General features: G+C 66.5%; 81 protein-coding genes, 3 tRNA genes and 1 riboswitch. Of the genes, 34 read left to right on the top strand and 50 right to left on the bottom strand.

What is annotated here, in order from left to right; all coding sequences use genetic code 11:
- The 4 genes from ASC93_RS32095 to ASC93_RS13575 all read right to left on the bottom strand — a co-directional run.
- On the bottom strand, positions 1 to 201 hold a 201-nt coding region (locus ASC93_RS32095; RefSeq protein ID WP_229412643.1), incomplete at its 3' end, for a GTP-binding protein.
- 81 nt (positions 202 to 282) lie between these two features.
- Positions 283 to 357, bottom strand: a tRNA-Thr gene (locus ASC93_RS13585).
- An 11-nt stretch (positions 358 to 368) separates the two neighbouring features.
- Positions 369 to 442 (bottom strand) — tRNA-Gly (locus ASC93_RS13580).
- A gap of 51 nt (positions 443 to 493) precedes the next feature.
- A tRNA-Tyr gene (locus ASC93_RS13575) sits at positions 494 to 578 on the bottom strand.
- A 205-nt stretch (positions 579 to 783) separates the two neighbouring features.
- On the opposite strand from ASC93_RS13575, the gene ASC93_RS13570 reads away from it, so the two are divergent.
- Complete coding sequence (locus ASC93_RS13570; protein WP_056442643.1) at positions 784 to 4,023, top strand: EAL domain-containing protein; 3,240 nt, start codon at positions 784 to 786, stop codon at positions 4,021 to 4,023.
- On the opposite strand, the gene ASC93_RS13565 is transcribed toward ASC93_RS13570, so the two are convergent.
- From ASC93_RS13565 to ASC93_RS13550, 4 genes are all read right to left on the bottom strand, one after another.
- A complete protein-coding gene (locus ASC93_RS13565; protein ID WP_056442640.1) occupies positions 3,989 to 5,545 on the bottom strand; it encodes an HDOD domain-containing protein in 1,557 nt (518 codons plus the stop codon). The two genes, ASC93_RS13570 and ASC93_RS13565, sit on opposite strands and share 35 nt — an antisense overlap.
- 6 nt (positions 5,546 to 5,551) lie before the next feature.
- The gene (locus tag ASC93_RS13560; protein WP_056442637.1) at positions 5,552 to 7,186 is read right to left on the bottom strand and encodes a tetratricopeptide repeat protein; all 1,635 of its coding nucleotides are present in this window, start codon (positions 7,184 to 7,186) and stop codon (positions 5,552 to 5,554) included.
- A gap of 137 nt (positions 7,187 to 7,323) precedes the next feature.
- Positions 7,324 to 8,337 (bottom strand): J domain-containing protein, encoded by a 1,014-nt coding sequence (locus ASC93_RS13555; RefSeq protein ID WP_056442632.1) that lies wholly within the window; start codon positions 8,335 to 8,337, stop codon positions 7,324 to 7,326.
- Between the two features lie 176 nt (positions 8,338 to 8,513).
- Entirely contained in the window at positions 8,514 to 9,662 is a 1,149-nt protein-coding gene (locus ASC93_RS13550) for a class I SAM-dependent methyltransferase (RefSeq protein ID WP_056442629.1), read from the bottom strand.
- Positions 9,663 to 9,713: 51 nt separating this feature from the next.
- Here ASC93_RS13550 and ASC93_RS13545 point away from each other — a divergent pair, with 51 nt between their 5' ends.
- From ASC93_RS13545 to ASC93_RS13530, 5 genes are all read left to right on the top strand, one after another.
- Positions 9,714 to 10,562: an SDR family oxidoreductase gene (locus ASC93_RS13545; protein WP_082548022.1), complete on the top strand. Its 849-nt coding sequence runs from the start codon at positions 9,714 to 9,716 to the stop codon at positions 10,560 to 10,562.
- 34 nt (positions 10,563 to 10,596) lie between these two features.
- Positions 10,597 to 10,995 (top strand): dihydroneopterin aldolase, encoded by a 399-nt coding sequence (locus tag ASC93_RS13540; RefSeq protein ID WP_056442625.1) that lies wholly within the window; start codon positions 10,597 to 10,599, stop codon positions 10,993 to 10,995.
- Entirely contained in the window at positions 10,992 to 11,951 is a 960-nt protein-coding gene (gene ttcA / locus ASC93_RS13535; RefSeq protein ID WP_056442624.1) for a tRNA 2-thiocytidine(32) synthetase TtcA, read from the top strand. Before ASC93_RS13540 ends, ttcA begins: the two co-directional genes overlap by 4 nt.
- Before the next feature lie 31 nt (positions 11,952 to 11,982).
- The gene (locus tag ASC93_RS30750) at positions 11,983 to 12,144 is read left to right on the top strand and encodes a hypothetical protein (protein WP_157201906.1); all 162 of its coding nucleotides are present in this window, start codon (positions 11,983 to 11,985) and stop codon (positions 12,142 to 12,144) included.
- 62 nt (positions 12,145 to 12,206) lie between these two features.
- Positions 12,207 to 13,499 (top strand): sugar MFS transporter, encoded by a 1,293-nt coding sequence (locus ASC93_RS13530; protein ID WP_056442622.1) that lies wholly within the window; start codon positions 12,207 to 12,209, stop codon positions 13,497 to 13,499.
- A gap of 16 nt (positions 13,500 to 13,515) precedes the next feature.
- Here the strand turns inward: ASC93_RS13530 and ASC93_RS13525 are convergent, their stop codons facing one another.
- The 4 genes from ASC93_RS13525 to ASC93_RS13510 form a co-directional block, all read right to left on the bottom strand.
- Positions 13,516 to 14,433 carry a glycosyltransferase gene (locus ASC93_RS13525; protein ID WP_056442619.1) on the bottom strand — a complete coding sequence of 306 codons (918 nt, stop codon included), beginning with the start codon at positions 14,431 to 14,433 and terminating at the stop codon, positions 13,516 to 13,518.
- Positions 14,434 to 14,680: 247 nt separating this feature from the next.
- Complete coding sequence (locus ASC93_RS13520; RefSeq protein ID WP_056442616.1) at positions 14,681 to 16,447, bottom strand: M14 family metallopeptidase; 1,767 nt, start codon at positions 16,445 to 16,447, stop codon at positions 14,681 to 14,683.
- A 63-nt stretch (positions 16,448 to 16,510) separates the two neighbouring features.
- A complete protein-coding gene (locus ASC93_RS13515) occupies positions 16,511 to 18,097 on the bottom strand; it encodes a S41 family peptidase (protein WP_056442614.1) in 1,587 nt (528 codons plus the stop codon).
- 121 nt (positions 18,098 to 18,218) lie between these two features.
- Complete coding sequence (locus tag ASC93_RS13510; protein WP_056442611.1) at positions 18,219 to 21,770, bottom strand: indolepyruvate ferredoxin oxidoreductase family protein; 3,552 nt, start codon at positions 21,768 to 21,770, stop codon at positions 18,219 to 18,221.
- A 140-nt stretch (positions 21,771 to 21,910) separates the two neighbouring features.
- Between ASC93_RS13510 and ASC93_RS13505 the strand changes: the two genes are divergently transcribed.
- From ASC93_RS13505 to ASC93_RS13490, 4 genes are all read left to right on the top strand, one after another.
- Positions 21,911 to 22,411: an Lrp/AsnC family transcriptional regulator gene (locus ASC93_RS13505; RefSeq protein WP_056442608.1), complete on the top strand. Its 501-nt coding sequence runs from the start codon at positions 21,911 to 21,913 to the stop codon at positions 22,409 to 22,411.
- A 492-nt stretch (positions 22,412 to 22,903) separates the two neighbouring features.
- On the top strand, positions 22,904 to 24,505 hold the full coding sequence (locus tag ASC93_RS13500) for a hypothetical protein (protein ID WP_056442605.1): 1,602 nt from the start codon (positions 22,904 to 22,906) through the stop codon (positions 24,503 to 24,505).
- A gap of 13 nt (positions 24,506 to 24,518) precedes the next feature.
- Complete coding sequence (locus ASC93_RS13495; protein WP_056442602.1) at positions 24,519 to 25,808, top strand: hypothetical protein; 1,290 nt, start codon at positions 24,519 to 24,521, stop codon at positions 25,806 to 25,808.
- Positions 25,809 to 25,816: 8 nt separating this feature from the next.
- Positions 25,817 to 26,461 carry a hypothetical protein gene (locus tag ASC93_RS13490; RefSeq protein WP_056442599.1) on the top strand — a complete coding sequence of 215 codons (645 nt, stop codon included), beginning with the start codon at positions 25,817 to 25,819 and terminating at the stop codon, positions 26,459 to 26,461.
- A gap of 35 nt (positions 26,462 to 26,496) precedes the next feature.
- Here ASC93_RS13490 and axe2C read toward each other — a convergent pair whose 3' ends face one another.
- The 5 genes from axe2C to ASC93_RS13465 form a co-directional block, all read right to left on the bottom strand.
- Positions 26,497 to 27,549 (bottom strand): bifunctional acetylxylan esterase/glucomannan deacetylase AxeC2, encoded by a 1,053-nt coding sequence (gene axe2C, locus ASC93_RS13485; RefSeq protein WP_056442596.1) that lies wholly within the window; start codon positions 27,547 to 27,549, stop codon positions 26,497 to 26,499.
- Positions 27,549 to 28,763, bottom strand: a complete 1,215-nt coding sequence (locus ASC93_RS13480; RefSeq protein ID WP_056442593.1) for a glycoside hydrolase family 27 protein — start codon at positions 28,761 to 28,763, stop codon at positions 27,549 to 27,551. The genes axe2C and ASC93_RS13480 overlap by 1 nt, the downstream gene beginning before the upstream one ends.
- Complete coding sequence (locus ASC93_RS13475; protein ID WP_056442591.1) at positions 28,760 to 30,106, bottom strand: cellulase family glycosylhydrolase; 1,347 nt, start codon at positions 30,104 to 30,106, stop codon at positions 28,760 to 28,762. Before ASC93_RS13475 ends, ASC93_RS13480 begins: the two co-directional genes overlap by 4 nt.
- 83 nt (positions 30,107 to 30,189) lie before the next feature.
- The gene (locus tag ASC93_RS13470; RefSeq protein ID WP_056442588.1) at positions 30,190 to 32,421 is read right to left on the bottom strand and encodes a glycoside hydrolase family 3 C-terminal domain-containing protein; all 2,232 of its coding nucleotides are present in this window, start codon (positions 32,419 to 32,421) and stop codon (positions 30,190 to 30,192) included.
- Between the two features lie 84 nt (positions 32,422 to 32,505).
- The gene (locus ASC93_RS13465; protein WP_056442585.1) at positions 32,506 to 33,777 is read right to left on the bottom strand and encodes a sugar MFS transporter; all 1,272 of its coding nucleotides are present in this window, start codon (positions 33,775 to 33,777) and stop codon (positions 32,506 to 32,508) included.
- A 321-nt stretch (positions 33,778 to 34,098) separates the two neighbouring features.
- Here ASC93_RS13465 and ASC93_RS13460 point away from each other — a divergent pair, with 321 nt between their 5' ends.
- The 3 genes from ASC93_RS13460 (at position 34,099) to ASC93_RS13450 (ending at position 37,351) form a co-directional block, all read left to right on the top strand.
- Complete coding sequence (locus ASC93_RS13460; protein ID WP_056442663.1) at positions 34,099 to 35,142, top strand: LacI family DNA-binding transcriptional regulator; 1,044 nt, start codon at positions 34,099 to 34,101, stop codon at positions 35,140 to 35,142.
- Between the two features lie 75 nt (positions 35,143 to 35,217).
- Positions 35,218 to 36,429, top strand: a complete 1,212-nt coding sequence (locus ASC93_RS13455) for an AGE family epimerase/isomerase (RefSeq protein WP_056442581.1) — start codon at positions 35,218 to 35,220, stop codon at positions 36,427 to 36,429.
- A 1-nt stretch (position 36,430) separates the two neighbouring features.
- On the top strand, positions 36,431 to 37,351 hold the full coding sequence (locus ASC93_RS13450; RefSeq protein WP_056442578.1) for a carbohydrate kinase: 921 nt from the start codon (positions 36,431 to 36,433) through the stop codon (positions 37,349 to 37,351).
- A gap of 7 nt (positions 37,352 to 37,358) precedes the next feature.
- Here ASC93_RS13450 and ASC93_RS13445 read toward each other — a convergent pair whose 3' ends face one another.
- The 5 genes from ASC93_RS13445 to ASC93_RS13425 all read right to left on the bottom strand — a co-directional run bounded on the left by ASC93_RS13445 (position 37,359) and on the right by ASC93_RS13425 (position 43,168).
- Entirely contained in the window at positions 37,359 to 38,585 is a 1,227-nt protein-coding gene (locus ASC93_RS13445; protein WP_056442576.1) for a carbohydrate porin, read from the bottom strand.
- A 162-nt stretch (positions 38,586 to 38,747) separates the two neighbouring features.
- Complete coding sequence (locus ASC93_RS13440) at positions 38,748 to 39,656, bottom strand: carbohydrate kinase (RefSeq protein WP_056442573.1); 909 nt, start codon at positions 39,654 to 39,656, stop codon at positions 38,748 to 38,750.
- A 4-nt stretch (positions 39,657 to 39,660) separates the two neighbouring features.
- Positions 39,661 to 40,611 carry a ribose ABC transporter permease gene (locus ASC93_RS13435; RefSeq protein ID WP_229412717.1) on the bottom strand — a complete coding sequence of 317 codons (951 nt, stop codon included), beginning with the start codon at positions 40,609 to 40,611 and terminating at the stop codon, positions 39,661 to 39,663.
- A gap of 89 nt (positions 40,612 to 40,700) precedes the next feature.
- Complete coding sequence (locus ASC93_RS13430; RefSeq protein WP_056442567.1) at positions 40,701 to 42,209, bottom strand: sugar ABC transporter ATP-binding protein; 1,509 nt, start codon at positions 42,207 to 42,209, stop codon at positions 40,701 to 40,703.
- A gap of 17 nt (positions 42,210 to 42,226) precedes the next feature.
- The gene (locus ASC93_RS13425) at positions 42,227 to 43,168 is read right to left on the bottom strand and encodes an ABC transporter substrate-binding protein (RefSeq protein ID WP_056442565.1); all 942 of its coding nucleotides are present in this window, start codon (positions 43,166 to 43,168) and stop codon (positions 42,227 to 42,229) included.
- A gap of 254 nt (positions 43,169 to 43,422) precedes the next feature.
- Between ASC93_RS13425 and ASC93_RS13420 the strand changes: the two genes are divergently transcribed.
- Complete coding sequence (locus ASC93_RS13420; RefSeq protein WP_082548021.1) at positions 43,423 to 44,469, top strand: LacI family DNA-binding transcriptional regulator; 1,047 nt, start codon at positions 43,423 to 43,425, stop codon at positions 44,467 to 44,469.
- 6 nt (positions 44,470 to 44,475) lie between these two features.
- Here the strand turns inward: ASC93_RS13420 and ASC93_RS13415 are convergent, their stop codons facing one another.
- The gene (locus ASC93_RS13415) at positions 44,476 to 45,138 is read right to left on the bottom strand and encodes a GNAT family N-acetyltransferase (RefSeq protein ID WP_056442560.1); all 663 of its coding nucleotides are present in this window, start codon (positions 45,136 to 45,138) and stop codon (positions 44,476 to 44,478) included.
- 59 nt (positions 45,139 to 45,197) lie between these two features.
- Positions 45,198 to 45,656: a helix-turn-helix domain-containing protein gene (locus ASC93_RS13410; protein ID WP_056442558.1), complete on the bottom strand. Its 459-nt coding sequence runs from the start codon at positions 45,654 to 45,656 to the stop codon at positions 45,198 to 45,200.
- 102 nt (positions 45,657 to 45,758) lie between these two features.
- Between ASC93_RS13410 and ASC93_RS13405 the strand changes: the two genes are divergently transcribed.
- Positions 45,759 to 46,679, top strand: a complete 921-nt coding sequence (locus tag ASC93_RS13405; protein WP_056442556.1) for an alpha/beta fold hydrolase — start codon at positions 45,759 to 45,761, stop codon at positions 46,677 to 46,679.
- Positions 46,680 to 46,699: 20 nt separating this feature from the next.
- Here ASC93_RS13405 and ASC93_RS13400 read toward each other — a convergent pair whose 3' ends face one another.
- The 4 genes from ASC93_RS13400 to ASC93_RS13385 are packed head-to-tail and all read right to left on the bottom strand — an operon-like array spanning position 46,700 to position 51,751.
- Positions 46,700 to 47,938, bottom strand: coding sequence for a multifunctional CCA addition/repair protein (locus ASC93_RS13400; protein ID WP_056442553.1), 1,239 nt, complete (start codon positions 47,936 to 47,938; stop codon positions 46,700 to 46,702).
- Positions 47,939 to 47,940: 2 nt separating this feature from the next.
- On the bottom strand, positions 47,941 to 48,657 hold the full coding sequence (locus ASC93_RS13395) for a glutathione S-transferase family protein (RefSeq protein ID WP_056442551.1): 717 nt from the start codon (positions 48,655 to 48,657) through the stop codon (positions 47,941 to 47,943).
- A 21-nt stretch (positions 48,658 to 48,678) separates the two neighbouring features.
- Positions 48,679 to 49,644: a complex I NDUFA9 subunit family protein gene (locus ASC93_RS13390; protein ID WP_056442550.1), complete on the bottom strand. Its 966-nt coding sequence runs from the start codon at positions 49,642 to 49,644 to the stop codon at positions 48,679 to 48,681.
- Positions 49,645 to 49,678: 34 nt separating this feature from the next.
- Positions 49,679 to 51,751: a lytic transglycosylase domain-containing protein gene (locus tag ASC93_RS13385; protein WP_229412715.1), complete on the bottom strand. Its 2,073-nt coding sequence runs from the start codon at positions 51,749 to 51,751 to the stop codon at positions 49,679 to 49,681.
- A gap of 49 nt (positions 51,752 to 51,800) precedes the next feature.
- Between ASC93_RS13385 and ASC93_RS13380 the strand changes: the two genes are divergently transcribed.
- Positions 51,801 to 52,364, top strand: a complete 564-nt coding sequence (locus ASC93_RS13380) for a 5-formyltetrahydrofolate cyclo-ligase (RefSeq protein WP_229412714.1) — start codon at positions 51,801 to 51,803, stop codon at positions 52,362 to 52,364.
- Between the two features lie 161 nt (positions 52,365 to 52,525).
- On the opposite strand, the gene metF is transcribed toward ASC93_RS13380, so the two are convergent.
- The 4 genes from metF to metK all read right to left on the bottom strand — a co-directional run bounded on the left by metF (position 52,526) and on the right by metK (position 56,596).
- Complete coding sequence (gene metF / locus ASC93_RS13375) at positions 52,526 to 53,359, bottom strand: methylenetetrahydrofolate reductase [NAD(P)H] (protein WP_056442547.1); 834 nt, start codon at positions 53,357 to 53,359, stop codon at positions 52,526 to 52,528.
- Entirely contained in the window at positions 53,346 to 53,699 is a 354-nt protein-coding gene (locus tag ASC93_RS13370) for a phage holin family protein (RefSeq protein WP_056442544.1), read from the bottom strand. The genes metF and ASC93_RS13370 overlap by 14 nt, the downstream gene beginning before the upstream one ends.
- A 96-nt stretch (positions 53,700 to 53,795) precedes the next feature.
- Positions 53,796 to 55,211: an adenosylhomocysteinase gene (ahcY, locus tag ASC93_RS13365; RefSeq protein WP_056442541.1), complete on the bottom strand. Its 1,416-nt coding sequence runs from the start codon at positions 55,209 to 55,211 to the stop codon at positions 53,796 to 53,798.
- A 28-nt stretch (positions 55,212 to 55,239) separates the two neighbouring features.
- A riboswitch (S-adenosyl-L-homocysteine riboswitch) is annotated at positions 55,240 to 55,310 on the bottom strand.
- Positions 55,311 to 55,426: 116 nt separating this feature from the next.
- Positions 55,427 to 56,596 (bottom strand): methionine adenosyltransferase, encoded by a 1,170-nt coding sequence (gene metK / locus ASC93_RS13360; RefSeq protein ID WP_056442540.1) that lies wholly within the window; start codon positions 56,594 to 56,596, stop codon positions 55,427 to 55,429.
- 178 nt (positions 56,597 to 56,774) lie between these two features.
- Here metK and ASC93_RS13355 point away from each other — a divergent pair, with 178 nt between their 5' ends.
- From ASC93_RS13355 to dapF, 3 genes are read left to right on the top strand one after another with little or no spacing between them, the layout of a single operon-like run.
- Positions 56,775 to 57,626, top strand: coding sequence for a lysophospholipid acyltransferase family protein (locus tag ASC93_RS13355; protein WP_056442537.1), 852 nt, complete (start codon positions 56,775 to 56,777; stop codon positions 57,624 to 57,626).
- Positions 57,623 to 58,486, top strand: a complete 864-nt coding sequence (locus ASC93_RS13350) for a lysophospholipid acyltransferase family protein (RefSeq protein ID WP_056442534.1) — start codon at positions 57,623 to 57,625, stop codon at positions 58,484 to 58,486. The genes ASC93_RS13355 and ASC93_RS13350 overlap by 4 nt, the downstream gene beginning before the upstream one ends.
- 25 nt (positions 58,487 to 58,511) lie before the next feature.
- Positions 58,512 to 59,375, top strand: coding sequence for a diaminopimelate epimerase (gene dapF, locus ASC93_RS13345; protein WP_056442529.1), 864 nt, complete (start codon positions 58,512 to 58,514; stop codon positions 59,373 to 59,375).
- A 21-nt stretch (positions 59,376 to 59,396) separates the two neighbouring features.
- Here dapF and ASC93_RS13340 read toward each other — a convergent pair whose 3' ends face one another.
- Entirely contained in the window at positions 59,397 to 60,965 is a 1,569-nt protein-coding gene (locus ASC93_RS13340; RefSeq protein ID WP_056442527.1) for a tetratricopeptide repeat protein, read from the bottom strand.
- A 467-nt stretch (positions 60,966 to 61,432) separates the two neighbouring features.
- On the opposite strand from ASC93_RS13340, the gene ASC93_RS13335 reads away from it, so the two are divergent.
- The 9 genes from ASC93_RS13335 to ASC93_RS13295 all read left to right on the top strand — a co-directional run bounded on the left by ASC93_RS13335 (position 61,433) and on the right by ASC93_RS13295 (position 70,000).
- Complete coding sequence (locus ASC93_RS13335) at positions 61,433 to 62,512, top strand: porin (RefSeq protein ID WP_056442524.1); 1,080 nt, start codon at positions 61,433 to 61,435, stop codon at positions 62,510 to 62,512.
- Between the two features lie 184 nt (positions 62,513 to 62,696).
- A complete protein-coding gene (locus tag ASC93_RS13330) occupies positions 62,697 to 63,374 on the top strand; it encodes a DUF484 family protein (protein WP_056442522.1) in 678 nt (225 codons plus the stop codon).
- Position 63,375: 1 nt separating this feature from the next.
- Positions 63,376 to 64,320 carry a tyrosine recombinase XerC gene (gene xerC, locus ASC93_RS13325; RefSeq protein WP_056442519.1) on the top strand — a complete coding sequence of 315 codons (945 nt, stop codon included), beginning with the start codon at positions 63,376 to 63,378 and terminating at the stop codon, positions 64,318 to 64,320.
- 112 nt (positions 64,321 to 64,432) lie between these two features.
- Entirely contained in the window at positions 64,433 to 65,488 is a 1,056-nt protein-coding gene (locus ASC93_RS13320) for a GTP-binding protein (RefSeq protein ID WP_056442517.1), read from the top strand.
- A 230-nt stretch (positions 65,489 to 65,718) separates the two neighbouring features.
- Entirely contained in the window at positions 65,719 to 66,171 is a 453-nt protein-coding gene (gene dksA, locus ASC93_RS13315) for an RNA polymerase-binding protein DksA (RefSeq protein WP_056442508.1), read from the top strand.
- A 228-nt stretch (positions 66,172 to 66,399) separates the two neighbouring features.
- A complete protein-coding gene (locus ASC93_RS13310; protein WP_056442504.1) occupies positions 66,400 to 67,755 on the top strand; it encodes an STAS domain-containing protein in 1,356 nt (451 codons plus the stop codon).
- Positions 67,756 to 67,863: 108 nt separating this feature from the next.
- Positions 67,864 to 68,400, top strand: coding sequence for an ATP-dependent protease subunit HslV (gene hslV / locus ASC93_RS13305; protein WP_056442500.1), 537 nt, complete (start codon positions 67,864 to 67,866; stop codon positions 68,398 to 68,400).
- 38 nt (positions 68,401 to 68,438) lie between these two features.
- Complete coding sequence (gene hslU, locus ASC93_RS13300) at positions 68,439 to 69,773, top strand: ATP-dependent protease ATPase subunit HslU (RefSeq protein WP_056442497.1); 1,335 nt, start codon at positions 68,439 to 68,441, stop codon at positions 69,771 to 69,773.
- A 29-nt stretch (positions 69,774 to 69,802) separates the two neighbouring features.
- Positions 69,803 to 70,000, top strand: a complete 198-nt coding sequence (locus ASC93_RS13295; RefSeq protein WP_056442495.1) for a hypothetical protein — start codon at positions 69,803 to 69,805, stop codon at positions 69,998 to 70,000.
- Between the two features lie 60 nt (positions 70,001 to 70,060).
- Here the strand turns inward: ASC93_RS13295 and ASC93_RS13290 are convergent, their stop codons facing one another.
- Positions 70,061 to 70,441 (bottom strand): cupin domain-containing protein, encoded by a 381-nt coding sequence (locus tag ASC93_RS13290; RefSeq protein ID WP_056442653.1) that lies wholly within the window; start codon positions 70,439 to 70,441, stop codon positions 70,061 to 70,063.
- Between the two features lie 244 nt (positions 70,442 to 70,685).
- On the opposite strand from ASC93_RS13290, the gene ASC93_RS13285 reads away from it, so the two are divergent.
- Entirely contained in the window at positions 70,686 to 71,417 is a 732-nt protein-coding gene (locus tag ASC93_RS13285) for a helix-turn-helix domain-containing protein (RefSeq protein ID WP_056442490.1), read from the top strand.
- Positions 71,418 to 71,430: 13 nt separating this feature from the next.
- Here the strand turns inward: ASC93_RS13285 and ASC93_RS13280 are convergent, their stop codons facing one another.
- From ASC93_RS13280 to gpmA, 16 genes are all read right to left on the bottom strand, one after another.
- Positions 71,431 to 72,174 carry a type II secretion system protein N gene (locus ASC93_RS13280; RefSeq protein ID WP_056442486.1) on the bottom strand — a complete coding sequence of 248 codons (744 nt, stop codon included), beginning with the start codon at positions 72,172 to 72,174 and terminating at the stop codon, positions 71,431 to 71,433.
- Positions 72,175 to 72,185: 11 nt separating this feature from the next.
- Positions 72,186 to 73,406 (bottom strand): type II secretion system inner membrane protein GspF, encoded by a 1,221-nt coding sequence (gene gspF / locus ASC93_RS13275; protein WP_056442485.1) that lies wholly within the window; start codon positions 73,404 to 73,406, stop codon positions 72,186 to 72,188.
- A 3-nt stretch (positions 73,407 to 73,409) separates the two neighbouring features.
- Complete coding sequence (gene gspE, locus ASC93_RS13270; RefSeq protein ID WP_056442481.1) at positions 73,410 to 74,834, bottom strand: type II secretion system ATPase GspE; 1,425 nt, start codon at positions 74,832 to 74,834, stop codon at positions 73,410 to 73,412.
- Positions 74,835 to 74,840: 6 nt separating this feature from the next.
- Positions 74,841 to 77,198 carry a type II secretion system secretin GspD gene (gspD, locus tag ASC93_RS13265; protein WP_307188993.1) on the bottom strand — a complete coding sequence of 786 codons (2,358 nt, stop codon included), beginning with the start codon at positions 77,196 to 77,198 and terminating at the stop codon, positions 74,841 to 74,843.
- The gene (gene gspN / locus ASC93_RS13260) at positions 77,195 to 77,968 is read right to left on the bottom strand and encodes a type II secretion system protein N (protein WP_056442475.1); all 774 of its coding nucleotides are present in this window, start codon (positions 77,966 to 77,968) and stop codon (positions 77,195 to 77,197) included. Before gspN ends, gspD begins: the two co-directional genes overlap by 4 nt.
- Positions 77,965 to 78,483 carry a type II secretion system protein GspM gene (gspM, locus tag ASC93_RS13255; protein WP_056442472.1) on the bottom strand — a complete coding sequence of 173 codons (519 nt, stop codon included), beginning with the start codon at positions 78,481 to 78,483 and terminating at the stop codon, positions 77,965 to 77,967. The genes gspN and gspM overlap by 4 nt, the downstream gene beginning before the upstream one ends.
- Positions 78,480 to 79,691 carry a type II secretion system protein GspL gene (gene gspL / locus ASC93_RS13250; protein ID WP_056442469.1) on the bottom strand — a complete coding sequence of 404 codons (1,212 nt, stop codon included), beginning with the start codon at positions 79,689 to 79,691 and terminating at the stop codon, positions 78,480 to 78,482. The genes gspM and gspL overlap by 4 nt, the downstream gene beginning before the upstream one ends.
- A 78-nt stretch (positions 79,692 to 79,769) precedes the next feature.
- Positions 79,770 to 80,762, bottom strand: coding sequence for a type II secretion system minor pseudopilin GspK (gene gspK / locus ASC93_RS13245; RefSeq protein ID WP_056442466.1), 993 nt, complete (start codon positions 80,760 to 80,762; stop codon positions 79,770 to 79,772).
- A complete protein-coding gene (locus ASC93_RS13240) occupies positions 80,759 to 81,454 on the bottom strand; it encodes a type II secretion system protein J (protein WP_056442463.1) in 696 nt (231 codons plus the stop codon). The genes gspK and ASC93_RS13240 overlap by 4 nt, the downstream gene beginning before the upstream one ends.
- A complete protein-coding gene (gene gspI, locus ASC93_RS13235) occupies positions 81,451 to 81,849 on the bottom strand; it encodes a type II secretion system minor pseudopilin GspI (RefSeq protein ID WP_229412713.1) in 399 nt (132 codons plus the stop codon). The genes ASC93_RS13240 and gspI overlap by 4 nt, the downstream gene beginning before the upstream one ends.
- 8 nt (positions 81,850 to 81,857) lie before the next feature.
- Positions 81,858 to 82,358, bottom strand: coding sequence for a type II secretion system minor pseudopilin GspH (gspH, locus tag ASC93_RS13230; protein WP_056442460.1), 501 nt, complete (start codon positions 82,356 to 82,358; stop codon positions 81,858 to 81,860).
- A gap of 13 nt (positions 82,359 to 82,371) precedes the next feature.
- Positions 82,372 to 82,827, bottom strand: coding sequence for a type II secretion system major pseudopilin GspG (gspG, locus tag ASC93_RS13225; RefSeq protein ID WP_056442457.1), 456 nt, complete (start codon positions 82,825 to 82,827; stop codon positions 82,372 to 82,374).
- Between the two features lie 163 nt (positions 82,828 to 82,990).
- On the bottom strand, positions 82,991 to 83,752 hold the full coding sequence (locus ASC93_RS13220) for a molybdopterin-synthase adenylyltransferase MoeB (protein ID WP_056442454.1): 762 nt from the start codon (positions 83,750 to 83,752) through the stop codon (positions 82,991 to 82,993).
- Positions 83,753 to 83,783: 31 nt separating this feature from the next.
- Positions 83,784 to 85,301, bottom strand: a complete 1,518-nt coding sequence (locus ASC93_RS13215) for a S41 family peptidase (protein WP_056442451.1) — start codon at positions 85,299 to 85,301, stop codon at positions 83,784 to 83,786.
- A gap of 28 nt (positions 85,302 to 85,329) precedes the next feature.
- Positions 85,330 to 86,751, bottom strand: coding sequence for a murein hydrolase activator EnvC (locus ASC93_RS13210; RefSeq protein WP_056442646.1), 1,422 nt, complete (start codon positions 86,749 to 86,751; stop codon positions 85,330 to 85,332).
- A 54-nt stretch (positions 86,752 to 86,805) separates the two neighbouring features.
- Positions 86,806 to 87,552 (bottom strand): 2,3-diphosphoglycerate-dependent phosphoglycerate mutase, encoded by a 747-nt coding sequence (gene gpmA / locus ASC93_RS13205; RefSeq protein ID WP_056442448.1) that lies wholly within the window; start codon positions 87,550 to 87,552, stop codon positions 86,806 to 86,808.
- 88 nt (positions 87,553 to 87,640) lie between these two features.
- Here gpmA and ASC93_RS13200 point away from each other — a divergent pair, with 88 nt between their 5' ends.
- From ASC93_RS13200 to ASC93_RS13180, 5 genes are all read left to right on the top strand, one after another.
- Positions 87,641 to 88,045 (top strand): rhodanese-like domain-containing protein, encoded by a 405-nt coding sequence (locus ASC93_RS13200; protein WP_056442445.1) that lies wholly within the window; start codon positions 87,641 to 87,643, stop codon positions 88,043 to 88,045.
- A gap of 17 nt (positions 88,046 to 88,062) precedes the next feature.
- Complete coding sequence (gene grxC, locus ASC93_RS13195; protein WP_056442441.1) at positions 88,063 to 88,332, top strand: glutaredoxin 3; 270 nt, start codon at positions 88,063 to 88,065, stop codon at positions 88,330 to 88,332.
- A 134-nt stretch (positions 88,333 to 88,466) separates the two neighbouring features.
- Positions 88,467 to 88,940 (top strand): protein-export chaperone SecB, encoded by a 474-nt coding sequence (gene secB / locus ASC93_RS13190; RefSeq protein WP_056442439.1) that lies wholly within the window; start codon positions 88,467 to 88,469, stop codon positions 88,938 to 88,940.
- Positions 88,941 to 89,071: 131 nt separating this feature from the next.
- Positions 89,072 to 89,527: an SH3 domain-containing protein gene (locus tag ASC93_RS13185; RefSeq protein WP_229412712.1), complete on the top strand. Its 456-nt coding sequence runs from the start codon at positions 89,072 to 89,074 to the stop codon at positions 89,525 to 89,527.
- Between the two features lie 11 nt (positions 89,528 to 89,538).
- Positions 89,539 to 90,576, top strand: a complete 1,038-nt coding sequence (locus tag ASC93_RS13180; protein WP_056442435.1) for an NAD(P)H-dependent glycerol-3-phosphate dehydrogenase — start codon at positions 89,539 to 89,541, stop codon at positions 90,574 to 90,576.
- The last annotated feature ends 128 nt before the right edge of the window (positions 90,577 to 90,704 follow it).

Here is a 90,704-nt window from a genome sequence, read left to right as displayed (position 1 = left end):
GTGTGCGGTGTTGATCGTGATGCCGCGCGCTTTTTCTTCCGGCGCCGCGTCGATCTGATCGTAGGCCTTGGCTTCGCCGCCGAATTTCTTCGACAGAACGGTCGCGATTGCAGCCGTCAGGGTGGTTTTGCCGTGGTCAACGTGACCAATGGTGCCGACGTTCACGTGCGGCTTGGTCCGTTCGAATTTACCTTTTGCCATTCTAGACTCCTAAGATCCTAACGATATTGAAAATTACCAGGCACACCTGACAGTCGAGACAGCCGACAGCCGTTTAAATTCTGGTGCCCTTGACGTGGATTGAACACGTGGCCTCTCCCTTACCAAGGGAGTGCTCTACCACTGAGCTACAAGGGCTTATTTGAAACTGGAGCGGGTGAAGGGAATCGAACCCTCGTCATAAGCTTGGAAGGCTTCAGCTCTACCATTGAGCTACACCCGCGCGAGGTACTTCTTAGCTTCAACATTCGATTCACAACACGATCAACGCATTTGGTGGTGGGGGCTGGATTCGAACCAGCGTACTCAGAGAGGGCAGATTTACAGTCTGCTGCCTTTAACCACTCGGCCACCCCACCGCGAAGAACCGCAGAGTATGAAGCAACGTATAAACTTCGTCAACTGTTTTTGCCTGAACTGATCAAACTCAAACAGTGTCGCTGCTTCGGGGCGTGATTGTAACGGCCGAAGTTCAAGTCCGCAAGGGCTGTTTGCAATAAACAATCCGTGCCGGTCCCCGCGGACGTTTGCGCGTACACTGTATTGACGTCAGAGAGCCTCTCCATGGACCTGAATCGCAGCGGCAACCACGAACGCCACGGGCCCCGCCTGTGGCTGGCCAACCTGACGACCATTGCCGTCTACCTCGGCACCGGCCTGCTCAGTCACGCGCTGGCCTTGCCGGCCGGCTATGCCACGCCCGTCTACCTGCCGGCCGGCGTCGGCTTCGCGCTGACGGTCGTGCTCGGCTGGCGCGCCCTCCCCGGCGTCGCCATCGGCGCGATCCTGATGCATCTGCCCGACGGCTGGATGGCGCCCGACACCGCGCCCTGGATCGCCGCGGCGGCGACGACCGTCACCGCCCTCGGCGCGCTGGCCCAGGCCTGGCTCGGCGCCCAATGGTTCGGCCGCCTCGTCGATCCCGCGCTCGGCACGTCGCGCGACGTCGCCCGCTTCCTGGGGCTCGCGCCGGTGTTCTGCCTGATCAACGCGACCGTCAGCGTGGCCGTGCTGTATCGGCTGGGCGTGGTGACGGCTGCCGAGCGGGCGCCGACCTGGATCAACTGGTGGGCCGGCGACACCGTCGGCGTCCTGCTCGCCGCACCGCTCGTTTGGATCGCGTGCGGCCGGCCGCGCCGGCTGTGGCGCAGGCGCGCCCGCATCGTCGCCGTGCCGCTGCTGCTGGCGGCCGCGGTCGTCATTGCCGCCTACGAACAGACCGTGCACTGGGAACACCAGCAATACCTGCAGGCCTACCGCCTCAAGGCCCAGCAGGTGGCCGACGAGTTGCAGGCCGAGCTGCGCGAGCACGAGCGCTTCGTCGACACGTTCGCGCGCGCGCTCGGCACGGACGACCGGTTCATGGACCGCGCCCGCTTCCTGCGCACGACCAGCGGCTACGTCGGCGGCCGGCCGGAAATCTCCGGCATCGACTGGATGGTGCCGGTCACGCACGCCGCGCGCGCGGCCTTCGAGACCTGGGTGCGCAGCAACGTCGATCCCGATTTTCCCGGCGTGCGCGACCTGGGCCCCGACAACCGGCTGCGCCCGGCCGGCGTGCGGGCGCGCTACCTGCCCTTGCTGTACACGTGGCCGCCAAGCAACCAGGCGCTCCGCGGCCTGGATTTCCTCGCGGCGCCGGGACGCGCCGACGCGGCCGCGCGGGCCATGGCCGGCACGACCGCCGTGGCCACCGGGCCGATCACGCTGGTGACGACGGGCACGACCGGGATCGCCCTGTTCCGCGTGGTCGGGGAGCCCGGCCAGCCGCCGCGCGGCATGCTGGCGCTGTTCCTGAATGCGCCGGTGTTCATCCAGCAGGTGGTGCACCGGGCAGGCTTTGACGGCTTCGACATCAGCCTGGCCGACGTCACGCCGGGCACCGCGGCGCGCGCGCTGACGGGCGATCCCGGGCGGCGCGCGGTGAACGGCGACTACACCGTCCTGCTGGGGTTCGGCGGCCGCACGCTGCAGCTGCGCTTTTCACCGACGGCGGCCTACATGGAGGGCGAGCGCGGGCTGGCCAGCTGGATCGTGATCACGACGGGGCTGCTGCTGGCCGCGCTGCTGGGCGCGCTGATGCTGATCGTCAGCGGCGAGCGCGCCCAGATCGAGGCGCAGGTGGCGGACCGCGCGGCGCGCCTGCAGGCCATCCTCGACAATGCGGCCGACGCCATCGTCACCGTCGACGCGCACGGCCAGGTGCTGTCCGCCAACCACGCCACGGCGGCACTGTTCGGCTACCCGCCGGCCCACCTGCCCGGTCTCGCGTTCACGGCGCTAGTGCCGGGCCACGGCGACGAGAACGGCCCCGACCTGCTGGCGCGCCTGGCCGGAAACAGCCCCGACGACCGCCAGCTGGACGGCCTGAACGCGCGCGGCGAGCCGATGCCGCTGGCCGTGTCCGTGTCCCTCGTCGACCTCGCGGGGGAGCGCCTGTTCGTGTGCATCCTGCGCGACCTGACGGAGCAGCAGCGCGCCCAGGCGCGCATCCACCGCCTGGCCCACCACGATCCGCTGACGGGCCTGGAGAACCGCCATGCGCTCGGCATGCGCCTCGAACGGCAGCTGGCGCAGGCACGCCGCACCGGGCAGCCGCTGGCCGTGCTGTTCATCGACCTCGACCACTTCAAGAAGATCAACGATTCGCTCGGCCACCAGGCCGGCGACGAGCTGTTGACGGGCGCGGCGGCGCGCATGAAGGACCTGCTGCGCGACGTCGACACCCTCGCCCGGCTCGGCGGCGACGAATTCATCATCGTGCTGGGCGGCCCCCTGTCTCCGGACAGCGTGAGCGCCGTGGCGGTGCGCCTCGTGGAATCGCTGCAGCAGCCCTACCGCCTGGCCGGCACGACGGCGCACAGCGGCGCCAGCGTGGGCGTGGCGTTGTTCCCGGACGACGGCCTGGATGCCGACACGCTGCTGCGCCACGCCGACATGGCGATGTACGCCGCCAAGCGCGAGGGCCGCGGCAATTTCCAGTTCTTCTCGTCCGCCATGAACGCGGCCACGCACGAGCACCTGATGCTGGAGAACCGCATGTGGGCGACGCTGGAAAGCGGCGGCTTCGACGTGCACCTGCAGGCCCAGGTCGAACTCGAGACGGGGCGCGTGATCGGCGCCGAGGTGCTGCTGCGCTGGCACGATCCGGAACTGGGCAGCGTCGATCCCGGCCGCTTCATTCCCATCGCCGAGGAATCGGGCCTGATCCTGCCGCTGGGCGACTGGGTGCTGGCGCGCGCCATGGCCCTGCTGGCCGAGTGGCAGGAAGACGGCATGGGCCAGCTGCGCCTGGCCGTGAACCTGTCGGCGCGCCAGTTCAACGGCGGCGCGCTGCTGTCACGCCTGGACCAGCTGCTCGACGAGCACGCGATCGATCCGGCGCGGCTGGAACTGGAGATCACGGAAACGGCCGCGATGCGCGACCCGGAGAACACGCGCAAGCTGCTGCTGCAACTGCGCGCGCGCGGCTTCAAGCTGGCGATCGACGACTTCGGCACGGGCTATTCGTCGCTGGCCTACCTGAAGCTGTTCGCGATCGACCGCATCAAGATCGACCGCGGCTTCGTGCGCGACATCGAGACGAATCCGAACGACGCCGCCATCGTCGGCGCGACCATCGGCCTCGCCCATGCGCTCGGGCTGGGCGTGATCGCGGAAGGGGTCGAAACGCAGGCGCAGCGGGGATTCCTGCGCGACCGCCACAGCGACGAGGCGCAGGGTTTCCTGTTCGGGCGGCCGATGCCGGTGCGCGAATTCCGCGACTTCGTCAGGGCGCAAGCGCAGCCAGTACCTGGCCCTTGAGCGCCTTGATGAGGGCCGTCTCGTCGGGCGGCACGCCTTCCGGCGCCGTCGCCGTGCGGTCCGCGTAGAACAGGCCCAGCTGGGCCTTGCCGACCACCAGCGGGAGCACGATGAAGCTCTGCGCATCCGGCAGCAATGCCTTGTGCCAGGCCGGCAGCAGGTCGCGGATCTTGGCGCCGCGCGCGTCCGAGATCATCAGGTCGGCGTCGTTTTCCATCGCCAGGTAAAACAGGTCGCGCGCGCCCTTTTCGCCGCTCGCCGCCAGCGGAAACGTGAAGCCTTGCTGCACGTGCGCCTGCGTGAGGCCGAACGAGACGCGGGCCCGGTACTGCCCGGCGCGCACATCCTTGAGCACGACCGTCGCGAAACGGAAGCCCAGCGCCGTGTACAGCGTCTCCAGCACGGCCAGCACCACGTCGTTGACCTTGTGCTGGCCCGAGGCGCGCATCTGCGTCACGTCCTGCACGCCGGCCAGCAGCAGGTCGCGCGCGTTCTTCGGCTTGCCGCTCGGGTAGGCGCCCTGCTCTTCCTTCCCGCCGGCGCCGAGGGTCGCCAGCACCAGCACGTTGGGCAGCCCGCCCACGTCTTCCGGCGCACGGCGCGGCACCGGCTGCAGGTTCATGCTCTCCAGGAGGCTCTTCATCTCGAACGCCACCGCCTCGAACAGCTCGTCCAGCTCGGCCGCGCCGATGTTCAGCGCGGTGCCGTAGCGCGCCAGCATGGCTTGCGCTTCCGGCGCGTCGGACGGCGTCGCGGTTTTCCCCATCAGGCGCGCGACGTCCAGGCTGAACGACGCCACCTGGCGCATCCACTCGCCGCGGTTGACGGCCAGCTTGAGCGTGCCGGGCTCCAGCGGGCGCTGGGCGCGCATGATCACGTCCGGAATCTTCCACTCGCCCAGCACGGCCTCGGACAGCGCATCGAAGCTGCAGCCGAGGATCATCTGCGCGGCCTGCGCAAGCGCGTGCTTGCCGGTCGCGATCAGGGCCTGGACCTCGAGGTAGCGGTCGTGCTCGTGCGACGCCACCAGCAGCGCGCCGAGATTCTTGAACAACGCGCCGATCGACGCTTCCTCCGCGCCCTGGTAAAAGCTGTGGCGCGCCATTTCGCGTCCGACGAGGCTCGCGCACAGCGACGCTTCCAGTTCCACGCGCACGCTGTACGCATGGTCGCTGCTGGCCAGCGCGTCGACGAGGAGCATCGCCAGCGCGACCGTGCGCACGTTGTCGAAGCCCAGCAGGGAGATCGCGCGCGAAACCGTCGTGACGGCCGTGCCGGCCGCGGTGCGGTAGCGGACCGTGTTCGCCAGGCGCAGGATGCGCTGGGTGAGCGCGACGTCGGACAACACGAAGTGCGCGAGGTCGTGCGTGCCCTTGTCGTCCGACGTGGCCATCTGCACGACGCGCGCGATGGCGCTGCCGAGCGCGAACATGTCCTCGTCGCCGCCGACTTTCTGCAGCAGCGCGGCACGCACGCGGCGACCGTCCGGCGGCGGGCCGGGATTCGGGTTCGGATTCGTCATGTCGCCTCAGCCGGCCTTTTTCAGGCGCGGGCCCTTGTCGTATTTCTTGAGGATCTGCTGGTGCATCCCGGCCAGCGCGGGCAGCTTGGGGTTGACCGGATCGAGGCGGCGCACGCCGGCGATGTAGCCGAGGGCCTGCTGGCCGAGGCGCTCGTCCCAGCCGTCGTGGTCCAGGCATTTCAGGGTTGCCAGCGCGGCGTTGAACACGACCTGCGGATTGTCCGGCAGCTTGGTCGCCGCTTCCTGCATCAGCACGAGGGCGCCCTTGTAATCGCCGCCCTTGGCCTTGGCGGCGCCGGTGGCGACGAGGTCGACGACCTGCTGGCGGCTTTCCAGCGCCAGCTTCTGCGCCGTCTCGGCCTGGCCCGCGTTCTCGAACACGGCCATCGCGCGCGCCACCGCGGCGCCGTTCTGGGCATTGCGCATCACCTCGCGCACGACGTCGGCGGCGCCTTCTTCCATGCCGTTCTCGATGCAGGTGCGGGCCAGTTCCAGCTTGAGCTCGGGACGCAGGTCGGGCGCCTCCTTGTTGGCCGCGAGGGCCGCCGCCAGCGCTTCCGCCAGGCGCGCGTCGTTGCCCGTGTATTCGTGCACGAGGCTCGACGCGATGGCGCTGCACAGCGGCGTGTGCTTCTGGAAGGCCATCGATTTATCCAGGTCGCGGACGACGGCCGCGGCCTGCACGGGGTCGCCCTTGCGCACGAGGGTCTGCACGAGGAGCACGTGGTCCTGCGGGTCCTTGAACTCGGAATACTTGGCCTTGCTGACGACCTGCTTCAAGGTCTTCTCGGCCGTATCGTGGTCGCCCGCCTCGAGCGCGGTCTCGCCCAGCTTGCGCAGCCGCCGCACGGCGTGCGGCGACACGGCCACCGCTTCCATCAGCACGGCCTTAGCGTCGTCCAGCGCGCCGGCCGCCTCGTGGGTGCGCGCCAGCCAGTCGTAGGCGTCGACGAAGTTCTTGTTGCTGTCGACGAGGTCCTCGAGCATCTCGCGGGCCTCGTCGTAGCGCTCGCGCAGGAACAGGGTCTTGGCCAGGCCCAGGCGCGCCCAGGCGATGGCCTTGGTCTCGACCAGCTGGCGGTAGACCGGTTCGGCCTCGTGCGGCTCGCCGAGGAACATGTGCAGTTCGGCGCGCAGGCGCAGGAAATCGACGAGGTAGCGCGGATGGCGGGCCTCGCCCTCGACGCAGGCGGCGATCGCCTCGCGCTGGTTGCCCGCCTCCATCAGCTCGTACACCGGCAGCAGCGCGTTGCGCCGCTCCAGGCCGCGCGCGATGCGCTCGAGCAGGCGGTCGGCCGTGAACGGTTTCAGCACGTAATCGGTGGGCCCGAGTTCGGCGGCGCTGACGACCTTGCCGTAATCGCCCTCGGCCGTGACCATGAAGAACATGGTCGACAGCGGCATGAGCTTGTGGTGGCGCACGTCCTCGAGCAGTTGCTGGCCGTCCTGGCCGCCTTCCAGCGCGTATTCGCACAGGATCAGGTCGTAATGCTTCAGGCCGAGGTGCTTGACGGCCTGGTTCGAGCCGCCGACGTGGTCGATCTTGCTCAGGCCGCACATGTTCAGCATGTTGTGGATCGTCGACCGCATGCCGGCATGCGGCTCGATGATCAGGGCGGTGAGGCCGTCAAGTTCGTTCATATCCGGTTTTCCGTATGTGCCTGCGATGGGCAGTGGGCTGCATGGGCCCTTGGTCTACCGAGTATATTACGTCCAGGGAATAGAATTCTTGAATTTCACCCGCGCTCAACCGGGCGAAATGTCGCAAAAAACCACACTCAGGCGCCAGGCTGGCGCGCGGCGGCCTGGCGCAGCGGCGCGCGGTGGCCGTTGAGGCATTCCGGACGGGCCCCGCCGATCATGATGTTCTGGTAACGGACTTCGTACTTGCCGGCCGCAAGTTTCTCGATCAGGAACTTGGCCCGGCCCAGCACATACGCGTGGCGCACGTTCGAGCGGCGGTCCAGGTCGTAGATCTTGACCAGCACGGGCGAAGGATTGTTGCTGTTGTCGACCAGCACCTGCATCTCGTCACCCTGGTTGCCGAGCGGATAACCGTCGATGTAGCCGGACTGCGCGGGCCACGGATCGCCCGTCGGCGCCACCTGGGCCTGCAGATCGGTATCGCAATCGGGGGCGCGCGCCGGCACGACCAGCTGGGTCACGGCGAGGGCCTTGATGTCGGGCGGCGCATCGGGCTGTCCGGCCGGACGCGCCCAGCCGTCGGCGCTGGCGTCGCTGCCGAGCGGGTCCGGCGGCGTGTTCGGCACCGACGCGGACGACGCGGCGGATGCCGCCGCGGATGCCGGCGCCGCGGCCACGGCGGCAGGCTGGGCCTTGGCAGGCCAGGCCAGCGCGCTCGGCAGATATCGGGGCGGATCGAGCAGCACGAGGGTCAACGCGCCGCCGCCCGCGAAGGCGGCCAGCATGACGCCCCACCAGCGCGGGTCGCGCAGCACGCGCCAGCGCGACGGCGCCGGGACCTGGCGCGGTTCCCAGTGCGGGTCGCCCCTGGGCCGCTCGCGGCCGTCCTCGCCGTGCGAGCTTTCCAGCCACTCCACTTCCCACTCTTCCGACGCGATCCATTCGTCGTGCTCCTTGCGGCGCACGGGATCGGACAGGATGTTGTAGGCCGTATTGACGATCGCCATGATCCGCGCGGCACGTTCGTCGCCCGGATTCTTGTCGGGGTGGTATTTCTGACTCAGCGCCTTGTAGGCCGCGCGAATGACTTCCTGCGGTGCGTGGCGCGACACCTTGAGGTTGTCATAATGGGTGTGGATCTTGGCCATGGTCGGGAGTCAGGTTGCACGGGCGCCACGCAGGATGTCCGCGCTTGCCGGTGCGGATATCCTGCTGCATCAATATTAGCCGATTCGTTCAGTAACGGCAGAGGCAAGAGGCAGCCTGCCGTACGGGCGGCAGTACAGGATAGCCGGGTTTGTATCCACGACGCAAGATGTCAGTATCACAACTTATGGCTGCGATCGGCGCGCTCGATGGCCGGATCGGCGTCCACGCCGCTGCCGACGATGAGCACCTTGAACAATTCCCCCATCTCGGCCGGCGACACGAGCTTTTGCACGGCCTTCGACTGCGGCAGGTAGCGCAGCGCATCTTCCGGATCCGTCCGCAGCAACAGGTCGCCGATGCCCGCCGCCAGCAGGAACGCGGCCTGGCTCATGTAGCCGAGCACGTCGAGCCCGGCGCCGTGGGCCGCCAGCGCCATCGCCGTGAAGTCGACGTGCGCCGTGATGTCCTGCAGGCCGGGCAAATAAAACGGGTCGGGGTGCGCGTGGTGGCGGTAATGGCACATCAGCGTGCCGCTCGTGCGCTCGTCGAAATAATATTCGTGGGCGGGAAAACCGTAGTCGACCAGGATCGCGGCGCCCTTGCCTCCCTTGAACATCTGCGCCAGCGAGCGCATGAAACCGCAGCCGACGGGGTGGATTTCGGTCAGATAACCGTCCTGCAGCGTGTCGGCGTCCGGGATCTGGCGCGCGATCTGGTCCAGCAGCGCCGCATCGGGCGCGCCCGGCGCGAACGCGAAGCGGCCCGCGTCGACCGTCACCATCTGGCGCTGCCAGCGGCCGCCGTCGCGCAGGACGAGCTCGACCGGCATCGCATCCAGCACCTCGTTGGCGAGGACCACGCCGCGGAACGCGTCCGGAAAATCGTGCGTCCAGCGCACCTGCGGAAAATCCTTCAGCGCGTCCTGCTGGCGCGCGCGCAATTCTCCCGACAGTTCGATGATCGTATAGCTGTCGATGCGCACGCCCAGTTCACCCAGCGTCGTCAGGACGTCATGGGCCAGTTTGCCGGTGCCGGCGCCGAATTCGATGATGTTGGGGCCACTTTGGGCCATAATAGCGGCGGCCGCGCGCGCCAGCGTGGCACCGAACAGCGGACTGATCTCGGGCGAGGTGGTGAAATCGCCGTCGCGGCCGAGCTTGGCAGCCCCGCCGCTGTAATAGCCGAGATTCGGCGCGTACAGCGCCAGCTCCATGAAGCGCGAAAACGGGATGGCGCCGCCCTGGTCGGCGATCTCGGCAGCGATCATGCGCTGCAAGGCTTGGGACGCGGCCAGCGCGTCGCTGGAGGGGAGAGGTAAGGACATCCGGCCATTGTAGCGAGAATCGGCAGGGACCAACAAACGGCCGCCATCACGATGACACAGACATATACGAACGACGAGCAGGGCCGTACCGACCACGGCCCCGAGACCCACGCCGCCAACGACGATGCCGCGCCGCACGCCCGGCGCGCCCGGGTGGCGCTGGTCACGGGCGCCGGCCGGCGCATCGGGCGCGCCATCGCGCTCGGCATGGCCGAGGCCGGCTGGGACATCGCCGTGCACTACCGCCAGTCCGCCGCGGACGCCGACAACGTCGTGACGGCGATCCGCGCGCTGGGCCGGCGCGCCGTCGCGCTGCACGCCGACCTGGCCATTGACGCCGCGGTGCGCGCCCTGCCGCGCCAGGCCGTGCACCTGCTGGGCGGGCTGGATTGCATCGTCAACAACGCTTCGTTGTTCGAATACGACAAGCCGGACGCGTTTTCTCCGGCCCTGCTGGCCGCCCACATGCAGTGCAATGTGGCTGCCCCGCTGCTGCTCGCGCAGGAACTCCACGCGCTGGTGGCGGACGGTGGCCAGGCCGTCGTGATCAACTTGCTCGACCAGAAACTGTACAATCTCAACCCGGATTTTTTGTCGTACACGTTGTCAAAGGCGGCATTGCAGACGGCCACCACCTTGCTGGCCCAGGCGCTGGCGCCGAAACTGCGCGTCGTCGGCATCGCGCCCGGCATCACGCTCGTGTCCGGCGACCAGAGCGCGGACGGCTTCGAGCGCGCGCACCAGGTCACGCCGCTGGGCCGGTCGTCGACGCCGCAGGACATCGTCGACGCCGTGTGCTACGCGGCGAACGCGAAGGCGCTCACCGGCACCACCCTGCTCGTCGACGGCGGCCAGCACCTGATGCCGCTGGCGCGCGACGTGATGTTTTTGACTGAATGATTTTTACATTGCCCCCTTACCTCGAAGGTTTCCTATGTTGTCCGCCCTGTTCTACCCGCAGCTGCGCGATTGCCGCAGGCTGTTCCTGCGCAATTACGAAGTCATGATCAACATCGGTGTCCATGAGTTCGAAAAGAAGGGCGAGCAACGCGTCCTGATCAATGTCGATCTGTACATTCCGCTCGGCCTGTCGACACCCAAGGACGACCAGCTGCACGAAGTGGTCGACTACGACTTCATGCGCGAGACCATCGCCAGGCGCATGGCGCAAGGCCACGTGCAGTTGCAGGAAACCCTGTGCGACGACGTGGTGAAGGCGATGCTGGCTCACCCCAACGTGCGCGCGGCCCGCGTGTCGACGATGAAGCCCGACGTGTATCCCGACTGCGAAGGCGTCGGCGTCGAAGTGTTCCAGATCAAGGATGAAGCATGAATGAAGTGACGATGGCGCGTCCGGCGGACGTGCTCGACCCCGCCGTGCCCGCCCCTGCCGTGCCCGACGCCGCCGACAAGAAGGCGGACAAACAGGCCTACGAGAACAACAAGCTGCACAAGCGCCTGTGCCGCCTCGTCGGCCAGGCGATCGGCGACTTCAACATGATCGAGGACGGCGACAAGGTCATGGTCTGCCTGTCCGGCGGCAAGGACAGCTATGCCCTGCTGGACATCCTCATGACCCTGCGCGAGCGCGCGCCGATCCACTTCGACATCGTCGCCGTCAACCTCGACCAGAAACAGCCGAACTTCCCGCCCGAGGTGCTGCCCGCCTACCTGACGAAGCTGGATATTCCGTTCCACATCGAGAACCAGGACACCTACAGCATCGTCAAGCGCCTGATCCCGGAAGGCAAGACCACGTGCTCGCTGTGTTCGCGCCTGCGCCGCGGCATCCTGTACCGCGTCGCGGACGAGCTGGGCTGCACGAAGATCGCCCTGGGCCACCATCGCGACGACATCCTCGAAACCTTCTTCCTGAACATGTTCTTCGGCGCGAAGATCAAGGGCATGCCGGCCAAGCTCGTGTCGGACGACGGCAAGCACGTCGTGATCCGCCCGCTCGCGTATGTGAAGGAAGCGGACACCGAGCGCTACGCGGAAGTCAAACAGTTCCCGATCATCCCGTGCGATCTGTGCGGCTCGCAGGAAAACCTGCAGCGAAAACAGATCAAGGCCATGCTGCGCGACTGGGAAAAGAAACACCCGGGCCGCGTGGAAAACATCTTCTCGTCGCTGTCGACCGTCGTGCCGTCGCACCTGATGGACCGCGACATGTTCGGCTTCGCGGACCTGAAGGCCGACGGCGTGGCGAACCCGGCCGGCGACATCGCCTTCGACGAAGAGCCGTGCGGCGTGCCGGCGACGGGCACCATTCCGCTGCAGCCGCTCTGAGCCGTCTTGCGCCGCGCTGCCCGGCGCCGCCATGTCCGACCAGGCATGGCGGCGGCGCGGCATGCGTTCTGCATTTTTTAACGTTGTCTATGTAATACAGTTTCTTCACGATGAACAACCCGACCTTCGTGAGATCGATTTCACCCTGAGGATCGCCCGGCAAACCCCACAACAGCCCGGCAAGGCGATGTAATATTCCTACCTCGCCTGCGACGTCGTTTGGCGTACGCATCGTCCAACCCACCGGGATTCCTCATGCAAATCGGCCAACCCGCCAGCGCCGCCCAGACGAGCGGCGCTTCTGCCAACGCCAATACCCAGGTCGCGAGCTTGCGCATCTTCGTGTTCGCCCTGTTCTTCACGTTCGGCGGCATCACGAGCCTGAACGACGTCATCATCCCGAAACTGAAAGACCTGTTCACGCTGTCGTACGCGCAAGCGATGCTCGTGCAATCGGCCTTCTTTGCCGCCTACTTCATCGTGTCGCTGCCGGCCGCCGCCATCGTGCAGCGCATCGGCTACATGCGGACCGCCGTGGTCGGCCTGCTGACGATGACGGCCGGCTGCCTGCTGTTCATCCCCGCGTCCTCGTCCGGCATGTTCATCACCTTCCTGCTGGCGCTGTTCGTGCTGGCGGCCGGCATCACCATCGTGCAGGTCGTGGCGAATCCGCTGATCTCGATGCTGGGAGCCCCCGCCACCGCATCCAGCCGCCTGACCTTCGCCCAGGCCTTCAATTCGCTCGGCACGACCGTCTTTCCCTACGTCGGCGCCATCCTGATCCTCGGCTCGCTGGCCCACGTCGACCAGGCCACGCTGTCGGCCGACGCCCTCGCCGCCTACCGCGCCGCCGAAAGCCAGGTCGTGGTGCACACCTACCTCGGCCTCGCCGTCGCACTGGCCATCGTCGCCTTCCTCGTCTGGACGAACCGCAAGAAGCTCGTCGAACATCCCCATCCCGAAAGCAGCATGTGGGGCGCTTTCGACCTGCTGAAACAGCCCCGCTTCGCGTTCGGCGCCCTGTGCATCTTCCTGTACGTCGGCGCCGAAGTGGCCGTCGGCTCGCTGATCGTGAACTACCTGATGCAAAACGACGTGCTGGGCCTGGGCGCGGAGGCGGCCGGCAAGCACGTGCCGCTGTACTGGGGCGGCGCCATGGTCGGCCGTTTCCTTGGTGCTTACGTCCTGCGCATCTGCTCGCCCGGCAAGGTGCTGGCCGGCGCCGGCGCCATCGCCGCCCTGCTGCTGCTCGTCTCGGCCGCCACGCATGGCGCGGCGTCCGGCTGGGCGCTGCTGGCCATCGGCCTCGTCAATTCGATCATGTTCCCCACCATCTTCACCCTGGCGTCCGAAGGCCTGGGCGAGCGCGCGGCCGAAGGCTCGGGCCTGATCTGCGTGGCCATCGTCGGCGGCGCCATCGTGCCCCTGATCACCGGCTTCGCGGCCGACGCCGCCGGCCTGCGCCTCGCGCTGGCCGTACCCGCGCTGTGCTACCTGCTGATCCTCGCCTACGGCTGGTACGCGCGCCGGCCGCTGGCGCACGGCTGAGGCTTCCCGCGTCCGCTCACCGGGCCACGTCGGTCCCGGCCGGGCTCACGCCGTCCAGCCGCCGGCGCGCCGGCTCCAGCTGGCGCAACGCACGGGCATTGATGCGGTCGCGCTCGGCATCGCGCAGCCAGCCCCATTTGTTGAAGTAGCGGCAGGCCGACACGCACCGCCGCCAGCACGACGCCGCCCGCATGCGCCAGCCGCGCGCGCCGGCGCGGGCGGGATCGCGCACGGCATCGCGCACGGCATCGCGCACGACCGTCACGTGCGGCAGGAAGACGGTGCGCGCGATGCGCGACGTACGGCGCGCCAGGTCGACCGTATCGAAGCGCAGCAGGAAGCGCTCGTCGAACATGCCGACGCGCAGCACCGTCTCGACGCGCATCAGCAGGCAGCACGCAGGCGGCACCGGCACGTCCATCACCCGGCTGTAGCCGCTCGCGTGCAGCTGGTAGCGCGCCAGCCTGCCGCTGGACCGGTGCAGCAGCGGAAAACAGCGCCCCAGCAACAGTTCCACCGGCCCCGGCAGCAGGCTGCACAACGGTTGCAGCCTTCCGTCCGCGCCCTGCACCCGTGGCGCCAGCAGGCCCAAGTCGGGATGCTGCTCCATGTAGGCGATCATCCGGGCCACCGCGTCGAGCGGCAAGCCGATGTCCGGACCAAGCAGCAGGTGATACGCACTCCCGGCGCCGGCCGCCTCGCTCAGGACCCGGTTATGGGCGCGCGCGAGGCCCGGCGAGTCGGACTGCGGGCGGTAGTGCGCGCCGTAGCGTCCTGCCAGCGCGGCCAGGCCGGGCTGCCGCGCATCGTCGACCAGGTACACCGACAAGTGCGGGCACGCGGTCGTGAGACTCAGCAGCAGGCGCGCGATCCGGTCGTGCGGCGCCGCGCCGCAGACGATGCAGCAACTGGCCCGCGCGGCCGTGGCGCACATGTCAGCCCCCGCCCCGCGTGCGTGTTCGCCGGTGTTCACGCGCAAAATACAAAGCCTTGTCCATGACGCACACCTCCAATCGACACCACATGGATTGAGAGCGGCGCCGCGCGCGGCGGTTGCAGCGGAATCGACGGCGATTGCGCAGGATCAGGCAGCGTGCATGTGCCGCCGCCAAACGGATACGGAAGAGGTCCAACGATGCATGGCCCGCATGCGCATGCGGACCCGATAGAGGATTGCGGTATTACAGCGCCACGTCGGTGCGCAACACCGGGTACAGGTTCAGCCGCTCATCCCAGGACGGGTGGCGGCGCGCGAAAAATTCGAGGCGTGCATGGGGGTTCTGCGCGAACGCCGGGTCGTGCTCGACCCTGTCCCGGAATGCCGTGGCCAACGCCGGATCGCGCGCCATCTGCTCGCGCGCCACGTCCTCGGCCACGTAGTCCTCCATGTATTCCTTGCGCTCGAAGGCGTTGTTGAACTCGCCCCAGGCCAGCAGCGAATCCGGGGCCTGCGGCTCGAACAAGGCCATCACGAGGCGGGCCTTGGGCTGGGCGATCGGCACGAACAGCGCGCCGCTGGCGAGGTGGCGCGGCTCGGGTTTCCACGCGCCGATCACCTTGAGGCGCTGGTGCGACTCGAACGACGTCGCGGCGAACGTGGCCTGGTCGGCGCGAAAGGTCTGCACGGGCGCGGCGTCGATGGCCTTGTCCAGCTTGCGGAACACGATGCCGTGTTGCGTGAGCTTCGTCGCGACCATCTGCGCCCAGGCGGCCGGCACGACATAGCCTGCGCCAGGGGCCTGTACCTCCAGGTCCGCCACGACCTCGTCGCGCAGCGGCACGTGCCAGACCTGCGGCTTCGTTTCGTCGTAATGCGTCATCAGCATGCCGGACACGTCGGACATCGTGCGCGTGTAGGCATAGCCCTGGAAGTCGACCATCGTCGTCCTGTCGGTCGTGCGGTACGTCAGGGCCACCGGCTGGCCGGCGATGCGCGTGGCGCGCACGTCGGCGGCGCGCGCCGCCTGCGTCCATTCCGCACCGTGGGCCGCCACCTGCTGCAGCACCGACACGACGGCATTGTGCGTGATGCGCACGCGGGTCGGGTAATCCTTCCACGAGTGCGTCTCGACGAGCATGGCCATCCGGTTGCGCAGCTGGAAATAGCCGGTCGAGAAGCGCGGATCGGACACGCCGTCGACGAAGCCCGAGGCCGGATCGTCCGTCTCCTTGAACGACATGTAATAGGACTGCGGCATCGAACCCTGCTTGCCGATGTCGGCGATGACGTTCGCGCGCAGCGCCTGGCCGGCCTTGCGGAATGCCGGATCGCCCGAGTACACGGGTTCCACCTGGATCGAGACGTCGTGCTGGAACTTGGCGCCGTCCGTCACGTGCAGGTCGACGCAGGTCAGCGGGTCCCACGCGTTGACGAGGGCCAGCATGGCCTGCATCTCGGGCGCGTCGGCCTTCACGTAGTCGCGGTTCAGGTTGAAATTCTGCGCCGTCGTGCGCCAGCCCATCTCGACCGGGCCGCGCTGGTTCGGGCGGTTCCATTTGGCGAAGCGCTCGTGGCCGTCGACGTTGAACACGGGGACGAAGAGCAGGACCTGCTTGTCCAGCACGTCGGATGCGAGCCTGCCTTCCAGGAGCTCGCGCAGGGCGAGGAAGCCGGCGTCCTTGCCGTCGATCTCGCCGGCGTGGATGCCGCCCTGGATCAGCGTCACCGGCAGGTTCGCCTTGCGCGCCGCGGCCGGGGTGAACACGCCGCGCGCGTTGACGGCCAGCGCCAGCATGGGCCGGCCTTCCGGCGTCGTGCCGAACTGCACGCATTTCACCTGCTTCGGATAGGCCTGCTGGAAGGCGCCGCACAGCTTGACGACTTCATCGTAGCGGCCGGTGGCCTGGAAGCCGGAGCGCTCGGACACCGTGACCAGGTCGGGCGCGGCGTGCGCCAGGGGCGCGGCCAGCAGGGCCAGCACAGCCAGCAAACGGGCGGTTCGGATCATCGATGGCACTCCGGCAAAGTTGAAGAAGATACAAGCCGGAAATTATAGATCGGTGATAACGGTTTATCGCGTCCTGGGCGGATAAATCGCGATCTCTTTCAGCTGCGGCCGCGCCAGGTGCATCGGCACCGCGCGCGCACGTGCCGTTGATGCCGCCGGACAGGCATTGGTGGTGCGGTAGGACAGCGCCGCGGCCAGCATGCCCTCGGCCGGGTCGCCCAGCGCATGCGCCATGTCGTCGGAGACGGTGCAGGTCGGTGCGAAGCCGTCCGCGAAATCGCCGAAGCCTTTCGCGTTCACGCCCTGGAACTGGATCGTGAAATACGTCGTGCCGCAGTTGTCCGTCGGGATAAAGCCATAGGGCTTGCCGCAGGTCGTGCCGCCGATGAGGTCGACCTGGACGTCCAGGCCGCGCAGGCCGTTGATCACGGCTTCGCTGGCCGAGCATGTGTCGGACGTCGTCAGCACGGTCACGCGCCTGAGGCCCAGGTACGGCAAGGCGCCGCCGGCCGGGGCGGAGAAGCCGTAGGCGGTGCTGCGGAACGGGATCGGCGCGTCAGGCGCCGTCTTGTCGTTGTACACGGCGCGCTCGAACGTCTTGCCGGCCGAGACCGGTCCCGCAACCATATAGGCCAGCTCGCTGGCGATGTACAGCAGGCCGCCGCCGTTGTAGCGCATGTCGAGCACGAGGTCCGACGCGCCCTGGTTCTTGAGGGTCGTGAATGCGTTGACCAGCTGCAGTTCGGAGACGGCGTTATGGTCCTCGAAGCTCAGATAGCCCACCTTGCCGGTCGGGGTGTCGATCACCTTGACGTTTTTCACCGGCGTCGTGGTGACGACGGCCGACGTCAGCGCGACGTCGAACGTCTTGTCGCCGCGCCGCATCGTGAGCGTGTGATGTTCGCCCGCGGTGTCCGGCGACAGGCCGGCGTTCAGCAGGGCGATCTGCGCCTTGTCGGTGGTGTCGATGAAGTCGATGCCGTCGACGGCCGTCAGCAGGTCGCCGCGCTGGATGCCGGCCGTGGCGGCCGGCGAACCCGGCTCGACGATCGCGGCCAGCCAGGTGCGCGGCGCCGTCGTGGAATTGATCGACCAGGTCAGGCCGTAGCCCGTGTCCTGGCTCGCATTGCTGAGCGCATCCCATTCCGCCGTCGTGTAGGTGAAATGGAAACGGTCCTTCGGTTGGCCGGACGCGGTCGTCGCGGGCGTCTTCAGGGCGTCGAAATAGTCAAGCGCATTCGTGTAGTCCGCCATGTGGACGGTGGCCGGGATTTCCTTGTACCAGAGATAAGTCGCGTCGGTCCAGCCGCGCAGGAATTTCATTTCGTCCTGCAGCGTGCCCTGGCGGTCCGGGAAGGAATAGCCCTCGGCATCGACGCCCGTGCGCGGCGCGGCGCACAGGTTCCGGTAGCTCATGTAGTCGGCCGCGATCGGGTCCGGAACGTCGGCCGGCGTCGGCGTCGGCGTCGGCGTCGGCGTCGTAGTCGGGGGCGTCGGCACGGTCGGCGTGCCCGGATCGCTGGCGACCGGCGTCGATGCGCCGATGGACGGATTGCCGCCGCCGCCACCGCAGCCGGACAGGGCGACGAGTGCCGCGCAAGCGCAGGCAATCAGACGGGAGCAGGCGGCGGAGGCGGAATGCGAATTCATGCGTCCGATTATAGACGCGGCCGTCTCGCGGATTACATCCAACTGTAACAGTCGGCAGAAAAAGACAACGCCGCCTGCCGGGCGTCGATCCGGCAGGCGGCGTCGTGCGGGATGCCGTCGTTCAGGCGGCGCGGGTGACGCCGGCGCCGGCGTGGAAGGCGGACACCAGTGCCGCTTCCTTGCGCTTGGCCGCGTCGAGGTGGCGCTCCTTGACGTGGCCGAAACCGCGGATGTCTTCCGGAATGCTCGCGACCGCGACCGCCTGCGCCAGGTTCTCGGCCGTCAGCCTGGGCAGCAGGCTGTCGACGGTCGCCCGGTATGCCTGGATCAGGGCGCGTTCCATCTTGCGCTCGGCCGTGTGGCCGAACGGATCGAGCGCGCTGCCGCGCAAGCCTTTCAGCTTTGCCAGCACGCCGAACGCTTTCATCATCCACGGGCCGAATTCCTGCTTGACCAGGTGGCCGTCCTTGTCCTTCTTCGCGAACAGCGGCGGCGCCAGGTGGAACTTCAGTTTGACGTCACCTTCGAACATGCCGTCGATCTTGGCCATGAACGCCGGGTCGGTGTACAGGCGCGCCACCTCGTACTCGTCCTTGTACGCCATCAGCTTGTGCAGGTAGCGCGCGACGGCTTCCGTCAGGCGCGTGCCCTTGCCCAGCTTCTCTTCCGCCGCGCGGACCTGGTCCACGAATGCCTTGTACTGCCGGGCATACGCGGCGTCCTGGTAAGCAGTCAGCAGTTCGACGCGGCGGTTCACGAGATCGTCGAGCGATTGCGTACGCTTGAATTCGATCACCTTCGCGGGCGTCACGAGTTTTTGCACGGACGGCAGGTCGTGCGCGGCCGTGCGGCCCCAGTTGAACGCGGCCTTGTTGAAGGCGACGGACACGCCGTTCAACTCGATCGCCTTCACGATCGACGCTTCCTGCAGCGGAACGTGGCCCTTCTGGAACGCATAGCCCAGCATGAACATATTGGTGGCGATGGCGTCGCCCATCAAGGTCGTCGCGATGTGGCCGGCGTCGATGAAGTCGACGTTGCCTTCGCCGCAAGCCTGCACGATGGCGCCGCGCGAGCCCTCGGCCGGGAATTGCCAGTCCGGGTTCTTGATGAACGCCGCGGTGGTGGCGCCGCTGCCGTTCACGGCGGCCCAGGTGCGGCCTTCTCCCATGCGCGACAGGGCGTCGCGGCTGGCGGTGACGATCTGGTCGCAGCCGATCACGAGGTCCGCGTTACCCGTGCCGACGCGCGTCGAGTGCAGGTCGGCCTGGCGGTCGGCGAGGCGCACGTGCGACATCACCGGACCGCCCTTTTGCGCGAGGCCGCTCATGTCCAGCACCAGCGCGCCCTTGCCTTCCACGTGCGCGGCGACCGCGAGGATCTGGCCGACCGTCACGACGCCCGTGCCGCCGATGCCGGTGACGAGGATGCCGAACGGCGTCGTCGTCGCGGGGATCGCAGGCATCGGCAGGACCGGCGGCGCCGCTTCATTGGTGGCCGCCTTCTTCGGCTTCTTCAAGCCGCCGCCTTCGACCGTGACGAAGCTCGGGCAGAAGCCGGTGACGCACGAAAAATCCTTGTTGCACGAAGACTGGTTGATCTGGCGCTTGCGGCCCAGTTCCGTCTCCAGCGGTTCGACCGACAGGCAGTTCGACTGCTTCGAGCAATCGCCGCAGCCTTCGCACACGGCCTCGTTGATCACGGCGCGCTTGGCCGGGTCCGGATACGCACCTTTCTTGCGGCGGCGGCGCTTTTCCGACGCACAGGTCTGGTCGTAGATCATGGCCGACACGCCCGGCATCTCGCGCAGTTCGCGCTGCACGTCCATCAGTTCCACGCGGTGGCGCACGGTGACGCCTTCGGCCCACGGATAATCGGCCGGATATTTTTCGGGTTCGTCGGTCACGACGATGATCGGCTTCACGCCTTCGGCCGCGAGCTGGCGGCTGATCCTGGCCGGATCGAGCGGACCGTCGACGACCTGGCCGCCCGTCATCGCGACGGCATCGTTGTAGAGGATTTTATAAGTGATGTTGACCTTGGCCGCGACCGACGCGCGGATCGCCAGCACGCCCGAGTGATAATACGTGCCGTCGCCGAGGTTCGCGAACACGTGTTTTTCGCCCGTGAACGGCGCCTGGCCGATCCACGTGACGCCTTCTCCCCCCATGTGCGTGAACGTGGACGTCTCACGGTCCATCCACAGCACCATGTAGTGGCAGCCGATGCCGGCCATCGCGCGCGAGCCTTCCGGCACCTTCGTCGAGCTGTTGTGCGGGCAGCCGGAGCAGAAATACGGAATGCGGTCCGTTTCCGGATTCGCCTTCGGGATGTTCTTGAGGATCAGCTCTTTCGCTTCGAGGAAGGCGATGCGCTCTTTCACGCGTTGCTCGACCGGATGGCCGGCGCAGTAGTGCGAGATGCGCGACGCGATCGCGCGCGCGATCTGGGCCGGATTCAGCTCGTAATTCGCCGACAGCAGCCAGTCGCCCTGGCCGGAGCGGCTCTTGACGCTCCATTCGCCCGTGTCGTCGAACTTGCCGACGACGCGCGGCCGCTCGCCGTCCGGCAGGTTGTACAGCTCTTCCTTCAGCGCGTATTCCAGCACCTGCCGCTTTTCCTCGACGACGAGGATCTCGTCCAGGCCGCGCGCGAATTCGTGCACGCCGACCGAGTCGAGCGGCCACGTCATGCCGACTTTGTAGACGCGCAGGCCGATGTCGCGCGCCGCCTGCTCGTCGATGCCGAGGTCGGCCAGCGCCTGGCGGGTGTCGAGATAGGATTTGCCGGCCGTGATGATGCCGATCTTCGGTGTCGGGCTGTCCCACACGATCTGGTTGAGTTTATTGGCGCGCGCATAAGCCAGCGCGGCATACCACTTGTAGTGGTTCATGCGCACTTCCTGGTCCAGCACGGCGTCCGGCCAGCGGATGTTCAGGCCGCCCGCCGGCATCTCGAAGTCGGTCGGGAGGACGGTCTGCACGCGGTCCGGATCGAGGTCGACGACGGCGCCCGACTCGATGATGTCGGTCACGCATTTCATCGATACCCACAGGCCGCTGTAGCGGCTCATCGCCCAGGCGTGCAAGCCGTAGTCGATGTATTCCTGCACGGACGAGGGGTACAGCACGGGGATGCCGCAGTGGTGCAGGATGTGGTCGGACTGGTGCGCCGTCGACGACGATTTCGCCGCGTGATCGTCACCGGCCAGCACCAGCACGCCGCCGTTTTTCGCGCTGCCCGCGTTGTTACCGTGTTTGAACACGTCGCCGCAACGGTCGACGCCCGGGCCCTTCCCGTACCACATGGCAAACACGCCGTCGTACTTCGCGTCCTTGAACAGATTGGTCTGCTGCGTGCCCCAGACGGCCGTCGCGGCGAGGTCTTCGTTCATGCCGGGGTGGAAGTGGACGTGGTGCGCTTCCAGGTGTTTTTGCGCCTTCCACGCGGTCTGGTCGACCTGCGTGACGGGCGAGCCGCGGTAGCCGGTGATGTAGCCGGCCGTATTCAGGCCCGCCGCGAGGTCGCGCTCGCGCTGCAGCATCGGCAGCCGGATCAGGGCCTGGGTGCCGGTCATGAAGGCGCGGCCGCGTTCCAGCGTCCATTTGTCGTCGAGCGTGATCTCGTGGGGCGGTAGCGGTTCCAGCTGGCTGCGGTCCAGGGGGGCGTTCATGCGGGTCTCCGATTATGTTTGTCGTGTTTCGGTTGGGGCCAGTATAGACCTGCACCCCCAGCATTAAATTTCAATGAATTCCCCCCGTTAAACGATTTGCGCAATAAAATTGCGACGTACGCGACCGCCGTGGAGAATTCATGTCAAAAATAGAGCTGGATAAAACCGACCGTAAAATCCTCGCCATCCTCCAGTCGGATGGCCGCCTGTCCAACCAGGACGTGGCCGAGCGCGTGAGCCTGTCGCCGTCACCCTGTTTGCGGCGCATCAAACGTCTGGAAGAGGCCGGTGTCATCCGGCAATATGTCGCCCTGCTCGATCCCGACAAACTGGGCCTGGGCCTGCTGGCCTATGTGAATGTCCGCCTGGAAAAACACAGCGAAGGCGCGGCGAATGCGCGCGTGCCGGCCACGTCGCCGCGCTTCGACTTCGCCCAGGCCGTGTCGACCTGGCCGGAAGTAGTGGCCTGCTATGCGATGACGGGGGAGATGGATTTCCTGCTGCGCGTGCACGTGGAAGACATGGACCACTTCTCGCGCTTCATGATGGGCACCCTGCTGCGCCACCCGGCCGTGCTGGACGTGAAATCGAGCTTCGCCCTCCAGCGCATCAAGGAAACGACTGCGCTTCCCATCGTTTGACGGCATTTCTATCCCGGTAAGGTGGACACCCCGTGTCCACGCGTGACGCCGGCAAGCCGTGAGTCTGCTGTTTAGTAATAAGCACGAAACACGCGGGCCGCCATGCCCGCACGTTTGACCCGTCACGGCATCGCCGCTAATCTCGATCTGGTCTCGGCCCGGCCACCGCGACTCAGGGAGCGGCGGCCGGTTCGTCTCCAGCCGGAGTGGTCCGGCTCTTCTTTCCGATGTACCAGGCGCAGCCCGGTCCGTCGGTTTTTTTTGGGCCGTGTTCGCGGACATGGTCGCCATGTGCAGTTCCTTTGCCAGACCTCTGGCTTGTCAACCAGTCCCCCATATCCATTTGAGTTCCGTCAAGTACAACTCAATCGATCCGGCACGTTTAATCTAAGCTGCTAGGTTGGTCTGCAGGTATCCGGCGCCGCGCATCCGGGCGGCGCCGTGATTTGCGCACCACACACCGGCCCATGGCCGGCAGCGGAGGACCGAACCATGAATGGAGAACCCGGAGCCCTCGTCCTGGGCGTCTTTGCCGATCTGATCGGCCGCATCAAGCAATGCATTCCAACCGACTCCAACGACCGCCCATTGGGCACCATGGTGTATTCGCAGCTTGTGCTCGGTATGCCTGTTATCAAGGCGGACTACTTCGATCCCTGGAATCCGCAAGGCGACATGATCGAGGTACCGCCGCCCGATCCTCAGGCGCAGGGTAGCGAAGAAGCGCAACGCAAGGCGCGCCGACAGAACGCCGCAGCATGGAAAACCTGCCTGCTGGCAAACACGCTGCTCGAAGTAACCAAGGATGGCAAATACCGGCAGTATCCGATCGGCCGCAACCTGGCATTCGCCTATGACAAGATTATCAACGGCATGCAGGCCGACCCGCCCCCGCCGATGCCTGATGACGTCAAGGCAAGGATGGATGCGGCTACACGAGTGCTCTACAAGGTCAACGCCGACGGCGTGAGGATGGGGCGCACCGAGCTTTACGACAACTATTTGAAACTCGCCCGCGCCTACGCCAAAGCCAAAGGCGACTACGCCGTCGCCGCCGAAGCGGCGATTCGCGAGGGCCGGCAAAACGAGTGGGCAGTGACCGCAGGAACCTACCGCCAGGACGTCGATGACGCGCGCGATGCCTTGTCGGCGGCCGGCGAAGCCGAGATCCAGGCGGCGCTGGCCACCTTGGGCTCGGTGGCGCTTCCTGTCAACGAGATGGCCATCAAGGCGGCCCGCGACAAATTCAAGGCTTGGCAACTCGACGGTATTGCCGGCGTCGTCGCGGAAGCGACGCCGTATTCTCTAGTGTTACCAAGTAACTGGTGCGATCCGGCCAACCCGGAGGGCTTTGAAGGGCTATCGGTCACACAGAGTCAATATCAGCATATCGCGAGCACCAATTGGAGCTCCGCGGAATCCGATAGCTGGCATAGCGAGGCGCAGTCCAGCAGCGGCGGCGGCGCGGTGTCGTTCGGATTCTTCGCCGTCGGCGGGGAGCACAGCGAGGCAGAGACCAAGGACAGCTACCAGAACTCGCAGAGCAGCGGCCTCCAATCGGTCTTCCATAACACCGCGAAGAACCTGACGATCAAGCTCGAGTACGCGCTGTGCAGCTTCTACCGGCCGTGGCTGGTGAGCGACATCTTCTACCTGCAGAACTGGAAGATCCCGCAACTCGGCGGTCGGCACTGTATCAGCGACGGCACGATCGACGGCCAGGCCGACTCGCAGGACAAATGGCTGCCGATGATCCCGCAGCAGGTCCTCGTGGTGCGCAATGTCGAGGTGTCCAGCACGGATTGGGGAAGCGATGGGGCCGTGCTCAGCGAGTTCTATGCGTCAGCCGAGGGCCAGACCACCACGCAGACTTCCGAGACGGCCGGCATGGGCGGCGTGGCGCTGGGCTTTGTCAATTTCGGGGGGCGGGCCGGCAGCCAAAGCGCAGAGTCATCGGGATCGAGCGGATCGCGCGCCGCGGCCTCCTCGCATAGTTACTTCGGTACGACCTTCGACAAGGGCGTACTGAAAATTCCCGGTGCCCAGATCGTCGCATTCCTGAGCGACATCGTCCCGGCTTGCCCAAACGCCTAGCGAGGGCGCCATCATGTCGGCCAACTTCGCTGATATCACCGAGGCGATGCGCGGCGCCCTGCTTGATCGTTACCAGGCAACGAGGGCGTCGGGTGTCGGCGTGCCGTTCCTGGCGTTCCAGCTCGGGCAACCGATCCCGGACTCGACCTTCGAGACCGTGCAAGCCCAGCCGCAAGGCACTTCACGACTGCTCGCGCTCGAATTCATTGCCCGGCAAGCCAACCGCGTGGGGCTGGTATCCAATGCGATGTACTGCGCCACCGGCCTCGATATCGACGCCCTGTACCAGCAACTGGTCGACGGGAGCGCGGCTAACGGCGACGGCGTGGCGCTCTTCGAAGCCGCCAGGCAGACGGCCGTCGCGGCACTCGACGACTGGCTGTACTCCGTCGACCCGCCGGCCGCGGCGTCGCCGGAGGCGCGCTACCGGCGCATCGAAGTCGACCCGATCGACTGGTTCGAGAGCACATCCGATGCGTGGGCGGACATCCACGTTGAAAACCGAAGCCAAACGGAAAGCGGGGCACGCCCCCCGATCTCGTACGGAAGCCCGATCTCGAAGTGGCGCACGGCGCCCTTGCAACTACACGCGGTACTGCACCAACAGCCAAACCTCGAGACCATCAAGCAGCTCGCCGACGGCGTGGCCGGGCAGTTCTCCGTGGGCGTCGCGGGCGACGCGCCTGCCATGCCGCCGAACGTGGGCCGCGCATTTGCCCTGGGCAGCCCCGCAAACGTGCCCGGGCGGCCAATCAGGATACATCCCGCCGGCGCCAACTGGTCCCATGTTGTACCGGGCCCGCAAATCAACAATGATCCAGGCATACGGGATGCCAGTTTCCGGCGTTTTCGCGACCAGTTGCTTTCCATTCGGCTCAACGTCGATCAGGACGGCTACGAGGCGAATTCCAGCGGGTTCAGCCTGGAACTTCAAACCTGCCTCCTCAGCATCCGCCGGCCGTGGCTGTCCACGCAGTTATTGAATTTGGAAAACTGGTTTGTACCGACCTTTGCCAAGGGATCGCTGGCCAGCGGAACGGGAGAGGACGAGAAGAAACTGCTGGAGGTATTGCCGATCGCCTGCGTACTGGTGCGCAATGCAACAATCCGGGCCACGCAGTGTTCCGAAGAGGACCGTCGCCACGCAAGCATCGCCTCCCACATGGGGCCAATCGCGATGCTCGGACGGTCGATCGACTCATCGTCGGACGAGGTTCTCATTCGTATCCCCGGCAAGCAATTGGTTGGTTGGATTTGCCAAGTGATGCCGGCTCTCCCGCCATCCAATGCCCCCACGACTTGAGGAGGAATATGATGTTCCCGACGCGCCCTTACGAACGTGACCAGCTCGATTACTACTACCGCGGTTTTGTGTCCGCCTACTTGGCCGATCTTTACTCGCCGGCGGCCGGCGACATTCCAGACGAGTATCTCGAGCCGTACCGGGTCGGTGTAGAAGATGGTCAACGCTTCGCAATCGACGGTATTCCGCTGGACGAGCCTTGCGTCGACTTGGGCATGGAAGAGACCGACGCGTTCGCGGCCGGTGAAGCCATCCATTACGGCGCCGCGGCAATCGAGACGAAGGATGCGCTGTTGGCTGGGACCGGCCTCCTGAGGGTGCTCTTGCGCTTCAGCTTTATCGCGACCGCCCTGATGGTGATAACGCACACGCGCGATTACCGTTGGGTGGATGAGTCCGTCTCCACTGATGATCTGTACGCCCTGCAGGATTTGCTTGCGCAGGCGGAAGATCCAGTCCTCGTGGATTTGTACATTGGTGGCGGCGTCGATTACAACGTCGACGCGTGCCAGATGCAGTGCACGAACATCTACAAGAACGAGGAAGACGTGCGTGCCGCACTCGTCCGTATGGGACGTGCCACGTGGATCATCGGTAAGATCCAGTCGAACATGAGCGGTGGGCTGGAGATTATCGAACGCAACGGGCCGTAAACGAAGACAAATCGGCCCGCTTTCTCCGAAGCGAATCAGAGCGGGGCGACGATGCGCCGCAGCTGCGGCAGCAGTTCGGCCGCCATGGCCGCATGCTGGGCCGTCGTCGGGTGGCCGTTGACGGCGTCACCGGGCTGGTACGCCACCGGTGCGAGCAGGTGGACGCGCGCGGCGCCGACCCGACTCACCGCTTCCTTGAGATAGCCGATCAGCGCCGTCTTCTTGTCGCCGTTCAGCAGCACGCCTTCCGTCAGCGCGATCTGCGCGTGCGGATGGTCGCGCAGCACACGGCGCAGCAAGGCCGTGTACGCGTCGACATAAGGCGCGCGCTCCGGAATGCCGGGGTTGAAGTCATTGGTGCCGATCGCGATGACAATCAGATCGGCATCGTAGCCGGCCTGGTTCCATTTGACCGGATGCGCGGCATCGGCAATGGCGAGATCGTAGAACGCAGGCAGCTGGAATTCGTCGGTACGGCCATTCCAGCTGCGCACCAGGCCCCGGCCGCCGTAGCAGACCAGCTGCACTTGCGCATCCAGCGCGCGCGCGGCCAGCATGCCGTACGACAGGCGCGGGTTCCACCAGTCCGGCGTGTCCTTGTTGCCGGCGCTCCGCTCCATGTCGGCGCCGCACGTGACGGAGTCGCCCAGCACGAGCATGCGCCGCGCCGGCAGCGCAGGCGCGGCGAGAAAGGTGCCGTCGGCCGTGAAGCGCGCGATGGACGCCACGCCCAGCCACGTCTCGCTGCGGTGCACGAGTTCCACGCGGTGCGGGCCGGGCGCCGCGTCCGCGAACACGTCATAGCGTTTCGTTTGCGGCGCGAGATGCAGCGTGGTGGCGAGCCTGCCGTCCACGATCACGTCGACGAGGCTGTTGGCGCTGCCCGCCGCATCGACGGCGAGGCGGGTGCCGTCGACGGCCAGCAGCAACGTCACGCCGGGATAGCCGAAGCGCACCGACCCATCGGCTTGCGCGACCGTGCGGCCCATGCGGGCCACGTGGGCATCGCTGGCGGCGATCGTCTGTTCGGCGGCCGCCGGCGCCGCCGCGCACAAGGCCAGCAACGCGGCGACGAGCGGCCTGACCATCACGCGCCTTTCTTCAAACGCAGCAGCACGACGCCGTGCGCAGGCACGGTCGCATCGAGGCGGCGGCTCGTGTCGCCCGTCTTGCCGGTCCAGGCATCCGTCCAGTGCCACGTCGCCTGTTTGAAATCGGCTTCGCGCTTGCTCATGTCGTCGACGATGACGTTCTGCTTCCAGTCGTAATGCAACGGCAGCGCCGCCTCGCCGCGGTTCAGCACCATGAAGGCCCACTCGTCGTTGGCGAGCGGCTTGGCCCACAGCTCGACCTGGCCCTGCTTCCAGAAGCGCAGCGCGGGCACGCCCAGCGGGTCCTGGTTGAGCGCGATGACCTGTTTGTTCCCGATGATCTTCTTCACCGAGTCCGGCATCGAACGCAGGTCGTTGCCGAGGATGAGCGGCGAATCCAGCATCGCCCAGATCGAGAAGTGGGCGCGGTCTTCGTCTTCCGTCATGCCCATGCCGACTTCCAGCATGTCCATGTCGTTCCAGTGACCGGGACCGGCGTACTTGCGCAGGCCGGCCTGCATGTCGAGGATGCGCATCACGCCCCACGCCGACCACGAGCCGGCGCTCTTTTCGCAATCCCAGCACGGGTAGATGTCGCCCGTCGTGCGCCACGAGTGGCCGACGTCGGCCGCCCATTCCCACGGCTTGTTGTCGCCCCATTCGCAGACGCTGAACAGGATGGGACGGTTGGCCGCGCGGATCGCGTCGCGCATCGTCGTGTAGGCGCCGACGGCATTGAGACCCTTGCTCTCGCACCAGTCGTATTTCAGGTAGTCGATGCCCCAGGCGGCGTACATCTTCGCATCCTGGTATTCATGGCCGCGGCTGCCGGGACGGCCGCCGCAGGTCTTGTCGCCCACGTCCGAATAAATGCCCAGCTTGAGGCCGCGCGCGTGCACGTAGTCGGCCAGCGCCTTCATCCCGGACGGGAAGCGCTGCGGGTCGGGACGGATGTCGCCGTGCTCGTCGCGCGTGCCGTGCCAGCAGTCGTCGATGTTGATGTACTGGTAGCCGGCATCCTTCAGGCCCAGCTTGACCATCGCGTCGGCCGTCTCGCGGATCAGCTTTTCGTCGATGTTGCAGGCGAATTTGTTCCAGCTGTTCCAGCCCATCTGCGGCGTGGCCGCGAGGCCGTCGAATTTCTGTGCCCAGGCGGCGGCCGGCGCGGCCGCGATCGACGCCGCCAGCATCAGGTTCACGGCACGTTTCATTGCTTCGCTCCGATCGCCTTCAGGCGTTTATTATGCTCGGCGATCAGCTCGAGCGAGCTGGCGTCGCTGTCGAACACGGAGTACAGGCCCTGCTCTTCCTGCGGCGGATCGCCGACGAAATCGTTCCCCGGCTTCCACCAGTAATCCGCATTGGCCGCACGGCCCGCGCCGCCCCACGCCCAGAAATTCCAGCCGGCGACCGGATCGCCGGCCGCGGCGCGCTTCTCCAGCGTCGAGAAGACCGCGTCATAAAAACGGTCGCGCACCTTGGTCGAGGCCTTGATGTCGAACGAGCCGCCGTCGCGATTCAGGCCGAACTCCTCCAGCACGATCGGCTTGCCCAGCTGCTTCGCGTAGTCGACGTGCACGTTCAGGTAGTGGCTGGCCTTTTCCATCATGCCGTCCCACGTGGCGTCCGGCTTCTTCGGATCGAACCAGCCCCAGTTCGTTGGCCACAGGTGGTAGGTGAGGTAGGCGATGTCCGGCGTGCGGTGCGCGTCCAGGTACAGCTGCGCATCCTGCGCGGAGCCCGCGAGGCCTTCGCTGCCCGTGCTGACCATATGGTTGCCGTCGAGCGAGCGGATGTAGTGGGCCGTGTCCGCGACCCATTTTATGTAGGTCGCCTTTTCCTGCGGCGTGGATTTGCTGTTGCCGGGACGCGGCTCGTTCGCCAGCTGCCACGACAGGATGGTCGGGTCGGCGCGGTACGGCTTCTTCGTCACCGTGTTCGTGCGCTGGACGATCTTGGCGATCACGTTGCGGTATTCGTCCTGCGCGCGCGCGTTCGTGTAGAACGTCGCGTTCTCCGCCATGTAGCGCTCGTAATCCTTGCTCACGTTCGGATCGTGCGCGGGCGAACCCGTGAACCAGTTGAGGTACTGCGTCATCCCGCCGGACCACTGCCAGAAATTATTCAGGTAGAGCACGGCCGTCATGTCGCGCTTCGCCAGTTCGGCCATCAGGAAGTCGAGGCCCTGCAGCAGCTGTTCGTCGTAGTGGCCGGGCGCGCTCGTCGTGGCGGGGCTGACGGCGCTCTTCATCGCCGTCTTTTCCGACACCGCCAGCACGCGCACGTTGTTGATGCCGAGCGCCTTCAGGCGATCGAGTTCCTTCACGAGCCTGGCGCGCTGCCCGACGCCCGACGGCGCGCCGAGATAGCCGCCGTACCAGAAATTGGCGCCGGCGATCATGTAGCGCTGGCCGTTGCGTTCGAAATGGCTGTCCTTCACGGCCACGAAGCCATTCTTGTTCGCGTTCGCCGCGTGGGCGATGCCGACGGCACCCGCCGCCAACAGGGCGGCGGCCAAAGCGATCTTGCCGAACTTGCCGAACTTGCGTTCCATGTAGTCTCCTCGCGCCCCTCAAGAAGCGTCGTTGTGGTTGGTCATGCGCCGCCCGCCGGCCGGCGGGCGGCAACAGGTAAAACTCAGCGCTGCGGGCGGCCGCGCACGTCCAGGGTGGACGCCGGCAAGTCGACCGTCACGCTGGTCGCGTTCATGCCGGCGGCGTCGTCGGCCAGCACCAGCTTGTACTTGCCCTTGGCGATGCGCCAGGTCTTGCTCTTCTCGTCGAACATGCCGAGGATGCGCGGCTCGACGACGACGTCGACCTCTTTCGATTCGCCCGGCTGCAGCGCGACCTTGTCCCAGCCGGCCAGGCGCTTCGGCGCTTCCCACTTCGCGGCGAGCGGCGCCACGTACACCTGCGGCACGTCCTTGCCGGCGACGTTGCCCGTGTTCGTGACCTTGAAGCGCACGTGCACGCGGCCATCCTTGACCTGGCTGGCCAGGCCCGAATAGCTGAACGTCGTGTACGACAGGCCGTGGCCGAACGGGAACAGCGGCGTCATGCCCTTCTGGTCGAACCATTTGTAGCCGACCGCGGCGCCTTCCTTGTACTCGACCGTGAAGCGCTGCTCCGGCTGTTTCGGATCGCCGTCCAGTTTCGGGCGCGGCAGCTGCTGCTCGGAGACCGGGAACGTGGCCGGCAGGTGGCCGGACGGATTGACGGCGCCGAACAGCACGCGCGCGATCGCTTCGCCGCCGCTGGTGCCGGGATACCACGCTTCCAGCACGGCCGGGGTTTTGGCGACCCACGGCATGGCGACCGGACCGCCCGTCTCCAGCACGACGACGGTGCGGGGATTCGAACCGGCGACGCTGTCGATCAGCGTGTCCTGGTTGTCCGGCAGGGACAACGACGCCGCATCGTTCGCTTCGCCGATCCACTGCGTCGCGAACACGAGCGCGACGTCCGCCTGCGCGGCCACGCGCGCGGCGCGCGCGGGGTCAAGGCCGTCGTCGTACACGACCTTCGCATTCGGCGCCAGCGCCTGAATATGACGCAGCGGCGAAGACGGGTGGTACACGACCGGACCCGGCCAGACCTTCGGCTCCAGGCCCGGCACGGCATTGCCGCCGACCGGATACACCTGCGACGAACCGCCGCCCGACAGCACGCCGACGTCGGCATGGCCGCCGATGACGGCGATGGTCTTCACGTCCTTCGACAACGGCAGGAGCTTGTTGTCGTTCTTGAGCAGGACCATGCCCTCTTCCGCCGTCGCGCGGCTGACCGCGCCGTTCTTCGCGAAGTCGATGGTGCCGCCCTGCGCGACCGGATTGTCGACGACGCCCTTGGCGAACATGGCGCGCACGATGCGCGTGGCCATGTCGGTAAGGCGAGCTTCCGACACGTGGCCGTTCTCGACGGCTTCCGCCAGCGCGCCGCCGAAGTACGGCGACTTGTCGAATTCCTGGCCCGACTGGCGATCCAGGCCGTGATTGGCCGCTTCCACGGTGCTGTGCGTCGCGCCCCAGTCGGACATCACATAACCTTTGAAACCCCAGTCCTTCTTGAGGACCTCGTTCAGCAGGTAGTCGTTCTCGCACGCATAGGTGCCGTACACGCGGTTGTACGAGCACATGACGGAGCCGGCGCCGGACTGCTCCAGCGCGATCTGCATCGCGAGCAGGTCGGACATGCGCGACGCGGCCTTGTCGATGTGGACGTCCAGTTCATTGCGGCCCGTTTCCTGGTCGTTCAGCGCGTAGTGCTTGACGGTCGAGATCACGTGGTTCGACTCGATGCCCTTCACCGCATGGCCGACCATCGTCCCGGCCAGCAGCGGGTCCTCGCCCGCGTATTCGAAGTTGCGGCCGTTGCGCGGATCGCGCATCAGGTTCACGCCGCCGGCCAGCATCACGTTGAAGCCGGATGCGCGCGCCTCGGAACCGATCATCGCGCCGCCGGCATAGGCCACCTGCGGGTCCCACGTCGACGCGGTGGCCAGGCCCGACGGCAGCTGCGTGCGCTCGCGCGGGGTCGGCGTGGCCTGGGTGGCGACGCCGAGACCGGCGTCCGTTTCCAGCAGGTCCGGCAGGCCGAGGCGCGGATTGCCCGGCACGAAACCGGCCGAGAACGGGATCGCGGCCTTGGGCGGCGTGGTGCCCTTGGGGGCGAACGAGGTGCCGAAATAGCCGAACACCCAGCGCAGTTTTTCTTCGCGGGTCATGGCCTTGACGGCCAGTTCGGCGCGCTGGTCGGCGCTCAGGGAACGGTTCATCCACGGCTGCTGCGCCGGCGTGTCGGCGGCGGTTGCGAACAGCGGGAAGGCGGCGGCGAGGGCCGCGACGAGGGTCAGGTGATTCAGGCGCATGGGACGAAACTCTCTTTGGGGTGAAGCGTTATAGGTATGTGCCGCCGCCGCGGCACGAACACGCGGCGGCAACGGGTTCGCAGGTCAGACGGCCTTGACGTCCACGTACATGCGGGCGTATTTCGCGCCGAAGTACAGGATGAACGCATAGCACGCGGCCGGGATCAGGAACGACGTCTGCAGGCCGATGGCGTCCGCGGCCTGGGCCTGGATGACCGGCACGACGGCGCCGCCGGCGATCGCCATCACGAGCAGGCCGGAGCCCTGGCTCGTCAGCGGGCCCAGTTCATGCACGGCCATGCTGAAGATGGTCGGGAACATGATCGAGTTGAACAGGCCGACGGCCAGCACGGCGAACAGCGCGACGTGGCCATGGCCGAGGACCGTCGCCACCAGCAGGGCGATGCAGGCGGCGGCGTTGAACGCGAGGACCTTGCCCGGGCTGATCGAGCGCATCACGGCCGAGCCGATGAAGCGGCCGACCATCGCGCCGCCCCAATAGTAGGCCACGTATTTGGCGCCCGTTTCGGCCGTGAAGCCGGCGATGCTCGGGTCGCCCATGTAGTTGATCAGGAAGCTGCCGATGCTCACTTCGGCGCCGACGTACAGGAAGATCGCCGTCACGCCCAGCATCAGGCGTTTCTGGCTGAAGATCGAACCGCGGGCGGGACCGGCGTCCTCGTCGCGGATGATCGGCAGGCGGATCACGGCGAACAGGATGGCCAGGACCGCCAGCGTGGCGGCCAGGCCCAGGTACGGCCCCTGCACGGCCTGCGCCTGCGCGAGGCGTTCCGCGGCCGACATGTGGGCCGGATCGGCCGCTTCCGTCATGTGCGACAGGATCAGGATGCCGCCGATCGGCGGCCCGACGACGGTGCCCAGCGAGTTGAAGGCCTGGGTCAGGTTCAGGCGGCTCGACGCGGTGGCGGGCGCGCCCAGCACGGTGACGTACGGGTTGGCCGCGACCTGCAGGATCGTGATGCCGGCGGCCAGCACGAACAGCGCGAACAGGAACAGCGCGTACACGCTGGTGGCGGCCGGATAGAACAGCGCGGCGCCGACGGCGCACACGGCCAGGCCGGCCACGGCGCCGGCCTTGTAGCCGATGCGGCGGATCAGCGCGCCGGCCGGGATCGACAGCAGGAAGTAACCGCTGAAGAAGGCCAGGTTCACCATCATCGCCTGCACGTACGTCAGGTTGTAGACCGACTTCAGGTGCGGGATCAGGATGTCGTTCAGCGACGTCAGGAGGCCCCACATGAAGAACAGTGCGGTGACGACGGTGAGGGGAAAGGTGTAGCTCGTGGGCTGGGCCCGGTTAGCAGGCTCGAGTGCGGCCTGTGATGCGCGTTCCATGCAAGTCTCCTTGAGATGTTACCGCTAACTTATAAACCAGTAACTTTTTTGTAAAAAATATTCTGCATAAGCAGAATGGAAGGGTCAAACGCGACGACCGATTCGCGGCCGAGTTTAGTCAGTCGTCACTAAACAACTCCCTCCCTCTTATGAAATCGGTTTCTTAGATTGAGAATATACCGGGCAAACAGCTGTTTAGTAAAGCCGACTAAACTTGACTTGAAGTGCAGCTTCGCGTTTGACCAAGGCGATTTCGATATGCAAGACTCCATTCAAACGAGCGACGCCCCGGGCGATCGCGGCAACGATTTCGGAGACAGTGTGAACCCCCTCACCTCACGCACCCCAGCGGGCGGTAGCCCGGCGCCGGTCACGATCCGCGACCTGGCCAAGTACGCCGGCGTCTCGGCCGGCACGATCTCGCGCGCCCTCAAGAACGAGCCCGGACTCACGGAGAGCACGCGCCAGATGGTGTTGTCGGCAGCCCACGAATTGGGCTATGACTTTTGCAAGCTGCGCCGCAAGCGCATCCGCCGCCTGACGTTCCTGCTGCACCGCCAGCACAACACGGCCGCCAGCAGCCCGTTCTATTCGCCCGTGCTGCACGGCGCCGAGGAAGCGTGCCGCAAGCAGGGCATCGTGCTGTCGTTCATGGCGGTCGGCCCGGCCGACGGCGTGACGGAACAGCTGCGCATGCACGCGCCGGACGCCATCGTGTGCGCAGGCTTCTTCGAGCCCGAGCTGCTGAACGCCCTGCGCGCCAGCGGCAAGCCCCTCGTCCTGATCGACATGAAGCTGCGCGGCTACAGCTCCGTCAATCCGGACAACCACATGGGCGGCTACCTCGCCACCAGGCACCTGATCTCGCTGGGCCGCGAACGCATCGGCATGATCTCCGGTTCGCTGGGCCACTACAGCATCCGCGAACGCAACCGCGGCTACCGCCAGGCCCTGTTCGAAGCGGGCATGCTGGCCGATCCGCGCCTGGAAACGTGCCTGCCGGACGGCGTCGACCTCGAGACGGGCGCCTACGAGGCGATGCAGTCCCTGCTCGACCAGCCGCACCCGCCCGACGCCGTATTCTGCTACAACGACGCCGCCGCCCTCGTCGCGATGCGCGCGTGCCTCGCGGCCGGGAAGACGGTGCCGCACGATATCTCGATCGTCGGCTTCGACGACATCCCCGGCGCCGTGCTGGGCCACCGTCCGCTGACGACGCTGCGCATCAACAAGAAGGAACTGGGCGCGCTGGGCGTCGAGCTGCTGCTGCGCGGCCCGCAGGACCCGCCGCTGGAACAGGTGGCGGCCGTGGAACTGGTCGTGCGCGCCAGCACCGTGTGCGAGGACTTCCGCATGCGCAAATAATCCGCCCCGCTCCCCCAGGCGCCCGCGTTCGCACGACGCGGCGCGATTCACCGATTCACTCACCACGACCGACCAATGCTTCCCGATTTCCAATCCCGCGCGACGCTGCTGCAGCACATCCGCCACACCCGCCAGTTCTACGACCCCCGCTGCACCGACCCGAGCGGCGGCTTCTATCATTTCTACAAGGACGACGGCACGGTCTACGACGCGCACACGCGCCATCTGGTGAGCAGCACCCGCTTCGTCTTCAATTTCGCGATGGCGTGGCGCCAGTTCGAGGAACCGGCCGACCGCGAACGCGTGCTGCACGGCCTGAGCTTCCTGCGCGACGCGCACCGCAACCCGGCAACCGGCGGCTACGCCTGGCAGCTGGACTGGAACGATGGACAGAAGCGCGTCACCGACGACACCAACCACTGCTACGGCCTCGCCTTCGTGCTGCTGGCCTACGCCCACGCGGTGATGGCCGGCGTCGCCGAAGCACGCCCCTGGCTCGACGAGACGTACGACCTGATGGAACGCCGCTTCTGGGAACCGGCACACGGCCTGTATGCCGACGAGGCGAGCGGCGACTGGTCCACGCTGTACCCGTACCGCGGCCAGAACGCCAACATGCACACGTGCGAAGCCATGCTGGCCGCGTTCGAGGCGACGGGCGACGCCAAATTCCTGTGGCGCGCGGAGACGCTCGCCCACAACATCACCGTGCGCCAGGCCGCCCTGTACGGCAATCTGGTGTGGGAACACTACAACAGCGACTGGTCGGTCGACCCGGACTACAACCGCGACGACAAGACGAACATCTTCCGCCCGTGGGGCTACCAGCCGGGCCACCTGACGGAATGGGCCAAGCTGCTGCTCATCATGGAACGCCACAAGGACAAGATGGCCGGCCCGTCCGGCTGGCTGCTGCCGCGCGCCAAAGAACTGTTCGACGCGGCGCTGTCGAAGGCATGGGACCAGCAGCACGGCGGCATCCATTACGGCTTCGGACCGGAGAACGAAATCTGCGACGCCGACAAATACTTCTGGGTGCAGGCCGAGAGCCTGGCCGCCGCCGCGCTGCTCGGCGCGCGCACCGGAGACGGCGCGTACTGGACCTGGTACGACCGCATCTGGGCCTACAGCTGGGAACATTTCGTCGACCACGAACACGGCGCCTGGTACCGCATCCTCGGCCCGGCCAACGACAAGCTCACCGACGAAAAGAGCCCGGCCGGCAAGGTCGACTACCACACGATGGGTGCCTGCTACGAAGTGCTGACCGTTCTCGCGAAAGACTGACATGGCCGACTTTCCCGTATTCGTCGCGGCAGGCGAAGCCCTGACGGACATGATCGTGCTCGACCCCGCCGCCACGCGCTGGCACAGCGTGACGGGCGGCTCGACGTGGAACGTGGCGCGCGCGATGGCGAAGCTGGGCGCGCCCAGCGCCTTCGCCGGCGCCGTCAGCCGCGACGTGTTCGGCGACCAGCTGTGGCGCGCCACCGTGGACGCGGGCCTGGACGAGCGCTTCCTCCAGCGCCTGGACAAATCGCCGCTGCTCGCCATCGTGCACCGGCTCGACCCGCCCAGCTATTTCTTCGTCGGCGACGACAGCGCCGACCTGCACTTCGACGCCGCGCAGTTGCCGCAGGGCTGGACCGGCGGCTGCCGCTGGGCGCACTTCGGCGGCATCAGCCTCGCGCGCCAGCCGCTGGCCGGCAAGCTGGTCGCATTGGCGGAGAGCCTGAAGGCGCAGGGCGTGCGCATCAGCTACGACCCGAACTTCCGCGCCCTGATGGACGAGAACTACGACCCGACCCTGCGCCGCATGACCGCGCTGGCCGACGTCGTCAAGGTGTCGGAAGAGGACCTCGTCGGCCTGCTGCGCACGAGCGACGCGGACGCCGCCTTCGCCACGCTGCGCGGCTGGAATCCGGATGCCAGCTACCTGTACACGAAGGGCGCGGCCGGCGCCTCGCTGCATACGCCGGACGGGTCCTGGGACGTGGCGGCACCGCGCATCACGCCCGTGGACACGGTCGGCGCGGGCGACGCCAGCATCGCGGCGCTGGCCTGGAGCATGCTGCACGCGCCGGAACGCGACGGCCTCGCTCATGCGCGCTTCGCCGTCGCGGCGGGCGCCGCGGCCTGCCTCGCGGCCGGCGCCACGCCGCCCACGCTGGCGGCGATCGATACGCTGCTGGCGGCGATGAACACCTGACCGTCCGTCACCAGCAGTTCTCGAACGTGAGGCCGACGGTATAGCCGGACAGCGTCGTGCCGAACATGCCGTTCGCGGCCAGCGGATCGTTCGTCCGCGCGGCCGCGCGCGCGGCCTCGTTCCAGTGCGCGTGCGTAAAGAACAGGCGCAGTTCGGGACGGTCGAAGTAACCCGGCGCGGACGTCAGCGCGACGGCGCCCGTGAACTTGGTCAGGCGGCGCACGTCGCCGTTCTGCGGCGCGACGCGGTCGTGCCCCACGTCCGCCAGCAGCTTCACGCGGTCCGTGAGTCCGTACGACATGCGTCCGCCCGCCGAGGCCCACGTCTTCGCCTTGGCGGCATCGTGGGCCGTATCCCGCTGCCAGACCGCGACGAGCTCTCCGCCGAAGCGCCGCGTGACCTGCGCATACCAGCTTTCGACGACGCGCAGCCGGTGCACGTCGCTGCCGTTGCCGATGTCGCCCGTCGCGCCGTTGTCCGTGCCGGCGCCCGTTCCCCATTGCACCGCGAGGCGGTTGGCGCCGGCGCCGGACAGGATGTGCTGGCGATGCTGCACGGTGAGCATCGAACCGCCGTGGTGGCCGGGTTCGCCGTCGCTGCGGATCAGGGCCAGGCCCAGCTCCAGCGTGCCGCCCGGGTTCACGGGTACGCCGCGCAGTTGAAAATCGTGGCGGTTCGCCGTGTCGCCGACGCGCATGATCGGCATCGTCTGCTGGTCGTCGTGCAGATAGGCGTAGCTGAACTGCATGGGGCCCAGCGGCACGTTCTCGATGCCGACACCCATGCCGGACGGATTCCAGTACAGGAAGTCGTTGGCGTTCACACCTTCGCGCTTGTAGTAGCGCCGCCCGATCCACAGCGCGGCGTCGCCCAGGCCGCTCACGTGTTCGATGGCGAGATAGGCCTGCGGCAGGCCGATATTCCAGCCGCCTTCCGGCCGTTTCGCATTGTTGGACGCGGCCTCGTTGCCCAGGTTGAGCATCGCATAGGCCTTTACGTGTTCGCCGGCGTCGCCCTCCACCAGGTGCTGGCCCAGCATCATCTCGCCATAGACGCCGCATTCATTCCCCAACCGGTATTTGGCCCCGGCGCCGGCCAGGCCGAAGCACGTCTGGCCGCCGCCTTCGCTGTTAGCGGCCGCGTTGGCGCGCAGGTAGTTCTGGACGTCCACGGCGGACGCGGAAAAGCAGTACGCGAGCGCGAGCAGCGCCGGCGCGATGACGGGCATGCGCATGTTGTCTCCTGAATTTTAGGCAAAGTGAACCCCGTCCGGCCGCGGCGCGATGCCGCGGCAGGTCAATGGAACAGGATCGGATTACGGTAGGGTGGGCGGCCCTCCGCCCACGCGTAACGCCGGGACATCGCACGGGTCACGCGCGGGCACGGGGTGCCCGCCCTACATCAAGGCGTCGACTTCCTGCGCCGTCGGCGCATACGGCCCGGCATGCATCGCGGCCGTGGCGGCCACCGCCGCGATGCGCGCGAGCTGGCGCGCGGCCGGCATCTCCGGGTGGAGCAGCATGCCGCTGATCCATCCCGCCATCGATGCGTCGCCGCAGCCGACGGTATCGGCCACGTCCACGCGGCGCGCCGGCGCGTGCAGCACGTGATCGCCGCGGATCAGCGACAGCCCGCCGGCGCCGCGCGTGAACAGGATCTCGGCGTCGGGCGCGAGCGCGCGCAGCGCGGCCAGGGCATCGTTCAGCGCCAGGCCCGGAAACAGGCCTTCCAGGTCCTCATCCGACACCTTGATGTGGCTGGCGATGCCCGCGATCAGTTCGAACGTGGGCCGGTACGACGCGTCGCGCATCGCGTTGCGGAAGTTCGGATCGAAGGCGATGCGCTTGCCGGCCTGGCGCGCCATCAGGGCCTGCTCCACGAGCCGTCGCGCCAGCGGCCGGCGCGCCAGCGCCAGGCTGCCCACGTGGATCACGTCGGCCGCGTCGAGCCAGCCGGCGGGCAGCAACTCGGGCCGGAAGTGCAGGTCCGCGCTGTTCTCGCCGAGGAAGACGTAACGGGGCGGATGGCGCGACGTGACCATCGCGATGAACGGCGGCGCATCGACGCGCTGCAAAAAGCGCGCGTCCAGGCCGGCCGCGCCGCTGGCGTCCGCGATCTCGTCGCCGAAGGCATCCATGCTCACGGCGCCGGCATAGCCCGTGTGCAGGCCCAGGCGCGCGCCGACGCGCGCCACGTTCCAGCAGGAGCCGCCGGGGAGCGAGCGCCAGCTGCCGTCGTCCTGGCGGATCATGTCGGTCAGCGCTTCGCCGAAGACGACGTAACGGGGGAGTCGTTGTTCTTGCATGGTATTAGTTCGCCTGTTGTTGATAACGCCATTTATCGAGCATCACGGCCAGCACGATGACCGTGCCCTTCGCCACGTACTGCCAGAACGACGACAGGCCGAGGATCGTGAGGCCGTTGTTCAGCAGGCCGATGATCAGCGCGCCCGTGACGGTGCCCCAGATCGTGCCCACGCCGCCCATCAGGCTCGTGCCGCCGAGGACCACCGCGGCGATCGCATCGAGCTCGTAGCCGGAACCCCAGTTGCCGTTCGCGCCGTACAGCCGGCTCGCGGACATCGCACCCGCGGTGCCCGCGCACAGGCCGGAAAACGCATACACGAACACGAGGACGAGGCCGACCTTGATGCCGGTGAGGCGCGCCGCCTGCGGATTGCCGCCGACCGCGTACACGTGCATGCCGAGCACCGTGCGGCGCAGGATGAACCAGGCGGCCAGCACGAGCGCGGCGGCGACCCACACGAGCCACGGCAGGCCCGCGAACGAATCGTTGCCGATCCACTCGAACGACGGGATCTCGCGGTTCAGGATCGTGGTGCCGTCGGCCAGCAGGTACGCGGTGCCGCGCAATGCGGTCATCGTGCCGAGCGTGACGACGAACGGATTGATCTTGAAGACGGCGACGAGCAGGCCGTTCAGCAGGCCCATGCCGAGGCCCGCCAGCAGGAAGACGGGCAGCGCCAGCGCCGGCGCGTGGCCGGGCAGCGACGCGATCATGCCGAGCACCGCGGACACCGCCAGCACCGAGCCGACCGACAGGTCGATGCCGCCGGTGAGGATCACGAACGTCATGCCCGTCGCGAGCACGAGGTTGATCGAGCTTTGGCGCAGCACGTTCATCGTGTTGGCCAGCGTCGCGAAATTCGACACGCCGTCTTCGGCGAAATACCCGGTCAAACAATAGAACACGATGTACAGCGCGACGAGCACGGGCAGCATGCCCATCGTCGCGAACATGCGCGACAAGGCCTGCCTGGCGCCGCCGTGTGTGGCCGTGGGCCGCGCCGTGGGGAGGGAGGATTTCAGAGTTTGCATGATGGAGTCTCCTATGCGGCCTGGGCCTGGGTGGCCAGCGCCATGATGTTTTCCTGGGTGATGTGTGCGCCGGAGAGCTCTCCGGACAGCCAGCCTTCGCGCATGACGAGCACGCGGTCGCACACGCCGATGATTTCCGCCAGCTCGCTCGAGATGCACAGCACGGCCACGCCGGCATCGGCCAGCTCGTGGATGATCCGGTAGATCTCGTGCTTGGCGCCGATGTCCACGCCGCGCGTCGGCTCGTCGAGGATCAGCACGCGCGGCCCGATCTCCAGCCAGCGCGCCAGCAGGAGCTTCTGCTGGTTGCCGCCCGAGAGGCCGCCGATGATGCCGTCCGGCCCCGCGCCGCGCGCGGACAGTTTGACGATCGCATCCCGCGTCACCTGCAGCAGCTCGCCGCGGCGGAGCACCCCGCAGCGCGCATGCTTGCCGAGGACGTTCATGGTCACGTTCGCCAGCAGCGACTGTTGCAGGAACAGGCCCTGTCCCTTGCGGTCTTCCGGCACGTAGGCGATGCCGAGGCGGATGGCGTCGGCCGGCCCGCGGATGGCCGCCGCGCGGCCGTCGACTTCGACCGTGCCGCCGGCCATCCGGTCGGCGCCGAAGATCAGGCGCGCCAGCTCCGTGCGGCCCGCGCCGACGAGGCCCGCGAGTCCGACGATCTCGCCGGCGCGCACTTCCAGCGATGCCGGATGCACCTTGGCGCCGCACACGTCCGTCAGCTTGAGACGCACGGGGCCCGGCGCGCGCCGCCGCGCGTGCTCATAAAAGCCGCCGAGTTCGCGGCCGACCATCATGCGCACGACCGTGTCCGGCGTCGCTTCGTCGCGGGTCAATTCGCCGATCCACGTGCCGTCGCGCAGGACGGTCACGCGGTCGGCCAGCATGCGCACCTCGGCCATGCGGTGGCTGATGTAGATGATCGCGATGCCGCGCTCGCGCAAGGCCCGCATCACGTCGAACAGGCGCGCCGTCTCGCGCTCGGACAGCGCGGCCGTCGGCTCGTCCATGATCAGCACGCGGCTGTCGTGCACGAGGGCGCGGGCGATTTCGACCTGCTGCTGGTCGGCGATCGAGAGGCCGCTCGCGATGCGCGTGGGAGAAAACGTCGCGCCGAGGCTTTTCAGCACGTCGGCCGCGCGCCGGTTCATCTGCGCCGTGTCGACGATGCCGAGGCGCCCGCGCGGCTCCGCGCCCATGAAGATGTTCTGCGCGACGGTCAGGTTGGCCGCGACGGACAGCTCCTGGTAGATCAGGTTGATGCCGCAGGCGCGCGCGTCGAACGGACACGCGATGCGCACCGGCTTGCCGCCCACGCGGATCTCGCCCGCATCCGGCTGGTACACGCCGGCCAGGATCTTCATCAGCGTGCTCTTGCCCGCGCCGTTTTCTCCCATCAGCGCGTGGATTTCGCCGGGGCGGACGGTCAGTTGAACCCCGTCGAGCACCGTGACGGCGCCGAACCGCTTGCGGATGCCGGATACCTCCAGCACGGGTGGTGGATTGATTGTTGCCATGTCTCCTCCTGTGAGGTTTAGTGGCTGGCCCAGCCCTTGTAGGCCGCCACGTTGTCTTTCGTGATCGCCGGCGTGGGAATCAGCACGACCGGATTGGCCGGCCGCTTGCCGTTCATGATTCCGTAGCCGATCTCGACGGCCATCGTGGCCATCTTGTAGGGGTCTTGCGCGGTGGTGACGGCGAAGATGCTGTTCTTCGACCTCAGTGCCGCTTCCGCATCGGGCGCGCCGTCGACGGACGCGACCATCTGCACGTCGGCACGCCCGGCCTGCTTGACCGCGAGCTCGGCGCCGATCGCGGACGGATCGTTGATGGCGAACACGGCGTCGATGCGGCGGTGCGCGATCAACAGGTTCGTCATGACTTCCATGCCGCCGTCCAGGCTGCCCTTCGCATCCTGGTTGTCCGACACGATCCGGATGCCCGTGCCGGCGAACGCCCGCCTGCAGCCGGCCACGCGCGCGGTCACGGCGGTGACGGGCGGACCGTTGACGATCACCACGTTGCCCTTGCCGTGCAGGCGATCGACGATGCGCTTGCACGATTCGGTCCCGGCCATCGTGTTGTCGGACATGATCGTCGCATCCGCATTGTCGGCGCCGACGTCGACGGCGATGACGACGATCCCGGCGTTTCTCGCCTTTTGCAGCACGGGCGCGATGCCCTTTGGATCGGACGCGTTGACGATGAGGATGTCGACCTTGTTGGCGATGAAGTTTTCGACCTGGCCGACCTGGGTGTTGAGGTCGTATTTGCTGGAGACGGTCGTGACCCGGACCTTGTCGCCGCCGACCTTTCGGGCGGCATCGGCGGCGCCCTTGCCGATGGCGACAAAGTATGGATTGGCGAGGTCGCTGACGGCGACGCCGACGGACCTCAAAGGGCGCGCTGCCTGGGCCGATGCGGCCAGCGAGAGGGCGATCGCCGCGATGCAGGCGAACATGGCTTGTCGTTTCATGACGATGTCTCCGAGCTGTTTTATGTGTCTTGATGCTTCGTTATGAAACAACTTTACACGTGTCGACTTTTTGTCGTCAACAGATTTTTTTAAAGATTTTTTAATAGTTGAGTGATCACAACGACATGTGCTCCGCAGTGCCGGAACGGTGCCCGTGCCGGGAGAATGTGCGCTCTTATTGCATGCAAGTATTTTTGCTATGATGGTGACGTGCCTGCCGGTGGCGAGCGAACTTTACACGAGTCAACAAACTGATGAAAACTGCGCAGAATGCCCATGTCTCCCGTGGCGGACCGGTCACGATGCACGACGTCGCCGCGCGTGCCGGCGTATCGCGCGCGACGGTGTCGAAGTATTTCAATGACCGCGAAGGTTTGAAGGCCGACACGCTGGCCCGCATCGAACAGGCATGCCGCGAACTCGAATACGTGCCCGATCCGCACGCCGTCACACTCGTGCGCGGGCGCTCGCGCATGGTCGGCGTCATCCTGCCGGTCGTGAACGAGCCGTTCTTCGCCGAAGCCCTGCGCGCGATCGAAGAGAAGGCCAAGTCGCTCGGCATGGACGTGATCATCCAGTGCTCGTACAACGACCCGGCCGAGGAAGCGGCGGCGCTGATGACGATGCGCTCGATGAAGGTGGCGGGCGTGATCCTCACCGCCGTCGCATCGAAGGCCAACCTCGACCTGCTGCTGCGGCTGGAGCAGGAAATGCGCATCGTCTACATGGACAGCTATGTGCACGAAGACTGCAACTACGTGATGAACGACAACCGGCAAAGCATGGCGATGCTGACCCGCTACCTGCTCGGCCGCGGCCACCGGCCGGCCTATCTGGGGGCGCCGCCCGTCGCGCATCCGTCGCCGGAAGAACGGCTCGCCGGCTATCTGGACGCGATGGCGGAAGCGGGCGTGGAACCGCACATCGTGCCCGCCAGCACGCAGCCGTCGTGGGATTTCGAAGCGTATGCGTTCCGCCACGTGCTCGACTGGCTCGCGAGCGGCGCCTGGAAACGCGCCGGCGTCACGGCGCTGGCCTGCGGCACCGACAGGCTCGCGATCGGCGCGATGTCCGCATGCCGGCGGTTCGGCCTCGTGCCCGGCCAGGACCTGGCCATCGTCGGCCACGACGACCTGCCCATTTCCGCCTATCTGCACCCGCCGCTGACCACGTTCCGGCAGGACGTGGCCGCCATCGGCGTGGCCGCGATGGCATGCCTGCAGGCGCAGCTCGACGGCACCGACGCGGCGCCGTACCGCAAGCGTTTTACGGGCGGACTGGTGCCGCGCGAGTCGGCCTGAGGACGTTCAGCGTTTCGGCAGGAACCACCTGGCGGCGGCGCGCGCGTTCGCCTTGACCGTGTAATCGATCTTGGCGATCTGCTCTTCCAGCGCCTCGGCCAGCACGCTGCCCGGGCTGGGCGGCGGCAGGTGCAGGTGGGCGTCCGCCTCGCCGTAGTCGCGGCGGATCTCCATGCCGGCCTTTTTGGCGATGTGCATCATCGTGCGGTTCGACGACAGGCACTGCATGTACAAGGTGTCGACGTCGGAATTGCGGCAGTGGATCGCCGCCCGTTCGAACAGGCGCGTGCCGACGCCCTGCCCGCGCGCCGATTTCGACACGGAGACGCCGAACTCGGCCACCTTTTCCTTGTCCGTGTAATGGATGCTGTCCGGATGCGCCTCGCGCGACGTGAACGCAAGATGGCCGACGCCGACCAGCTGGAACACGCGGTTGTAGACGCCGAACACGATGTCGTTCGTAAAATCGAGCTTCGCGACATACGCCTCGACCTGCTCGTCCGGCAACACGCTGCCGAAGCGCAGCAGGCGGTCGTCCCGGTCGAGGGCCAGGAAGTGGCGCAGCACGCGCCGCCGGTCGCGCTCGCGCAGCGCCTTGACAAGCACGGTCTGGCCGTCCTTCTTGCCGAAGAAGGTTTTCAGCCAGTGGCGGAGGGGATGGTCCTGCATGATGATCGATTGTGCACCGCAACAAAAACTCACCTATTGTAACGGATGCGCGACGTATTTCAACGGCCGCTGACGCGGCTCCAGTCCACCATGGTGTCGTCCGGCGCCAGCAGGCGGCCGTCCCGGGCGTGCACCTCCAGGGGCCGCAGCGGCTGCCCACGTTCGCGGTCGACCAGCCGGACATGCGCCTCGCCGGGCGCGAAAAAATAATCCTCGCCCCACTGGCGCAGCGCGACGAGCAACGGGAACAAGGCCCTGCCCTTGTCGGTCAGCCGGTATTCCAGGTGGGCGCCGCCATCGGCGGCCGGCACGGTATCGAGAATCCCGTGATCGAGCAGGTTGCGCAGCCGCGCCGCCAGGATGTTCTTGGCCAGCCCCAGGCTGCGCTGGAATTCGCCGAAGCGCGTCAGGCCGCCAAAGCAGTCGCGCACGATCAACAGCGACCAGCCGTCGCCGATCGCATCCAGCGGACGCGCCACGCCGCACGGCACATCCTGGTGACTGGTGCGCTTGACCATCGTCCCTCCTCGCTGTGTTAACGGTTGCATATTAAAACCACATGGCGTATAAAGCAAATGGTTTCATTTTAAAACCATTCAATTTTGAACTGCGAGACAGCCATGATCCGATCAGACGACACCTTCGACGGCACGTTTTCCTACCGCCCCCATTTCAGCGACGCTCCGGGTTTCCGGATGCACTACGTCGACGAGGGGCCGCGCAACGGGGAAATCATCCTGTGCCTGCACGGCGAACCGACCTGGGGCTACATGTTCCGCCGCCTGATCGACAGCCTGTCCGGGACGTACCGCGTCATCGCGCCGGACCACATGGGGTTCGGCAAGAGCGATACGCCGCCGGATCGCAGCTACTGGCTGCAAGACCATATCGACAATCTCGAACGATTCGTGCTGGCGCTGGACCTGCGCGGCATCACGCTGCTCATGCACGATTTCGGCGGTCCGGTGGGCATGGGCCTGGCGGCCCGGCATCCGGAGCGGATCGCGCGCATCGTGTCCGCCAACGGTCCCACGCCGTTTGGCCAGGAGAGCCTTGCGGCGCGGCTGGCGGCGAACGCCCGGGAATCCCCGTGGTTCCAATGGATACTGAAAGCGCATGAAGAAAAGCGGCTGGAGACGGTGCTCGGCGAACTCGGCTTCAATATCCTCAGTACGCTCAAGCTCAACGGTTTCGAGAACCACGCATTGATCGACGAGACCTGGCTGCGCGCGTATGCGGCGCATTACGCCACGCCCGCCAACTGCGCCGGCGCGATCGGCTGGGCCAAGGGATTCGCCACCGGCGCACACCGGTTCGAGACGCCCGGCACGGCGGCCAGGCAGGCGATCGGGCTCAAGCCCGCTCTCGCGATCTGGGGACTGGCCGACCGCACGCTGCATGCACAGCACTTCCTGCCGCTGTTCGGCGAACTGTTTCCACAGGCGGAAGTACACACGCTACCGGGTGTCGGACATTACTGCATCGAAGACGCGCCCGATACGATCGGAACGCTCGTCGCACAGTTCCTGCGCAACACCTGAGGGCGGTATCGGTCCGAGGATCAGTCGCGCGCGTCGCGCAGCTCTGCCTTGACGGCACTCACCCGCGCCGCATGCACGGCTTCCGGAATCTTTTCACGGTTTTCCACGTGGCGCGCCGCCACCTCGCCCGCGTTCACGGCGCGCGCCGCGTCCAGCGCGCGCAGCAGGTACGGCGCCTGCGGATACGCGCGGCTGCGCATCTCGTGGTGTTCGTCCCCGCGCCCGCGCGCGTCGCATTCGGACGCCAGCAGCATCTGCGCGAAGCGGTCCGGCTTGCGGAAAGCGTCGCAGCGTTCGAACAAGGTGACGATCGTGTTCGGGCGCAGGTCGAGCGCGCGGCTGACGTTGCCGTGCTCGCGCGCCGTCATGACGGCGAGGTCGCGGCATTCCGTCGGCACGCGCAGGCGCCTGGACAGTGCCGTGATCAGCTCCGGCCCCATGCCTTCGTGGCCATGGTGCTTCGGCCAGTGTTCGGACGGCGTCGCACCCTTGCCCAGGTCGTGCATCAACGCGGCGAAGCGCACGGGCAGGTCGTAGCCCCGTGCGGCCGCGTAATCGATCACGAGCATCATGTGCACGCCCGTGTCGACTTCGGGATGGTGCAGCGGCGGTTGCGGCACGCCCCACAGCGCATCCAGTTCGGGCAGGATGCGCGCCAGCGCGCCGCAGTCGCGCAGCACGGCCAGCATGCGCGACGGCTTTTGCTCCATCAGCCCGCGCGACAGTTCCTGCCACACGCGCTCCGGCACGAGGGCGTCCACCTCGCCCGCGTCGACCATCTGCCGCATGAGCGCGAGCGTCGTGTCGGCCACGGTGAAATCGGGGAAGCGCGCGGCGAAGCGCGCCAGGCGCAGGATGCGCACCGGGTCTTCGGCAAACGCCGCCGACACGTGGCGGAACACGCGGTCGCGCAGGTCCTGCAAGCCGCCGTACGGGTCGACGATGGTGCCGTCCTCGGCGCGGGCCATCGCATTGATGGTCAGGTCGCGGCGGATCAGGTCGTCTTCCAGCTTGACGTCGGGGGACGTATGGAACACGAAGCCGTGGTAGCCCGGCGCCGTCTTGCGCTCGGTGCGCGCGAGCGCGTATTCCTCGTGCGTTTGCGGGTGCAGGAAGACGGGAAAGTCCTTGCCGACCGGCCGGAAGCCCTTGGCGATCATGTCCTCGGGCGTGGCGCCGACGACGACCCAGTCATGGTCCTGGACGGGCAGTCCCAGCAACGCATCGCGGACGGCGCCGCCGACCACATAGGCCTGCATCGTCAGTCCGGCAGTTCGTCTTCGTGGGCGCCGGCGATCTCGGTTTCCGCCATCGCCTCCTCGATCCAGCGCGCCACGGCCGGATGCGCCAGCACGCGCTCGCAATACGCCTGCAGCGCGGGCGCGAGCGCCACGCCGTACGTCCGGAAGCGGGACACGACCGGCGCATAAAAGGCGTCGGCGATGGAAAAGTCGCCGAACAGGAAATGATGGTGGCCGAAGCGCGACAGGCACTCTTCCCAGATCTCGCAGATGCGGCCGATGTCGGCCTGGGCGCCCGGCGTGCGGCCGCGGCCCGGCAGGCGCGCCTTGATGTTCATCGTCATCGCGGTGCGCAGGTCGGCAAAGCCGGAGTGCATCTCGGCGACGACGGAACGGGCCAGCGCGCGCGCCGCCACGTCCTGCGGCCACAGGTGCTTGTCGGGGAATTGCTCGGCCAGGTATTCGCAGATCGCCAGGCTGTCCCAGATCGTCATCTCGCCGGCCAGCAGCACGGGCACGCGGCCGGATGCCGAGTAGCGGGCGATGTCCGTGGCCGTGTCCGGCTGGTCGAGGAGGACGCGCACTTCCGTGAACGGGATGCCGGCGGCCGTGGCGGCCACCCAGGGGCGCATGGACCACGAGGAATAATTCTTGTTGCCGATGACCAGGGTCAGGCCGGCCTGGCGTGCGTTGTCGAGAGTCTGCGTCAAAGTCGGATCGAGGTCGAGAGTCTGCATGGTGTGGCGTGATCGTTGAGGTCAGCGCCCGGCACGGGCGCGCAGGACGTCGAGTCCGCCGGGAGGCGCCAGGTACTGCGGCGCGACGGCCTCGAGCGCCGTGAGCTTGATTCCCAGCGCCGCTGTTGTCAAGACTTTATTGTCCGCGGACGGGTGAATGACGTTGTCGACCTTCATCGAATCGAGGTTGTCGCGCGTGATGACGGGCTCGCCGGGCAGCAGTTCGAAGAACAGCGCCTGCAGCCGCGCCAGCGCATCCGGCAAGGCGACGATCTTGCGCTCGTGGCCGGCATAGCGGCCGGCCAGCCGCACCAGTTCGCCCAGTTCGTACACCTGCGGCCCGCCCAGTTCATAAGTGAGACCGGCCGTGTGCGGGTCGAGCAGCGCGCGCACGAACGCTTCGGCCACGTCGCCCACGTACACGGGCTGGAAGCGCGCATGGCAGCCCGCGAGCGGGACGATGGGCAGGTGGCGCTGCAGCCGCGCGAACATGTTGAGGAAGTGGTCTTCGGGACCGAACACGACGGAAGGGCGGAAGATCGTCGCCGCGACGGTCGCCTGGCTCGCCGCGGCCGCTTCGCCATCGGCCTTCGATCGCTGGTACATCGACGGCCCGTGCCGGTCGGCGCCCAGCGCGCTCATGTGCAGGTAGCGCGGCACGCCTTCGGCCGCGCAGGCGCAGGCGATGCGGTGCGGCAGGTCGACGTGGACGCGGCGGAAGTCCGGGCCGTACGGATCGCCGCGGCGCGAATGCAGGATCCCGACCAGGTTGATGACGGCATCGTGCCCGGCCACGAGGCGGCGCAGCGCCGCCTCGTCGTGGAGATCGGTCTGCACGATGTCGACGCCCAGCGGCATCAGGTGCATCGCGTGGCTTTCGTGCCGCGTGGGCACGACGACGGACACGGCGTGTTCGGACAGCCTGGCCGCCAGGTGGCTGCCGATGAACCCGGTCCCGCCGAACAACACTACCGACTGCTCGTGCATGATGTCTCTCCGATGCGTGTCCGGCATGCCGCGGTCACGGCAGGCCGATGCCGCTCGTGCGCGGCGTGATCGTCCCCAGGCGCGCCTTGAGCGACTGCGGACGCTTCTCGAACAAGGCGGCGTAGTTCGTCGCGTTCGACATCACGTTGCGCACGTAGGTTCTTGTTTCGTCGAACGGGATGGTCTCGACGAACACGGCCCCTTCCATCGGCGCCGTCAGCAGGCCGCGCCACGTGCGCGCCCGGCCCGGACCGGCGTTGTAGGCGGCCGTCGCCAGCACCTGCGACCCGTCGGCATTGTTCAGCACCATGTTCAGGTAATTGGTGCCGAGTACGATATTCGTCCGGATATCGCTGAGCATGCCGTGGCCGTAGTCCGTCAGGCCGATCTTTTCCGCCACCCACTTGCCGGTCGACGGCATCACCTGCATCAGGCCGGCCGCGCCGACGCCGGACTGGGCGTCGCTGACGAAGCGCGATTCCTGGCGGATGAGCCCGTAGACCCAGGCCTGGTCCAGGCCGAGGCCCTGCGCCGTCGGATGCAGGATGTCGTTGTGCGGCGCCGGAAAGCGCTGGGTGTAGTCGAACTCGGTGCGCGTGCGTTCGGAGGTGGACAGCATGCGGTCGAGGATGTCGTTCTGGCGCGCGAACTCGGCGGCGGCCAGCAACTGGCGCTCCGTAAAGCCGTTCAGTGCCCAGTTCCATTCGCGCGTGCCCTCGAAGCGCATGCGCATCGAAAAGAATTTCAAGGCGCGCCTGAACCCGGGATTGGCGGCCACCTGCGCCAGCTCGGCCGGCGTGGGCGGTACGGCGCTCGGGGGGATGCTGATCTGCATGCCCAGCTCTTCCATCGCCAGCTGGCCATAAAAACTGTTCTGGTCGGCGATGCGGCGGAACAGCGCCTGCGCATCCTCGCGCCGGCCTTCGGCCAGCAGGGCGCGGCCCAGCCAATAGGTCCAGACGGGCTCGTCGTGCTGCTGCGTGGACATCGACTCGATCGTCGTGCGCACCGTCTTCCAGTCGCCGCGGCGCAGCGCGATGCGGGTCTTCCACTCCAGCTGGTTCCACGTCAGCGGCGCCCTGGCCGCCCGCTTCCAATCGTCGTACGCCTCGGGCGCCAGGGCGAGCGAGGCGGCCAGCGCGATGTTCGACCAGCCGATCGCGCTTTCCTCGGCCGACAGCCTGGACGCGTTCCTGTTCAGCGCCACCGTCGCCAGTTTCAGGCTCGTGCGCGCCATGCGGCCGATGGCGACGAGGTAGATCTCGTGCTCGGCGCGCGTCTTGCCGACGCCGCGCGCCATCGCCACGGCCGGCAGGTCGACGGCCTGGGCGGCGCGCGTGTCGGACGCGCCCAGCAGCAAGGCCGTGCGGCGCGACGGTCCCGTCGCGTGCATTTCGCCGGCGAGGCGCAGCTGGGCCAGCAGGTCGTTGTTCGTCAACTGCCCGGACTGGACGAGCTGGTTGACGAGCGCGGCGCAGGCTTCGCCGTACATGGGCGGATTGTCGAGCAGCAGACGGGCCTCGGCCGCGACGTTCTGGCCCTTCGCGGCGCGCGACAGCAGCGCGTAGCATTTCACCTGGTAATCGTCGTTCTTGACGAACAGCGGCAGCTCGCGGTCGAAGTTGGCCCAGTCGCGCTTGCGGCCGAGCTCCAGCAGCCAGTCGTTGCGCAGGCGGTCGGCGATGGCGCTGCCGTCGTAGCGCTTCAGGAAATCCTGGATTTCCTCGTTGGCAGCGTCGCGCAGACGCGGTTTGAGCCGATAATAGTCGACGTAAGACGGAATCGCGTAGTTCGGCAGGCGTGCCGCCAGCGCCGCGGCCTTGTCGGCATCGTTCTTGCGGGCGGCGTCGCGCAGCTGCATGAATATCTCGTCCTGCTCGCGACTCGCGTCCGATTGCGGTGCGGAAACGGGCGCGATGACGGGCGGGCTAGGCGCAGGCACGCCGGGCGCGGTGGCCGCGGCGGGGGTGGGCTGTGTCGTGCCGGGCGAGGCGGCCTGGGCCGCGACGCCGGGCGACGCGAGGAAGAGCAGGCTGGAGGCGGCACATACGGCGCCGGCAAACAGTTTCTGCGACATCAACAATTCGATGTTCAATGTAGGCTTCATTTCATCCATGACCGGCGAATCAAGAATACCATGCCCCTCGAGCCCAAGCGTGGCGGACGAGAAACAGGCGGCGAAGACGGCATTGCGCAAGGCGCTCAGAACTACACGTGGGGCGCTTGACTCCGCAATCAAGGTCCAATGGGATGCGCACATCGGCGCCCAGGTCGTCGCGTGGTGGCGCCTGCGCCAGGTCGACACGATCGGCGTGTACTGGCCGCTGGTCGGCGAGCCCGACCTGCGGGCGGCCTATTCCGAGCTGCACCGGGCCGGCGTGCGCCTCGCCCTGCCCGTGGTGATGGAGCGCGACGCGCCGCTGACGTTCACGGAATGGACGCCCGGCGAACCCATGCTGCCGGACGAAGCGGGCGTGCAGGTGCCGGCCCAGCTGCGCTTCATCGAACGTCCGCCGGCCCTGCTGATTCCCTGTCTCGGTTTCAATGCCGACGGCTATCGCCTCGGCTATGGCGGCGGCTATTACGACCGCACCCTCGAACTGCCGCCGCGCCCGCACACGTTGGGCATTGCCTACAGTAACCAGGAAGCCGTGTTCTCGCACGCGCCGCACGACGTGCCGCTGGACGTGATCGTGACGGAAACCAGCAACGTCATCTGAGATAAACAATGCAGGCGCAGGGCGGGCTCCCCGAGCCCGCGCGTGACGTTCGCGTAGCGCCGGCGTTGGCGTAGCGCCGGCGTTCGCGTAGCGCCGGCGTTCGCGTGGGCGGAGGCCGCCCACCCTGCGGCAAAAACAAAATGCCCCGGACGAGCGCCGGATCAGGAAGCGGTGATACGCTGCCAGATCGCGGTCGTGGCCGCCGCCTGGTTCATGCTGTAGAAATGCAGGCCGGGCGCGCCGCCGGCGAGCAGGCGCTCGCACAGGCCGCTCACCACGTCCAGGCCGAACGCCTTGATCGACGCGGAATCGTCGCCGAAGCTGGCCAGTTTCAAACGGATCCAGCGCGGAATCTCGGCGCCGCACATGTCGGAAAAGCGCATCAACTGGGTGTAATTCGTGATCGGCATGATGCCGGCCACGATGGGCACGTCCACACCGAGCTTGCGCACATTGTCCACGAACTGGAAATACGCGTCCGGATTGTAGAAATACTGCGTGATCGCGGCATTCGCACCAGCCTGCACCTTGCGGGCGAACGCCTGCAGGTCGTCCTGCGGAGACCTTGCCTGCGGATGCATTTCCGGATACGCGGCCACTTCGATGTGGAACCAGTCGCCCGTTTCCTGGCGGATGAACTCGACGAGATCGCTGGCATAGCGCAGTTCACCCGCGCCGCCATAGCCGCTCGGCAAGTCGCCGCGCAGGGCCACGAGGCGGCGGATGCCCTTGTCCTTGAATTCCTGCAGGATCGCGCGGATCGATTCGCGCGTGCCGCCGACGCACGACAGGTGCGGTGCGGCGTCGTGCCCCGCGGCGAGGATCTCGAGCACGGTGGACAGCGTGCCGTGCTGCGTACTGCCGCCGGCGCCGAACGTCACGGAGAAATATTTCGGATTCAGCTCGGCCAGCTTCTGGCGAGCCACGCGCAGTTTTTCCGCGCCCTCGGACGTCTTGGGCGGGAAAAACTCGATACTGATGTTAGGGGTTTCCATCTTTATTGAGAAGTAAGGTAGAAAGCGCCCACGAAATGACACTGTACAGGATCGCCGCCAGGAAGGCGGACCAGAACCCGGCCACATGGAAGCCCGCGACGAGGTGCGCGACCAGCCAGAACAGCAGCGCATTGATCACCAGGATGAACACGCCGAGCGACACGACCGTCACCGGCAGGGTCAGCACGACGAGCACGGGACGGATCACCGTGTTCACGAGTCCCAGGACGAGCGCGGCCACGAGGGCGGCACCGAGATTGTCGACCGATACCGAATGCATCAGGTAAGGCAAGGCCATCAGGGCTGCCGCATTGATCAGCCAGGTCAGGAGCAAACGCATGTCTGTGTCTTTCGTGAGAGGTTGTCCAGCACGCCGGCACCCTCGACGATGGAATCCGAGGGTGCGCGGCGTCAATTCACGGAAGAGCTTACCAGATCAATAACGGTAGTGTTCCGGCTTGTACGGGCCTTCCTTGCTCACCGTGATATAGGCGGCCTGCTCGTCCGTCAGCTCGGTCAGCTGGGCGTTGAGCTTACGCAGCTGCAGGCGGGCGACTTTCTCGTCCAGCTTCTTCGGCAGCGTGTACACGCCGACCGGGTAGGCGGCGGTATTGGAGAACAGTTCGATCTGGGCGATCGTCTGGTTCGCGAACGACGAGCTCATCACGTACGACGGGTGACCCGTGCCGCAGCCCAGGTTCACGAGGCGGCCTTCGGCCAGCAGGATGATGCGCTTGCCATCCGGGAAGATGATGTGGTCGACCTGCGGCTTGATGTTTTCCCACTCATACTTGCGCAGCGCGGCGACTTCGATTTCGTTGTCGAAGTGGCCGATGTTGCAGACGATCGCCTGGTCCTTCATGCGCGCCATGTGCTGCTCGGTGATCACGTGGTAGTTGCCGGTGCAGGTGACGAAGATGTCGCCGTGTTCGGCGGCCATGTCCATCGTCACGACGCGATAGCCTTCCATCGCGGCCTGCAGGGCGCAGATCGGGTCGATCTCGGTGACCCAGACCTGGGCCGACAGCGCGCGCATGGCCTGAGCCGAGCCCTTGCCCACGTCGCCATAGCCGGCGATGACGGCGATCTTGCCGGCGATCATGACGTCGGTCGCGCGCTTGATGCCGTCGACCAGCGATTCGCGGCAGCCGTACAGGTTGTCGAACTTCGACTTGGTCACGGAGTCGTTGACGTTGATCGCGGGGAACGCCAGCTTGCCTTCCGCGTGCATCTGGTACAGGCGGTGCACGCCAGTCGTGGTCTCTTCCGTCACGCCCTTGATTTCCGGCAGGCGCTTCGAGTACCACTGCGGATCGGCGGCCAGGCGGCCCTTGATCGCGTTGAACAGGCAGATCTCTTCTTCCGAACCCGGCTTGTCCAGCACCGAGATATCTTTCTCGGCGCGCACGCCCAGGTGCAGCAGCAGCGTGGCGTCGCCGCCGTCGTCGAGGATCATGTTGGCGTGGTTGTCACCCGGCCATTCGAAGATGCGATGGGTGTATTCCCAGTACTCGTCCAGGGTCTCGCCCTTGACGGCGAACACCGGCGTGCCGACCGAGGCGATGGCGGCGGCGGCGTGGTCCTGCGTCGAGTAGATGTTGCACGACGCCCAGCGCACTTGCGCGCCGAGGGCTTCCAGCGTGCGGATCAGCACGGCGGTCTGGATGGTCATGTGCAGCGAACCGGCGATGCGCGCGCCCTTCAGGGGCTGGCTGGCCGCGTATTCCTCGCGGATGGCCATCAGGCCCGGCATTTCGGTTTCGGCGATGCGGATTTCCTTTTCGCCCCACGAGGCAAGGCCGATGTCGGCCACGAGGAAGTCCCGGGAAGTGTTTTTGAGTACGGCGCTCATCACGCCCTCCTTTCAAGTTAAGAAAAAAGTAACGTGAGCGCGGTGTTGATATCCGAGCCTGGCGAAAGAGAATCTTTCGTCGCAACGCTCCTCGGAATTCATTAGTTTAACACGGTGTGGCGAACTTGGGCCCCCTCTGCGCGGGGACGACTGCATAAAGCAACACGCATCGAGCCGTCGCCCCCGCGCAGGCGGGGGCCCAAGTTGAGCCGGCTTTACGCCAGGCCGGCTTCGGCGCGCAGCAGCGCGGCCTTGTCGGTACGCTCCCAGCTGAATTCCGGCTCTTCGCGGCCGAAGTGACCGTAGGCGGCCGACTTGGTATAGATCGGGCGCAGCAGGTCGAGCATCTGCACGATGCCTTTCGGGCGCAGGTCGAAGTGTTCCATCACCAGTTCGGCGATCTTCTCGTCCGAAATCACGCCGGTGCCTTCCGTGTAGACGGTGATGTTGATCGGACGGGCGACGCCGATCGCGTAGCTGACCTGCACCTGGCACTGGCGCGCCAGGCCGGCGGCCACGACGTTCTTGGCGACGTAGCGCGCGGCGTAGGCGGCCGAGCGGTCGACCTTGGACGGGTCCTTGCCGGAGAACGCGCCGCCGCCGTGCGGTGCCGCGCCGCCATACGTGTCGACGATGATCTTGCGGCCGGTCAGGCCGCAGTCGCCCTGCGGGCCGCCGATGACGAAGCGGCCGGTCGGGTTGACCAGGTAGCGGGTATCCTGCAACCACTCGCGCGGCAGCACCGGCTTGATGATCTCCTCGATCACCGCTTCCTCGATCTGGCTGTGGCTGACTTCCGGCGCGTGCTGGGTCGACAGCACGACGGTGTTCACGGACACCGGACGGCCGTTGACGTAACGCAGCGTGACCTGCGACTTGGCGTCCGGACGCAGCCACGGCAGGCGGCCATCCTTGCGCAGCTGCGACTGGCGCTCGACCAGGCGGTGCGCATAATAAATCGCGGCCGGCATCAGTTCCGGCGTTTCGTCGCAGGCGTAGCCGAACATCAGGCCCTGGTCGCCGGCGCCCTGGTCGAGGTCGATGCCCGCGCCTTCATCGACGCCCTGCGCGATGTCCGGCGATTGCTTGTCGTAGGCGACCAGTACGGCGCAACCCTTGTAGTCGATGCCGAAATCGGTGTTGTCGTAACCGATGCGTTTGATGGTGTTGCGCGCAACTTGAATATAATCGACGTTTGCGTGCGTCGTGATTTCCCCGGCCAGAACCACCAGACCCGTGTTGCACAGCGTTTCCGCGGCAACGCGCGCGCGCGGATCCTGCTCCAGGATGGCGTCGAGAATGGCGTCGGAAATCTGGTCGGCGACTTTGTCCGGGTGGCCCTCCGAAACGGATTCGGAAGTGAAGAGGTAGTCGTTGGAAGACATTAAGGCTCCTGATACTGTTATGAAAATTGCCGCAGCATCAAAGCCTGCGACGCTTTAGCGATATTTATATTCCGCTTCGCAAGTTGTCATTAACTCCGCGGATGCTACAAATGGTATTTTACGCTCCTCTAAAAATTCTGGCACAGCAACTCGTCGGTTCTCTACCCTAAATCAATAAATGCTTGTTCTTTTGTTTCGGATCCTGTCGTTTTTTCCGCTACGCGCGCTCCACGCGCTCGGCGCGGCGCTCGGCTGGATTGTCTATCTCCTATCGCCGTCGCACCGCCGGCGCCTGCGCGACAACCTCGAGCGGGCCGGCTATGGCGGCCATTTGCACGCAGCGATCGCCGAATCCGGCAAGGCCATCGCCGAGCTGCCCTTCGTCTGGTGCGCGCCGCAGGAACGCGTCACCCGCCACGTCATCATGGAAAACTGGGAACTGGTCCAGCGCCAGCTCGACGCCGGCCGCGGCATCGTCTTCCTCACGCCGCACCTGGGCTGCTTCGAGCTGACGGCCCAGCAGGTGTCGCTGCGGGTCGAACTGACGGTCATGTACCGCCCGCCGCGCCAAAGCGCCCTGAAACCCCTCGTCGAGGGCGCGCGCGCACGCCAGCACATGCACCTGGCGCCGGCCAACCTGTCCGGCGTGCGCATGCTCGTCAAGGCCCTGCGGGCCGGCCAGCCGGTGGGCGTGCTGCCGGACCAGGTGCCGCAGGAAGGCGAAGGCGTGTGGGCCCCCTTCTTCGGGCGTGACGCCTATACGATGACGCTGCCCGCCAAGCTGGCGCAGCTGGGCAAGACCGACATCCTGACCGTGTACGCGGAACGCCTGCCGCGCGGCCGCGGTTTCGCGATCCGCTTCGTGCCGTTCGACGGGTCGCTGGAAGGCGACGCCGCCCAGCAGGCCGCCGGCATCAACCGCCAGATGGAAAAACTCATCGCCTTCTGCCCCGCCCAGTATTTCTGGAGTTACAACCGCTACAAGAAGCCGCAAGGCGTTGCAGCACCGCAAGCCGAGACCGTCGCATGAGGTTCCTGATTTTCCTGTTGTGGCTGCTGCACTTCCTGCCGCTGCCTGTCCTCGGCCGCATCGGCAACACCATCGGCTGGCTGATGTATTACGCGATCCCCAAGCGCCGCAAGATCGCCCTGATCAACCTGCGCCTGTGCATGCCGGAACGGAGCGAAGCGGAACGGGTCGACATCGCCAAGCGCCACTTCATGGCGTATTCGCGCAGCATTCTGGAGCGCTCGCTGATCTGGTGGGCGCCGCTCGAGCGCGTCCACGGCCTGATCGACGTCGTCCCGGCCGTGCCGAAAGCCCAGCTGGAGACCGAACCGGTCATCCTGTTCTGTCCCCATTTCGTCTGCCTGGACGTGGCCGGCGTGGCGTCGCGCGTCGTGCCGCTGTCGAGCATGTACGCGCCGCAAAAGAACAAGGCGTTCGACGACCTGTTGCGCTACGGCCGTGAACGCTACGGCCCGGTACGCCTGTTTACCCGCAGCGACGGCATCAAGCCGATCATCCGCGCACTGCGCGAAAAAATGCCGTATTTCATGCTGCCGGACATGGATTTCGGCGAGAAGGACGCCGCCTTCGTCCCATTCTTCGGCGTCCCGGCCGCGACCTTGACGGCACTCGGCCGACTGGCGGGCGCGACCGGCGCCAAGGTCATCCCGGTCGTGGCCACGTTCTTGCCCAACTACAAAGGCTATCGGGTAGAGTTCTATCCGGCATGGGACGATTTCCCGGGCGACGACATCATCGCCGCCACCCGCCGCATGAACGCCTTCATCGAGGACCGCGTGCGCGAACATCCGGCCGAGTATTTCTGGACGCACAAACGCTTCAAGACCCGGCCGCCCGGCGAACCTTCGTTCTACGATTAATACCGCTAGCAACATCAGGAATACCATGAAACTCAAGTTCACCAAGATGCACGGCGCCGGCAACGATTTCGTCGTGATCGATGCGATCAACCAGCAACTCGACCTCGGCCCTGAACAATGGCGCCGCCTGGCCGACCGCCGCTTCGGCATCGGCGCCGACCAGATCCTGATCGTCGAGCGCCCGGCCGCGGCGGACAGCGATTTCCGTTACCGCATCTACAACAACGACGGCGGCGAGGTCGAGCAGTGCGGCAACGGTTCGCGCGCCTTCGTGCGCTTCGTCAGCGACAAGGGGCTGACGAATAAACGCAGCATCCGCGTCGAAACGATGAGCGGCATCATCACCCCGCGCCTGGAAGACGACGGCAGCATCACGGTGGACATGGGCGCCCCGATCCTGGAACCGGCCCGGGTGCCGTTCGATGCCGCCGGCCTGGAAGGCGTCGCCGAAGGACGCGACACCCTGTGGCCGATCACCGTCTCGCACAAGGGACAGGACAAGACCGTGCTCGTGTCGACGGTGTCGATGGGCAATCCGCACGCGGTGCAAGTCGTCGACGACGTCGACGCGGCGCCCGTCCTCGAGACCGGCCCGCAGATCGAGCACCACCCGCGCTTTCCGCGGCGCGTGAATGCCGGCTTCCTGCAGATCGTGGACCGCGGCCGCGTCAAGCTGCGCGTCTACGAACGCGGCGCCGGCGAGACACTGGCCTGCGGTACCGGCGCCTGCGCCGCCGTCGTGGCCGGCATCCGGCGTGGACTGCTGGATTCGCCTGTGCAGGTACAGGCGCGCGGTGGCCAGCTGACCATCCGCTGGGCCGGCGAGGGCCAGCCCGTCTATATGAGTGGTCCGGCCGAAACCGTGTTCGAAGGCGAGATCGACATCTGACGCAGGACTGGCCGCTTGCCCTCAGGCGGCCAGTGAGTAATTTCCATCGTCGGCGCCCGGGTCGACGCCATCCGTGTCGGGCAACAGGCTGCGCAACCGGTACAGGCGCTGGCGATAATTCCCTTCCGGACCGCCCGGGCCGCAATCGACGCTCTCGAACACGAGCGCCGCGCGGTCGAGCAGTTGGCGCTCCGGCGCCGTTTCCACCGAGATCAAACGGCGCCGGCTGCGCCCGTAGCTGGCGCGGATGTCGATCACCAGGCAGTGGCCGCGGTCGGCATTGCGGATATCCAGCAGCAGCGCCTCGGCCCGGCTGAGGCCGAAGGCCACGGCCAGCTCCAGGCGCACGGCCAGCAGCGGATGGGCCGCGAGGTCCCGTCCCGCCATCAGCGCCTCCATGTCCGCCCAGGCGCCGGGCTGGCGCGGCGCCAGCTTGCGCAAGGCGGCCACGGCCTTGGGGCAGCCCTGCTGCGCCGCCTTTTGCAGCCAGAACAGGGCACGCACATCGTTGTTCTCGTTCTCGCGCCGCGCGCGCCACGCCGCGTTCCCGCATTCGAGCTGGGCATCGCGATAGCCCATCTCGGCCGCACGCTCCAGGTATTTCTGCGCTTCCAGGACGTTACGCTGCGAAAATTCCGGTTTTATATAGATGCGCGACAAGGCGTACCAGGCCTCGGCCAGGCCCTGCTCGCCGGCCTGCGTCAGCCAGCGCACGGCCTTCTTGAAATTGGCCGCGCCGTGGCTGCCGGGAATGCGCTTGCCGTCGACCCGCATGCGGGCGCACCACAGGCCGAGCGCGAACTGGGCATGGCGGTCCTGCTCGGCGGCAGCGATTTCCCAAAACCTGAGCAATTCGTCCTGGCTGACGTCGTGCGGCGCCTCGTTTGCTTCGGCCAGCCGGGCGCAGCGCGACAGCAGCTGCACCTCGTCCGGCGCCAGCCGGGCCGCCGCGTGGTCCTGGGCGGCGTCGGAACCGGCCAGGACACGCGCCAGCGGGAGCGCACGCTCCAGCCACGCGGACCAGCGGCCGGCTGTCCAGTCCTGTTCCAGCAGCGCGAACTGCGCGGCGCCGACGCCGCTGTCGGCCGCCTGGCGCAACCAGCGCTGGCCGGCCGGGCTGGCCACGGGCGCGCGGACGGCCGGCTCGTCCGTCTCGGGCGGAGCAGCGCCATGTTCGCGCGCGAGCAGCCACTGCGCTTCAGGGAAGCCGGCACGGGCCGCGTCTTCCAGGGCCCGCAGGGCCTTGGTGCGCTCGGCCGGCGTGCACCGGCCGGCGCGCGCCGCGCCCAGCACCAGTTGGGCATAGGCGAGCCCGGCGCGCACGAGCCCGCCGTCGTACGCTCGTTCGTACCAGCCGGTGACCGACTGTGAATTGTTACGCGCGAGATCGACCGGAATATGGTTGCCGATCAAATTCCATGCTTCTGCACAACCTTGCTGCGCGGCACGGTCGAGCCAATGGAGGGCTGTGGGCAGGCTCCTGGGCAGCCCGGCGCTGCCGAACAGATAGAGCCGGCCCAGGGCCAGTTGCGATTCGGCGCGTCCGGCGCGTGCGCCGCGGATGACCGCCAGTTCTTCACGATTTGCCATCGTTCTCTTCTGATGTTTGAGACGCCTAGGAAATGTACGCAACACAATGCACGCAGATGCGCACAAGATCGCCTACGATGCGCTACCGATGAGCTCATGTGGCGCGCACTGCGGTAGCAATGGGCGTCGGATGGGCCAGAGTCTAAAGCCGCGTCGGCACGATTCGCCTGCGATTCCAAAGGCCTTTGAGCCCGCACAAACCCTGCCGTGGTACGGGGACCGAATGATGGTGTTTGGAAACTTAAACGAGGCTTAAGGTGCGCCCCTGCCGCCACCACGGCCGTTTCGAAAATACAACAGCACGATTGGATTTATTGGCTTTCGACCAAGTGCAACAGTCATAATTGACAAATCAAACAATCTTGACGCATTAAGCATTTAAGGTTCACACATCCGAGTGTTCAGCAACTAATAAAAATCTCAATGCTCTCTGGATTCCTTCGATTCACTTTTTAGGACAAAAATAGATGAAAAAAACCCTCGTCGCAGCCGCTCTGCTGGGCGCATTCGCTAGCGTGGCGCAAGCTCAAACCGCTGTGCAAATCTACGGCACCATCGACGTCGGCATGGTCAAGCGCACCGACCAGACCCTGAACATCGGCAAGCGCGCCTCCAACACCCTGGGCTTCAAAGGTACTGAAGACCTGGGCAACGGCCTGAAAGCACTGTTCCAAGTCGAAATGCGTTACGACCCGGACACCGGCACCAACGAAAACAACGGCCGTCCGCTGTTCCAGGGCCAGACCCGCGTCGGCCTGCAGGGCGACTTCGGTATGGTCCGCCTGGGCCGTGGCCTGACCCCGTTCCAGGAAATCGTCGGTTCGTTCGAGCCGTGGCACGGCCTGGCATCCCCGGCCGGTTTCTACACCGACATCAGCGTCGCCGGCTTCAACTCGGCTCCGCTGGACGTCAACACCGGCGGCGGCTCGCCGAACAGCAACCGTATCTCGAACGCGATCTTCTATAACTCGCCGGTCTCGAACGGCTTCCAGGTGAACGCTTCGTGGGCCTCGAAAGAAGCCAACGGCGGCAGCCTGACCGGCGTCGGCGCCGGCGCTGCCAGCTACACGGCAGGCCAGCAGGCTTCGGCCAACCCGTTCTCGATCGCTGGCACCTACAACAACGGTCCGGCCGCCGCGATGCTGGCTTACGAGCGCAACGCCGTCGAATCGAAGGTCTGGTCGGTCGCAGGTTCGTTCTCGGTGACCCCGGAACTGAAACTGATGGGTACCTACTCGCACCAGAACATGGAGCACACCAACACCCAGCGTCCGACCATCAAGGGCGCCGAGATCGGTGCAACCTACGCTGTGGGCCCGGGCAAAGTCCTGGCCGGCTTCGGTATCAAGAAGCAGGACGAGAACTTCCGCCTGCACGACCTGATCACCCGCCAGTACTCGCTGGGCTACGAATACAGCCTGTCGAAGCGTACGTACCTGTACGTCGATGCTTCGCGCAAGACGAACATCTTCAGCCAGGCGACCGGCGCGGCTTCGGGCACCCCGACCGTCAACCACTACGACGTGGGCCTGAACCACTCGTTCTAAGCTGACCACGCGGGGGCAACCCCGCTGTGCCGCACCGCAAGGGCGGACCTGGGCAACCGGGTCCGCCCTTGTTGCATCCGGCGCCGCTTCGATGATGCGGCTGCGGTACAGTGCCAACAGGAAATCCGTGACGACCCATTGCTGTCGGTTAAAATGAATGGTCTACCCATCTCGCAAGCCGCACATGACCGCATCACTGGATTCCACCGCCATCGCCCAATACCTGGTCGACCATCCGCAGTTTTTCGTCGAGCACGCCGCCCTGCTGGGCGAAGTAAAACTGTCGAGCCCACTGACGGGCCGTGCGGTATCGCTGCAGGAGCGCCAGATGGAAGTCATGCGCGACAAGTACCGGGTTCTGGAATTGCGCATGTCCGAGCTGGCGCGCCACGCCGAGGAAAACGCGGCCATCGCGAACCGTTTCCACGGCTGGACCCAGCAATTGCTGCGCACCCGTGCACACGATGAGATCCCGAGCGCCGTGGCCGACGGCCTGGTCAAGCATTTCATCGTGCCGCAAGCCACGCTGCGCCTGTGGAAACTGACGCCCGAGCACGCCGGCACCTGGTATACGAACGGCGTGTCCGAGGACGTGCGCCTGTTCGCCAGCAGCCTGCGCGCGCCCTACTGCGGTCCGAACAAGGAATTCGAAGCGGTCGGCTGGCTCGCAGGCGCCGAGCCGGCCGCGGCGGACGCGGTGCGCTCGACCGTGCTGTTGCCGCTGCGCGCCGGCGGCAGCGCCTTCGGCCTGCTCGTGCTCGGCTCTCCGGATCTGGAACGCTTCAGCGCCTCGATGGCGACGGATTTCCTCGTCCACATCGGCGAGACGGCCAGCACCGCCCTCGCCCCACTGCTCGCCTGACATGGACACGCCGGCCGACGACTGGACCGGCCGCTACCTGGCGGAGCTGAAAACGCAGCGCCAGCTGTCCGGGCACACGATCGCCGCCTACGGCCGCGACCTGGCCGAACTGGCCCGGCTCGCCAACCTGCCGGGCCAGGCCGACTGGCCGACCTTGACCCATTTCGACATCCGCCGCTTCGCCGCGAAACTGCATGCCGAGGGACAGAGCGCCGCGTCGATCGCGCGCAAACTGTCCGGCTGGCGCGGCTTCTTCGACTGGCTGTCGCGCCAGCTTCCGTTGGCGGCCAACCCGGCCGACGGCGTGCGCGCGCCACGCCGCCCCAAGCGGCTGCCCAAGGCACTGGCCGTCGACGATGCCGTGCAACTCATGGAAAAGACGAGGCCCGGCCATGCCGAACCGGCGGAGTTGTGCGACCGCGCCATGTTCGAACTGCTGTACTCGAGCGGCCTGCGGGTGTCCGAACTGACCGGACTCGACGTCCACCACGTCCCCGCCAGGGATGGCCAGCCTGCGTCGCTCGGCTGGCTGGAACTCGAAGCGCAGGAAGTGGTCGTGACCGGCAAGGGCAACAAGATGCGCCGCGTGCCCGTCGGCGGTCCGGCCCGCGCGGCGCTGGCGGCGTGGCTGGCCGTGCGTCCGCCGGCACGCGACGGCAGCGCCGCCCTGTTCCTGTCGACGCGCGACACGCGCATCAGCCCGCGCGTCGTGCAAAACCGCCTGAAGATCCATGCGCAGAAGGCCGGCATGCCCGTCCACGTGCACCCGCACGTGCTGCGCCATTCGTTCGCCTCGCACCTGCTGCAATCCTCGGGCGACCTGCGCGCCGTGCAGGAACTGCTGGGCCATGCCAGCATCACCTCGACCCAGATCTACACGTCGCTCGACTTCCAGCACCTGGCCGCCGTCTACGACAAGGCCCATCCGCGCGCCAAGCGCAAGTAAGCCGTACCCCGCCTGGCAGGCGCGGCATGGCGGGTGGTGACGATTCGCAAATTCCGGCATAATCTTCCGATTCTCCGCAGCCGGAACGGCTCACACCCTTGGACAGCGACATATGGAATTGATCCCCAGCACCATCCTGACCGGCTTCCTCGGCGCCGGCAAAACCACGTTGCTCAATCGTATCCTGCAGGAAGAGCACGGCCTGCGCATCGCCGTCATCGAAAACGAGTTTGGCCAGGAAAACATCGACAACGAAATCCTCGTGCAGGATTCGAGCGAGCAGATCGTCGAGATGAACAACGGCTGCATCTGCTGCACCGTGCGCGGCGACCTGATCGTGGCGCTGACCAATCTGGCGCGCAAGCGCGAAGCCGGCGAAATCAACTTCGATCGCGTCGTCATCGAAACCACGGGCCTCGCCAATCCGGGCCCGGTGGCGCAGACGTTCTTCGTCGACGAGGAAGTGGGCGCCCACTATTTGCTCGATGCCGTCGTGACCGTCGTCGACGCGCGCCACGCCATGGACCAGCTGGACCGCCACGAGGAAGCCCAGCGCCAGGTCGGGTTCGCCGACAAGATCCTGCTGTCCAAGACCGACCTCGTGGATGCCGCCGCCGTCGACGCGCTCAAGGCGCGCATCCGCCGCATCAATCCGCGTGCACCGATCAGCACGTCGGATTTCGGCCGCGCCCCGATCGGCGACGTGCTCGACCTGCGCGGTTTCAACCTGAACGACAAGCTGGAGCTGGACCCGGCCTTCCTCACTTCCGACGAAGCGCACGAACACGGCCACGATCATGATCACGATCATGACCACGTGCACACGGAAGCCTGCGACCACAGCCACGACCACCATCACGGCCACCACAGCGACGACATCGCGGCCTTCGTGTTCAAGAGCGAGCGCGCCTTCGACCCCGAGCGCCTGGATCAATTCCTCGGCAGCATGGTCCAAGTGTTCGGCCCGAACATGCTGCGTTACAAGGGCGTGCTGTCGATGGCCGGCGCCGACCGCAAGGTCGTCTTCCAAGGCGTGCATCAAATCATGGGCAGCGACCTCGGTGCAAAGTGGGCGGATGGCGAAGCGCGCGGGAGTAAGATGGTGTTTATTGGTAAAAATTTACCGAAAGATGTCTTTATTCGCGGATTGGAACAGTGTTTGGTATAAACTACTCCGGTTCTATGGTGCTCTTTGCGCGGTCCGCCCTTCGCTCGGTATAGTTGACCTGCATGCACCCTGTGGTGAACGACTGGACAGCCCCGCCCGCACGGTCGGGCATGGGGCAGGCCCGGGAAACCGGGCCGTTACGGCAGCCGGCCGGCGCGCACCGTAACAACGGTAAGCGCTGAGTTAGCTGATAAAATGGAAACTCTGTCGTATCAAAGGTAAGTGAAGTCATGACTAAAACAACGAAACCGAATACCGTTGCGCAGCCCGAAGAACGCCTCCTGACGGAAGAAGAAATTCGGGCCATGAGCGACGACGACTACATGAACCCGGCCCAGCTGGCGTTCTTCAAGAACCGCCTGCAGGAACTCGAAAAGGAACTGCTGAAAAACGCAGGCGAAACGACGGAACACCTGCGCGAGACGGTGCTCGTTCCCGATCCGGCCGACCGCGCCACCATCGAGGAAGAGCATGCGCTGGAACTGCGCACCCGCGACCGCGAGCGCAAGCTGCTCAAGAAGGTCCAGCAATCGCTGGCATCGATCGACTCCGGCGAGTACGGCTGGTGCGAAGAAACCGGTGAACCGATCGGTATCCCCCGCCTGATCGCCCGCCCGACGGCGACGCTGTCGCTGGAAGCCCAGCAGCGCCGCGAGCTGAAGCAGAAACTGTACGGTGACTGATCGCCGTGCGCGCCAATGAAAAAGCATGCGCTCGCCGCATGCTTTTTTGTTTTTGGGGCCCGTGACGGGCACGGGTTTGTGCGCACGAGTTATTTCCTATCAGATACACTGGAAGGATCGCCGACAACTTGACACAGCTCAGGCGTGCGCACCGTGTCATCCGCGCCGCCATGCTAATGTCTCGACCGGCAAATGACCGGGCGCCGCTGCGCGGCAGACAAGGACGTAATGGGGCTCTTCGATTTCCTGAAGAAAAAAGGCGACGCGCCGCTTGCGGGAGCGGCTGCACGTCCGCGCCACGACAATCCGCTCGCGGCCGGCCCCGTCACCCGGCTGGCGCTCGACACGGAAGCGGAACGCGAACGCCAGCGTGAAATCGCCCGCGCCACCGCCGCCAAGATCGACGAGATCGAACTGGAGATGACCTCCGCCATCTTCGACGACGACGCCTGGAGCGGCATCCGGCGTCCCCCGGCCGCCGGCTCGCCGCAGGCCGACCAGAATACCGACTTCCTGCTGGGCCCCGATGACTTGCCGGACGCGGCCGCCGCGCCGTCCAGCGCCCTGGTCGTCGAGGAAGCCGCGATCCTGTACGCCAACGACCAGCTGGACGCCGCCGCCCTGCTCCTGCGCACGAGTGTGCGGGACAGCAATGGCGGCGCGGGCGAACGCCTGCCGTGGTGGATGCTGTTCGACCTGTACCAGATCATGGGCCTGGGCCGCGAGTTCGAAAGCATCGCGATCGACTACGCCAGCCATTTCGAGACGTCGCCGCCCACGTATCACCCGTTCGCCGAAACGTCGCGCTCGCTCGCCGGGCCCGCGCTGGACGACCAGTTTTCCGGCGCGATCCCGACCGCGAGCCTGTCCGGCCGCCTGGACGACGGCGACGGTGCCCGCGCACAACTCGCGCGCGCGCAAGCGGCCTCGCCCAGTCCGCTCGTCCGGTTCGAATTCCAGGCAATTACCCAGGTGACGCCGCCAGGCTGCGCCCTGCTGCTGGAGGCGCTGCAGGCCCTGCGCAAGGCGGGACGCGAGCTGGTGCTGGCGGGCGCCGACCAACTCGTCGCCGTACTGCGGCCGATGCTGGCCATTGGCGACCGCGGCGCCGGCGAAGCGCCCTGGTTGCTGCTGCTGGAATTGCTGCTGCTGACGAACCGCGAAAAGGATTTCGAGGAGACCGCAATGGATTATTGCGTCACCTTCGAAGTGTCGCCGCCGTCGTTCGAGGCGCCGCCGCAGCTCGCCGTCAGTCTGGCGGCCGCGAGCTTGCCCCCGCATGTGGCGCAAGGCGCGGCGGCGCCAAGCGACCGCTTCCTGCTACCGGCCGTGATCCGGGGCTCCAGCGCCGCGCTGCTGGCCGCCATCGCCGACCACGTGGCGGACCGCCCTGCCCTCGTGCTGGACGGCTCGCGGCTGGCACGCATCGATTACGCGGCCGCGAGCGCCCTCGCCGTGCATTTACGCACCTTGGCCCAGGACGGGCGCGACGTCGTGCTGCGCGACCTGAACCACCTCGTCGCCGCCTTGCTGCGCTTGCTCGGCGTCGGCGACCGGGTGCGCCTGTACGCGCACAAGTACTGACATCGCCGGCGTGTGTGCCGGATGTCAATTGATCGTTGGATATGATCCAGTCTTGCAATTTGATCTGACATCCCCACTTGCGATGAGCAGATCAACCACGAGGCAAATATGGAACAATTTCACGGCACGACGATCGTCAGCGTACGGCGCGGCAATCAGGTTGCGCTCGGCGGCGATGGACAAGTCACCCTGGGCAACGTCGTCATGAAGGGCTCCGCGCGCAAGGTGCGCAAGCTCTACCAGAACAAGGTGCTGTGCGGCTTTGCCGGCGGCACGGCCGACGCCTTTACGCTGCTCGACCGCTTCGAAGCGAAACTGGAAAAACACCAGGGCAATCTGCTGCGCGCCTCGGTCGAACTGGCCAAGGACTGGCGCACCGACCGCGTGCTGCGCCGCCTGGAGGCGATGCTGCTCGTGGCCGACCGCGAAAAAACCCTGATCATCACCGGCAACGGCGACGTGCTCGAACCCGAGGATGGCATCGGCGCGATCGGCTCGGGCGGCGTCTACGCCCAATCGGCCGCCAAGGCCCTGCAGGAAAACACGGATTTCGCGCCGGCGGACGTGGTCAAGAAAGCGCTGACCATCGCAGGCGAACTGTGCATCTATACGAACATGTCGCACATCATCGAGACGCTGGACTGACCGGTCTCTCCCGCAAGCAAGCATTCATGAGCACACATATGAACATGACTCCGTCCGAAATCGTCTCGGAACTCGACAAGCACGTCGTCGGCCAGGGCAAGGCCAAGCGCGCGGTATCGATCGCGCTGCGCAATCGCTGGCGCCGCCAGCAGGTCGAGGAACCGCTGCGCCACGAGATCACCCCGAAAAACATCCTCATGATCGGCCCGACCGGCGTCGGCAAGACCGAGATCGCACGCCGCCTGGCCAAGCTGGCCGATGCGCCGTTCATCAAGGTCGAAGCGACCAAGTTCACCGAGGTCGGCTATGTCGGCCGCGACGTCGACACCATCATCCGCGACCTGATCGACATCGGCATCAAGCAGACCCGCGCCAGCGAAATGAAGAAGGTACGCCAGCGTGCCGAGGACGCGGCCGAAGACCGCATCATCGACATCCTCGTGCCGCCGGCGCGCGACTTCGGCTTCAACGTCAGCGGCGACAACAAGGAAGGCGGCGATGTCACGCGCCAGACCTTCCGCAAGCGCCTGCGCGAAGGCGCCCTGGACGACAAGGAAGTCGAGATCGACGTAGCCGAGGCATCGCCCCAGATGGAAATCATGGCGCCGCCGGGCATGGAGGAAATGACGGAACAGATCAAGTCGATGTTCGCCGGCGTCGGGGCGGGCCGCAAGAAGCCCCGCAAGATGAAGGTGAAGGAGGCCATGAAACTGCTCGTCGACGAGGAAGCCGCCAAGCTCATCAACGAAGACGAGATGAAGCAGAAGGCGATCACCAACGTCGAGCAGAACGGCATCGTGTTCCTGGACGAGGTCGACAAGATCGCGTCGCGCTCGGAACACGGCGGCGCCGACGTCTCGCGCGCGGGCGTGCAGCGCGACCTGCTGCCGCTCGTCGAAGGCACGACGGTGAACACGAAATACGGCATGATCAAGACGGACCACATCCTGTTCATCGCGTCGGGCGCGTTCCACCTGTCCAAGCCGTCGGACCTGATCCCCGAACTGCAGGGCCGCTTCCCCATCCGCGTCGAACTGGAATCGCTGTCGATCGAGGATTTCAAGAGCATCCTGACCTCGACGGACGCCAGCCTGACCAAGCAATACGAGGCCCTGCTGGCGACGGAAGGCGTCAAGCTGGAATTCGCCGACGAGGGCATCCTCCGGCTGGCCGAGATCGCCTATTCCGTCAACGAGCGCACCGAGAACATCGGCGCGCGCCGCCTGTACACGGTGATGGAAAAGCTGCTGGAAGAGATCTCGTATTCGGCCACCGACAAGTCGGGCCAGACGCTCGTCATCGATGCGGCCTATGTCAACGAACGGCTCGATGCGCTGGCGGTCAACGAAGACCTGTCGCGCTACGTGCTGTAAGGTCGGCACGGGTCGGAAAGGAGGCGGCGATGGCAAACAAGGCATTGGCAACCCGGCAGAAGATGCGCCTGCGCGTCGAGCCGACGCCGCCGATCAAACCCCGCAACCCGTTCGCCGGCTTCGCCAAGGCGCGCGCGGCCGGGTCGCACGAAAAGACCACGGCCAGCGAACGGCTGGCCGCCAAGCGCGCGCTCAAGAAGGCCAAGCTGGAGCCGGACGAGGACTGACCGGCACCGGCGATCCGGCGGCCGGCGATCCGGCGGCCGGCGCCCGGCGCCCGGCGGCCGCTATTTCGCCAGCTTGATCAGCGGCTTGCCTTTTTCGACGATATAGGTGGCGATGCCCGCCCCGTCCCCGGTGCCGGGGTTTCTGGCCGCATGGATCGTGCCGGCCGGGATGAATACGGATTGCCCGGCCTTGAGCATCACCGGTGCCTGACCGTCGGGCATGTACTCCAGTGTGCCCTCGAGCACGTAAAGCACTTCGTCGCCCGGATGCGTATGCCTGGGCACGCCATGGCCGGGATCGACGTCGACGCGCACCTGGACGACTTCCCGTCCGGGCACCACGCTGTCGTGCCGCAGCAGGTCGGTGCGCCGCACACCCGCAACCTGGGCCCATGCGGCCGCGCCCAGCAGCGCCAGCACAAAGACCGGCGTCGTTTTCATGCTCATTTCCGCCTCCGTCGTCACGCATCGATGTCTGTCGATTAGACAGTAGCGTAGCGACGGCGCTGCATGGATTCCGGCATGTTTTGATGCGCATCAGGACGCTAAGCGGCCCCATCAAGCGGTCCTGCTTCCGCGCGGACGGCGATCGCAGCGTGGACTCGACATTTCTTGAACTGGCCTGCCTTCTTCTGTACATTCGTTAGCGCCGAGTTGACGAACAAAAGAGAGAAACGACACCCCCATGAGCTCCCCCGACATGCTGCTGGACGTCCTGCGCGCCGAACTGCGCGCGGCCGGAATCACCTACAAGATGCTGGCCGACCGCATCGCGATGAGCGAATCGAGTATCAAGCGCATGTTCGGCCAGAAGGACATGACCCTGTCGCGCCTGGCCCAGATCTGCCAGGCGGCAGGCATCGCCATGGAGGATGTGCTGCGGCGCGCGGCCGACGCCAGGCCGCAGGCCGACACGCTGACGCTCGTCCAGGAAAACGCGCTCGTGGCCAATCCGCGCCTGCTGCTCGTCGCGATCTGCTGCCTGGGGCACTGGAGCCTGGAGCAGGTGGTCGAAACCTATCGTTTGACCGAGCCGGAATGCATCGGCTTGCTGGTGGAACTCGACCGGCTGGGTGTGATCGAACTCAAGCCGCTGAACCGCTACACGCTGCGGGTCTCGAATGCCTTCCGCTGGCTGCCGGACGGGCCGGTGCAGCGCTTCTTCCGCACGCACGTCGTCGAGGATTATTTCGCCGGCCGCTTCGACGGCGCGGGAGAAACCCTGATGTGCCTGCCCGCACGCCTGTCGCTGGCGAGCGCCGCCGAGCTGGCGGAAAAAATCCATCAGCTGGCTGGCGAGCTGGCGCGCATGCATCGCAACGACCGCCGCCTGCCGCCGCAGGAACGCGACGGTTTTACGTTGCTGGTCGGATTTCGTTCGTGGGAATTTTCCGCGTTCACCGCACTCAGGCGTTGAACACGGGCGCCGCTCACTGCGTGTTCGTCTGGCCGGCCGGATTGCCGGTCGCGCGGGTCTGCGGCGGCATCTGGACCGGGTTCGGCGGCGGCGGATTGATCGGATTCGGATTCGCGGGCGGCGGATTGTCGTGCGCGCCGACGTCGCCCGGATTCGTCATCGACGGCTGAGCCTGATTCTGGGGCTGCACGGCGCCCGGCGCCATCGGCGGCTCGGGCACGGCAGGTTCAGGCACGGCCGCGCCGTTGCCCTGCGTCGGCTGCTCGGCCGGTGCGACCGTGATCTGCTGGGGCTGCGGGAAATTCGGCTGGGCATTCGCCTGCGGTGCCGCGGCACCCGGCCCGCCCATCGGTGCCGCGGACTTCGTATCCGTGGCGAGGTCGACGCGCTTCATCACGCCGCCATCGGACAGCATCACGTAACGCGGATGGACTTCCGCCAAGGTGATGCCCGGCGCCACTTCCTTGCCCACCTTCAGCGCCTTGGGCGGCGAACCCTCGGCAACGATGATCGCCACGCTGCTGCGCCCATCCGCCACGACGCCCGTCAACTGGTAATTGGTCGCGCTGGCCACGGCGACCTGGCCGCCGAACAGCGTGGCGGCCGCATCGATCGCCGGGTCCGGCAGCGCAGCCTGCGGCACCGCCGCGAGCGGACGCTGGGGCGGCTGGTACAGCTGCAGGATCCAGTACGCGAGCGACGCCGCCAACAGGATCATGCCCAACAGGCTCAAGAGTAAGGGCAAGCGCTTGTTCATCGGTTTCCTTGTTACTGCACCAACTGGTTGATTTCAATAATCGGCATCAGCACGGCCAGCACGATCAGCAGCACGACGAGGCCCATGGCCAGGATCAGCACCGGCTCCAGCAGGCCGGCGATGGTCAGCGCGCGCCGCTCGAGGTCGGCCTGCTGCGAATTCGATGCCCGTTCGAGCATGGCCGGCAACTCGCCCGTGATCTCCCCGGCGCGGATCATGTGCACCAGCATGGGCGGAAACAGCTTTTGCGCCGACAGCGCACGCGCGAGGCCGACGCCTTCGCGCACGCTGGCCGTCGCCTGCTCCACCAATTCCTTCATCGCCACGTTCGACAACGTGTCGCGGCTCGTTTCGAGCGCGCGCAGGATGGGCACGCCCGATCCGGTCGTGATCGCCAGCGTGCTGGCGAAACGGGTCGTGTTCAGGCTGCGCTCGAACTTGCCGTACACGGGCGCGTTCAGCAGCCACGTATGCCAGCGGCGCTTGAGCACCGGGTTCTGCAGCGCGCGGCGCCACGCGAACCAGGCGGCGATGACGATCAATGCGACATAGATCCCGTAAGCGCGCGTAAAGTTCGACACGCCGAGCATCATGATCGTCAACACGGGCAGCTTCTGCTTGGTGTTGGCGAACACCGACACGATCTGCGGCACGACATAGGTCAGCAGGAAGATCACGATCGCGAACGCGACGACGGTGACGATGGCCGGATAGGTGAAGGCCAGGCGCACCCGCTGCACGAGGGCGTTGCGGCGTTCGATGTAGTCGGCCAGGCGCGACAGCACGCGCGACAGCTGGCCGATCTGTTCGCCGGACGCGACGAGCGCGCGGTAGATTTCGGCGAAGTCGCGCGGATGGCGCGCCAGCGCGCTGGAGAACGACGCGCCGCCCATCACTTCCGAGCGGATCGACGCGATCAGGTCGCGCACGTAGGCACGCTCGGCCTGTTCCAGCAGCGCCGTGAAGGCTTGCTCGAGCGGCAGGCCCGCTTCCAGCAGGCTGGCGAGCTGGCGCGTAAACAGCGCGAGCTCGATCTGGGACAGGCGCTCGCCGAAGCCGCGCGCGCGCGCCGCCCCGCTCTCGTCGAGCTGAGACGCGATGGCTTCGACGGTGAGCGGCGTCAATCCCTGCAAGCGCAAGTCGGCGCGCGCGGCACGGGGGCTGTCGGCGTTCAGGACGCCCTTGCGGGTGACGCCGCCGGCGTCGACGGCTTCATAGCGGAAGGCTGGCATCGATCAATCCGCCTTGGTCACGCGGACCAGTTCAGCTTCGGTCGTGATGCCTTCGTGCACCCACCGCGCGCCGTCCTCGCGCATCGTCTTCATGCCGACTTTCAGCGCGGTGTCGCGGATCTCGGCCTCGGCGGCCTGGTTGTGGATCTGCGAACGGATATGTTCATTCGTCTCGAGCAGCTCGTACACGCCCACGCGGCCGTGGAAGCCCGTGTGGCCGCAGCGATCGCAGCCGACCGCCACCCACTGTCCGCCTTCCTGGCGCTTGCAGTGAGAACACAGCTTGCGCACGAGGCGCTGCGCCATCACGCCCAGCAGCGACGACGACAGCAGGAACGGCTCGATGCCCATGTCCAGCAGACGGGTCACGGCCGAGGCGGCGTCGTTCGTGTGCAGGGTCGCCAGCACCAGGTGGCCGGTCAGCGAGGCCTGCACGGCGATCTGGGCCGTTTCGAGGTCGCGGATCTCGCCGATCATGATCACGTCCGGGTCCTGGCGCAGGATCGCGCGCAGGGCTTTACCGAAGGTCATGTCGATACGGGCATTGACCTGCGTCTGGCCGATGCCGGGCAGGTCGTATTCGATCGGGTCCTCCACCGTCATGATGTTGGTGGTCGTCGAGTTCAGGCGCGACAGCGATGCGTACAGGGTCGTCGTTTTACCGGAACCGGTCGGGCCCGTGACGAGCACGATGCCGTGCGGCTGGTTGATCAGCTTGTCGAACTGCGGCAGCATCTGCTCGCTCATGCCCAGGTGGCTGAGGTCGAGGCGGCCCGCTTCCTTGTCGAGCAGACGCAGCACGGCGCGCTCGCCGTGGCCGGTCGGCAGGGTCGAGACGCGCACGTCGACGGGCTTGCCGCCGATGCGCAGCGTGATGCGGCCGTCCTGCGGCAGGCGTTTTTCGGCGATGTCGAGCTGCGACATGATCTTGATACGCGAGATCAGCGAGGCGTGGATGGCCTTGCGCGGACGCACGACGTCGCGCAGCGCACCGTCGATGCGGAAGCGCACGACGGACGTCTGCTCGAACGGTTCGATGTGGATGTCCGACGCGCCTTCGCGCAGCGATTGCGTGAGCAGCGCGTTGATCATGCGGATGACCGGTGCGTCGTCGGACGATTCCAGCAGGTCCTCGATCGCGGGCACGTCCTGCAGCAGCTTGGTGAGATCGAGGTCGGCGTCGAACTCGTCCGCGACCTGCGAGGCGTCGCCGCCCCCGCCCTGGTACGCGGCGGCGATGGCCGACTCCAGTTCGGCGCGTTCCATCCGCCGCAGGGTGATGCGCCCGAAACGGCGCGAGATCTCGGCGATCGCCGCCGGCCTGGTCGCGTTCGAGACCAGCACTTCGACGGCTTGCGCCGGGTCGCCGTTGGAACGCGCCAGCACGCCATAATCCCGTGCGAATGCGAAGGGCAGCAAGTTGTTCATCGTCTGTCAGTTCGTTGGGGTCGGTGGCACCGGCCGATACTCGGGTTGCGCCGGCTGCACCGGGCGGAATTCCGGCACGGCCGGCTGGACGCCCGGCTGGCCCGGGGCCTTGGGCTGGAGCGTGCCCGGGCCGGTGCCGGCGCCGGGACGCGCCGCGACGGGTGCCGGCGGCGGCATCGCGGCCATCGCGCCGCCCGTCGGCGGCTGGCCGTTGATCAGCTTGGGCAACATCGGCGCGCCGAGGTTCTTCAGCAGCACGGTGTCGTCGGCCGGCTGCGCCATCTCGCCGGCGGCGTGCATGTATTCGTAGCGGTCCATCGAGATGCTGTCGTTCTGCTCCTTGCTGCGCACCACCACCGGGCGCAGGAACACCATCAGGTTACGCTTGGCGCGGGTCCGCGTGCGGTACTTGAACAGGTTGCCGATGATCGGAATATCGCCCAGTCCGCGCGTCTTTTCGTTGTTCTCGGATTCGTCGTCCGAGATCAGGCCGCCCAGCACGATGATCTGGCCATTGTCGGCCAGCACGTTGCTTTCGATCGCGCGGACGGTGGTCACGATGCCCGACGCCGAGCTGACGGAATTGTCGATTCCCGAATTCTCATGGTAGATCGACAGCTTGATGGTACCGCCTTCGGAAATCTGCGGGCGCACCTTCAGCAGCAGGCCCACGTCCTTGCGGTCGACCGTCTGGAACGGATTGCTTGCCCCGCTCGCACCCGTCGTGAAGGAACCGGTGATGATCGGAATGTTCTGCCCGACCTTGATCGTTGCCAGCTCGTTGTCCAGGGTGATCATGTTCGGTGTGGACAAGATGTTGGCGTGTCCCGTGCTTTCAAGGGCATGCGCGATCGCGCCCAGGCCCAGCTCGCCGTTCACCTGCTTGAACAGGCCGATCGACAGGCCGGTCGGCGTCGGGATCGAACTGCCGGTGGTGCTGCCGGACGTGCCGCTGATGCCCGTCGCCGCGGCCAGCGCCAGGTTGACGATGTTGTTGTTGCTGCCGCCGAGGCTGAACGACTGCAGGCCGCCCACGCGGTAGCTGCTGTTGTTGTTGCCGGTCAGGCCCACCCACTGCACGCCGAACTCGGACGCATCGGTCGACGTGACCTCGACCACCAGCGCCTCGATGTAGACCTGGGCGCGGCGCACGTCGAGCTGATCGATGACGGCGCGCAGGTTGCGGTACACGGCGTCCGGCGCCGTGATGATGAGGCTGTTGGTCGACGCATCGGCCTGGATGAAGCCGGAACCCTGGCCGCCGCCGGCACCGCCGGACGTCGCCTGGCCCTGCTGGGCGAAGCTGCCGCCCGTGCCGCCCATGCCGGTGCTGCTCTGCTGTCCTTGCTGGCCGCCGAGCGAGCCGGCGCCCGTGCCCGTGCCACCCGTCGTGCTGGACTGGATCGAGCCGCCCGACGTGCCCTGCTGCTGCACCGGCACGGCCGACGCATCCTGCGACACGACGGCGCGCAGCGTCTGCGCGACCTTGCTGGCATCGGCGTTCTTGAGGTAGACCACGTGGATGTTGCCGAGTTCAGTCGTCGGCTGGTCGAGCTTGGCGATCAGGTTCTTGGCCATGTTCGCGCGGGCCGGGGACGGCGCGCGCACGATGACGGTATTGGTGCGCGGATCGGCCAGCACGGTGACGCGGCCCGCATCGCCGCCGGCGGCCGGCTCCATCAGGCGCGTGACGAGCGTGGCGACGTCGCTGGCGATGCCGTTGCGGATCGGGATCACGTCGAGGTCGCCGGTGGCCGGGCCATCGAGCGCGGCGATGATCTTCGACAGGCGGCGCAGGTTGTCCGCGTAATCCGTGATCACGAGGCTGTTGTTGCCGGGATCGGCCATGATCGAGTTGTTCGGCGAGATCAGCGGGCGCAGCACGGCCGTCAGGTTGGCGGCCGATTCGTGCTGCAGGCGGTAGACCTGCGTGGCGATCTGGTCGCCCCTGGCCTTCGAGCCGCTGATGCCGACCTGCGTGGGCGACGATTGCAGCTTCGCTTCCGCTTCCGGCACCACCTTGGCATAGCCGTCGCCGGTGACGACCGCATAGCCCTGCAGGCGCAGCGCCGACGTCAGCAGGGCAAACGCCTGGGCCTTGGTCAATGTCTTTTCCGACACGAGGGTCAATGTGCCCTTGACGCGGGGGTCGATGATGAAGGTCGTTCCCGTGTAATGGCCGACCGCCTTGATGACGGATTCCATGTCGGCGTTGACGAAGTTGAGTGCGGCGCCGCCGCCGTCCTGGGCGAAGGCGGGCACGACAGTGACGCTTGTTCCGACGAGGCAGCACACCATGGCGGCGGCCACGATGCGGCGCAGGGCTGGAGGTTGCTTGGTGCTACGGAGGTTTGTTTTCATCATCTGAACTCTAACGCGATTATGTTCTTGCCGTTCACCATACGCCGTTGACCCAGCAGGTTGAGCAGGTTGCCCAGCGTGTCTTCGTATTTGTCGGCCGCCGCTGCCTGTCCCGAGAAGTGCAGGCGGCCGTTTTCCAATGCTCCACTACCAGACAGCAAAAGTGCTCCGCTCACGGTACGCAGGCTCACGTCGGCCCGCTGGCCGTGCCAGTCCATGGCCATCTCGTAGGTACCGAGCGGTTTGATCGGACTCATGCGCGATCCCATGTCGGTCATCGCGAGCACCGTGCGTCCGCTCACCGCGACCGCATTGCCCTGGCGCGCGATGTCCAGCAGGTTCCAGGACAGCTTGATCGTGCCCGACAGCGCGAGCGTGTTCAGGGGCGCGCCCAGGCCGGCCAATCCTGCCGCCGGCAACAGCAGCTGGCCGGCGCTGACCTGCCATTGCGACCAGCTGCCGCTGACGTGCACCGGCTGCGCCAGCGCCTGGTCGTTGGCCAGGTCCATGCTGACATCCCCGAACAGCACGAGCGGCGACAGGCGCCACGTAAAGCGTCCGGGCAGCAGCGGCGTGACGGAACCGCCCTCGCCCGGCGCGCCGCCCACAAAGGCTGAGCCGCGCCAAAGCGTACCCTGCGCATCCCCCAGAGTCAAACGGCCGCCGGTCTGGCGTTCGACCATCGGACCGAGCCAGGCGGCCGGCAGGAACGCCAGCACGGTGACGAGCACCGCCAGCGCCGTCAGCGCGATCCAGACGAGCGCGCGCCTCATTGACCGCTGCCGGTGTTCTGGCGCAGCGTCAGGCTGGCGTCGACCTGGCCGGCGGCGGGCAATGCGGTAACGGTGGCGTCCTGCACCAGCAAGCGGTTGGCGCGGCGCTGCTCGTCCAGCCAGGTGGCCAAGTTGGCGAACGCCACGTTGTTCAGCTGCAGCTTGATGTATTCGCCGTTCATCGACAGCGATTGCGGCGTCAGGCCGCGGCTCGACAGGCCGCTGTTGACGGCTTCGCGCGTGAGCGGCACGACGTGCGTTTCGGGCGCCTGCGCGAGGGCGGTCGCTTCCTGGGCCATGGCCTGCAGCTCGGCGGCCTGCTGGCGCAGCTGCGGCAGCGTGCGGCGCAACTGGGCGCGGCCTTCGATGGCCGGATCGACCAGCAGCAGATACAGCAGCGCGGCCAGCACGACGGCGCCGCCGACCGCCAGGAAGCGGCGTTCCTGCTCGGTGCGCGCGAGCCAGAGCGCCGTGGCGCGCTCGCGGTACTGGGCGATGGTGGTGGCGATGCTCATGGTTTGGCTCCCGTGCTGCGGATGACCCAGTTGCCCGGCGTGCCTTCTTCCAGCGTGAGCCGGCGCGTGGCCAGGGCCGTGCGCAACTGCCCGGTCAAGCCGGGGTCGACCGTTTCCGGTTTGACTTTGACGATCAAGGCGCGTTCGCGGTACTCGATTGATGTAATTCCAACCGGGCGGCCGAGCGAGCGCGTCGCTTCGCCCAGCGCCGACGCCAGGTAAGTGAATTCGTCGGGCGCCACGTCGCCCGTGTTGGCGCGTGCCCGGGCGATGTTCTGGCGCATCTGCAGCACCGGATCGAGGATCGCCGTCTCGCGCGGATAGGCGTTGCGGAAGGTCAGCGTCATCGACTGGCGGATCGTGTTGGCTTCGCGGCGCAGGCGCAGCCAGTCGACGTTCAGGCCGATCAGGTTGACGGCGATGGCCAGCGCGGCGAGAGCGATCGGCCAGCGCCAGCGGCGCCAGTCGCGCGTCGGGCTGCCGGCAGCGCCGAGGCCGCTCACGAGGTCCAGCGCGGTGGTCTTGGAGCCGGCGATCCAGTGCGTCCAGTCGTCGGCTTCGAGCGTGATGCCGGGGCCGGCGTCCTGCGCCAGCGCCTGGTATTCGCCCAGCTGGGCGGGCGGCACGTACAGCACGAGCGGGGCGTCGCCGCTGAAGGCGCGCGCCGTCTGCAGCACGACGGCCGGGGTGGCGTCGAGCGCGAGACCGAAGCCGTGGAACAGGCTCTGGCGCAAGGTCAGTTCGACACCGGAAATTGCGGCCGCGACGCTGCCCGGCTGCAAAGGCAGGCACAGTTGCGCGGGCACGGCGGTGACTGAACGCGCGCCCTGGGCCAGCAGGCTCTTGACGATGGCTTCCAGCCAGTCGCGCTCGACGACGGCGATCGAGCGCGTGCCGTCGGGCTGCTCGGGCGCGGCCACGAGCACGGCATCGAGCGGATCGCCCAGGATGTGTTCTTCGACGAGGCCCGGCAGCGCGGCTTTCAGGCGCGCGCCGGACAGCGGCGGGGCCTGCACCGACAGCAGGCTGACGTCGGCGGCGGCCAGCAGCAGCACGATGCGGCGGCTCGTGCCGACCAGGTCGCCCAGGTTGCGCAACGATCCTTCGCCGTGCTGGTCGATCGCGCCGCCATCGGTGACGAGGGCGAAGCGGCACAACGCATGTTCACCTTCGGCACGCGCGGGATGCCGGATATAAAGTGTGCTCAAACTGTCTCGCTTTCTCGATCTCTTGTTGGTCTTTTTAACATGCCCTGCGCTGTCCCTCGAGACTTCTTTAACGTTTTTTTAATACTGGCGAATCCACACCACCTTTGGCCCGCCACCCGCTACCAGCGCCGACGACCGGTGGATCAGCGCCTGCGCGTCCAGTGCGGCCCGGTCCAGGCGGATGCGCGTGTCGACCAGGAACCAGTCGCTTTTCACGGCGTACGAACCTTCCGTCAGCGGACGGCTTTCGCTATGGACCTGCTCCGCAAAATAAGTCGTCTCGCGCCACGCCGCCTGCTTGCGCCGCACGATCAGCGTGTTCGCCTCCGACACCGACATGTTCGGCACCAGGGCCGCCAGCACTTCCGCGGGCGCCGTGTTCACGTTGACCGGCGTGGCCTGCGGCAGCACGGTCACGAACGGCCGCAGGCGTTCGACGACGGCCGGCGTCACGCCCTTCACCGTCAGCAAATCCTCCACCTCCAGGATCTTCACCGGCGCCCCGATCACCGGGGTGGCCTGCACCTGCTTCGCCGGATCGTCATTCTCTTCGCCGGCCGTGACCGGCAACCCGGCCGCCACGAACGTCGCGATGCGCCGCGCCAGTCCCGTATCCAGCTGCAGATTACGCAGCAGGCGCTCGAAAATCTCGATCTGCGATTCGCTCAGCTGCCCCTTGCCCAATCCGAGGTTGCGCAAATTGTAACGCGAGCATGCGTCGGTAATGCTACCGGACAGGCTTGCATCGAAACTTTCTCCTTCGACCCGCTCGCGCTCGACGTACTGGTCGAGACGCGTGTCCGCCAGCGGCGTCGCCCACACCTGGTCGAGCGACGTGTACTGGCGGTGATCGACGCCGTCCTGGAACAGGACCAGGGTCGCCCAGTCGAGCGCGCCGCGCAGGATCCACTTGGTCTGCAGGTGCAGTCTCTGGTTTTCCATCGAGCGTACCTGCACCTGCTGCTGCCAGAACAGGCTGGCGACGATGGAGATCGCCAGCGTGGTCAGCAGCAGCGCGGTGATCACGGCCACGCCGCGTTCGCGCCCGGGACGTTGCCGCCGCAATCTCATGGCTCCCCCAGCAGGAAGGATTTGACCAGCGGTGCCTGCAGGCCCTGGGCCAGCAACGCCACCTGCATGCCGGTCGGTTCGTTGTTCGCCTGCTGCGGCGCCACCTGGTCGGGTTGCTGCAGCGGCGCGGGCGCGGCCGGGGCCTGCACCGTGCCCGCCGCATTCGCGCCGGGATCGACGCCGCCCTGGCGCCACGAATTATTGAGCCAGGTCGCGACCTGCATCCCCGTCACGCCGGTCTGCAAGGCCACGGCCGCGTTGCTGTCGGTATCGCTGGTGACGGCCTGCCACAGGGCGTCGAGCTGGATCAGGTCGCGCGTCGGCTGCGATTCGCGCCGGATCAGCGTACCGTTGACGATGCGGTAGGCCACCACCTGCAGGCGCGACGGCTGGTTTTCCGTGAACACTTCGCGCACGAGCGTGAAGCGGTCGGCGCCGATCAAAAGATAAGGCCGCTGGTCGACGACGTCGCGCTGGGCGATGTGCTCGCAGTCGCTCTGCATCTGCGCGAACGCCAATTGCATGCCGCGCGTCGTCTCCATCTGCTGGGTGAGGGCCACGCGCGCGCGCACGATGCTGTCCAGGCCGCGCCAGCCGAGCACGGCCACGATGGCCAGGATGCTGATCGCCACCAGCAGCTCCACGAGGGTGAAGCCGCGCGCACGGTCGGCACGTCGCGTCAGGGTCGTCATCGCCACGGTTTCAATACCAGTTGCACCAGCTTGACGATACGCCGGTTGGGGTTTTCGATGTCGAACACGGAGACCTCGACGCGGCGCAGGCGCGGGTTCGGGCTGGCGATGACTTCTTCCTGGCACACGAGGTGCAGGTCGCCCTGCGGGCAATCGAAACCGTGCTTGCCGATGTCCGGGAATTCCTTGCCGAGGCGGATCTGCACGAGGCGGTTCTCGGCCGACCACGTCGCCATCATCGAGGCGCGCAGGCCGCTGCTGTTGGCGGTCAGGCTGCCGACGGCGCGCAGGCCCGCGCCCAGCGCCGTGCCGACGATGACGAGGGCCACGAGCACTTCCAGCAGCGTGAAGCCGCGGTGCCGGCCCGGGAATCGCATGCGCATCCTGTCGCTCATCGGCTCGCTCATTCCACGGTGAAGTGCCCGACCCCGTCGGCGCGGATGGCGACGCGGTCATTGCCGCTGGCGAGGGTAAGCACGAACGGCTTGTCGACCGGTTCGTTGCCGAACGTGATGCGCAGCGGATTGAGGGTCCCGGCGCTGGTGGGATCCAGCAGCAGGGTCAGCGGGGCATTCTTGAAGTCGCGCTCGCGCAGCAGGTCGTCCTTCACGATCGGTTCCCAGCGCGTCTCGGTGCGCACGAGGAAGTGGTAGCGCTCGGGCGTGGCCTCGAAGGCGACGAGGCGGTTGCGCACGATCGCCTCGTCGCGCGCCAGCTGGAGCAGCAGCGCGAGGCGCTGTGCCTCCTTCTGCAGGTCCTGGTGCGGACTCGGAATGGCGTTGAGGCTGGCCAGCCCGAGCGTGATGCCGATGATGACCATCACGACCATGATCTCCACCAGGGTGAAGCCGCGGTGGTCCGGCAATCCGGGCCGGCGCGGCAGGCTGCGCGCGCGCTTGGTCATCGGCGTATCGGGATTATTTGTTGTCCCACGAGCCGATGTCGGCATCCTCGCCGGTGCCGCCAGGCTGGCCGTCCGCGCCCAGCGAGAATATGTCGACCTCGCCGTGCAGGCCGGGCGACAGGTACTGGTAAGGCGTACCCCACGGATCCTTGGGCAGCTTGTCGAGGTAGCCGCCTTCCTTCCAGCCGTTGGCGGCCGGGCCGCTGGTCGGCTTCTGGACGAGCGCCTGCAGGCCCTGCTCGGTGGTCGGATAGCGCTGGTTATCGAGCTTGTACAGCTTGAGCGCCGACATCAGCGTGGCGATGTCGACACGGGCCGCGGCCACGCGCGATTCGCCGGTGCGCCCAAGCAGCTTGGGCACGACGAGCGCGCCCAGGATGCCGATGATGACCACGACGACCATGATTTCGACGAGGGTGAAACCACCCTGGCGGCGCTGCCGTGCGAAACGATGCTTTGAGTTCTGCATAGATGTGAAGGTTATGGTCGAAAAAGCAGTATAAGGCCGAACGAGACCGGATGCCGTCAAAACTATTTTGGAAAATTTTCCAACTCGTTCGGAAAATTGTCCAATTGTAAGATACCCGACACAAAATGGACACCTTCGGTGCGTGACCGACCGACGAGGCGGCCTATTCTACGCCAGGGCGTCCCGCGCATACGGGACAGCACGGGTTGCGCGCCACGCCGATCTCGGTCCATTCCATGGCGCGCGCATCCAGCATCTGCAGCCGGCCCGCCAGCGAACGGCCGCTCCCGGCCAGCACCTTGAGCGCCTCGGCCGCCTGCATCGCGCCGACGATGCCCACCAGCGGCGCGAACACGCCCATGGTGCTGCACGCGACTTCCTCGAACTTGCCGTCCTCGGGGAACAGGCAGGCATAGCAGGGCGACGCGGGGTCGCGTACGTCGTAGACCGAGATCTGCCCGTCGAAACGGATCGCGGCGCCCGCGACGAGCGGGACGCCGGCGGCAACGCAGGCACGGTTGACGGCATGGCGGGTGGCGAAGTTGTCGCTGCAGTCGAGTACGACATCGGCAGCGCGCACGAGTTCCCCTAAACGCGCGGCATCGGCGCGCTCGCGCAAGGCGACGACCTCGACGTCGGGATTGATCTGATGCAGGGCTTCACGGCCGGACTCGACCTTGGGCTGGCCCACGCGCGCCGTCGTGTGCATCACCTGGCGCTGCAGGTTCGTCAGGTCGACGGTGTCGTCGTCGACGAGGGTCAGGCGCCCGACGCCGCTCGCGGCAAGATACAGCGCGGCCGGCGAACCGAGGCCGCCGGCGCCGATCACGAGCGCGCGCGCGCGCAGCAGGCGGTCCTGGCCTTCGATGCCGATCTCGTCGAGCAGGATATGGCGCGAATAGCGCAGCAGCTGCTGGTCGTTCATCGCCAGCCTCTTTCCATCGTCGCGGCGCGCATCATTTCTTCGGCACGGGCGACTTGAGCTCCAGGGCCGGCGGCTTCGCGCCGTCCTTGATGTCGGCCGGCTTCGGTTCCTGGCCCGGCAGCCTGGCCGGCGCCGGCTTGTCCTCGTCCGGATCGGCCTTGGCCAGTTCGACCTTCAGGCCCTTGAAGTGATTGAGGGCCTGCGCCAGCTGGAAATCGTCCTTGGCGCCGAATTCGAGCGGCTTGGCGTTCTTCATCGCAGCCACGGTGAACTGTTCTTCCTCGAGCTCGTCGCGGCGCGACTTGGCGCTGGCGCTCTTGCTGTCGGCCGCCTCGTTCGTCAGGTGGTGATCCAGGTCGGCTTCGCGCACGCGCACGGCGTTCAGGCCGTCGCCTTCCGGCGTCTCGTCGACCTTGAGGTCGGGCACGATGCCCAGCGCCTGGATCGAGCGGCCTTTCGGCGTGTAGTAGCGTGCCGTCGTCAGCTTGACGGCCGTGTCGGGCGTCAGCTGGCGCAAGGTCTGCACGGATCCCTTGCCGAAGGTCTGGCTACCCATCACGATGGCGCGCTTGTAATCCTGCAGGGCACCGGCGACGATTTCCGAGGCCGATGCCGAGCCCGTGTTGACCAGCACCACCATCGGCACGGTTTTCAGTGCGGCCGGCAGCTTGGCGAGCGGATCGGCGCCCGGCTTGACGGCATAGAATTCGCGCCGCCCGTAGAACGTGGCGTTCGAATCGGACAGCTGGCCCTTCGTCGAGACGATCACGTCGTTCGCCGGCAGGAACGCGGCCGAGACGCCGATCGCGCTCGGCAGCAGGCCGCCCGGATCGTTGCGCAGATCGAGCACGAGGCCCTTGATGTTCGGGTTGCGGGCGTATAAATCCTTCAGCTTGTCGGCGACCTCGTCCAGGGTCTCTTCCTGGAACTGGTTGATGCGCAGCCAGGCATAGCCCGGCTCGATCATCTTCGCCTTGACGCTGGCCACGTGGATTTCCTCGCGCACGATGGGCACGACCCAGGGCGCGTCGGCGCCGCGGCGGGCGATGGTCAGCATCACCTTGCTGTGCGGCTCGCCGCGCATGCGCTTGATGGCGTCGTCCAGCGACAGGCCTTTCACCGGCACGTTGTCGATGCGGGTGATCAAATCTCCGGCCTTGATGCCGGCGCGGTAGGCGGGCGAATCGTCGATGGGAGAGACGATCTTGACGTAGCCGTCTTCCATCGCGATCTCGATGCCGAGGCCGACGAAGCGGCCCTGCACCTCTTCGCGCATCTCGGCGAAGTCCTTCTGGTCGAGGTAGACGGAGTGCGGATCGAGCGAGTTCACCATGCCGGCGATGGCGTCGGACAGCAGCTTCTTGTCGTCGACCTTCTCGACATAATCGCTCTTGATCAGGGCATACACGTCGGCCAGCTGGCGCAGCTGGTCCAGGGGCAGCGGGGCGTCGCCGCCCTTTTGCGCCAGCGCCGAGTACTGGACCGAGGCGGCCACCCCGGCCACCATGCCGAGGCCGATCAGACCGAGGTTCTTGAGTTTCTTGCCCATGCTTGTTCCTGGATTATGCTTCCGGAAATTAGAACCTGACCCAGCTCGACGGATCGAACGCTTTTCCGAGATGCCTGAGCTCAAAGTATAGCCCCGATTCCTCGTTGCCGCCGGTATTGCCCGCACTGGCGATGACGTCGCCCGGCTTGACCGCGTCGCCGGCCTGTTTCATCAGCGTCTGGTTGTTTCCATAGATCGACAGGTACTCGCCGCCATGATTGATGATGATCAAATTACCGTAGCCGCGCATCCAGTTGGCGAACACGACACGTCCGGCCGCGATGGCGCGCACATCGGTGCCTTCCGGCGCCTTGATGAACATGCCGCGCCACGTCGGCCCGTCGCCGCGCTTGGCGCCGAAACGGGCCGCGATCTTGCCGGAGATCGGGGCCGGCAGGCGACCGCGCAGGCTCTCGAATGCGCCGCTCGGCAGGTCGGCGGCGAGCGCGGTGTCGGCGCTGCGCTGCGGCGCTTCCTGTTTCGGCGGCTCCTCGGCCACCCGAGTCTCTTCGGGTTCCGGTTTCGGCGGCGGCAACGGCTTGACGGGTCTGCCGGTCTTGGCTGCTTCCCTTGCCGCTTCGCGCGCCAGGCGTTCGCGCTCTTCGCGCCGGGCGTTCGCCCGCGCCAGCGCGCGTTCCTTCGCCTCGGCGGCGGCCTTGGCGCGGGCCGCCGCGAGTGCCTGCTGGCGCTTGCGCTCGGCCGCGGCCGCGATTTCCTGTTCGCGGATCAGGCGCGTCAGGCGATCGACGAGGCCGCTCATGCGCTGCTCGTCCTGCTCCAGGCGGCTCGCCTGCTTGCGCTGGTCCGTCAACTTGCTCGACAAATTCGCCAGCAGCGTGGCGCGCTTGCCCTTTTCTTTTTCGAGCAGCGCCTTCTGCGACTTCTGCTCTTGTGCAATTTCTTCCAGCTCGTCCCGGGCGTTCTGGGTCTGGGCGTGATTCGCCTCGACGGCCGCCAGGTTGGCGCGCAGGGAATTCAATAATCTGGCTTGCGCCTGCGACACGTAGGCCATCATCTGCAGGTCGCGGTTGATGCGGTTCGGGTTATCGCCCGACAGCAGCAGCTTGATGCGGTCCTCGTTGCCGGCAACATAGTGCTCACGCAACAGCTTGGCCAGTTGGCGCTTCTGGGCCGCGATGGTATTGCCGAGACGCTCCTCTTCCGTCGCGAGATCCTTGAGCTTGGCATTGGTGGCGGCCTGCTCGTCGGCCAGTTCACGCAGCGAGCGGTTGGCGTCGGAAATCGCTTCTTCCGACTCGGCCAGCTCGTCGGCCGCGTCTTCCTTTTCGCTCTCGGTGCGGGTGATGTCCTTCTTGAGAGCACTGAGCTTTTGCTGGATACCGGCGCGCGCCGCCTCGGCGGCGGCTTTCTGCTTGCTGCGCGCGGTCTGGCGCGGCGCCGCCTGCGCGCTGCCGAAGGCGAACACGCAGGCCAGCAGGCCGCACAACAGCTTGCCGCGGACGGACAGGCCCGCGGACGTCGACTTCACGAAGGAAAGCAAGACTTACTTCGCCTTCCCTTGGTTGGCCACGGCGGCCATGGCGGCCGCGATCGCGTCCTGGTCGCCCAGGTAGTAATGGCGGATCGGCTTCAGGTCCGCGTCCAGCTCGTACACGAGCGGGGTGCCGTTCGGGATGTTCAGCCCGACGATGTCGCTGTCGCTGATGTTGTCCAGCATCTTGATCACGGCGCGCAGGCTGTTGCCGTGGGCCGAGATCAGGATCTGCTTGCCGGCGCGGATCGCCGGGGCGATTTCCTCGTCCCAGGCCGGCATCACGCGGGCGACGGTATCCTTCAGGCATTCGGTCAGCGGGATCTGCGCCTTGTCGAGGCCGGCGTAGCGCGGGTCGTCGAACGACGTGCGCGGATCGTTGGCTTCCAGCGCGGGCGGCGGCGTGTCGTAGCTGCGGCGCCACACGAGCACCTGCTCGTCGCCGAACTTGGCGGCGGTCTCGCCCTTGTCCAGGCCCTGCAGGGCGCCGTAGTGGCGCTCGTTCAGGCGCCAGTCGTTCTTGACCGGCAGCCACATCATGTCCATCTCGTCCATGGCCAGCCACAGCGTGCGGATCGCACGTTTCAGGACCGAGGTATAGGCCAGGTCGAAGGTGAAGCCGGCTTCCTTCAGCAGGCGGCCCGCGGTCTTGGCTTCGTTGACGCCTTTTTCGGTCAGGTCGACATCGGTCCAGCCGGTGAAACGGTTCTCGAGGTTCCAGGTGGACTCGCCGTGGCGCATGAATACGATTTTGTACATAGGTGCTTTATAGAAAAAAGTGAGCAGGAAATACCGATCCGACTTCTATTTTATAATGCGATGATTCAGTTCAACCAACGGAACCTTCGTGAAATTCATCATCGACCATTTCATCACTGTTGCGATCGCCGCCCTGTCGGGGGGTGCGCTGCTGTGGTTATCGCTGGCGCCGCGTGGCCGCCAGGCCTCGCCGCTGCAGGCCACCCAGATGATCAACCGCGGCAAATCCACCGCCGTGATCGATGTGCGCAGCGCCGACGAGTTTGCCGCAGGGCACCTGCGCGACGCAAAACACATTCCGCTGTCAGACTTGGGCAATCGTACCGGCGAGCTGGACAAGTCGAAAGTCAAGACCATCATTGTCGTCGATCAAGACGGCAAACACGCCGATAAAGCAGCGCGCCTGTTGAAAGCGGCAGGGTTCGAAGATATCTATGGCCTGGAAGGCGGCACTGCGGCCTGGACGGCTGCCGGCCTGCCCCTGATCAAATAATTTGAAAGGATACTGCCATGACAGCCCATGTTGTTCTCTATCACACCGCCAGCTGCCCCTACTGCGTACGCGCCGAGCGCCTGCTGGAAGCCAAGGGCGTGACCGACATCGAACGCATTCGCGTCGACCTTGATCCGGAACAACGTGCGATCATGATGCAGCGCACGGGCCGCCGTACGGTGCCGCAGATTTACGTGGGCAATACCCATGTGGGCGGCTTCGACGATCTGTATGCCCTCGACCAGGCGGGCCGGCTGGACCCGCTGCTCAACGGCGCTGCGGCCTGAGCCTGCGCAGGGGCGCCGGCCCGCTGCTATTGAAACCGAATTGGTTTTGATACAATTGCCGGCGCCTTGACAAGTCAAGCACCTCGAATGGCAGGATGATGCCGTTCTTCTTAAAAATTACACGAAAGCGTTCCATGGCTGACGAAAACCTGCAACCCGTATTCCAAATCCAGCGTATCTACCTGAAAGATCTGTCGCTGGAACAACCGAATTCCCCGGCAATCTTCCTGGAGCAGGAAGCCCCGACCATCGAGGTCTCGCTGGACGTCGGCGCCGAGGGCATCGCCGATGGCATCTACGAATCGACCGTCACCATCACCGTGACCGCCAAGGTCAAGGACAAGGTTGCTTTCCTGGCCGAAGGCAAGCAGGCAGGTATCTTCGAAGCCCGCAACATCCCGGCCGACCAGATGGATCCGCTGCTGGGCATCGGTTGCCCGAACATCATCTATCCGTACCTGCGTGCGAACATCGCCGACGTGATCACCCGTGCCGGTTTCCCGCCGGTCCACCTGGCCGAGATCAACTTCGAAGTGTTCTACCAGCAGCGTCGCCAGGCGCTGGCCGAGCAGGCTGCCGCAGCGGGCACGCCGGCTGGCAACCAGTAATATCCCGGGCGTCCCGCACCGCTCCTCCCGGGCGGGGCCGGACGCCTCGTTTCATTGACGCGCTTTTGCCGACACGCTTCGTGCCGGTCGATCCAGCCCGGCCTCAGCGTGTACCGTCTTCAAAGGCCCACATGCGCCCCATCCGTTTCCGCCATCGACTCATCGCAGGCAGCATGCTGCTGCTGGCATCGTGCGCGGCCGCCGCGTTCGATTTCAAGACAGTCGGCGCGCATTCCGTGATCCTGTACGAGGCCCCGTCCACCCGGAGCGGCAAGCTGTTCATCGCTCCCAGCGGCATGCCGGTCGAGATCGTCCTCAGCTACGGCGACTGGGTCAAGGTACGTGACGCCACCGGCGACATGGCCTGGACCGAGGCGAGGAACCTGTCGGCCAGGCGCAACGTCATCGTGCGCGTGGCCTCCGCCAAGGTGCGCGCCGCGCCCGACGACAACGCGCCCGTCGTGATGATGGCCGAAAAGAACGTCCTGCTCGAACTCGTCGATCCGGAAACCGGCATCTGGGTGCGCGTGCGCCACCGCGACGGCATCAGCGGCTACGTCAAGGCGTCCGACATCTGGGGCATCTAGCCCGTCCTCCCATGCACGAACCGAAATCCCCCCAAAAAATCACCGTCCTCGGTGCCGGCGCCTGGGGCACGGCCGTGGCGATCGCGCTCGCGGCGCGCCACGACGTCCTGCTGTGGGGCCGCAACCCCGCGCAGATGGCGCAGGCTGCCGGCGCGCGCGAAAACACCCATTACCTCCCCGGCTTCCCGCTGCCGGCCGGCCTGGACGTCACGGCCGACTTCGACGCAGCCGTCGCGCACGTAGTCGACGCCGCGGCCCAGCCCGGCGCCGAGCCGCTGCTGATCGCGGCCTGCCCGGTGGCCGGCCTGCGTCCGCTGCTCGAGCAGCTCAAGGGCCGCGCCGTCCCGAACATCGTCTGGCTGTGCAAGGGGTTCGAATACGAGACCGGCCTGCTGCCGCACCAGGTCGTGCGCGACGTGCTGGGCGCTGCCGTACCGGGCGCCGCGCTGTCCGGCCCGTCGTTCGCGCAGGAAGTGGCGCGCGGCCTGCCCTGCGCGCTGACGGTCGCGTCGACCGACAAGACGCTGCGCGAGCGCGTGGTTGCGCTCGTACATGGCGGCAATATCCGCGTGTATTCCTGCGATGACATGGTCGGCGTGGAAGTCGGCGGCGCCGTCAAGAACATCCTCGCCATCGCCACCGGCACGGCCGACGGCCTGGGACTCGGATTGAACGCACGCGCCGCGCTGATCACGCGCGGCCTCGCGGAAATCACCCGCCTCGGCACGGCGCTGGGCGGCCATGCCGGCACCTTCATGGGCCTGACGGGGATGGGCGACCTGATCCTGACGTGCACGGGCGACCTGTCGCGCAACCGCCGCGTCGGCCTGGCACTGGCCCAGGGCAAGCCGCTCGACACCATCGTCCGTGAACTCGGCCACGTGGCCGAAGGCGTGCCCTGTGCCAAGGCCGTGCGTGAGCTGGCGGCCAGGCTGGGCGTCGACATGCCGATCACCAATGCGGTGGCCGGGGTGTTGTTCGATGACGATTCCGCCAGCGACATGGTGGCCAGGTTATTGGCGCGGGATCCGCGCGACGAGCTGGCCTGATTGCAGGACGCGATTACGCAACGTGATGGCGGGCTCGGGGAGCCCACCCTACAATACGATGCGCTTGGATGCGTATCCCGGACCACGATACGATGCGGTTGGGTGAGCATCCCGTTCCACGATACGAA

This window comes from Massilia sp. Root335 (assembly GCF_001425685.1).
Classification (GTDB): Bacteria; Pseudomonadota; Gammaproteobacteria; order Burkholderiales; family Burkholderiaceae_D; genus Telluria; species Telluria luteola.
Note: the sequence above shows the minus strand (reverse complement) of the source record. Positions and strands in the feature narration are given on the sequence as shown.

Bases quoted from the DNA above. Each gene is read 5' to 3' on its own strand.
- ASC93_RS13465 (WP_056442585.1), bottom strand. From the start codon at position 33,777: ATGGAACGCGCATCACAGGCCGCACTCGAGCCTGCTAACCGGGCCCAG.
- ASC93_RS13540 (WP_056442625.1), top strand. From the start codon at position 10,597: ATGTTGTCCGCCCTGTTCTACCCGCAGCTGCGCGATTGCCGCAGGCTG.
- ASC93_RS13475 (WP_056442591.1), bottom strand. From the start codon at position 30,106: ATGGAACGCAAGTTCGGCAAGTTCGGCAAGATCGCTTTGGCCGCCGCC.
- ASC93_RS13400 (WP_056442553.1), bottom strand. From the start codon at position 47,938: ATGCAGGCCTATGTGGTCGGCGGCGCCGTCCGCGATGCGTTGCTGGGA.
- dapF (WP_056442529.1), top strand. From the start codon at position 58,512: ATGAAACTCAAGTTCACCAAGATGCACGGCGCCGGCAACGATTTCGTC.
- ASC93_RS13285 (WP_056442490.1), top strand. From the start codon at position 70,686: ATGAGCTCCCCCGACATGCTGCTGGACGTCCTGCGCGCCGAACTGCGC.
- ASC93_RS13525 (WP_056442619.1), bottom strand. From the start codon at position 14,433: ATGTGCGCCACGGCCGCGCGGGCCAGTTGCTGCATCGTCTGCGGCGCG.
- ASC93_RS13320 (WP_056442517.1), top strand. From the start codon at position 64,433: ATGGAATTGATCCCCAGCACCATCCTGACCGGCTTCCTCGGCGCCGGC.
- ASC93_RS13520 (WP_056442616.1), bottom strand. From the start codon at position 16,447: ATGATCCGAACCGCCCGTTTGCTGGCTGTGCTGGCCCTGCTGGCCGCG.
- gspG (WP_056442457.1), bottom strand. From the start codon at position 82,827: ATGCAGAACTCAAAGCATCGTTTCGCACGGCAGCGCCGCCAGGGTGGT.
- ASC93_RS13500 (WP_056442605.1), top strand. From the start codon at position 22,904: ATGAATGGAGAACCCGGAGCCCTCGTCCTGGGCGTCTTTGCCGATCTG.
- hslU (WP_056442497.1), top strand. From the start codon at position 68,439: ATGAACATGACTCCGTCCGAAATCGTCTCGGAACTCGACAAGCACGTC.
- ASC93_RS13480 (WP_056442593.1), bottom strand. From the start codon at position 28,763: ATGAAACGTGCCGTGAACCTGATGCTGGCGGCGTCGATCGCGGCCGCG.
- gspH (WP_056442460.1), bottom strand. From the start codon at position 82,358: ATGACCAAGCGCGCGCGCAGCCTGCCGCGCCGGCCCGGATTGCCGGAC.
- ASC93_RS13440 (WP_056442573.1), bottom strand. From the start codon at position 39,656: ATGCAAGAACAACGACTCCCCCGTTACGTCGTCTTCGGCGAAGCGCTG.
- ASC93_RS13455 (WP_056442581.1), top strand. From the start codon at position 35,218: ATGCTTCCCGATTTCCAATCCCGCGCGACGCTGCTGCAGCACATCCGC.
- ASC93_RS13420 (WP_082548021.1), top strand. From the start codon at position 43,423: ATGAAAACTGCGCAGAATGCCCATGTCTCCCGTGGCGGACCGGTCACG.
- ASC93_RS13310 (WP_056442504.1), top strand. From the start codon at position 66,400: ATGGGGCTCTTCGATTTCCTGAAGAAAAAAGGCGACGCGCCGCTTGCG.
- ASC93_RS13280 (WP_056442486.1), bottom strand. From the start codon at position 72,174: ATGAACAAGCGCTTGCCCTTACTCTTGAGCCTGTTGGGCATGATCCTG.
- gspI (WP_229412713.1), bottom strand. From the start codon at position 81,849: ATGAGCGACAGGATGCGCATGCGATTCCCGGGCCGGCACCGCGGCTTC.
- gspD (WP_307188993.1), bottom strand. From the start codon at position 77,198: ATGATGAAAACAAACCTCCGTAGCACCAAGCAACCTCCAGCCCTGCGC.
- gspN (WP_056442475.1), bottom strand. From the start codon at position 77,968: ATGAGGCGCGCGCTCGTCTGGATCGCGCTGACGGCGCTGGCGGTGCTC.
- ASC93_RS13185 (WP_229412712.1), top strand. From the start codon at position 89,072: ATGCGCCCCATCCGTTTCCGCCATCGACTCATCGCAGGCAGCATGCTG.
- ASC93_RS13410 (WP_056442558.1), bottom strand. From the start codon at position 45,656: ATGGTCAAGCGCACCAGTCACCAGGATGTGCCGTGCGGCGTGGCGCGT.
- ASC93_RS13445 (WP_056442576.1), bottom strand. From the start codon at position 38,585: ATGCGCATGCCCGTCATCGCGCCGGCGCTGCTCGCGCTCGCGTACTGC.
- ASC93_RS13570 (WP_056442643.1), top strand. From the start codon at position 784: ATGGACCTGAATCGCAGCGGCAACCACGAACGCCACGGGCCCCGCCTG.
- metF (WP_056442547.1), bottom strand. From the start codon at position 53,359: ATGGAAACCCCTAACATCAGTATCGAGTTTTTCCCGCCCAAGACGTCC.
- ASC93_RS13220 (WP_056442454.1), bottom strand. From the start codon at position 83,752: ATGAACGACCAGCAGCTGCTGCGCTATTCGCGCCATATCCTGCTCGAC.
- ASC93_RS13495 (WP_056442602.1), top strand. From the start codon at position 24,519: ATGTCGGCCAACTTCGCTGATATCACCGAGGCGATGCGCGGCGCCCTG.
- xerC (WP_056442519.1), top strand. From the start codon at position 63,376: ATGGACACGCCGGCCGACGACTGGACCGGCCGCTACCTGGCGGAGCTG.
- ASC93_RS13470 (WP_056442588.1), bottom strand. From the start codon at position 32,421: ATGCGCCTGAATCACCTGACCCTCGTCGCGGCCCTCGCCGCCGCCTTC.
- ASC93_RS13385 (WP_229412715.1), bottom strand. From the start codon at position 51,751: ATGAAGCCTACATTGAACATCGAATTGTTGATGTCGCAGAAACTGTTT.
- ASC93_RS13180 (WP_056442435.1), top strand. From the start codon at position 89,539: ATGCACGAACCGAAATCCCCCCAAAAAATCACCGTCCTCGGTGCCGGC.
- ASC93_RS13425 (WP_056442565.1), bottom strand. From the start codon at position 43,168: ATGAAACGACAAGCCATGTTCGCCTGCATCGCGGCGATCGCCCTCTCG.
- ASC93_RS13215 (WP_056442451.1), bottom strand. From the start codon at position 85,301: ATGGGCAAGAAACTCAAGAACCTCGGTCTGATCGGCCTCGGCATGGTG.
- ASC93_RS13505 (WP_056442608.1), top strand. From the start codon at position 21,911: ATGTCAAAAATAGAGCTGGATAAAACCGACCGTAAAATCCTCGCCATC.
- ASC93_RS13395 (WP_056442551.1), bottom strand. From the start codon at position 48,657: ATGCAGACTCTCGACCTCGATCCGACTTTGACGCAGACTCTCGACAAC.
- secB (WP_056442439.1), top strand. From the start codon at position 88,467: ATGGCTGACGAAAACCTGCAACCCGTATTCCAAATCCAGCGTATCTAC.
- ahcY (WP_056442541.1), bottom strand. From the start codon at position 55,211: ATGAGCGCCGTACTCAAAAACACTTCCCGGGACTTCCTCGTGGCCGAC.
- gspF (WP_056442485.1), bottom strand. From the start codon at position 73,406: ATGCCAGCCTTCCGCTATGAAGCCGTCGACGCCGGCGGCGTCACCCGC.
- ASC93_RS13555 (WP_056442632.1), bottom strand. From the start codon at position 8,337: ATGGCCAAGATCCACACCCATTATGACAACCTCAAGGTGTCGCGCCAC.
- ASC93_RS13550 (WP_056442629.1), bottom strand. From the start codon at position 9,662: ATGTCCTTACCTCTCCCCTCCAGCGACGCGCTGGCCGCGTCCCAAGCC.
- ASC93_RS13435 (WP_229412717.1), bottom strand. From the start codon at position 40,611: ATGTTCGCGACGATGGGCATGCTGCCCGTGCTCGTCGCGCTGTACATC.
- ASC93_RS13330 (WP_056442522.1), top strand. From the start codon at position 62,697: ATGACCGCATCACTGGATTCCACCGCCATCGCCCAATACCTGGTCGAC.
- ASC93_RS13450 (WP_056442578.1), top strand. From the start codon at position 36,431: ATGGCCGACTTTCCCGTATTCGTCGCGGCAGGCGAAGCCCTGACGGAC.
- ASC93_RS13350 (WP_056442534.1), top strand. From the start codon at position 57,623: ATGAGGTTCCTGATTTTCCTGTTGTGGCTGCTGCACTTCCTGCCGCTG.
- ASC93_RS13290 (WP_056442653.1), bottom strand. From the start codon at position 70,441: ATGAAAACGACGCCGGTCTTTGTGCTGGCGCTGCTGGGCGCGGCCGCA.
- ASC93_RS13430 (WP_056442567.1), bottom strand. From the start codon at position 42,209: ATGGCAACAATCAATCCACCACCCGTGCTGGAGGTATCCGGCATCCGC.
- grxC (WP_056442441.1), top strand. From the start codon at position 88,063: ATGACAGCCCATGTTGTTCTCTATCACACCGCCAGCTGCCCCTACTGC.
- ASC93_RS30750 (WP_157201906.1), top strand. From the start codon at position 11,983: ATGTCCGACCAGGCATGGCGGCGGCGCGGCATGCGTTCTGCATTTTTT.
- ASC93_RS13240 (WP_056442463.1), bottom strand. From the start codon at position 81,454: ATGACGACCCTGACGCGACGTGCCGACCGTGCGCGCGGCTTCACCCTC.
- ASC93_RS13355 (WP_056442537.1), top strand. From the start codon at position 56,775: ATGCTTGTTCTTTTGTTTCGGATCCTGTCGTTTTTTCCGCTACGCGCG.
- ASC93_RS13335 (WP_056442524.1), top strand. From the start codon at position 61,433: ATGAAAAAAACCCTCGTCGCAGCCGCTCTGCTGGGCGCATTCGCTAGC.
- ASC93_RS13515 (WP_056442614.1), bottom strand. From the start codon at position 18,097: ATGAATTCGCATTCCGCCTCCGCCGCCTGCTCCCGTCTGATTGCCTGC.
- ASC93_RS13560 (WP_056442637.1), bottom strand. From the start codon at position 7,186: ATGAACGAACTTGACGGCCTCACCGCCCTGATCATCGAGCCGCATGCC.
- gspM (WP_056442472.1), bottom strand. From the start codon at position 78,483: ATGAGCATCGCCACCACCATCGCCCAGTACCGCGAGCGCGCCACGGCG.
- gspK (WP_056442466.1), bottom strand. From the start codon at position 80,762: ATGAGATTGCGGCGGCAACGTCCCGGGCGCGAACGCGGCGTGGCCGTG.
- gspE (WP_056442481.1), bottom strand. From the start codon at position 74,834: ATGAACAACTTGCTGCCCTTCGCATTCGCACGGGATTATGGCGTGCTG.
- ASC93_RS13390 (WP_056442550.1), bottom strand. From the start codon at position 49,644: ATGCACGAGCAGTCGGTAGTGTTGTTCGGCGGGACCGGGTTCATCGGC.
- ASC93_RS13415 (WP_056442560.1), bottom strand. From the start codon at position 45,138: ATGCAGGACCATCCCCTCCGCCACTGGCTGAAAACCTTCTTCGGCAAG.
- gpmA (WP_056442448.1), bottom strand. From the start codon at position 87,552: ATGTACAAAATCGTATTCATGCGCCACGGCGAGTCCACCTGGAACCTC.
- ASC93_RS13340 (WP_056442527.1), bottom strand. From the start codon at position 60,965: ATGGCAAATCGTGAAGAACTGGCGGTCATCCGCGGCGCACGCGCCGGA.
- dksA (WP_056442508.1), top strand. From the start codon at position 65,719: ATGACTAAAACAACGAAACCGAATACCGTTGCGCAGCCCGAAGAACGC.
- ASC93_RS13530 (WP_056442622.1), top strand. From the start codon at position 12,207: ATGCAAATCGGCCAACCCGCCAGCGCCGCCCAGACGAGCGGCGCTTCT.
- ASC93_RS13405 (WP_056442556.1), top strand. From the start codon at position 45,759: ATGATCCGATCAGACGACACCTTCGACGGCACGTTTTCCTACCGCCCC.
- metK (WP_056442540.1), bottom strand. From the start codon at position 56,596: ATGTCTTCCAACGACTACCTCTTCACTTCCGAATCCGTTTCGGAGGGC.
- ASC93_RS13490 (WP_056442599.1), top strand. From the start codon at position 25,817: ATGATGTTCCCGACGCGCCCTTACGAACGTGACCAGCTCGATTACTAC.
- ASC93_RS13510 (WP_056442611.1), bottom strand. From the start codon at position 21,770: ATGAACGCCCCCCTGGACCGCAGCCAGCTGGAACCGCTACCGCCCCAC.
- ASC93_RS13370 (WP_056442544.1), bottom strand. From the start codon at position 53,699: ATGCGTTTGCTCCTGACCTGGCTGATCAATGCGGCAGCCCTGATGGCC.
- ASC93_RS13565 (WP_056442640.1), bottom strand. From the start codon at position 5,545: ATGACGAATCCGAACCCGAATCCCGGCCCGCCGCCGGACGGTCGCCGC.
- ASC93_RS13545 (WP_082548022.1), top strand. From the start codon at position 9,714: ATGACACAGACATATACGAACGACGAGCAGGGCCGTACCGACCACGGC.
- ttcA (WP_056442624.1), top strand. From the start codon at position 10,992: ATGAATGAAGTGACGATGGCGCGTCCGGCGGACGTGCTCGACCCCGCC.
- ASC93_RS13295 (WP_056442495.1), top strand. From the start codon at position 69,803: ATGGCAAACAAGGCATTGGCAACCCGGCAGAAGATGCGCCTGCGCGTC.
- axe2C (WP_056442596.1), bottom strand. From the start codon at position 27,549: ATGGTCAGGCCGCTCGTCGCCGCGTTGCTGGCCTTGTGCGCGGCGGCG.
- hslV (WP_056442500.1), top strand. From the start codon at position 67,864: ATGGAACAATTTCACGGCACGACGATCGTCAGCGTACGGCGCGGCAAT.